The sequence below is a fragment of the Notoacmeibacter sp. MSK16QG-6 genome, from assembly GCF_024158145.1.
In the GTDB taxonomy this organism is placed as follows: Bacteria; Pseudomonadota; Alphaproteobacteria; order Rhizobiales; family Rhizobiaceae; genus Notoacmeibacter.
This window is the reverse complement of sequence record NZ_JAMYXM010000004.1, coordinates 115,049-229,222: the sequence shown is the minus strand read 5'-3', so window position 1 is coordinate 229,222 and position 114,174 is coordinate 115,049. Positions and strand designations below refer to the sequence as shown.

The 114,174-nt window shown below is 60.2% G+C and carries 105 protein-coding genes, 2 tRNA genes and 1 pseudogene (2 of these 108 only partly in view); 61 read left to right on the top strand and 47 right to left on the bottom strand.

The features are described 5' to 3' along the window. A protein-coding gene (locus NIM86_RS13570; protein ID WP_253382906.1) for an IclR family transcriptional regulator crosses the window boundary here: on the bottom strand, positions 1–521 show its 5' portion. 331 nt of this gene lie to the left of the window's left edge; 521 of the gene's 852 nt are visible here — the first part of the coding sequence; its start codon is at positions 519–521; the stop codon falls past the left edge of the window. A 150-nt stretch (positions 522–671) separates the two neighbouring features. Here NIM86_RS13570 and NIM86_RS13565 point away from each other — a divergent pair, with 150 nt between their 5' ends. After that, positions 672–1,124 (top strand): BLUF domain-containing protein, encoded by a 453-nt coding sequence (locus NIM86_RS13565; RefSeq protein ID WP_253382904.1) that lies wholly within the window; start codon positions 672–674, stop codon positions 1,122–1,124. A gap of 64 nt (positions 1,125–1,188) precedes the next feature. Here NIM86_RS13565 and NIM86_RS13560 read toward each other — a convergent pair. Continuing rightward, positions 1,189–1,265: transfer RNA gene (locus NIM86_RS13560), tRNA-Met, on the bottom strand. Positions 1,266–1,628: 363 nt separating this feature from the next. On the opposite strand from NIM86_RS13560, the gene NIM86_RS13555 reads away from it, so the two are divergent. After that, positions 1,629–2,594, top strand: a complete 966-nt coding sequence (locus tag NIM86_RS13555; protein WP_253382902.1) for a Gfo/Idh/MocA family protein — start codon at positions 1,629–1,631, stop codon at positions 2,592–2,594. A 38-nt stretch (positions 2,595–2,632) separates the two neighbouring features. Here NIM86_RS13555 and mnmA read toward each other — a convergent pair whose 3' ends face one another. Beyond that, positions 2,633–3,817 carry a tRNA 2-thiouridine(34) synthase MnmA gene (gene mnmA / locus NIM86_RS13550; protein ID WP_253382972.1) on the bottom strand — a complete coding sequence of 395 codons (1,185 nt, stop codon included), beginning with the start codon at positions 3,815–3,817 and terminating at the stop codon, positions 2,633–2,635. Between the two features lie 235 nt (positions 3,818–4,052). On the opposite strand from mnmA, the gene NIM86_RS13545 reads away from it, so the two are divergent. Beyond that, on the top strand, positions 4,053–4,328 hold the full coding sequence (locus NIM86_RS13545; protein ID WP_253382900.1) for a DUF1153 domain-containing protein: 276 nt from the start codon (positions 4,053–4,055) through the stop codon (positions 4,326–4,328). A 93-nt stretch (positions 4,329–4,421) separates the two neighbouring features. Here the strand turns inward: NIM86_RS13545 and NIM86_RS13540 are convergent, their stop codons facing one another. Then, the gene (locus NIM86_RS13540) at positions 4,422–5,171 is read right to left on the bottom strand and encodes a sulfite exporter TauE/SafE family protein (RefSeq protein ID WP_253382898.1); all 750 of its coding nucleotides are present in this window, start codon (positions 5,169–5,171) and stop codon (positions 4,422–4,424) included. A gap of 153 nt (positions 5,172–5,324) precedes the next feature. Here NIM86_RS13540 and NIM86_RS13535 point away from each other — a divergent pair, with 153 nt between their 5' ends. Beyond that, positions 5,325–7,640, top strand: a complete 2,316-nt coding sequence (locus NIM86_RS13535; protein WP_253382896.1) for an FdhF/YdeP family oxidoreductase — start codon at positions 5,325–5,327, stop codon at positions 7,638–7,640. Here the strand turns inward: NIM86_RS13535 and nadC are convergent. From nadC to NIM86_RS13510, 5 genes are all read right to left on the bottom strand, one after another. Beyond that, positions 7,637–8,479 (bottom strand): carboxylating nicotinate-nucleotide diphosphorylase, encoded by an 843-nt coding sequence (gene nadC / locus NIM86_RS13530; RefSeq protein WP_253382894.1) that lies wholly within the window; start codon positions 8,477–8,479, stop codon positions 7,637–7,639. The two genes, NIM86_RS13535 and nadC, sit on opposite strands and share 4 nt — an antisense overlap. An 11-nt stretch (positions 8,480–8,490) precedes the next feature. Next, positions 8,491–10,074 carry an L-aspartate oxidase gene (locus tag NIM86_RS13525; protein WP_253382892.1) on the bottom strand — a complete coding sequence of 528 codons (1,584 nt, stop codon included), beginning with the start codon at positions 10,072–10,074 and terminating at the stop codon, positions 8,491–8,493. Between the two features lie 16 nt (positions 10,075–10,090). Then, entirely contained in the window at positions 10,091–11,140 is a 1,050-nt protein-coding gene (gene nadA / locus NIM86_RS13520) for a quinolinate synthase NadA (RefSeq protein WP_371872901.1), read from the bottom strand. Between the two features lie 124 nt (positions 11,141–11,264). After that, positions 11,265–11,783: a bifunctional adenosylcobinamide kinase/adenosylcobinamide-phosphate guanylyltransferase gene (cobU, locus tag NIM86_RS13515; protein ID WP_253382890.1), complete on the bottom strand. Its 519-nt coding sequence runs from the start codon at positions 11,781–11,783 to the stop codon at positions 11,265–11,267. A gap of 22 nt (positions 11,784–11,805) precedes the next feature. Continuing rightward, positions 11,806–12,342, bottom strand: coding sequence for a cytochrome b (locus tag NIM86_RS13510; protein WP_253382889.1), 537 nt, complete (start codon positions 12,340–12,342; stop codon positions 11,806–11,808). A gap of 117 nt (positions 12,343–12,459) precedes the next feature. Between NIM86_RS13510 and NIM86_RS13505 the strand changes: the two genes are divergently transcribed. Further along, the gene (locus tag NIM86_RS13505) at positions 12,460–13,515 is read left to right on the top strand and encodes a nitronate monooxygenase family protein (RefSeq protein WP_253382887.1); all 1,056 of its coding nucleotides are present in this window, start codon (positions 12,460–12,462) and stop codon (positions 13,513–13,515) included. Positions 13,516–13,529: 14 nt separating this feature from the next. Here NIM86_RS13505 and NIM86_RS13500 read toward each other — a convergent pair whose 3' ends face one another. From NIM86_RS13500 to NIM86_RS13490, 3 genes are all read right to left on the bottom strand, one after another. Further along, positions 13,530–16,691, bottom strand: coding sequence for an efflux RND transporter permease subunit (locus tag NIM86_RS13500; RefSeq protein WP_371872898.1), 3,162 nt, complete (start codon positions 16,689–16,691; stop codon positions 13,530–13,532). Next, positions 16,684–17,919 carry an efflux RND transporter periplasmic adaptor subunit gene (locus NIM86_RS13495; RefSeq protein WP_253382885.1) on the bottom strand — a complete coding sequence of 412 codons (1,236 nt, stop codon included), beginning with the start codon at positions 17,917–17,919 and terminating at the stop codon, positions 16,684–16,686. The genes NIM86_RS13500 and NIM86_RS13495 overlap by 8 nt, the downstream gene beginning before the upstream one ends. Before the next feature lie 132 nt (positions 17,920–18,051). Next, positions 18,052–19,125, bottom strand: a complete 1,074-nt coding sequence (locus tag NIM86_RS13490; protein WP_253382884.1) for a putative zinc-binding metallopeptidase — start codon at positions 19,123–19,125, stop codon at positions 18,052–18,054. 182 nt (positions 19,126–19,307) lie between these two features. Between NIM86_RS13490 and queC the strand changes: the two genes are divergently transcribed. The 3 genes from queC to NIM86_RS13475 are packed head-to-tail and all read left to right on the top strand — an operon-like array spanning position 19,308 to position 21,203. Beyond that, positions 19,308–20,018: a 7-cyano-7-deazaguanine synthase QueC gene (gene queC / locus NIM86_RS13485; protein ID WP_253382883.1), complete on the top strand. Its 711-nt coding sequence runs from the start codon at positions 19,308–19,310 to the stop codon at positions 20,016–20,018. After that, on the top strand, positions 20,015–20,659 hold the full coding sequence (gene queE / locus NIM86_RS13480) for a 7-carboxy-7-deazaguanine synthase (protein WP_253382882.1): 645 nt from the start codon (positions 20,015–20,017) through the stop codon (positions 20,657–20,659). The genes queC and queE overlap by 4 nt, the downstream gene beginning before the upstream one ends. 10 nt (positions 20,660–20,669) lie before the next feature. Continuing rightward, positions 20,670–21,203, top strand: coding sequence for a 6-carboxytetrahydropterin synthase (locus tag NIM86_RS13475; protein ID WP_253382881.1), 534 nt, complete (start codon positions 20,670–20,672; stop codon positions 21,201–21,203). A gap of 6 nt (positions 21,204–21,209) precedes the next feature. Here the strand turns inward: NIM86_RS13475 and NIM86_RS13470 are convergent, their stop codons facing one another. After that, positions 21,210–22,631: a bifunctional precorrin-2 dehydrogenase/sirohydrochlorin ferrochelatase gene (locus NIM86_RS13470; protein ID WP_253382877.1), complete on the bottom strand. Its 1,422-nt coding sequence runs from the start codon at positions 22,629–22,631 to the stop codon at positions 21,210–21,212. A 129-nt stretch (positions 22,632–22,760) separates the two neighbouring features. Here NIM86_RS13470 and NIM86_RS13465 point away from each other — a divergent pair, with 129 nt between their 5' ends. Further along, positions 22,761–23,198, top strand: coding sequence for a hotdog domain-containing protein (locus tag NIM86_RS13465; protein WP_253382875.1), 438 nt, complete (start codon positions 22,761–22,763; stop codon positions 23,196–23,198). A gap of 3 nt (positions 23,199–23,201) precedes the next feature. On the opposite strand, the gene paaZ is transcribed toward NIM86_RS13465, so the two are convergent. Further along, positions 23,202–25,235 (bottom strand): phenylacetic acid degradation bifunctional protein PaaZ, encoded by a 2,034-nt coding sequence (gene paaZ, locus NIM86_RS13460; RefSeq protein ID WP_253382874.1) that lies wholly within the window; start codon positions 25,233–25,235, stop codon positions 23,202–23,204. A gap of 167 nt (positions 25,236–25,402) precedes the next feature. Between paaZ and paaG the strand changes: the two genes are divergently transcribed. From paaG to ureG, 21 genes are all read left to right on the top strand, one after another. Continuing rightward, positions 25,403–26,203, top strand: a complete 801-nt coding sequence (gene paaG, locus NIM86_RS13455) for a 2-(1,2-epoxy-1,2-dihydrophenyl)acetyl-CoA isomerase PaaG (protein ID WP_253382873.1) — start codon at positions 25,403–25,405, stop codon at positions 26,201–26,203. 47 nt (positions 26,204–26,250) lie between these two features. After that, on the top strand, positions 26,251–26,673 hold the full coding sequence (gene paaI, locus NIM86_RS13450) for a hydroxyphenylacetyl-CoA thioesterase PaaI (RefSeq protein WP_253382969.1): 423 nt from the start codon (positions 26,251–26,253) through the stop codon (positions 26,671–26,673). Beyond that, the gene (paaK, locus tag NIM86_RS13445; RefSeq protein WP_253382872.1) at positions 26,670–27,980 is read left to right on the top strand and encodes a phenylacetate--CoA ligase PaaK; all 1,311 of its coding nucleotides are present in this window, start codon (positions 26,670–26,672) and stop codon (positions 27,978–27,980) included. The genes paaI and paaK overlap by 4 nt, the downstream gene beginning before the upstream one ends. Before the next feature lie 29 nt (positions 27,981–28,009). After that, entirely contained in the window at positions 28,010–28,657 is a 648-nt protein-coding gene (locus NIM86_RS13440; protein WP_253382871.1) for a TetR/AcrR family transcriptional regulator, read from the top strand. A gap of 252 nt (positions 28,658–28,909) precedes the next feature. Further along, the gene (gene urtA / locus NIM86_RS13435) at positions 28,910–30,241 is read left to right on the top strand and encodes an urea ABC transporter substrate-binding protein (protein ID WP_371872897.1); all 1,332 of its coding nucleotides are present in this window, start codon (positions 28,910–28,912) and stop codon (positions 30,239–30,241) included. Positions 30,242–30,367: 126 nt separating this feature from the next. After that, positions 30,368–31,996: an urea ABC transporter permease subunit UrtB gene (urtB, locus tag NIM86_RS13430; RefSeq protein ID WP_253382870.1), complete on the top strand. Its 1,629-nt coding sequence runs from the start codon at positions 30,368–30,370 to the stop codon at positions 31,994–31,996. Then, positions 31,993–33,165, top strand: a complete 1,173-nt coding sequence (gene urtC / locus NIM86_RS13425; RefSeq protein WP_253382869.1) for an urea ABC transporter permease subunit UrtC — start codon at positions 31,993–31,995, stop codon at positions 33,163–33,165. The genes urtB and urtC overlap by 4 nt, the downstream gene beginning before the upstream one ends. Next, entirely contained in the window at positions 33,162–33,995 is an 834-nt protein-coding gene (gene urtD, locus NIM86_RS13420; protein WP_253382868.1) for an urea ABC transporter ATP-binding protein UrtD, read from the top strand. The genes urtC and urtD overlap by 4 nt, the downstream gene beginning before the upstream one ends. Before the next feature lies 1 nt (position 33,996). After that, positions 33,997–34,692 carry an urea ABC transporter ATP-binding subunit UrtE gene (urtE, locus tag NIM86_RS13415; RefSeq protein ID WP_253382867.1) on the top strand — a complete coding sequence of 232 codons (696 nt, stop codon included), beginning with the start codon at positions 33,997–33,999 and terminating at the stop codon, positions 34,690–34,692. 103 nt (positions 34,693–34,795) lie between these two features. Beyond that, positions 34,796–35,653 carry an urease accessory protein UreD gene (locus tag NIM86_RS13410; RefSeq protein ID WP_253382866.1) on the top strand — a complete coding sequence of 286 codons (858 nt, stop codon included), beginning with the start codon at positions 34,796–34,798 and terminating at the stop codon, positions 35,651–35,653. A gap of 14 nt (positions 35,654–35,667) precedes the next feature. Then, entirely contained in the window at positions 35,668–35,970 is a 303-nt protein-coding gene (locus NIM86_RS13405; protein WP_253382865.1) for an urease subunit gamma, read from the top strand. Positions 35,971–35,994: 24 nt separating this feature from the next. Continuing rightward, positions 35,995–36,177 carry a hypothetical protein gene (locus tag NIM86_RS13400; RefSeq protein WP_253382864.1) on the top strand — a complete coding sequence of 61 codons (183 nt, stop codon included), beginning with the start codon at positions 35,995–35,997 and terminating at the stop codon, positions 36,175–36,177. Next, complete coding sequence (locus NIM86_RS13395) at positions 36,174–36,479, top strand: urease subunit beta (RefSeq protein ID WP_253382862.1); 306 nt, start codon at positions 36,174–36,176, stop codon at positions 36,477–36,479. Before NIM86_RS13400 ends, NIM86_RS13395 begins: the two co-directional genes overlap by 4 nt. Before the next feature lie 2 nt (positions 36,480–36,481). After that, complete coding sequence (locus NIM86_RS13390; RefSeq protein WP_253382860.1) at positions 36,482–36,913, top strand: lysozyme inhibitor LprI family protein; 432 nt, start codon at positions 36,482–36,484, stop codon at positions 36,911–36,913. 1 nt (position 36,914) lies between these two features. Beyond that, complete coding sequence (locus NIM86_RS13385) at positions 36,915–38,018, top strand: NAD(P)/FAD-dependent oxidoreductase (RefSeq protein ID WP_253382858.1); 1,104 nt, start codon at positions 36,915–36,917, stop codon at positions 38,016–38,018. Between the two features lie 11 nt (positions 38,019–38,029). Continuing rightward, positions 38,030–39,742, top strand: coding sequence for an urease subunit alpha (gene ureC / locus NIM86_RS13380; RefSeq protein WP_253382857.1), 1,713 nt, complete (start codon positions 38,030–38,032; stop codon positions 39,740–39,742). Positions 39,743–39,780: 38 nt separating this feature from the next. Further along, a complete protein-coding gene (locus tag NIM86_RS13375; RefSeq protein WP_253382855.1) occupies positions 39,781–40,179 on the top strand; it encodes a RidA family protein in 399 nt (132 codons plus the stop codon). Between the two features lie 3 nt (positions 40,180–40,182). Beyond that, complete coding sequence (locus NIM86_RS13370; RefSeq protein ID WP_253382853.1) at positions 40,183–40,695, top strand: urease accessory protein UreE; 513 nt, start codon at positions 40,183–40,185, stop codon at positions 40,693–40,695. A 9-nt stretch (positions 40,696–40,704) separates the two neighbouring features. Then, positions 40,705–41,361 carry an urease accessory UreF family protein gene (locus NIM86_RS13365; RefSeq protein WP_253382851.1) on the top strand — a complete coding sequence of 219 codons (657 nt, stop codon included), beginning with the start codon at positions 40,705–40,707 and terminating at the stop codon, positions 41,359–41,361. Continuing rightward, positions 41,358–41,741, top strand: a complete 384-nt coding sequence (locus NIM86_RS13360; protein WP_253382849.1) for a carboxymuconolactone decarboxylase family protein — start codon at positions 41,358–41,360, stop codon at positions 41,739–41,741. Before NIM86_RS13365 ends, NIM86_RS13360 begins: the two co-directional genes overlap by 4 nt. Next, positions 41,738–42,388 carry an urease accessory protein UreG gene (gene ureG, locus NIM86_RS13355; RefSeq protein WP_253382847.1) on the top strand — a complete coding sequence of 217 codons (651 nt, stop codon included), beginning with the start codon at positions 41,738–41,740 and terminating at the stop codon, positions 42,386–42,388. Before NIM86_RS13360 ends, ureG begins: the two co-directional genes overlap by 4 nt. 12 nt (positions 42,389–42,400) lie before the next feature. Here the strand turns inward: ureG and NIM86_RS13350 are convergent, their stop codons facing one another. From NIM86_RS13350 to NIM86_RS13335, 4 genes are read right to left on the bottom strand one after another with little or no spacing between them, the layout of a single operon-like run. After that, positions 42,401–43,552, bottom strand: a complete 1,152-nt coding sequence (locus NIM86_RS13350; RefSeq protein WP_253382845.1) for an FAD-dependent oxidoreductase — start codon at positions 43,550–43,552, stop codon at positions 42,401–42,403. Next, positions 43,552–43,980 (bottom strand): Fur family transcriptional regulator, encoded by a 429-nt coding sequence (locus NIM86_RS13345; protein ID WP_253382843.1) that lies wholly within the window; start codon positions 43,978–43,980, stop codon positions 43,552–43,554. The genes NIM86_RS13350 and NIM86_RS13345 overlap by 1 nt, the downstream gene beginning before the upstream one ends. Next, positions 43,980–44,777 (bottom strand): metal ABC transporter permease, encoded by a 798-nt coding sequence (locus NIM86_RS13340; RefSeq protein ID WP_253382841.1) that lies wholly within the window; start codon positions 44,775–44,777, stop codon positions 43,980–43,982. Before NIM86_RS13340 ends, NIM86_RS13345 begins: the two co-directional genes overlap by 1 nt. Then, complete coding sequence (locus NIM86_RS13335) at positions 44,777–45,655, bottom strand: ATP-binding cassette domain-containing protein (RefSeq protein WP_371872896.1); 879 nt, start codon at positions 45,653–45,655, stop codon at positions 44,777–44,779. The genes NIM86_RS13340 and NIM86_RS13335 overlap by 1 nt, the downstream gene beginning before the upstream one ends. A 114-nt stretch (positions 45,656–45,769) precedes the next feature. Here NIM86_RS13335 and NIM86_RS13330 point away from each other — a divergent pair, with 114 nt between their 5' ends. From NIM86_RS13330 to pyrC, 3 genes are all read left to right on the top strand, one after another. Then, entirely contained in the window at positions 45,770–46,837 is a 1,068-nt protein-coding gene (locus NIM86_RS13330; protein WP_305884463.1) for a zinc ABC transporter substrate-binding protein, read from the top strand. 146 nt (positions 46,838–46,983) lie between these two features. Further along, complete coding sequence (locus tag NIM86_RS13325) at positions 46,984–47,652, top strand: OmpA family protein (RefSeq protein ID WP_253382839.1); 669 nt, start codon at positions 46,984–46,986, stop codon at positions 47,650–47,652. A 102-nt stretch (positions 47,653–47,754) separates the two neighbouring features. After that, positions 47,755–48,813, top strand: a complete 1,059-nt coding sequence (gene pyrC / locus NIM86_RS13320) for a dihydroorotase (protein ID WP_371872894.1) — start codon at positions 47,755–47,757, stop codon at positions 48,811–48,813. An 18-nt stretch (positions 48,814–48,831) separates the two neighbouring features. Here the strand turns inward: pyrC and NIM86_RS13315 are convergent, their stop codons facing one another. Together NIM86_RS13315 and NIM86_RS13310 are read right to left on the bottom strand one after the other, a co-directional pair. After that, positions 48,832–53,787, bottom strand: coding sequence for a translocation/assembly module TamB domain-containing protein (locus tag NIM86_RS13315; protein ID WP_253382838.1), 4,956 nt, complete (start codon positions 53,785–53,787; stop codon positions 48,832–48,834). Further along, positions 53,787–55,619, bottom strand: coding sequence for an autotransporter assembly complex family protein (locus NIM86_RS13310; protein WP_371872900.1), 1,833 nt, complete (start codon positions 55,617–55,619; stop codon positions 53,787–53,789). Before NIM86_RS13310 ends, NIM86_RS13315 begins: the two co-directional genes overlap by 1 nt. A gap of 303 nt (positions 55,620–55,922) precedes the next feature. Here NIM86_RS13310 and NIM86_RS13305 point away from each other — a divergent pair, with 303 nt between their 5' ends. Beyond that, positions 55,923–56,204, top strand: a complete 282-nt coding sequence (locus NIM86_RS13305) for an SCP2 sterol-binding domain-containing protein (RefSeq protein WP_253382836.1) — start codon at positions 55,923–55,925, stop codon at positions 56,202–56,204. A gap of 68 nt (positions 56,205–56,272) precedes the next feature. Here NIM86_RS13305 and NIM86_RS13300 read toward each other — a convergent pair whose 3' ends face one another. Together NIM86_RS13300 and odc2 are read right to left on the bottom strand one after the other, a co-directional pair. Continuing rightward, positions 56,273–56,815 (bottom strand): GNAT family N-acetyltransferase, encoded by a 543-nt coding sequence (locus NIM86_RS13300; protein WP_253382964.1) that lies wholly within the window; start codon positions 56,813–56,815, stop codon positions 56,273–56,275. A 164-nt stretch (positions 56,816–56,979) separates the two neighbouring features. Then, complete coding sequence (odc2, locus tag NIM86_RS13295) at positions 56,980–58,113, bottom strand: ornithine/lysine decarboxylase (RefSeq protein WP_253382835.1); 1,134 nt, start codon at positions 58,111–58,113, stop codon at positions 56,980–56,982. Between the two features lie 557 nt (positions 58,114–58,670). Between odc2 and NIM86_RS13290 the strand changes: the two genes are divergently transcribed. The 3 genes from NIM86_RS13290 (at position 58,671) to NIM86_RS13280 (ending at position 61,419) form a co-directional block, all read left to right on the top strand. Beyond that, positions 58,671–59,573, top strand: a complete 903-nt coding sequence (locus NIM86_RS13290; RefSeq protein WP_253382834.1) for a LysR family transcriptional regulator — start codon at positions 58,671–58,673, stop codon at positions 59,571–59,573. Between the two features lie 74 nt (positions 59,574–59,647). After that, positions 59,648–60,307 carry a DUF1007 family protein gene (locus NIM86_RS13285; protein ID WP_253382833.1) on the top strand — a complete coding sequence of 220 codons (660 nt, stop codon included), beginning with the start codon at positions 59,648–59,650 and terminating at the stop codon, positions 60,305–60,307. Beyond that, positions 60,307–61,419 carry a nickel/cobalt transporter gene (locus tag NIM86_RS13280; RefSeq protein WP_253382832.1) on the top strand — a complete coding sequence of 371 codons (1,113 nt, stop codon included), beginning with the start codon at positions 60,307–60,309 and terminating at the stop codon, positions 61,417–61,419. The genes NIM86_RS13285 and NIM86_RS13280 overlap by 1 nt, the downstream gene beginning before the upstream one ends. Positions 61,420–61,423: 4 nt before the next feature. Here NIM86_RS13280 and NIM86_RS13275 read toward each other — a convergent pair whose 3' ends face one another. The 8 genes from NIM86_RS13275 to NIM86_RS13240 form a co-directional block, all read right to left on the bottom strand. Further along, complete coding sequence (locus tag NIM86_RS13275; RefSeq protein ID WP_253382830.1) at positions 61,424–61,639, bottom strand: hypothetical protein; 216 nt, start codon at positions 61,637–61,639, stop codon at positions 61,424–61,426. A gap of 93 nt (positions 61,640–61,732) precedes the next feature. Next, on the bottom strand, positions 61,733–62,422 hold the full coding sequence (locus NIM86_RS13270; RefSeq protein WP_253382829.1) for a GNAT family N-acetyltransferase: 690 nt from the start codon (positions 62,420–62,422) through the stop codon (positions 61,733–61,735). A gap of 267 nt (positions 62,423–62,689) precedes the next feature. Next, positions 62,690–63,541 (bottom strand): alpha/beta hydrolase, encoded by an 852-nt coding sequence (locus NIM86_RS13265; RefSeq protein ID WP_253382828.1) that lies wholly within the window; start codon positions 63,539–63,541, stop codon positions 62,690–62,692. 122 nt (positions 63,542–63,663) lie between these two features. After that, positions 63,664–64,770, bottom strand: a complete 1,107-nt coding sequence (modC, locus tag NIM86_RS13260; RefSeq protein WP_253382827.1) for a molybdenum ABC transporter ATP-binding protein — start codon at positions 64,768–64,770, stop codon at positions 63,664–63,666. Continuing rightward, positions 64,767–65,453, bottom strand: coding sequence for a molybdate ABC transporter permease subunit (gene modB / locus NIM86_RS13255; RefSeq protein ID WP_253382826.1), 687 nt, complete (start codon positions 65,451–65,453; stop codon positions 64,767–64,769). The genes modC and modB overlap by 4 nt, the downstream gene beginning before the upstream one ends. After that, positions 65,450–66,241, bottom strand: coding sequence for a molybdate ABC transporter substrate-binding protein (gene modA / locus NIM86_RS13250; RefSeq protein WP_253382825.1), 792 nt, complete (start codon positions 66,239–66,241; stop codon positions 65,450–65,452). The genes modB and modA overlap by 4 nt, the downstream gene beginning before the upstream one ends. A 79-nt stretch (positions 66,242–66,320) precedes the next feature. Next, the gene (locus tag NIM86_RS13245; RefSeq protein WP_253382824.1) at positions 66,321–66,692 is read right to left on the bottom strand and encodes a hypothetical protein; all 372 of its coding nucleotides are present in this window, start codon (positions 66,690–66,692) and stop codon (positions 66,321–66,323) included. A gap of 121 nt (positions 66,693–66,813) precedes the next feature. Next, positions 66,814–68,271: a homospermidine synthase gene (locus NIM86_RS13240; protein ID WP_253382962.1), complete on the bottom strand. Its 1,458-nt coding sequence runs from the start codon at positions 68,269–68,271 to the stop codon at positions 66,814–66,816. 154 nt (positions 68,272–68,425) lie between these two features. Between NIM86_RS13240 and yghU the strand changes: the two genes are divergently transcribed. Continuing rightward, on the top strand, positions 68,426–69,289 hold the full coding sequence (gene yghU, locus NIM86_RS13235; protein ID WP_253382823.1) for a glutathione-dependent disulfide-bond oxidoreductase: 864 nt from the start codon (positions 68,426–68,428) through the stop codon (positions 69,287–69,289). Between the two features lie 80 nt (positions 69,290–69,369). Here yghU and NIM86_RS13230 read toward each other — a convergent pair whose 3' ends face one another. From NIM86_RS13230 to NIM86_RS13220, 3 genes are all read right to left on the bottom strand, one after another. Continuing rightward, a complete protein-coding gene (locus NIM86_RS13230) occupies positions 69,370–69,792 on the bottom strand; it encodes an SRPBCC domain-containing protein (protein ID WP_253382822.1) in 423 nt (140 codons plus the stop codon). Beyond that, a complete protein-coding gene (locus NIM86_RS13225) occupies positions 69,785–70,126 on the bottom strand; it encodes a helix-turn-helix transcriptional regulator (protein ID WP_253382821.1) in 342 nt (113 codons plus the stop codon). Before NIM86_RS13225 ends, NIM86_RS13230 begins: the two co-directional genes overlap by 8 nt. A 69-nt stretch (positions 70,127–70,195) precedes the next feature. Further along, complete coding sequence (locus tag NIM86_RS13220; protein WP_253382820.1) at positions 70,196–72,055, bottom strand: M3 family oligoendopeptidase; 1,860 nt, start codon at positions 72,053–72,055, stop codon at positions 70,196–70,198. Positions 72,056–72,187: 132 nt separating this feature from the next. Here NIM86_RS13220 and NIM86_RS13215 point away from each other — a divergent pair, with 132 nt between their 5' ends. Together NIM86_RS13215 and NIM86_RS13210 are read left to right on the top strand one after the other, a co-directional pair. After that, positions 72,188–73,738 (top strand): sigma-54 dependent transcriptional regulator, encoded by a 1,551-nt coding sequence (locus NIM86_RS13215; RefSeq protein WP_253382819.1) that lies wholly within the window; start codon positions 72,188–72,190, stop codon positions 73,736–73,738. A 212-nt stretch (positions 73,739–73,950) separates the two neighbouring features. Then, positions 73,951–75,765 (top strand): DUF882 domain-containing protein, encoded by a 1,815-nt coding sequence (locus tag NIM86_RS13210; RefSeq protein WP_253382818.1) that lies wholly within the window; start codon positions 73,951–73,953, stop codon positions 75,763–75,765. A 76-nt stretch (positions 75,766–75,841) separates the two neighbouring features. Here NIM86_RS13210 and NIM86_RS13205 read toward each other — a convergent pair whose 3' ends face one another. Both NIM86_RS13205 and NIM86_RS13200 read right to left on the bottom strand, forming a co-directional pair. After that, on the bottom strand, positions 75,842–76,483 hold the full coding sequence (locus NIM86_RS13205; protein ID WP_253382960.1) for a 2-dehydro-3-deoxy-phosphogluconate aldolase: 642 nt from the start codon (positions 76,481–76,483) through the stop codon (positions 75,842–75,844). Between the two features lie 63 nt (positions 76,484–76,546). Beyond that, the gene (locus NIM86_RS13200; RefSeq protein ID WP_253382816.1) at positions 76,547–77,515 is read right to left on the bottom strand and encodes an N-acetylmuramidase domain-containing protein; all 969 of its coding nucleotides are present in this window, start codon (positions 77,513–77,515) and stop codon (positions 76,547–76,549) included. A 90-nt stretch (positions 77,516–77,605) separates the two neighbouring features. Between NIM86_RS13200 and NIM86_RS13195 the strand changes: the two genes are divergently transcribed. The 7 genes from NIM86_RS13195 to NIM86_RS13165 all read left to right on the top strand — a co-directional run bounded on the left by NIM86_RS13195 (position 77,606) and on the right by NIM86_RS13165 (position 85,902). Beyond that, positions 77,606–78,529, top strand: coding sequence for a rhodanese-related sulfurtransferase (locus NIM86_RS13195; RefSeq protein ID WP_253382815.1), 924 nt, complete (start codon positions 77,606–77,608; stop codon positions 78,527–78,529). Between the two features lie 82 nt (positions 78,530–78,611). Further along, a complete protein-coding gene (hemH, locus tag NIM86_RS13190) occupies positions 78,612–79,697 on the top strand; it encodes a ferrochelatase (protein WP_253382813.1) in 1,086 nt (361 codons plus the stop codon). Positions 79,698–79,783: 86 nt separating this feature from the next. Then, positions 79,784–80,791, top strand: coding sequence for an SPFH domain-containing protein (locus tag NIM86_RS13185; protein WP_253382811.1), 1,008 nt, complete (start codon positions 79,784–79,786; stop codon positions 80,789–80,791). 36 nt (positions 80,792–80,827) lie between these two features. Continuing rightward, entirely contained in the window at positions 80,828–81,286 is a 459-nt protein-coding gene (locus tag NIM86_RS13180) for an NfeD family protein (RefSeq protein ID WP_253382809.1), read from the top strand. A gap of 111 nt (positions 81,287–81,397) precedes the next feature. Further along, positions 81,398–83,209, top strand: coding sequence for an outer membrane beta-barrel protein (locus tag NIM86_RS13175; RefSeq protein ID WP_253382807.1), 1,812 nt, complete (start codon positions 81,398–81,400; stop codon positions 83,207–83,209). A 160-nt stretch (positions 83,210–83,369) separates the two neighbouring features. Further along, positions 83,370–84,593, top strand: a complete 1,224-nt coding sequence (locus NIM86_RS13170) for a lytic murein transglycosylase (protein ID WP_253382805.1) — start codon at positions 83,370–83,372, stop codon at positions 84,591–84,593. A 28-nt stretch (positions 84,594–84,621) separates the two neighbouring features. Next, positions 84,622–85,902, top strand: a complete 1,281-nt coding sequence (locus tag NIM86_RS13165) for an SGNH family hydrolase (RefSeq protein ID WP_253382803.1) — start codon at positions 84,622–84,624, stop codon at positions 85,900–85,902. 381 nt (positions 85,903–86,283) lie between these two features. Here NIM86_RS13165 and NIM86_RS13160 read toward each other — a convergent pair whose 3' ends face one another. The 4 genes and pseudogenes from NIM86_RS13160 to NIM86_RS13145 all read right to left on the bottom strand — a co-directional run bounded on the left by NIM86_RS13160 (position 86,284) and on the right by NIM86_RS13145 (position 93,633). After that, the gene (locus NIM86_RS13160; RefSeq protein ID WP_253382802.1) at positions 86,284–87,741 is read right to left on the bottom strand and encodes a glutamate synthase subunit beta; all 1,458 of its coding nucleotides are present in this window, start codon (positions 87,739–87,741) and stop codon (positions 86,284–86,286) included. A 110-nt stretch (positions 87,742–87,851) separates the two neighbouring features. Next, positions 87,852–88,181, bottom strand: a complete 330-nt coding sequence (locus tag NIM86_RS13155) for a heavy metal-binding domain-containing protein (protein WP_253382801.1) — start codon at positions 88,179–88,181, stop codon at positions 87,852–87,854. Beyond that, positions 88,178–92,815, bottom strand: a pseudogene (gltB, locus tag NIM86_RS13150) (glutamate synthase large subunit); the annotation flags it as partial. The gene NIM86_RS13155 and the pseudogene gltB, both read right to left, overlap by 4 nt. A 350-nt stretch (positions 92,816–93,165) precedes the next feature. Further along, a complete protein-coding gene (locus NIM86_RS13145) occupies positions 93,166–93,633 on the bottom strand; it encodes an Hsp20 family protein (protein ID WP_253382799.1) in 468 nt (155 codons plus the stop codon). 423 nt (positions 93,634–94,056) lie between these two features. On the opposite strand from NIM86_RS13145, the gene NIM86_RS13140 reads away from it, so the two are divergent. Beyond that, positions 94,057–95,061, top strand: coding sequence for an alpha/beta fold hydrolase (locus NIM86_RS13140; RefSeq protein ID WP_253382798.1), 1,005 nt, complete (start codon positions 94,057–94,059; stop codon positions 95,059–95,061). A 15-nt stretch (positions 95,062–95,076) separates the two neighbouring features. On the opposite strand, the gene hisN is transcribed toward NIM86_RS13140, so the two are convergent. After that, a complete protein-coding gene (gene hisN, locus NIM86_RS13135) occupies positions 95,077–95,871 on the bottom strand; it encodes a histidinol-phosphatase (protein ID WP_253382797.1) in 795 nt (264 codons plus the stop codon). A 26-nt stretch (positions 95,872–95,897) separates the two neighbouring features. Continuing rightward, complete coding sequence (locus tag NIM86_RS13130; protein ID WP_253382796.1) at positions 95,898–96,788, bottom strand: N-formylglutamate amidohydrolase; 891 nt, start codon at positions 96,786–96,788, stop codon at positions 95,898–95,900. 157 nt (positions 96,789–96,945) lie between these two features. Between NIM86_RS13130 and cpdR the strand changes: the two genes are divergently transcribed. The 3 genes from cpdR to NIM86_RS13115 all read left to right on the top strand — a co-directional run bounded on the left by cpdR (position 96,946) and on the right by NIM86_RS13115 (position 98,622). Then, complete coding sequence (gene cpdR, locus NIM86_RS13125) at positions 96,946–97,308, top strand: cell cycle two-component system response regulator CpdR (protein WP_253382795.1); 363 nt, start codon at positions 96,946–96,948, stop codon at positions 97,306–97,308. Between the two features lie 89 nt (positions 97,309–97,397). Beyond that, positions 97,398–97,472 (top strand) — tRNA-Val (locus NIM86_RS13120). Between the two features lie 112 nt (positions 97,473–97,584). Further along, positions 97,585–98,622 carry an Ldh family oxidoreductase gene (locus NIM86_RS13115; RefSeq protein ID WP_253382794.1) on the top strand — a complete coding sequence of 346 codons (1,038 nt, stop codon included), beginning with the start codon at positions 97,585–97,587 and terminating at the stop codon, positions 98,620–98,622. Between the two features lie 9 nt (positions 98,623–98,631). On the opposite strand, the gene NIM86_RS13110 is transcribed toward NIM86_RS13115, so the two are convergent. Next, on the bottom strand, positions 98,632–99,090 hold the full coding sequence (locus NIM86_RS13110) for an Lrp/AsnC family transcriptional regulator (protein ID WP_256478487.1): 459 nt from the start codon (positions 99,088–99,090) through the stop codon (positions 98,632–98,634). A gap of 135 nt (positions 99,091–99,225) precedes the next feature. On the opposite strand from NIM86_RS13110, the gene ald reads away from it, so the two are divergent. Continuing rightward, positions 99,226–100,347, top strand: coding sequence for an alanine dehydrogenase (gene ald / locus NIM86_RS13105; protein ID WP_253382958.1), 1,122 nt, complete (start codon positions 99,226–99,228; stop codon positions 100,345–100,347). A 41-nt stretch (positions 100,348–100,388) separates the two neighbouring features. On the opposite strand, the gene NIM86_RS13100 is transcribed toward ald, so the two are convergent. Then, positions 100,389–101,141 carry a GntR family transcriptional regulator gene (locus NIM86_RS13100; RefSeq protein WP_253382792.1) on the bottom strand — a complete coding sequence of 251 codons (753 nt, stop codon included), beginning with the start codon at positions 101,139–101,141 and terminating at the stop codon, positions 100,389–100,391. A 94-nt stretch (positions 101,142–101,235) separates the two neighbouring features. Here NIM86_RS13100 and dctP point away from each other — a divergent pair, with 94 nt between their 5' ends. The 5 genes from dctP (at position 101,236) to NIM86_RS13075 (ending at position 107,093) form a co-directional block, all read left to right on the top strand. Then, positions 101,236–102,225 (top strand): TRAP transporter substrate-binding protein DctP, encoded by a 990-nt coding sequence (dctP, locus tag NIM86_RS13095; RefSeq protein ID WP_253382791.1) that lies wholly within the window; start codon positions 101,236–101,238, stop codon positions 102,223–102,225. 119 nt (positions 102,226–102,344) lie between these two features. Continuing rightward, positions 102,345–102,890, top strand: a complete 546-nt coding sequence (locus tag NIM86_RS13090) for a TRAP transporter small permease subunit (protein ID WP_253382790.1) — start codon at positions 102,345–102,347, stop codon at positions 102,888–102,890. Continuing rightward, positions 102,887–104,215, top strand: coding sequence for a TRAP transporter large permease (locus tag NIM86_RS13085; RefSeq protein ID WP_253382789.1), 1,329 nt, complete (start codon positions 102,887–102,889; stop codon positions 104,213–104,215). The genes NIM86_RS13090 and NIM86_RS13085 overlap by 4 nt, the downstream gene beginning before the upstream one ends. After that, positions 104,212–105,570: a malonyl-CoA decarboxylase gene (locus NIM86_RS13080; RefSeq protein ID WP_253382788.1), complete on the top strand. Its 1,359-nt coding sequence runs from the start codon at positions 104,212–104,214 to the stop codon at positions 105,568–105,570. Before NIM86_RS13085 ends, NIM86_RS13080 begins: the two co-directional genes overlap by 4 nt. Continuing rightward, positions 105,567–107,093 carry a malonyl-CoA synthase gene (locus NIM86_RS13075; RefSeq protein ID WP_253382787.1) on the top strand — a complete coding sequence of 509 codons (1,527 nt, stop codon included), beginning with the start codon at positions 105,567–105,569 and terminating at the stop codon, positions 107,091–107,093. The genes NIM86_RS13080 and NIM86_RS13075 overlap by 4 nt, the downstream gene beginning before the upstream one ends. Positions 107,094–107,577: 484 nt before the next feature. Here NIM86_RS13075 and NIM86_RS13070 read toward each other — a convergent pair whose 3' ends face one another. From NIM86_RS13070 to NIM86_RS13055, 4 genes are read right to left on the bottom strand one after another with little or no spacing between them, the layout of a single operon-like run. Then, on the bottom strand, positions 107,578–108,618 hold the full coding sequence (locus NIM86_RS13070; RefSeq protein WP_253382785.1) for a zinc-binding dehydrogenase: 1,041 nt from the start codon (positions 108,616–108,618) through the stop codon (positions 107,578–107,580). Next, positions 108,615–109,595, bottom strand: coding sequence for an NADPH:quinone oxidoreductase family protein (locus NIM86_RS13065; protein WP_253382783.1), 981 nt, complete (start codon positions 109,593–109,595; stop codon positions 108,615–108,617). The genes NIM86_RS13070 and NIM86_RS13065 overlap by 4 nt, the downstream gene beginning before the upstream one ends. Before the next feature lie 2 nt (positions 109,596–109,597). After that, complete coding sequence (locus NIM86_RS13060) at positions 109,598–110,836, bottom strand: acyl-CoA dehydrogenase family protein (RefSeq protein ID WP_253382782.1); 1,239 nt, start codon at positions 110,834–110,836, stop codon at positions 109,598–109,600. Positions 110,837–110,840: 4 nt separating this feature from the next. Next, complete coding sequence (locus NIM86_RS13055; RefSeq protein WP_253382781.1) at positions 110,841–111,485, bottom strand: TetR/AcrR family transcriptional regulator; 645 nt, start codon at positions 111,483–111,485, stop codon at positions 110,841–110,843. A 149-nt stretch (positions 111,486–111,634) separates the two neighbouring features. Between NIM86_RS13055 and NIM86_RS13050 the strand changes: the two genes are divergently transcribed. From NIM86_RS13050 to NIM86_RS13035, 4 genes are all read left to right on the top strand, one after another. Next, the gene (locus NIM86_RS13050) at positions 111,635–112,453 is read left to right on the top strand and encodes an SDR family oxidoreductase (RefSeq protein WP_253382780.1); all 819 of its coding nucleotides are present in this window, start codon (positions 111,635–111,637) and stop codon (positions 112,451–112,453) included. Between the two features lie 90 nt (positions 112,454–112,543). After that, complete coding sequence (locus NIM86_RS13045; protein ID WP_253382779.1) at positions 112,544–112,969, top strand: MaoC family dehydratase; 426 nt, start codon at positions 112,544–112,546, stop codon at positions 112,967–112,969. Between the two features lie 2 nt (positions 112,970–112,971). After that, positions 112,972–114,021: a phosphotransferase family protein gene (locus NIM86_RS13040; RefSeq protein WP_253382778.1), complete on the top strand. Its 1,050-nt coding sequence runs from the start codon at positions 112,972–112,974 to the stop codon at positions 114,019–114,021. After that, a protein-coding gene (locus NIM86_RS13035; protein ID WP_253382777.1) for an SDR family NAD(P)-dependent oxidoreductase crosses the window boundary here: on the top strand, positions 114,018–114,174 show its start. 617 nt of this gene lie beyond the right edge of the window; only the first 157 of its 774 coding nucleotides appear in the window; it begins with the start codon at positions 114,018–114,020; the stop codon falls past the right edge of the window. Before NIM86_RS13040 ends, NIM86_RS13035 begins: the two co-directional genes overlap by 4 nt.

Here is a 114,174-nt window from a genome sequence, read left to right as displayed (position 1 = left end):
AGGATCGCCTTGCCCGTAGCTGTCGCATGTAGCGCAGTCATTTTCTTCAGCTCGTCCGCCTCGCGCACGGACTGGCTTTGACCGATGCGCATCTGGGTGACCAGATTGGTGCCGCGCAGAACGGCGAGTTGCACGCTTTCCGTCAGCTGCTCGGAAAGGGCTGTCAGCTTGGGCCGGACGAAATCGGACAGGTCGATCTCCTGCGATTTCATATCGACCAATTCGTTCAACCGCGATGACAGCATGTAGCCCCGGTTGCGACCTGCGTGCAGTACATAGCCGCGACCGACGAGCGTAGCGATCAGATGGTGGCAGGTCGACACATTCAACTGTGCGCGCGCTGCGATCTCGTTGAGCGCAAGCGGCTCGTTCGCAGCAGCCATGATCTCGATCAGGCTAAGCGCCCGCTCGACAGACTGAATTGTCCGGCCGCGCTCCTCCTGCCCATCAGACCAGGGAGACCCGACCATCATCGCATGACCTGCGGTGCCCCCCGCTACTGTCTGATTTTTATCGTTCATCAGGCGCTCTCCTCGACACGAAAACTGAGACTATATCGGCATAATGTCAATTAACTTGGAAATAATAAAATTCAATTTCATAATGTGAAAATAACGCGAATTGACCGCATACCGCTTGCGGGGTATCGCGGGATTACAAGGGCAGAGGAGATGACTGTGGCACTTGGATATCTGATCTATGTGAGCCAGGCGGAAGAGGGTCTGGACGACGACGGGCTGGCGGAAATTCTGACGCACAGCCGAAGCTACAACGCAGCCCATGATATTACGGGCGCTTTGCTTTTTGTTCAGGGACGGGACAACCGCCGCGGAAGCTTCATGCAGCTTCTGGAAGGCGAACCGGACGAGATCGAGCGGTTGCGAGCGCGCATTTTCGCCGATCCCCGGCACCATACAAAAGTGGTTCTGGAACAGGGGCCATTGGACAGCCGCAAATTTGCTGACTGGTCTATGTCATTTCGCAACGTGAAGCCCGAGGCGTTGGCCGCACATCCGGAATTTGCCGATATGGCCGAGCCGGCGTTTCTCGACCGCTGCCTGCGTAGCGAAGTATCGAAGGCGCTGCCGTTCCTTTGCGAGTTCTGGTACTCGGACCCCATCTGACCCGTTAGCAGGGCTCGGCACAAACTGCTGCCAAACTAATGCGAGCCGTCGGAGAGTCACGAGATGGTAGCGGAGGAGGGACTCGAACCCCCGACACAAGGATTATGATTCCTCTGCTCTAACCGACTGAGCTACTCCGCCCCGGGCGCCAGAAAAATTGCACGGTCGGTCATACCGCAGCGCCGCAAAGTGCGGCGGATATAGAAGCGCCTCCCATCGAGTGTCAAGCACCTGGAGTCCGATCAGACGAAAGATCGTACGCACCTGCAGGCGCTGCTCACGGCGCGGTTGCAGATAGGCGTTGCTAATATAATCGAATGCTCTGGTCACATCCTATGGCAGAGCGTCAAATGCCGTGACCAAATAATCTTTATCTCATTCAAAAACCAAGACATTCAGTTATTTAGCGCGATTAACGCAATCGGTGACAAAACGCGGCAGCCGCTTGCCCCAATATGGGGCAGCGAATAGAACCGGCCCGTATTTTGAGGATCTTCTTTCGGTATGAATCCACGCATAGGCGTCATCGGCTGCGGCTATTGGGGCAGCAATCACATCCGCACCCTCGCCTCCCTCGGCTATCTTGCCGCGGTCGCCGACATTAATGGACCGCGCGCGGAGGGCTTCGGTAGCGAATATGACGTTCCGGGCCTGACACCGCAGCAGGCCGTCGAGTCCGATGAACTGGACGCGCTCGTCCTGGCTCTGCCTCCGCAGTTTCATGCACAGACCGCCACGGCCGCAATCCGCACCGGTAAGGATGTCCTGGTGGAAAAGCCGATCGCGCTATCGGTCAGCGATGCCGAAGCGACGGTCGCTCTGGCAAGTGACGCCAAGCGCATCTTTATGGTCGGCCATGTTCTGCGCTTTCATCCGGCTTTCGAAGGTCTGAAGAAACTGGTCGACGACGGTGTGCTCGGCGAACTGCGCTATATCCATTCCCATCGCGTCGGGTTGGGTAAATTCCATACCGAAAACGATGCCCTCTGGGATCTTGCTCCGCATGATCTGTCCATGATCCTGGCGCTGACGGGTAAGGCGCCGGTCGACGTGCATGGCGAGGGCGCGGCCATGCTCGATCACCTTTCGGACTTCGCCCATCTGCATATGCGCTTTTCCGACCGTCTGAAGGGCCATCTCTTCGCATCGCGCCTGAACCCCTATCGCGAGCGTCGGCTCTCGGTGGTCGGCACGAAAGCGATGGCGGTCTTCGACGACGTCGAACCGCAGCACCGCAAGCTCGCGCTTTATCGGCATACGCTCTGGCAAGACAATGGCGCCTGGGCGGCAACGCAGGAGGAGCCTGAATTTCTTCCGATAGAGGCCGGCATGCCACTCACCCGCGAACTGGAACATTTCATCGACTGCATCCGCACACGCAACGCACCGCGCGCCGATGGCAACGAAGCAATCGATGTGCTGAAGATTTTGACGGCCGGCACCGTGCGTCACGACCGTACGGATAGGTGATAGGTAAGCACCGTCTGCGGCCGGTAAGGCCCGGCAACCTACTCCGCTGCGACCGTTCCGTTAGACAGCCGCGTCAGTGCAGCCTCCGCATCGGCGCTGCGTTCGCCGCGCAGGATGAACCCGCCGCCCAGCACGCGAGCGCGCGGGCCACCGTCTTCATAGAGAACACAGGCCTGCCCCGGCGCGACACCCGCCTCGCCGTGTAGATCGACATAGACACCGTTATCGTCTGCGAAAAGGCGCGCCGGCTTCGGCGGCCGCGACGAACGGATGCGCGCGACGACTTCCATGCCTTTGGAGCCCGCCATCTCCGTGATCGGCGCATCGCCTAGCCAGTTGATATCGCGCAGATAAACACGCCGTGTTTCCAGCGCATCGCCGGGGCCGACAATCAGCCGCGCCCGTTCGGCGTCGACCGCGACGACGTAAAGCGGCTCGCCAGTTGCAACACCGATACCGCGACGCTGGCCGACGGTGTAATTTATGATTCCCTCATGGCGGCCGAGCACACGTCCATCGAGGTGCACGATCTCACCGGGCTCGGCGGCATCGGGACGCAATTTGGCGATGATGTCGGAATATCGGCCCTGCGGCACGAAACAGATGTCCTGGCTGTCGGGCTTGGCCGCGATGGCAAGTCCCATCTCATCGGCCATTTCACGCACGCGGGACTTCGGTAGGTCGCCAAGCGGAAACCGCAGATAGTCGACCTGCTCCTGCGTGGTGGCGAAAAGAAAATAGCTCTGGTCACGGCTATCGTCGACCGGGCGGTACAGCGCCCGGTGCTTGCCGGCCTGGCGGCTGGAAATATAATGCCCCGTCGCCAGCGCATCGGCGCCGAGGTCCTTTGCGGTGGCAAGAAGGTCGGCGAATTTGACCGTCTGGTTGCACGCAATGCAAGGCACCGGCGTTTCACCAGATACGTAACTGTGAGCAAAAGTGTCGATCACGGCTTCCTGAAAGCGGCGCTCATAATCCAGAACATAGTATGGAATGCCCAGATGCTCAGCCACGCGCCGGGCATCGTCGATGTCCTGGCCGGCGCAGCACGAGCCGGCGCGCTTGGTCGCCTCGCCATGATCGTAGAGCTGGAGCGTGATGCCGATCACGTCATAGCCCTCGGATGCCAGAAGACCGGCCACCACGGATGAATCGACGCCGCCGCTCATGGCGACGACGACGCGTGTCTCCTCTGGCGGCTTTGGCAGATCAAGGCTGTTCATCGTGGCGGCGTCCAACATTGTCACCATCGGCAATCGTTTGACGGCGATATAGGCCAAGTCGACCGAGAACGCCAATGCCGTCCCGCGCCGGCACACCTGCACGCTGCCAATCCTTACCAAAATACAGTTCTACGGTTTACCAGTCTAAAGAAAGGCTTATCGGCCGGTTAGGCGGTTCTTAAGAGCCACCGCCTATTCTCCACTGGATTGGTCTTGAATTTGTGTAGAGTGTACAATGACCGAATTGGCTCGCCCACGTGTGAAATATGTCATCGGCCCCGATGGCAGCCCTTTGACAATTGCCGACCTTCCGCCCACCAATACAAGGCGCTGGGTCATCCGTCGAAAAGCTGAAGTCGTAGCCGCCGTTCGAGGCGGGTTGCTTTCGCTTGAGGAAGCCTGCCACCGCTATCACCTCTCGATGGAAGAGTATCTGTCCTGGCAGGCTTCGATCGACGAATACGGCTTGGCGGGTCTGCGCACAACGCGAATACAGCAATACCGCCATTAGGCGGGTTTCATCCTTCTGATTTCTGCTGCGCACACGCTGATCGCCACACGAGGCGCTCGGCCGACAAGGTCTGTTGCCTTGGTCGAAACGCTATCAGAAAAGCGCGGCGGCCCCGCTCCACGTCAGTTGCATGGACAGAACGAACAGGATGATCTGGATCACCCTCAGGTAGGTCCGTTCGCTCAGCCATTGCGACAGTAACCGACCTCCAAACGTGCCGATTATGGCTGCAACGCACAGCAGCGCGACCAATCCCATATCATCGGCCTTCATCAGGCCGAGGGACAGGTAGGCCGGCAGCTTGGCCAGATTGATCGCGGCGAACACGATCGTCGTTGTGCCGGCAAAAACCATTTTTGGCAGATTTTGCGGCAGGACGTACGCCTGATAGGGCGGCGCCGCCGAGTGGCTGACAAAAGATGCCAGTCCCACCAACACACCCCAAAACCCTCCCCAGAAAAGGGACGGCTGAGAAACTTTGCGTGAGTCCGAGCGCGATTCCAGCCAGGCCCAGCCGCAATATCCCAGACCGATAAGGCCGGTCGCCAGCGTGAAAATCGCTTCCGGCACATGCGGTTCGATAAGTGTGCCGGTCAATACGCCAACGAAGCCGGCGGGAATGAGCACTTTGAGATTCCATGCATCCCATTCGCGTCGGTAAAGCCACACTCCCACAACGTCCGAAATGATGAAGATCGGAAGTAGAAGGGCGGCGGCGGATAGCGGATCCATAAAAAAGGCCACGAGCGGCACGGCGAGCGTACCTGCTGCTGCGATCCCGCCTTTTGCCAGACCGACAATCAGCGCGGCGAGCAGGAGGACGAGAAGTTCTGGCGTAATCATAAAATCAAATTTCGAAAGCGCAGCCCCCAACCGGACGAAGGCCGGCGCTGAATCGGAGCTGCTAGAAAAATCGCTTATTACGGTTCGGAAAGTTTCCTTGCCCGAATGTTCGTCTACCCCACTCTTCAGGACAAAGTCCAATGGGTGAGGCCGATGACGAACGAGAAAGCCGAGCGAACCACAGGAGCGGGTAGAAAATCTGACCGTCGCGACCCGGCAGGTGGATGGGGCTCGATCCGCGGTATCGCCGAAATCACTGAAGAAGCCGATCCGGAATTCGGCGTTGCCGATACGCTACGCCGACTCAACAAACCAGGCGGCACCATGTGCGTTTCGTGCGCCTGGCCGAAGCCGGAAAATTATCATGCGTTCGAATTCTGCGAGAATGGCGCGAAGGCGACAATCTGGGAATTGACGAAGGATCGCTGCACGCCGGAATTCTTCGAAACCCATACCGTGACCGAACTGCGCGGCTGGACCGATCACAATCTGGAAATGACAGGCCGGCTCACCGAGCCAATACGTTACGACGCTTCGCGTGACACCTATGTTCGCGCAAGCTGGGAGGAAGCTTTCACCGCCATCGGTGACAGGCTCAAGGTACTCGATCCGAAATCGACGGTGTTTTATGCCTCCGGCCATGCTGGTCTGGAAGCATCCTTCCTGTACGGGCTTTACGCTCGGCTCTACGGCCACAACAATCTTCCGCAAAGCTCCAACATGTGCCACGAGACCACTTCGGTCGGCCTGAAGGAGGTAATCGGCTCGTCTGTCGGCACGGTTATTTGGGACGATCTGGAAAAGGCCGATGCATTTTTCTTCTTCGGTCAGAACCCCGGCACAAATGCGCCACGCTTCCTCCATCCCTTGACCGCCGCAAAGAAGCGCGGCGCGAAGATCGTCACCTTCAATCCAATCCGTGAACAGGGGCTGGTCTCTTTTACCAACCCGCAAAGTCCCGTCGACATGGCAACCGGCGCGGAAACGAAGATCTCCGACCGCTACTATCAGCTTAAGTCGGGCGGCGATGTCGCGGCCATTCTCGGTCTCTGCAAATATGTGATTGAGAAGGACGACGAAGCAAAAAGGAGTGGCGGCCGCCGGATCATCGACCAGGCCTTCATCGACGAGCACACCACCGGCTTCGACGATTTCATCGCCTTTGCCCGCGCCGCCGACTGGGAAGACATCGAGAAGGCGTCCGGACTTTCGGAAAGCGATCTACGCGAAGCGGGCCACATCTATATTTCGTCTGAGCGCGTGATCGGCGTTTACGGCATGGGACTGACGCAACACAGCCATGGCGCGCTCAACATCGCCATGCTGGTGAACCTGCTTCTTCTGCGTGGGAATATCGGTAAGGAGGGCGCGGGCTGCTGCCCCGTGCGCGGCCACTCCAACGTGCAGGGCCAGAGGACGGTCGGCATTTCAGAGAAGCCGAGCCTGATCCCGAACGACCGTTTGCGCGAACTGTTCGATTTCGAACCGCCGATGGAAGAAGGCTATGTCGTGACCGAAGCGCTGCAGGCGGCGATGGATGGCGACGTGAAAGCCATCGTCAGCCTCGGTGGCAATCTTTGCCGTGCGTTGCCCGAAAGCGACCGCGTCGAAAAGGCATGGAGCGATCTCGACCTTACCGTGATGATCTCGACCAAGCTGAACCGCAGCCATCTCTTCCCCGGCAAGAGCGCATGGATATTGCCCTGCCTCGGTCGCGCCGAGATCGACCGGCAGGCGACGGGCAATCAGGCCGTTTCAGTGGAAGACAGCTTCTCCGGCATTAACGGCTCGCTCGGCAAACGCACGCCCGCATCCGATCACCTCAAGAGCGAACTCGCCATCGTTGCCGGCCTTGCCAAGGCGACGCTGCCCGACAATCCGAACGTGAAATGGGACGAATGGACCGCCGATTATGGTTTGGTCCGCGACCTGATCGAAGCCTGCTATCCCGATGATTTTCAGGACTACAACAGGCGGCTCTTTCAGCCAGGCGGGTTCTGGCGCGGCAACCCGGCCCGCGAGCGCATATGGGAGACCGAAAGCGGCAAGGCGGTCATCACGACGCCGGACCGTCTGCATTCGCGCAATTTTGAGGAGAAGGAAGGCCGCTACATACTGATCACGCTCCGCTCCAACGATCAGTTCAATACTACGATCTATGGTTTTTCGGACCGTTTCAGGGGCATCGAGGGCACACGTGACGTTGTGCTGATGAACGAGGCGGACATCGCGGCTGCGGGACTGCAAACAGGCGATACCGTGGCGCTGATCTCGGACAACGACACGCCCGATGGCGGCAATCGCCGCCTTGCCGGCCTGACTCTCACCGCTTACGATATTCCGCGTGGAACGATTGCCGGCTACTATCCCGAATGCAACGTCCTGATCGCGCTCGATCATGGCGATAAAAAATCGAAAACCCCTGCCAGCAAATCGATCCCGGTGCGGCTTGAGCGCGACAGCAGCTAAGAGAAATCCAGGCCCAGATCGAGCGTTCGGACAGAGTGGGTCAGCGCGCCGACGGAGATATAGTCGACGCCGGTTGCAGCCACTTCGGCAATCCGTTCCAGCTTCATATTGCCGGATGCTTCCGTTTTGATCTGTCCATCCACCATGCGAACGGCTTCGGCCAACATCGGCGTATCCATATTGTCGAGCAGGACGTTATGCGCCCCGCCCTCTTCCAAAACCTCGGCAAGCTGATCGAGTGTATCGACCTCGATCTCGACCGCCATCATGTGGCTGGAGCTTGCCTTTACGGCCCGCAGCACGTCCCGAACGCCGCCAGCCGCAGCGATGTGATTGTCCTTGATGAGGATCGCGTCGGACAGCGAATAGCGATGGTTAAAGCCGCCGCCGTGCAGCACCGCCAGCTTCTCTGCAATTCGGAGGCCCGGCGTCGTCTTGCGCGTACAGGTGATGCGCGTGGATGTCCCCGCCGCTTCGGCGACGAATGCACCGGTCATGGTCGCGATACCACTCAACCGCCCGGCGAAGTTCAAAGCCACCCGCTCGCCCATGAGTATGGACGCAGCCTCGCCTTCGATCGCCATGACGATGGCGCCAGCCTCGCAGGCCTGCCCATCCTCGACAATCACCGACACGACAAGTTGCGGATCGACCAGTCGAAAGGCCAGCGCGGCAATCGCCATGCCGGAGATGCGCCCCGCTTCTCGTGCGCGCATCTCAGCGCGCCAGCGCGTACCGGACGGGATGACCGCGCGCGTCGTGGCATCGCCGTAAGCGCCCATATCTTCCAGCAGCGCGTTGCGAACCATCGGTTCAAGAACAAGGTCTGGAACGCGCATCGCGGCATCCGTCATTGCGCTGGCTCCGGCTGCTCAACCGCCACGCGACGAATGGCGAGCGCTTCGTCGAGAGTCATCTTCGTTCGCTTGGCCAGTTGCGGATCGGGTGCCGGGAAATCTGAACGATAATGGCCGCCGCGCGATTCCTCGCGCTTCAATGCCGCCGCCGTGATCAGCGTCGCCGTCGCGATCATATTGGCAAAAGCATCCGAGGGCTCGGTATCTCGCTCAAGCGCATCGATCTTACGAAGAGCAGTTTTCAAACCTTCGGCATCGCGTACCACACCGACGTGATCGGTCATCAGCTGCCGGATTTCGGCGACAGCCGCCTGATCCGCCAATGCGCCGCCTTCCTCGAAATCGATGCTGACTTCGGCGATATTTTCACCTGAAATGCCCAGTTCCTTGGCCATGTCCTCAGCCGCACTGGATGCGATGACCAACGCTTCGAGAAGACCGTTGGAGGCAAGCCGGTTCGCGCCATGAAGCCCCGTAGACGCCACTTCCCCCGCCACCCACAATCCGTCCAACGAGGTCCGACCGGTCACATCGGCCGCGACCCCGCCCATGTGATAATGCGCGGCAGCGTTGACTGGAATAGCCTCTGCGACGGGATCGATCCCCGCCTCGCGGCAAGCTTCAGCCACAGCCGGAAATTGCGTCAGAACCTTTTCGCCCAACGCATCGCGTGTATCGAGCATGGGCCGCATACCCTGCTGGCTCTGGCTGAAAATCGCGCGGGCGACGATGTCGCGCGGCGCCAATTCCATGTCGGGGTGAACGCCCTCCATGAAGCGCTCACCGTCCTTGTTGATAAGGGTCGCTCCCTCGCCTCGCAGCGCTTCTGTCGCAAGTGGAGCGGGATCGATGCCGGCATCGATGGCCGTCGGATGGAACTGCACGAATTCCGGGTCGCCGATCACCGCACCGGCACGGGCAGCCATTCCAATCACGTGGCCCCGGATGCGCGGTGGATTGGTCGTGATCGCGTAGAGACCGGCCGAGCCGCCACCTGCCAGCAAATGCGCTGCACCACGTAGCAAAACCGGCTGTGTGGAAGGCTCCGATGCACGTTCGATGAAGACGCCCGTAACGCGCCCCTCCTGCACCTCCAGGCCGCTCGCCAGCGTGTTCGTCAACACCTGGATCGATGGCGTCTGGACGACTTTCTCGATCAGCGTCGCCATGACAGCGCGACCCGCCTGATCGCCCTTCACCTTGGCGATACGCGGATGGCTGTGCGCTGCCTCTAAGCCAAGAACGTATTCACCATCGTCACGGTCGAACGGCGTGCCCAGCGCGGTCAGGTGGCGCACATGCTCCGACGCAGCGGAGGTCACGAAAGCCGCGACAATCGGATCGACCGTGCCAGCCCCTGCAACCTCAGTGTCATGCGCATGTTGCGAGGGCGCGTCATCGTCACCCAGCGAGGCGGCGATGCCGCCCTGCGCCCAGCCTGACGAAGCGCCCTGCCCCAGCGATTCCGGCGAGATGAGAACTACCGGCCGCGGCGCCAGATTGAGTGCGGCGTACAGCGCAGCAAGGCCAGCGCCGACGATAACGACGCGTTCGGTATCGATAATATTTCCCCCCATCAGTCGATCCTGTCCGTCAGTTCTTCAGTGACGAGGAAAGGTCGATCATCTTCTGCACGCTCTGCCGTGCTTTTTCGGCAATCTGCGGATCGACATGCACCTCGGGGCTCATCGTATGCAGGCTCCAGAGGATTTTCTCCAATGTGATCTTCTTCATATAGGGGCACATATTGCATGGCTTGGCGAACTCGACCTCCGGCAGGCTGTCGGAAATGTTCGACGCCATCGAGCATTCCGTTACCAGCATTGCCTTTTTCGGCTTGTTGTCGCGCACCCAGCCGATAATGCCCGAGGTCGAACCGGTGAAGTCGGCTTCCGCCACCACATCCGGCGGGCATTCAGGGTGAGCGATGATTTTCATCTCCGGGTCGCTCTCGCGGTAGCTCTTCATATCGTCCGCCGTATACAGCTCGTGGACGATGCAGCTTCCCGGCCAGTAGACGACGTTTTTGGTCGATTGTGCTGCGACATTCTGCGCCAGATACTGATCCGGCGTCATGATCACAGTATCGCTTTCCATACTCTCAACGATCGAAAGCGCGTTGGAGGACGTGCAGCATATGTCGGACGCCGCCTTCACCTCGGCCGTCGTGTTGACGTAGGACACGACCGGCGCCCCCGGATATTTCGCGCGCATCTCCTCAATGCCTTCGGCCGTGATACTTTCAGCCAGCGAACAGCCGGCACCCATATCCGGGATCAGGACCGTCTTGTCCGGATTCAGGATTTTCGACGTCTCGGCCATGAAGTGCACGCCGCACTGGACGATCACCTGCTCTTCGACCCGCGTCGCCTCGATGGCGAGTTGCAGGCTGTCGCCGACGAAATCCGCCACGCCATGATAGATATCCGGCGTCATGTAATTATGCGCCAGAATGACAGCGTTGCGCTCTTTTTTGAGTCGATTGATCGCTTCGATGTAGGGGGCATGGAGCGCGAAATCCGCTTGCGGCACCACACGGTCCATGCGCTCATAAATCTCGCCCAACTCTTTCGCCCGCGCCATGGATGGCGTCAGGTCGTAGTGGTTGGCAAGCTCCGCCTGCATGGCAGCCATATCGTTCATCGCGATCTCCAGTCGGAAGAAGGGACGGACGTTCATGTAGGCAAGAGTGGCGGTAAAAGCCATTCTTTTTCCGTCACGGCAACGATCGCCAGGACAAACTCAATCGGAATTTCAGATGATTAGCCTATTGCGGCTTGAGAATCATAGGCAGACCGGCTGCCATGAAGACCACTCTATCGGCTCTCTGCGCGATCCGCTGGTTCAACTCACCCTGAGCATCGCGAAACCGCCGGCCGAGCGCGTTGTCCGGTACGATGGATAGACCCACCTCGTTCGAGACCAGAACGGTCGATCCGCTGCGCCCGTTGAGCGCCTTTTCCAACGCCTCTATTGCGGCCTGAACATCAAGTTCGCCGAGAATGAGGTTGCTGAGCCAGAGGGTCAGGCAGTCGACAAGGACGGGACGATCTTCTGGCACCTCAGCCAATGCCTCTGCCATCCGCAGCGGCGCTTCCACCGTTTCCCAGTCACTGGCCCGGCGGCTCCGGTGTAAAGCAATGCGGGCCTTCATCTCGTCGTCGAAAGCCTGGGCCGTTGCGATGTATGTCCACGGCGCAGATAAAGCGGTCACAAGTTTCTCGGCATAGCGTGACTTGCCGGACCGCGCTCCGCCGAGAACGAGCGTGATGTTACCGGTCGTCAAAGGCGTATCGTCCCCGGCCGATTCATGTTTCAGCCCGACGTTGATGCCAGGGCATCATGCGAAGGAGCACATCGTTTTTGTAATGGAAATGATTGACGAACGCGCCGACGATATGGAGGACGATGAGCACCAGAAGAACTGTCCAAAGAGTTTCGTGGACTTCTTCGGCAGGCTCAATCCCTCCGAAAAAGGCGGCCAGACCCGTGAGCGGCATCACGATGAGGACTGCGTAAAGAAGGAGATGCGTTGCCTTTGCCAGCCAATGCGCCCAGTTCGGAACATCTTGCGGATGAGGCGGACGTCCATGGCTATAGCGGTCGTAGAGGCGTGTCAGCATCGACAGCAGCACAAGAACGCCGAATGCCACATGCGTATAAGCGAGCACGGCCTCGCTCGTATCGACCGTCCGTCCCCTCTCTTCAGCATGGAGAAGTCTGCCGACATCGTGACCGGTCCACCACTGCACGATTATGAAAGCGACGACCGCCCAATGCAGAAAGACATGAAGCGTCGACCAGCGGGAGGGCTGACCGGTTCGGCTGGTTGAAATCTCGCTCATTGAAACATCTTTCCTCAGTACGGCCCGATTGCGACTTCCTTTGTTTCATAGCTCAAGAGACTGATAAGGTCATGGTTTCCAATATTAAAATCCGTTCAAGATTCAATGGTGCCGATCATGAGTCTTAACTGGCTCGAAGCCCGACATCCGATCATCCAGGCGCCAATGGCCGGAATTTCCACACCTGAACTGGCGGGTGCTGTTTGTAATGCTGGAGCGGTCGGATCGCTTGGACTTGGCGCGATGAACGCAGAAGCTGCCGAGGAGACGATCGGGAATCTGCGATCGCGAACGGAACAACCTTTTATTCTCAATGTCTTCTGCCACAGCAACGAGCCCTCCGATCTGGAGGTGGAACGGGAGTGGCTCGCGAAGCTCGACGCCGAATTCGTCCGTTTCGGAGCCGCCGCGCCCGAAAGCCTGACGACGCCTTATACGCCCTATCAGGACGATCTGGACATGCAGGCGCTGATGCTACGAGAAAAGCCAGCGGCGCTGACCTTCCACTTTGGATTGCCGGACCGGAACCATATCGCTGCTCTCAGGAAGGCCGAGATAAGTCTGGGCGCAACGGCCACGAATGTGACCGAGGCCCAAATCATTGAGAAAGCCGGGCTGGATTTCATTGTTGCGCAGGGCTGGGAGGCTGGCGGCCATCGAGGCATGTTCAATCCAGCCGCAAAGGATGAGCAACTGCCGGCCAATCGGCTTCTCGATGCGTGTCTTTCTGTGACGAAGTTGCCGGTAATCGCGGCCGGCGGACTGATGACCGGAACCGGTATTGCCAGGGCAATCGGTCGGGGAGCGAGGGCCTGCCAACTTGGAACGGCGTTTACAGGCTGCCCGGAAAGCGCCGCCTCACAAGCACAGCGCCTTTGGCTGGCTGACAAAAATCGCCAGACCGTCATGACCCGTGCGATATCGGGCCGCCCGGCGCGCGGTTTTGCCAATCGTCTGACCGATATCGGAGAAGAGGCTGGAGATCGCGCCATTCCGGCCTACCCGAGAACTTATAGCGCGGGAAAGGCGCTCCATAGCATCGCAAGCGCGCAGGACTGCCACGATTACGGCGCGTTCTGGGCTGGTACAGGCCATGCCAAAAGCAGGCCTATGCCTGCGGCGGACCTCGTCACCAATCTGGTTCGTGAGTGGAAGGAAGCCGCTTCCGAATAAGTGTCCGGCGCCGATCAAATCACCTCTTCGGGCGCCAGTTCTTCCGCGCGGGCCAGTTCGCGTTGCAGGCGCGCCGCTTCCTCGGCGGACGGAGTCGACAGCCACGCCATCAAAAGATAGACGACTGGCGTCAGGTACAGCGTTGCGATAGCCGACAGTCCAAGCCCCCCAACGATGACGTAGCCGAGAGCGTTTCGCGCTTCAGCCCCTGCCCCGCTTGACAGGATCAGGGGCAGTGCACCGAAGATCGTCGAAATCATTGTCATCATGATCGGCCGCAACCGCAAAATGGCCGCCTCCTCGACCGCCTCGCGCACGCTTCGCCCAGCATTTCTGAGCTGATTGGCGAACTCGACGACCAGAATGCCGTTCTTCGCCATGATGCCCACCAGCAGCACCAGCCCGATCTGGCTGTAAACATTAAAGCTGATGCCCAGCAGCGCCATCGCCCAGATTGCGCAGGCAAGGCCGACCGGCACCGTGGCCATGATGATGAGCGCCGAAACAAAACTTTCGAACTGCGCCGCCAGCACGAAAAGGACGACGAGAATAGCGATACCGAAGGTCATCAGCAGATCGGTCGTCGATTTATCCAGCACCGCCGCTTCCGATAGAGGGATCATGCTTACACCGTCCGGGAGGATCGGCTCGGCAAGGCTTGTCAATTCTTCGAGCGCTGCCGCCAGGGCCAGTCCGTTAGGAGACACCGTGACGGTGACAGCACGTTGCTGCTCTTCACGGCCCAGCGAGGACGCTGCCGAGGTTTCGGTCAGCGTGGCGATGGAGGAAAGCGGCACCATTCTTCCGCCATTGGCCTTCAGGTAGACGTTCTCCAGATCGGTTGGATCGTCGATAGGGCGGATCGTCGAAACCAGTTTCACCGGAAAGGCGCGATCCGCAATGAACACGCTGCCGACCTCGCGGCCGTCGAGCATGGCCTGAAGGGCGGTGGAAAGCCCGGAGAAGTCGATGCCGAGATCGGCGGCCCGCTCCCGATTGATCGAAACGGACAATTGCGGTGTCGAGGCCGAATAATCCTGGCGCGCATTGGAAAAGCGTGGATCGGTTTTCAGCTTATCGACCAGCGTTTCGGCGGTTTCGCCCAATACGCGATAACTCGGCCCCGTCAGCGCCACGCGGAGGCCCCGCCCGGCGCCCCGTATGCCGAGCGAGTTCGGCTGGATGGCGAAGGCTCGAACCCCGGCGACCTTGCCGACGGCGGTATTGATGTCCCCGACAATATCGTTCTGACTGCGTTCACGCTCGTTCCACGGCGCCAGGGTGAGCACCATGAAGCCGCCGCCCCGGCTGCGATTGCCAGAGAAAGAGAAGATGTTTTGTACCTCGCCGCTCTCGCGGAGCGGCACCATCAGAGTTTCGATCTCCTGTAACTTGGTAGCGGTATATTCCGGCGCGACACCGGATGCGACGCTGACGGATAGAAGAGCGACTGAGCGGTCCTCCAGCGGCAGCAATTCGCGGTCGACGCTTTGAAAGGCAATCCAAGCCGAACCGGCGAAGACAACCATCGCCAGGACGACAGCGAAGGGGAATGCCAGCGCGGCCCGCAACGTCCCCCTGTATAAGCCTTCGAGGCCCGATCCGATGCGCCCGAAGATCGATGAGCGGTCTGCTTGCCCTTCTCTCCGCGCTTTAAGGAGACGCGATGCGAGCATCGGACAGAGCGTCAGCGCGACGAGGCTGGAGAGCGTCACCGCGAACGCCAGGACGAAACCGAATTCACCGAACAAACTGCCTGCCTGGCCTGGGAGGAAGGATACAGGCACGAAGACAGCGATAAGCGTAGCCGTCGTGGCGACCACCGCGAAAAAAACTTCGCGAACCCCCAACACGGCGGCGGCGCGTGGACCGAACCCCGCATTGCGTTTTCGCACGATATTTTCCAGCACGACGATGGCGTCGTCCACCACCATGCCAGTTGCCAGAACCAGCGCGAGCAGGGTAAGAATGTTGATGGAAAACCCGGAAAGCCAGATGGCGGCGAACGTGCCGACAAGCGCGACGGGGATCGTCACTGTGGGAATGAGTGTCGCTCGCCAGTCCAGCAGAAACAGAAAGATCACCGCTACCACCACGACCACGGCGATCAGCAGCGAATTTCGAACCTCGGTGATCGCCCCGCGAACGAAGGTAGCATCGTCGCTCGTCACTTGGATCGAGACGCCTTCCGGCAAACGGCTTTGAATATCGTCGACTGCAGCGCGGACACCGTCCGAGATGGTCAACGTATTCGACGACGCCTGCCGGATGATTCCCATGCCTACGCCGGTCTGCCCGTTGGCGCGCAGGTTCGATCCCTCAATATCTGGACCAAGCGTCACACTTGCGACATCACCGAGCCGCACACGATCGGCCAATACGATGGCCTCGAAATCTTCCGCGGTGGTGACATCGCTTTGCGCACGGACCACCAGATTCTGTCCGCCGCTCGTCAACGATCCCGCCGGCACGTCGAACGAGAGCGAGGAGAATGCGCTGGTCAAATCGCCCGGAGAAAGACCGCGCGCGGCAAGGGCGTCTGGATTGAGGTCGACTAGAAACACCTTTTCCTTCTCGCCGTAAATATCCACGTCAGCGACGCCATCAACAGCATTAAGCCGGTCGACGATTTCGTCCTCGACCAAAACGGTGAGATCCGCCACGCCCAGACTGTCAGACGTGACGGCGATCCGCATCACCGGCTCAGAATCGGAATCCGCCTTGACGATACGGGGTTCGTCGGCATCGTCAGGCAACTGGTTGGTAATCTGCGCCACCGCGTCGCGAAGATCGGCGGCGGCGACGGAAATATCGGTCGATGAAGAAAACTCCGCCGTCACGCGGCTGCTTCCCTGCGACGATGACGACGATATCGTCTCCAGCCCCGATACACGCGCAGCGGCCGCTTCGATGACAGCCGTCACTTCCCGGTCGACCGCTTCGGGCGCAGCGCCGCTCCAGCTTGTCCGGACACTGACGACAGGGCGATCGACATTGGGCAGTTCGCGAACCTCGCCGCCATAGATACCGGCGAGGCCAGCAACGATGATCAGCAGATTGACAACCAGCGCGAAAACCGGACGCCGAATGAAAAGCGATGTGCCGCTGGTCGCGATCTCTGCCGGAGAGGGACGCGGCAGAGAGCCGCCCTGCCGTGTCTCCGATGTCTCACTCACCGGCCTGACGCCCTTTGCCGCCCGTTGAACGGATAGACGCCGTCGAACCCGCTTTAGCGCCGGCATTCGCGATCTGCACGCCGCCGCCCTCGCGAACGCTCTCGACGCCCTCTTCGATAACAACCATACCCGCCGAAAGATTCTCGCCTTCTACCAGCACGAGATCGGTGTTGCGCTGGATCACCGAGATGGGCGTTTTGGCGACCGTTTCGTCTTCGCCTAGCGTCCAGACATATGCACCGTCATTGTTCCATTGAATGGCGAGCGGCGGGACCGCGAGCTGACGATTGCCTTCGAGTTCGAACTGGATCTGAAAACTCATACCCGGCCGCAGAAGACCTTCCGTGTTTGGAATTTCGCCGCGCACGCGCAAAGTGCGACTTGCCTCTTCCAGACGGTTATCGATGCTGTTGATCTCGCCCTCGAATGTCGCGCCTGGCACCGCTTCGGTTTGCGCCTTGAACGCGGAATCGGCGGATATGACGGCCGCCAAACGCTCTGGAACATAGAAAGTCACAAGCAGCGAAGAATAATCCTCGATCCGCACAATATCGGTGCTCGTCGTCAGCATCTCTCCGGGATCGACCTCGACAATACCGACGGTTCCGCCGATCGGCGCTTCGATCCGCCGCTGAGAGAGTGCGAATTGCGCCTCCCGCAACGCCACTTCCGCCGTCGCCAGGTCGGAGCGTGCCTGATCGGTTTCAACGCTTGAAATGGTTCCGCGATCGCTCAACCGGGCGTAGCGCTCGACTTTTTCCCGCGCCAGATCGACGCTGAGTTGCGCCCGCTCCACCGCCAGAACCTGCGCCTCATCCTGCAACTGGACGATCAGATCGCCAGTTTCGACGCGATCGCCGCTTTTCACCGCAATAGATTTAATCTGCCCGGCTTCATTCGGCCGAAGTGTGACGGATTGCAGCGAAAGGCCCGTGCCGATGGTCTCGAACCGCCGGTCCATGGTGGCTTCGCTCACCTCGGCGACTGTTACCAGCGGATTACCGAATCCGCCTCCTCGGCGACCTCGTCCACCTCGGCCGGAACCACCATCCTGCCCCATCGCCGAAGCTTCTTCGGCCGCCTCTGGCGCCAGCACGGCCAATGCACCGAGTCCGTTCTCGTTCAGGACATTACGCGCATTGGGATCGAGCCAGACCCAGAAGGCGAACGCGATGGCGGCGACTATGAGGCACGCCAGAAACTGCTTTAGGAAACTGATGAATCGCAAGGGCTTGGCCGGGTGCTCATTCTGTTACACACTCAACCAATATAAGAGATAACAATCGCTTTTTGTCTTAATATTCGGTGAGATTGGCAAGGATGGGCTGCAGTTCCTCTTTTCAACAGTTTCTATCGGTCCTCAGCGCACCGCATCGTGGATGAGATCGTGCATGAAGCCCAACTTCGTCATAACCGAGCGGTTCAACACAAACGGATAGAGATCTGGCTGACCCATTGAACGATTGATGGCGTTTGCGGCGATGGTGACGGGCACCCAGGCTTCGCCGAGCGCCGCGACGCTTTTCGCATCGTAGCCGTCACCCACATCGTCGAGCGCAGCGTTCTGCCCGGATATGGCCTGCGTCGCGGCGCTGATGATCCCGTAGGACCGCGCCGTCTCGATCGTATCCGTCATATGAAGATAGTGCGCCCAGGTCTCAGCGAAATCTTCCCACGGATGAGCGGTTGCATAGGACGAGATGTAGTGATCGGCCCAGTCAACCGGCGCGCCATTTTCATAGTGTTTCTGCAGGGCTTCGCCATAATCCGCACGCTCATCGCCGAAAAGTTCGCGGAAAGCGTCGAGTCGACCGCCATCGCGAACGAGAATATCCCAGTAGTAATGCCCCACTTCATGGCGAAAATGGCCGATCAGGGTGCGATAAGGCTCGCCCATCGCCTTTCGGTTAGCTTCGCGTGTGGCGTCGTCGCCCTCGGCTATGTTGATCGTGATCAGCCCTTCATCGTGCCCCGTCAGGACGCGGTTGACCGTGCCATCGGGCATTTCCTCATCGGAGAGGAAATCGAAGATTAGCGGCTCCTTAGCGTCCGACTGCGCATTTGGATGAGGCAGCCCCCATCGCATGATCGAATAGAACAGGGCGCGCTTGCCGGCTTCCAGCGCAGACCACAGCGCCTGATTGCCCTCGATGCTTAGATTGGGGATCGTGCGGTTGTGCCGGCAACAGGTGCAGCGGTCGTGATCTGTGCTGGCGTCGATCAGCCAGTTGCAGGCCGCCGCGGAATGATTGCGGCAGAGCCGGTATTCACCGGACGCCGCGCCGACGCCAGCCCAGGAGCCGTCACCGACCTCTTCGATGGCGACCATCTGCGTCGTCGACGGGTCGAAGCCGAGGCGGCGTTCGCAATGACCGCAAAAGTGGTTGTCGAAATAGACTTCCTCGTCACAGGACGAGCAGTAAAATCGTTTCATCGCAATGTCCGAATTATTTGAGGCCCGCAGCCATTCGCCCTTCAAACGGTAAAAGCCTATAAGGGTTGCGGACAAATTGGAAAAAAAGCGAAAGCAGGCCGCCCCTTCCGAAAACGATCAATCGGGATTAGAACGCCTCGCTTTCCGGCCGACAAAACCACTCCAATTGGGCTTAGTCGAACATGTTATCCGACACTTCCGCGCTCGTACTCTTTTCCGGCGGTCAGGATTCCACCACCTGCCTGGCATGGGCGCTCGACCGCTTCGAAAGGGTCGAGACTGTCGGTTTCGATTACGGCCAGCGCCATGCAGTTGAACTGGAATGTCGCATGACCATCCTCGAAAATCTCCGGGGCGGCGAATTTCCGCAGTGGGCGGATCGGCTCGGCGACGACCATATGGTGCCGATGAAGGAACTGGCTGCGATTTCCGAGACGGCGATGACCGAGGACGTCGAATTCGAAACCGGCAGACAAGGCCTGCCAAACACCTTCGTACCGGGGCGCAATCTGCTATTCTTCACCTATGCGGCGACAATCGCCTGGCGGCGGGGTATCCGGCACCTGATCGGCGGCATGTGTGAAACAGATTATTCCGGCTATCCGGACTGTCGCGATGACACGCTGAAAGCGCTTCAGGTGACGCTCAATCTCGGCATGGACATGCGCTCGGTTATCCACACGCCGCTCATGTGGCTGGACAAGGGTCAGACCTTCGAGCTTGCGGAGGACCTTGGCGGCCAGCCCTTCCTCAATCTCATCGTCGAAAACAGCCATAGCTGCTATCGCGGTGAGCGCAGCCAACGCCATGAGTGGGGCTATGGTTGTGGTGCCTGCCCCGCCTGCGAATTGCGAGCAAATGGCTGGCGTGCCTTTAAGGCAAGCGGGCGATGAGCTACGCCGTCAAGGAAATGTTCTACACATTGCAGGGCGAAGGCGCTCAGGCGGGCCGCGCCTCGCTCTTTTGCCGATTTGCCGGCTGCAATTTGTGGAGCGGGCGTGAAGAGGACCGACATAAGGCCGTCTGCCAGTTCTGCGATACCGATTTTGTCGGCATGGACGGGCCGGGCGGTGGCCGCTTTGCTTCGCCTGAAGCCCTGGCGACCCGCGCACGGCAAATGTGGGATAAGACCGCGACCGCCAATAGCGGAAAGCCCTACATCGTCTGCACGGGCGGCGAGCCGCTGCTACAGCTCGATCCGCCCCTGATCGATGCTCTCCACAAAGCGGGCTTCGAAATCGCTGTCGAGACCAACGGCACCATCGAAGCGCCGGACGGCATCGACTGGATCTGCGTCAGCCCGAAAGCAGGCAGCGAACTGGTGCAGACCGCAGGCAATGAATTGAAGCTGGTGTGGCCGCAACCGCCTTTCTCGCTGGAACAGTTCGAGTCGCTTGGCTTCGACCGATTTTATCTGCAGCCGATGGACGGGCCGGATGTTCTGGCCAATACACGCCTTTGCGTCGAAACGGCGATGGCGCGGCCGAGTTGGCGGCTGTCATTGCAGACCCATAAAATCATCGGCATTGCCTGAGGGACCGCCCGTGACGAACGCCTATCGCATCAGCCGCCGCATCGGCATCGACGCCGGCCATCGCATTCGCCTTCACGGCAGCAAATGCCGCAATCTTCACGGCCATCGCTATACCATTGAAGCCGTTTGCGAGGCCGAACATCTGGCGCAGGGCGGCGAGCAGGCCGGGATGGTACTGGATTTCGGCTTTCTCAAAGACGAGATGATGGAGCAGATCGACGCGCCGTGCGATCACGGTTTCATAGCGGAAATCGCCGATACCGAGTGTCTCGCAATGTTTGCACCGAAGGAGCAATCGATTGAGGACTTTCGGACAGGTCTGCAGCAAGAAATCGACGCCAAGGGCTTTGCCACAACCACCGAAACGACGCTCGGCACCAAGCTTTACGTGATCGGCGCGCCGCCGACCGCCGAAAATCTCGCACGCCACTGGTTTGAACGCCTGGCCCCGCGCGTGGCCGAGCGCAGCGAAGGGCGTGCGCGTCTCGCCAAGCTCATCGTCTGGGAAACCCCCAACTGTGCAGCCGAATGGCCTGCGAACTGAAGCGGGTCAGCGAACGATAATCGCCCCACGAGTTTCCAGTTGATCGACCAGTTCCGAGACGCTCTTGCGTATTGTTTCGGACGGTTCGGCCAGTTCCTTATCGAGGGCTTCCATGATGGTGCCCATCGACGTTTGACCGTCGACCTTCAGCAGAAACGCCTCGGGAATGCCGCGCGCGTTGAAGGCTTCCTCACCATCTATGAGCACCAGCAGACCCGTGTCGCCTACAAGCCTATACTGGAAAGCATCGGTGAACGTCGGAATGGCGTTCTCGTCGGTCATGGATGTGTCCTGACTGATTGCGAGCGCTGATAGATAGGTGTCGCCATACCCGAAGGAAGGGTCGGCGATGGCTGGCGCCACTTCGAATATCACACTGAGCGATCTCGCCAGCTTTTTCAGTCCATCGGCCAGTTCCGGCAATTGAGCCGCCGGATCGCCGGGCAGAACCAGCGAAACGGTCTCGCCCTCCGCTATCCAGCCAGCAACATCAGAGACAAAACCTTCAATACTGCCGGCCGAAATGACACTGCGCCCGGCCTCGCGGCGTCCCAATTCGAGAATTGCTGACGGAACGGCTGCGCTGTGTAGGATACGGTCTGCCGATTGAAGCGCAGCGAGAGCGCCAAGGGTCAGTCCGCTCGTCTCAACGTCCACCACGCGCCCTACCCCGACCAGTAATATTTTCTCGCCGGGTTTTTCAAACGCGATGGCGTCGATCTCATTGGAAAGATCGGCCTCTTCATCCTCACGCGGCGGAGCGCCGAAAACCCGCTGGGAAAAACGCTGCCAGAAAGTCCGTCGCTCCGGCCCCATCTCCAGGCGCTCATTGACCAGTGGCCGTATCCGCTGTGCCAGTTTCGCCCATGCGCCGAGCGCCGGGCCAAGAACAGCCTCTATCCGTTGGCGGATGGCTTGCCCGACAATGGGCGCGGCCCCATCCGTCGAGATGGCGATCACCACGGGCGAACGATTGACGATGGTCGAGAACTGAAAATCGCACCATTCCGGCATGTCGATGACATTGACGGGCATGCCGGTTGCCTGCCCGGCGCATCTCAGCGCCCACGCCTCACCTTCCGTCGCCGCATCGCCTATCAGAAGTGCCGCCTTAGCAAGATCCGGCAGGCTCCAGGGCCGTCGCACCAGTTTTACAGGTCCGAAGCCATTTCCCACTGGTCGAACAGCCAGCGCTTCCATCTCGTCGCTCATTGCCTCGGCGTAAACGGTGACGTGCGCGCCCGCTGCGCTCGCCAGTTCCGCCTTCCAGGCCGAAGGCGCATCGCCGCCCGTCACGATGACGCGTCGGCCATGCAACTTCATGAAGATCGGCAGAACCGCCAACGGATCGATCCTGTCCGGCGTCGACCGCCGACGGCCCCGCTTTTCCCGGCCACTCGGCCGGACGTTTGTTTTTGTCTCGCTCATGGTCGATTCCGCACGCTGGTTCGCGTATCTACCCGTACTATCGCCGCAAGGCCAAGGCCGAACCGGCTGCGTTGCCTGGCAGTTATGGCGGTTGACCGAAGATGGATCGCTTGGGGCGAGAGTACGAAAATGAGAAATGCCAAAGACCCGCCGCGCCTGAGCGTAGCCGAAACCGCCGATCTGCTCCCGACGATATTCGCGCCGTGGATCACCGAAATGGGGCTCCAGCCAGTCGCTGTCCACGACAATGGCGCTGACTTCCGGCTGGAGGATAATCGGAGGCTCGTACACGCCGGCGGGGTCATCTGCGGCCAGGCAACGGCCTCCGCGGCCGATACGGCTTCGATATTGACGCTCGCGGCGCATAATGGCCGGTTCCGTATGGTGACGACCGTTTCCTTCACCTGCCAATTCATTTGCGCCCTTCCACCGGGCGAACTGGACATCGCGGTGACGATCGAGGCCAATGGCAAGCGCATGGCCTATCTTCGCGTGGATATCCGGGCCGCCGGCAGCGAAAAACCGGCAGTCGGTTTTGTCGGCAGCTTTATGTATCTCGGCGATTGAGCGTCACGAGCCCTTCAGCGCGTTCATCGTGTGCAGCGTGTAGCCGGCCACCTTCTCGCCTTCGCTGTCGGTGATCGCGACATCCCACAGCACTTCGCCATACTCCTTGCCGGTCGGCCGCTTCTCCTTGACCGTAAGGCTGACCGATATTTCCTCGCCGAAATAGACCGGCTTGGTAAAACGCAAACCCGATAGGCCGGTATTGGCGAGCGTCGGACCGGGATCGGGCTGGACGAACAAGCCGGCGGCGAAAGCCAGCAGCAGATAGCCATGGGCCACGCGCCCGTCGAAGAACGGGCTGGCCTTCGCTGCTTCCTCATTCATATGGGCGTAGAAGGTGTCGCCGGTGAACTCCGCGAAATGCTCAACATCTTCCTCGGTGACGGTGCGCGGTCCGGCGGTGATGCTTTCGCCGATCCGCAGATCGTCAAACGTCTTGGTGAAGGGATGCGCCGTCGCCTCGGTCTTCGTCGAACCGGGCACATATTGCCCGATGACAGCCGCGATCATGTCAGGGCTGCCCTGAATGGCCGTCCGCTGCATGTAGTGCTTCACTCCGCGCATCCCGCCAAGCTCTTCTCCACCGCCGGCGCGACCCGGCCCGCCATGCACCAGCAGAGGCAAAGGCGAGCCATGGCCCGTAGCGCTTTTCATGGAGACGCGATCATTGACGTAGATGCGGCCATGCCAGGCCGCCGCGCCGATGGCGACCGTCCGCGTGACCTGCGGATCGTGGGTGATGAGGGAGGCGACAAGGCTTCCCTGCCCGCGATTCATCAACGCGATGGCGTGGTCGAGATCGCGATAGGGCATAATGGTCGAAACGGGACCGAACGCTTCGGTCTCGTGCACCTTCACCGCCGTGTCAGGATCGGCGCATTGAAATAGCATTGGCGAGACGAATGCGCCGCCTTCGACGCCCTTGCCCTGAAGCTCCGGCGTGTCCGTGCCAAAGACACGCTTCGCTTCCGAGCCGATGATCGATGCTTTTTCCAGCACATCGGCCTTCTGGCTCGCAGAGGCCAGCGCTCCCATTCGCACGCCTTCGATGGCGGGATCGCCGATCGTTGTCTTCGATAGTTTGGCCGAAACCGCTTCGATCACCGCATCCACCATCTTATGCGGGACCATGATGCGGCGGATCGCCGTGCATTTCTGCCCCGCCTTTGCGGTCATCTCACGGACGACCTCTTTGACGAACAGGTCGAATTCCGGCACGTCGGCCGTGACGTCGGGACCGAGCACCGAGGCGTTGAGGCTGTCCTGCTCGGCGATGAACGGCACCGACCGCGCCATAAGATTCTTGTTCGACCGCAGCATCAGCGCGGTGTCAGCGGAGCCGGTGAAGGAGACGAAATCCGACGGACCGAGCCGGTCCAGAAGATCGCCAGTGCCGCCGGTGATGAGCTGGAAGGAGCCTTCGGGAAAGGCGCCGCTCTCGATCATCATCCGAAAGCAGGCTTCGGTGATGTAGGCGGTGGCCGTCGCCGGTTTCACGATGGCGCTCATGCCGCCGAGAAGCGTCGGGCCGAGCTTTTCGAGCATTCCCCAGACGGGAAAGTTGAATGCGTTGATGTGAACGGCGACACCCTGCCGCGACGTATAGATATGGTGTCCGAGAAAACTTCCGTCGCGCGACAGCATTTCGAGATCGCCATCGGCCATTACCACGTCGTCCGGCAGCGTCCGGCGCGCCTTCGACGCCAGAGCGAACAGCGTTCCGATGCCGCCATCCACATCGATCATCGCGTCGCCCCGCGTCGAACCGGCGTGAAGCGACAGATCGTAGAGACGCTCCTTGCGTTCGGAGAGGTAAAGAGCCAACGCTTTCAAAGCCGCCGCCCGCTCATGGAACGTCATAGCGCGAAGCGCGGGACTGCCCGTTCCGCGTCCGTGGTCGAGCATGGCTGCGAAATCCAGCGTGCCGCCCGCCCTGCCGATCAGCGCACCTGTTACCGCACTGTGTATATCGCGCGCGGCCCCGTCTGGGTCGATCCACTGGCCGGCCGCATAGCTGCGCAATTCCATCATCGTCATGGGCGTCCTCCTAAGATCGCCTTATCGGGCACGGCTCCCTGACCGATCCCCAGCGAATAATGTGAGAATACTATTGACCGCCCGGTCGGTTTATTCAAGTCTGGATTATTGGATCTGCGTCGCGATAGAATTGCCGGACAGGTTCTGGAACAGGGAGGAGGTTCCGAATGGCCGAGGAAGCCAGTGTTCTGACGTCTTTGGACGGCGGACTTTTGACCATCACGCTCAATCGCCCCGAAAAGCTGAACAGCTTCAACAAAGCGCAGCAGATCGCGTTTCGTGAGGCATTCGAGGAAGCGGAGCGGAACGATGATATCCGCGCGGTGCTGCTCACCGGCGCCGGCCGCGCTTTTTGTGCCGGCCAGGATCTCGGCGACCGCGATCCAAGAAAAATGGATGGGCCGCCCGATCTCTCCGCCACTTTGCGCGAGGGATATGGCCCCACCCTCACACTGATCCGCCAATTGGAAAAGCCCGTAATCTGCGCGGTCAATGGCGTTGCTGCCGGCGCGGGCGCCAATATCGCGCTCGCCTGCGATATCGTGCTGGCCGCCAAGAGCGCCAAATTCATCCAGGCCTTCGCAAAGCTCGGCCTCGTACCAGATGCGGGCGGTTCGTGGTCCCTGGCGCGCCTTATCGGCGAAGCCCGCGCAAAGGCCGTGGCGATGACAGCCATGCCGGTTTCCGCCGAACAGGCTGAACAGTGGGGTATGATCTGGAAAGCCATCGACGACGACCGCCTGATGGACGAGGCGACAGCCCTTGCCAGTCAATTGGCGGAGGGGGCGACGTTCGGTCTCGGCAAGACCAAGCTCGCCATCCAGGCCGCTGCAACCAATAGCTTCATCGAACAGCTTGAGCTGGAAGCGCAATTGCAGGGCGAATGCGGTCGTTCACCCGATTACGCCGAAGGGGTGCTTGCTTTTATGGAGAAGCGCCCGGCCAAATTTACCGGAAAACCGGCGTGACCCATACGATCTCGCCGCAGGAACGCGCGCAGAAAAGCGCCGACGCCATGTGGGCCGACGACCGCGCCAGCCAACATCTCGGTTTCAGTATCGAGCGGGTCGGCCCCGGCGAGGCTGTGCTGGCATGGACGATCGACGAGCATCACGCCAACGGTCACGGTATCTGCCATGGCGGCTTCATCTTCGCTTTGGCCGACAGCGCCTTTGCCTTCGCCTGCAACAGCCACAACGCCGTGACCGTCGCCCAGCACAATTCGATCACCTATGTCGCGCCGGGCCGCGTCGGCGATCGCCTGATTGCCGAGGCTAGAGAAATCAGCCGCACAGGTCGTTCAGGCATTACCGATGTGACCGTCCGACGGGAAGACAGGACTGTGCTCGCGCATTTCCGAGGACATTCGCGGACCATAGGCGGCCAGCTTTTCGAGGAGAGCGAGGCCGGGCGCGAGGGAGGGAGAACGAACACATGAAAGATTTGACACCGGACCGCGCGACGCTCGATCCCATCGAGATCGCCTCGCGCGACGAGATCGCCGCCCTTCAGTTGAAGCGGCTGAAATGGTCGCTCTCTCACGCCTACGAGAATGTGCCGCACTACAAGACCGCCTTTGACGAAGCCGGCATCCACCCCGATGACCTGAACGACCTGTCTGATCTGGCGAAGTTTCCGTTCACTACCAAGGCCGATCTGCGCGACAATTATCCGTTCGGTATGTTCGCCGTGCCGCGTGAAAAGGTGAACCGCATTCATGCCTCCTCCGGCACGACCGGCAAGCCGACCGTTGTCGGATATACGGCAAACGACATCGATATGTGGGCGGAAGTCGTGGCGCGGTCCTTGCGGGCTTCCGGCACCAAGCCCGGCGATATCGTCCATGTCGCCTATGGTTACGGACTATTCACCGGCGGGCTAGGGGCGCATTACGGCGCGGAAAAGCTTGGCTGCACCGTCGTGCCGGTCTCAGGCGGCATGACAAATCGGCAGGTTACCTTGATCGAGGATTTCAGGCCGACCACGATCCTCGTCACCCCTTCATACATGCTCAACATTCTGGAGGAGTATCAGAAACGGGGCCTCGACCCTCGCGCCTCTTCGCTTGAAGTGGGCATTTTCGGCGCCGAGCCATGGACCGACGCCATGCGGAAGCAGATCGAGGACGCCTTCGACATTCACGCAGTCGATATTTACGGTCTGTCGGAGGTCATCGGACCGGGCGTCGCCAATGAGTGCGTCGAAACCAAAGACGGGCTGCACGTATGGGAAGATCATTTCTATCCCGAGATCATCGACCCGGAAACGGGTAAGGTGCTGCCAGACGGCGATGAGGGCGAACTGGTCTTCACGTCTCTGACGAAGGAAGCCTTCCCGATCATCCGCTATCGCACACGCGATCTGACCCGGCTGCTACCTGGCACCGCCCGCTCGATGCGCCGCATGGAAAAGGTGACGGGCCGGTCCGACGACATGATCATCCTTCGCGGCGTCAACGTCTTTCCGACGCAGATCGAGGAGCAGTTGCTGACCGTTGCGGGCCTCGCTCCGCATTTCCAGATCGAACTTACCAATGACGGGCGAATGGACGCCTTGACCGTTCTGGCTGAAATCGACCGGCCGGGCAGCAGCGATGACGAACGCACGGCGCTTGGCAACGCGCTCCGCTCACGCATCAAGAACGTGATCGGCATCAGTTGCTCGGTTCGCGTTGCCGATACCGGAGGCGTCGTTCGTAGCGAAGGAAAGGCGGCGCGCCTTGTCGACAGGCGCAAGAAAGACTGAGTATCATCCGTCGCACGGGGAGCAGTTTCATGGCACGAGCGAAAGCGGCCGATCACGAAGAAAAGCGCGGCGCGATTTTACGCACGGCAGCAGCAGCCTTTGCCGAACATGGCTACGACGCGACGTCTATGCGCGATCTCGCTACCGCCTGCGGGGTCAGTAAGGCCCTGATTTATCATTACTACCCATCCAAGGAGGTACTGCTCTCCGATGTCATCGGCGAGCATCTGGAGGCTTTGCTGACTGCGATTGGCGAGGTTCCATACGATCTGGAGCCGACCGCACGTCTACGGGCGGCAACGGCGACGATATTGGAGAACTATCAAGAAGCCGATTCCGAGCATAAGCTCCAACTCAACGCTCTCTCCCGTCTTCCGGTCGAGGACCAGAAGCGTCTGCGGCAATTGCAGCGGCAGATCGTCGAGAAAATGGAGAAGGTGATAATAGCGCTCGCGCCAGAGCGCTTCGAAGCGGAACCCACCCTGCTTCGTCCGGTGACGATGAGCCTTTTCGGCATGCTCAACTGGTTTTATCTATGGAAACGTGGGGGCGGCATCAGCCGGGAAGACTACGCCAATATGGTCGCAGACCTTTTTATTGGCGGGTTGGACAACGCCATAGAGGGTCAGACGGTCTCTGCGCACCCGGCCGGTCTTACTGAGTCCGTTCGGCAATAGTCAAACGCACGCTTCGCGCCGACAAAGCACTGACCAATCGCTAGGCAATGCTTATTTTTTGACCAGAAAGATTAGAAAGAGGGCATCCCCTCGCGCGAACGCGTGGATCGCGCCTTCCCCAAGGACAGGCCTTGTCACGGTTCACACCTTGTTAAGAAACGAACTTCTTCCTCTCCGCTCCGGGTGACGACGAACTGGCACGGCACGTGCAACGGAATTGGCGTGCAACCCGATTCCAGAGGATATCCGAATATGAACCGTATTGCCCGTAAGTTTGGCTTCATCGCACTTGGCGCGGCTCTGACCGCAACGACAGCCATGACCAGCGCGAGCGCACAGGAGGAAACGATCAAGGTCGGCATCCTTCATTCGCTGTCCGGCACGATGGCGATCTCCGAAACGACGCTGAAAGACGCCATGCTGATGCTCATCGAGCAGCAGAACGAAAAAGGCGGCCTGCTAGGCAAGAAGCTCGAAGCCGTCGTTGTCGATCCGGCATCCGACTGGCCGCTCTTTGCCGAAAAAGCACGCCAGCTCATCGAGCAGGACAAGGTCGCCGCCGTCTTCGGTTGCTGGACGTCCGTGTCCCGCAAATCCGTTCTGCCCGTCTTCGCCGAGCTGAACAGCATTCTTTTCTACCCCGTCCAGTATGAAGGCGAGGAAAGCGAAAAGAACGTCTTCTACACCGGCGCCGCGCCGAACCAGCAGGCCATTCCCGCCGTCGACTATCTGATGGAAGAAGAAGGCGTTGAGCGCTGGGTGCTGGAAGGCACCGATTACGTCTATCCGCGTACGACCAACAAAATCCTCGAGCAGTATCTACTCGACAAGGGCGTTGCCCAGGAAGACATCATCGTCAATTACACCCCGTTCGGCTTCTCCGACTGGCAGACCGAAGTCGCCAAGATCAAGGAATTCGGTTCGGCAGGCAAGAAGACGGCCGTTGTCTCGACGGTCAACGGCGACGCCAATGTGCCATTCTACAAGGAACTGGCCAACCAGGGCATCGAGGCTCAGGACATTCCCGTCGTCGCCTTCTCGGTCGGTGAAGAAGAACTGGCCGGCATCGACACCGGCCCGCTCGTTGGCCACCTGGCCGCCTGGAACTACTTCCAGAGCGTCGATAATGAGGCCAACGCCAAGTTCATCGAGCAGTGGCACGCCTTCACCGGTGACGAAGATCGCGTCACGAACGATCCGATGGAAGCTCACTATATCGGCTTCAACATGTGGGTGAAGGCGGTCGAGAAAGCTGGCACTACCGATCCTGAAGCGGTGATTGCGGCTCTTCCGGGCACCGAAGTGCCGAACCTGACTGGCGGCACCTCCGAAATGCTGCCGAACCACCACATCACCAAGCCGGTGCTGATTGGCGAAATTCAGGACGATGGCCAGTTCGAGGTCGTATCGGAAACCGAAGAGCTGGTGCCAGGCGATGCCTGGTCCGACTTCCTGCCGGAAAGCAAGAAGCTCGAAGCCGACTGGGTCGATCTCAAATGCGGCAACTACGACACCGAAGCCAAGAAATGCCTCGGTGAGACGGCGATGGCTGAGCCTGCCGAGGAAGAAACGACTTCCAACTAAGGCTTGCAAAGACGCTCCGGGAACCGCCTGCCGGTTTCCGGAGCAGATTCTTTCAGCTGCAAGTCCGGCGGTAGCTTTCGTCCACCCGGCCTTGCCGGCTTTTCTCTTAGGACGCACAGGCGGAGCATGGTGCTCATTCGAACGATTATCGCAGCGTTGTTCATCGTCTTCTCAGCTTTGGCCGCTCAAACAGCCAGCGCTCAGGATGACGATCCCGCGCTACGTCAGGCCATCGCCGGCCTTGGCGCTGAAAAAGGTTATTCGAAACTTCGCAAGGCCATCGGCATTGTTGTGGAGACGGGCGATCCTCGCGGCGCACGCGTGCTCGACGCTCTTTCCGAAGGCGATGTCTATCGCCGCGAAACAGACGGCGCAGTCTTCATCGTCTCGGGTCGCGGCAAGCAGTTGACTCTGCTCGACCCGGTCACTGGCGACGAGACTGGCACCGCAGCCAAAAGCGATTTGAAAAAGGTTCGGGTCAACAATTCGGTCCGCCGCTCGGTCCGCGAGGCCATAGGCGCGTTGACGCTTGGCGCCAAAGACCCCGGTGTGAGAATGTCTGCGGCGCGGACCATGATCGACAATCCCGATCCCGACAGCCTCGATGCAATCGACACCGCACTGGACAAGGAAACCGACGCAGACGTTCGCGATGCGCTGCAGCAGGCAAGAGCCGGCGCAATCATTCTATCCGATCGGGATGTGAGCGAAAAAGTCTCGGCGATTGAAACCATCCGCGACATGGGCGGCCAACAGGCGCTCAGCTTGCTCGTTCGTGCGCGTTCGGGCGCCGGCGCTGAAATGCGCGAGGCGACAGACGCAGCCATCGCTTCCGTGCGCAAACGCCTGCAATATTGGAGCCTCGGCCAGAACGTCTGGTACGGGCTTTCGCTCGGGTCCGTTCTTCTGCTCGCCGCCATCGGCCTTGCCATCACCTTCGGCGTCATGGGCGTCATCAACATGGCGCATGGCGAAATGGTCATGCTCGGCGCCTACACCACTTTCATGGTGCAGGAGATCATGCGCACCAGCTTCCCCGGTTTGCTGGACTGGTCGCTGCCGATTGCCCTTCCTCTTGCATTTCTCGTCGCGGGAGCAGTCGGTTTCGCCATGGAGCGCGGCGTCATACGGTTTCTTTACGGCCGCCCGCTCGAAACGCTGCTGGCCACCTGGGGCGTCAGCCTCATCCTCCAGCAGACAGTCCGCACCATCTTCGGCCCGACCAACCGGGAAGTGTCCAACCCTTCCTATATGAGCGGCGCGTTTCAGCTCGGTGAGCTATCGATCACTTGGAACCGGCTCTGGATCGTGGTCTTCGCTCTCGTCGTATTTGGCGTTCTTCTCTACGCGATGAACCGAACCTCGCTCGGCCTCAAAATGCGGGCGGTGACACAGAACCGGCGCATGGCGGCGGCGATGGGCATCCGCACACCTTGGGTCGACGCGCTCACTTTCGCGCTCGGTTCGGGCATTGCAGGCATAGCCGGCGTCGCGCTCAGCCAGATCGACAACGTCTCACCCAATCTCGGCCAGGGTTACATCATCGACAGCTTCATGGTCGTTGTCTTCGGTGGGGTCGGCAATCTGTGGGGTACGCTGATCGGCGCGCTCAGCCTGGGCGTCGCCAACAAGTTCCTCGAACCTTTCGCCGGCGCGGTTCTCGGTAAGATTTTCGTACTCGTCTTCATCATCCTTTTCATTCAGAAGCGCCCTCGCGGTCTGTTCGCGCTCAAGGGCCGGGCGGTGGAGACATGATCGTCGGTCATCTTCTACGCGGCGGGCTGAACCGCTGGATCGTATTGTCGCTTGCTATCATTCTGACGATCGGAGTCGCGATTCCTGCGCTGAACCTTCTGTTGCCCTGGAACCATCCGCTGCATGTTCCGACCTATATCGTCGCGCTGTTCGGCAAATATCTTTGCTATGCGCTGCTGGCGCTCAGTCTCGATCTGGTCTGGGGATATGTCGGCATTCTGTCGCTCGGCCACGGCGCGTTCTTCGCCCTCGGCGGTTACGCGATGGGCATGTATCTGATGCGACAGATCGGCAGCCGCGGGGTCTATGGCGATCCCATCCTGCCGGACTTCATGGTCTTCCTGAACTGGAAGGAATTGCCGTGGTTCTGGTACGGCTTCGATCAGTTCTGGTTCGCCGCGTTGATGGTCATGATCGTGCCGGGCCTTCTGGCCTTCGTCTTCGGCTGGTTCGCTTTTCGCAGCCGCGTCACAGGCGTCTATCTGTCGATCATCACCCAGGCGATGACCTATGCATTGATGCTGGCCTTTTTCCGCAACAATATGGGCTTTGGCGGCAATAATGGCCTGACCGACTTCAAGGATATACTCGGCTTTTCCGTTCAGGCGGGAGAAACACGAGGCGCGCTTTTCTTCGCCTCGGCTATCGCACTGGCGCTGGGCGTCCTTTTCGTTTCCGCGCTCGGCGCCAGCCGGTACGGAAAACTCATGATCGCCGTGCGCGATGCAGAGGCCCGGACGCGCTTCATCGGCTATCGGCCGGAATATGTGAAGCTGTTCGCATTTGTGGCGTCGGCGGTGATGGCGGGCATTGCAGGCGCGCTTTACGTGCCGCAGGTCGGCATCATCAATCCGGGCGAATTCGCCCCCGCCAATTCTATCGAGGTCGTTGTGTGGACGGCAGTCGGCGGCCGCGGCACCATTATCGGACCTATCATCGGCGCGATACTGGTCAATGCCGGCAAGAGCTGGCTGACCGGCTTTGCGCCGGAGTTCTGGCTATTCGCCCTTGGCGGTCTCTTCGTCGCCGTTACGCTGTTCCTGCCCAAGGGAATTGTTGGCACGGCAATCGACGGCTGGGATGGCCTTCGTCGCATGCGCGAGTCCAGGCGCCGCGAGCGTGGCGAGGATGAAACCATGACCGGCCATCAACCGGAGGCGGCGGAATGACCGAAGCGGCGATGATCGAAGAGCGGCCTGTCCTGGAGCAGGCGCCGCCGCATGCTGTTCTCACAGAGGATGAGGCCCAGGAGAAACGGCGCAGGGAGACGATCCTTTATCTCGACGGTGTTTCGGTATCGTTCGACGGCTTCAAGGCGATTAACAATCTCTCCTTCCTGCTCGGCAAGGGTGAGATGCGCGCCATCATCGGACCAAACGGCGCTGGCAAGACAACCATGATGGACATCATCACCGGCAAGACCCGTCCCGATGAGGGAGAAGTCTTTTTCGATGGCGCGGTCGATCTGACCAAGCACGATGAGCCTGCGATCGCGACGATGGGCATCGGCCGGAAATTTCAAAAACCGACCGTCTTCGAAGGGCACACCGTGGAGGACAATCTGGCGCTGGCCCTTTCCGGCTCGCGGTCGATTTTCGCCTCCATTTTTCATCACCGCGATGCGGAGGAAGAGAACCGGATCACCGAAATCCTCGAAACGACGCGGCTGTCACATCTGCGCCATTCCTCCGCCGCCAATCTTTCTCACGGCCAGAAGCAATGGCTAGAGATTGGCATGTTGCTGGCGCAGGACCCGAAAGTGCTGCTCGTCGATGAGCCTGTCGCCGGAATGACCGATGCGGAGACGGCGGAGACCGCCCGGCTTCTGCGCGACATCGCAAAAGATCACTCGGTCGTCGTCGTCGAGCACGATATGGGCTTCGTCCGCGATCTCGGTGTGAAGGTGACGTGCCTGCACGAGGGTTCGGTCCTGTCGGAGGGCTCAATCGACCACGTATCGAGCGACCCGAAGGTCGTCGAAGTCTATCTGGGGCGCTGATATGCTGACCGTTGATAACGCTCATCTCCACTACGGCGCGGCTGAAGCGCTACGCGGCGTTTCTCTGGAGGCAAAACCGGGAGCGATCACCTGCGTCCTGGGTCGAAACGGCGTTGGCAAGACGTCCCTGATGCGAGCGATCGTCGGCCACCACCCGCTTTCCTCTGGAAGTGTCGCCTTCGAGGGACAGACCTTCGGCAAAAAACCGTCCTACGACCGCGCGCGGGCCGGCATCGGTTTCGTGCCGCAGGGACGCGAAATTTTCCCTCTATTGACCGTCCGTGAAAATCTGGAGACCGGTTATTCCGGCCTTTCCCGCTCCGACCGCTCGATTCCCGATTATGTCTTTGAACTATTTCCGGTGCTAAAGGACATGATGCACCGGCGCGGCGGTGATCTCTCCGGGGGCCAGCAGCAACAACTCGCCATCGGACGAGCGCTCGTCACTCGCCCGAAACTGCTGGCGCTGGACGAGCCGACCGAGGGTATCCAGCCTTCGATCATCAAGGATATCGGCCGCGCCCTGACTTTCCTGCGCGACGAATTCGGCATGGCGATCTTGCTGGTCGAGCAGTATCTGGATTTCTGCCGCGAACTGGCCGACAGCATCACGATCCTGGATCGCGGCGAGGTGGTCCATCGAGGCGTCGCGGAAGATCTGGATCGGCAGGATGTTCGAGCACATCTGACGGTATGAAACCCGCATGGTTCGATTCAAGTGGCTTCGTCGCATTTTCCGTTGACGGCGCGGCGGATGGATGCTGCGATCATCCTTCAGCCGAGGAGGCCTCTTCCAAAAGATGACCGCCCTGCCCACCGCGCAGCAATTCGACACCGTTCAGCCGCTTGCAACATCGCGCATGCAACGCAGTACCGGTTGCGGACGCATTGCCGCCAAGCCGGGCCGGAACGGAGAAACACGGCTAGGCAGCTTGTTTCAGGAAGGTTCGGCCCGCATTCGCCTACCGAAAAGCCATTCCAACGGTCGGCTGGAAGCGGTCCTGCTGAATACGTCCGGCGGCATGACCGATGGCGACCGTTTGCAATGGTCGGCAGACGCGGGCGCGAACACCCATCTGACGCTGGCCAGCCAGACGGCCGAACGCCTCTACCGCGCGCCCACGGGCACTGCGGAAGTCGATGTCCGGCTTTCGGTAAAATCCGATGCAACGCTGCACTGGCTGCCCCAGGAAACCATCATGTTCGATGGTGGAGCGCTTCGCCGAACGATCACAGCCGATCTTGCGCAGAACGCCGAACTGCTGATCTGCGAGCCGATCGTCTTTGGACGGGCTGCGATGGGCGAGACGGTCCGGCAGGGCCGATTGCGCGACGACTGGCGGATACGGCGCGATGGCCGCCTGATCCATGCCGAGGCTTTTCGCCTCGATGGGGCCGTTGAAGAGAAGCTGGCACGTGAGAGCGTAGCGTCCGGGTGTCGTGCGGCAGCGACTGCCGTTCTATTCACGCCGAGAGCCGAGGCGCTTCTGGACAGGGTCCGTGAGATTATCTGCGGCTCGGGCGGCGCTTCGCTCTTCGAAGACAAACTGGTCTGCCGGTTGCTGGCGGCCGATGCTTTGGCTCTTCGCCGCAAGCTCATCCCCCTTCTCATTACGCTGCGGGGCGGTCATGATCTGCCGCGCTGCTGGTACTGCTGACATACGAGGTTTTCATGCTGCTTACTCCCCGCGAAAAGGACAAATTGCTGATTGCGATGGCCGCGCAGGTCGCGCGTCGGCGATTGGAGCGCGGCGTCAAGCTCAACCATCCCGAAGCGGTCGCGCTGATTACCGATTTCGTCGTGGAAGGTGCGAGGGACGGCCGCTCTGTCGCCGATCTGATGGAGGCTGGCGCAACGGTTCTGACCCGCGATCAGGTCATGGAAGGCATCGCCGAGATGATCCACGACATTCAGGTCGAAGCGACCTTTCCCGATGGCACCAAACTCGTCACCGTTCACGAACCCATCCGCTGAATGAATAAGAAGAAGGATATGAAAATGCATCGACTGTTTCACGCGATCACGCCGCTCATGGTTTTGGCGGCTACGCCGGCTCTCGCGCATGAAGCGTTGGCTCCCCATAGCCATCCGCATCCCGACAGCACGCTTCTGATCGGCGGCGCGGTTGTTCTGGCCGTCGTGGCGGGCTTCGTCGTTTTCATGAAAGGACGAGGCAGATGATCCCCGGCGAAATCATGACAGCCGATGGCGCTCTAACCTTGAACGACGGCGCCGAGACGCGCACCCTGAAGGTTGCGAATACAGGTGACCGGCCTGTGCAGGTCGGTAGCCATTATCACTTTGCCGAAACCAATCCCGGTCTCTCCTTCGACCGCGATCAGGCGCGTGGAATGCGGCTCGACATCGCTGCCGGAACCGCTGTCCGCTTCGAACCCGGTCAGGAGCGTGAAGTCACGCTCGTTCCGATTGCGGGCAAACGGCGTATTGTCGGCTTTCGCGGTGAAACGATGGGCAGGGTCTGATCATGCGCCGCCTACTGTGTCCTGCGACGGCCCTGATGGCTGCCACTGTCGGCTTGGCAAAAGCACAGCCGGCCGAGCCGAACTGCGCCGATCCGCAAACACAGATGGAAATGACCGCCTGCGCCGCCCAGGACTACGAAGCAGCCGACGACGAGCTCAATGCGCTCTGGCCGGACATGATCGCCAATACCCGCTCCCGCGACGCGGATATGGGCAGCTTTTTCGAAGAGCGCGGTCTTCCGACAACTGAGGAGATATTACGGGCCGCACAGCGTGCGTGGATCGCCTACCGCGATGCCGAATGCGACTATCAGGCCTATGACGCGCTTGGCGGCACCATGCAGCCGATGCTGGGCAGCGAGTGCCGCGCCAGGTTGACCGCCGAACGCGTCAGCCAGTGGCGGCAGGAGCTGTCGGAGAGGCAAAGCCGCTAGGATGGCGGTAGGACCGACCACGCATGTGTTGATCGCTGGCGCGGGTCCCGTTGGCCTCAGCGCCGCCCTTGCCTGCCGCAGGAAAGGCTTCGATGTCACGATCATCGATCGCGCCGGTGGCACAACAGATCAATCGCGTGCGGTCGGCATTTCCTGGCAGACACTGGATTTGCTGCAAGAGGTCGGGGCAGCAGAGCAAATCCTTCAGGAAGCCGAACCGTTGCGAGGGCTGGCGATCCATCGCGATGGCGAGCCATTCACGACACTTCGGGTACCAGGCCAGAAACGCCGTCACCCGCGAATTGTCTGCCTGCCGCAAAGCCGCACCGAAGAGATTTTGCAAGAAGAATTGCGCCAAGCCGGTATAACCGTCGACTGGGACACAGAGTTGATCGACCTGAAGATCGAGAATGGTTCGGTCATCGCTCAGGTAGCCAGGACGCAGAGCGGCGCGACCTCCGAAATCCAGGCTGACCGAATGCTTGGGGCCGATGGCGCGTCGAGCGCCACCCGCCACGCTCTCGGGATCGCCTTCGAGGGCGAGACGCTCCCCGGCAGTTGGAGCATCGCCGATGTCACCTGCGACTGGCCATTTGCACCGCTCAACGCCTGCGCGGATCTGCACTCCAATGGCCGATTGCTGTTTACCGTTACGATTGGCAATGGCCGCTATCGCGCCATCGCCAATCACCCGGACGCGCTGGAGTGGATCGACCGTCTCGCCCCCGTCCGCGAGGTTCACTACCAGACCGCCTTCGACATGAATCTGCGTCTTGCCGCCTCATTCGGCGACGGCCCGGTGGCGCTGGCGGGAGACGCCGCGCATGTGCATACGCCGGTCGGCGGTCAGGGCATGAATTTCGGCATCGCCGATGCTTTCGCCTTTGCTGACGCGCTCGAGAATGAAAATCTTGACGCATACCGCCAGCACCGCCGTAAAATCGACGGTCGTCTCGTTCGCATCACCACCGCCGCCTACCGCTTTATGAGTGCATCCAGCCGCTTCGGACGCCTGCGCCGCGACCTTATTCTGAAGAGCGCAGGCACGCTGACCGGCGCGCTCGTTTCCTTCCAACCACCCACAGCATCACAGAACGCTCGATAGAGGATATCGCCATGCCCGCCACGCTTTCTCGCGCCGCCTATGCCGACATGTACGGCCCGACGACCGGCGATCGCGTGCGCCTCGCCGATACCGAACTCTTCATCGAGGTGGAGAAGGACTTCACCACCTATGGCGAAGAGGTAAAGTTCGGCGGCGGCAAAGTGATCCGCGACGGGATGGGCCAAAGCCAGGCCAGTCGGGCGGATGGCGCGGTCGACACCGTCATTACCAACGCACTGATCGTCGATTGGACCGGCATCTATAAGGCCGACATCGGTCTGAAGGACGGGCGGATCGCTGCCATCGGCAAGGCTGGCAACCCCGACACCCAACCGGGCGTCGATATCGTGATCGGACCCGGCACCGAGGCCATCGCCGCAGAAGGCCGCATCCTGACCGCCGGCGGCATCGACAGTCACATTCACTTCATCTGCCCGCAGCAGATCGAGGAAGCGCTAATGAGTGGTGTGACAACCATGATTGGCGGCGGCACCGGCCCGGCCCATGGCACGCTCGCTACCACCTGCACGCCCGGTCCGTGGCACCTCGCGCGAATGATAGAGGCCGCCGACGCTTTTCCGATAAACCTCGCCTTCGCCGGCAAGGGCAACGCCTCGCAGCCCAGCGCCCTGGAGGAAATGGTGCTGGGCGGCGCGGCGGCGCTGAAACTTCATGAGGATTGGGGCACCACCCCGCAGGCAATTCGCACCTGCCTTTCGGTCTGTGACGATCATGACGTTCAGGCAATGATACACACTGACACGCTGAACGAGAGCGGCTTCGTAGAAAGCACGATCGAAGCCATTGAGGGCCGGACGATCCACGCCTTTCATACCGAAGGCGCGGGCGGCGGTCATGCGCCTGACATTATCAAGGTCGCGGGCCTTGCCAACATTATTCCGAGTTCGACCAATCCGACCCGGCCCTATACGGGCAACACCATCGCCGAGCATCTCGACATGCTGATGGTCTGCCATCACCTCGACGGCAATATCCCGGAAGACGTTGCCTTCGCGGAAAGCCGGATCAGAAAAGAAACCATTGCGGCGGAGGACATTCTACACGACCTCGGCGCCTTTTCCATCATCGCCTCGGACAGCCAGGCAATGGGCCGCGTCGGCGAGGTTATCATCCGCACCTTCCAGACCGCCGACAAGATGAAGCGCCAGCGTGGTCGCCTTGCCGATGAGACGGGCGAGAACGATAATCTGCGGGTAAGACGCTACGTCGCGAAATACACCATCAACCCGGCCATCGCCCATGGCATGAGCGATGAAATCGGTTCGGTGGAAGTCGGCAAGCGCGCCGATCTGGCTTTGTGGCATCCGGCGTTCTTCGGTGTGAAGCCGGAAATGGTGCTGATCGGCGGTTCGATTGCCGCCGCGCCGATGGGCGATCCCAATGCCTCGATCCCGACGCCGCAGCCGGTGCATATGCGGCCCATGTTCGCCGCGTTCGGCAAGGCGCGAACGAATTCATCCGTCACATTCGTCAGCCAGGCGGCGCTCGACAGTGGCCTCGCAAGCCGCCTTGGCACTGCCAAGAAGATGTTGGCCGTGAAGAACACGCGCGGCGGCATCGGAAAGGCCGCGATGAAGCTGAACGATGCGATGCCAGAGATCTCCGTCGATCCTGAAACCTACGAGGTCCGCGCCGATGGCGAGTTGCTGACATGCGAGCCGGCGACGGTTCTGCCCATGGCACAGCGATATTTTCTGTTCTAAGCGCAGCGATCCCGCTTGGCGCAAACAGGTAGCGTATAATGAAGAGGCAATTGATTTCGTCTGGATCCTATCTCGAACCGGAGATTGGTTTTTCGCGAGCTGTCCGCGTCGGAAACGTCATTTCCGTCGCCGGTACGGCTCCTATCAAGGCCGGGGGCGGGAACGCAGCGCCCGGCGATGCCTATGGACAGATGAAGCGCTGCATTGAGATCGCCAGAACCGCGATCGAAGAGGCCGGTGGCAGCCTGAGAGATGCCACCCGCACCCGTATTCTGGTGACGGACATCGCCCACTGGAAGGACGCTGCCCGCGCTCATGGCGAAGCGTTCCACGACATTCGCCCGGTCACCACCGTCATGCAGGTGACGGCCTTCGTTGATCCGGAATGGCTCGTCGAAATCGAGGTCGACTGCGTCATCTCGGACAACGGAGCGTAGACGATGATTGTCTGCCGAGAAGTGACCGGGATAACAAGCACCCCTGCTGACACCATCACGCTTGATGAGACTGCACGGCATCGCCGGCGGGCCAAGTTGATATCGGATGGGGGGATCGCATTCCTGCTCGACCTGCCGAAGGCGCGGCTGCTGCGTCATGGCGAAGGCCTGTTGCTCGACGATGGCCGGGTGATCGAGGTTCGCGCAGCGCCGGAAGCCCTACTTGAAGTGCAGGCCACCGACCCGCGCCATCTCCTCGCGCTTGCCTGGCAGATCGGCAACCGGCACCTGCCGGCGCAGATCGAAGCGGATCGCATTCTCATCCGCCGCGACCATGTGATCGAGGAAATGTTGACCGGTCTCGGCGCGATGGTCGCCCGTATCGAAGCGTCCTTCGATCCCGAAGGCGGCGCCTATGGCGACACGCATGAGAGCAATCATCACCACCACGACCATGACGACCACTCGCATAGCCATGGTCAAGCCGATCACAGCCATGCCGACCGCCATGATTAATCTCACCCGGTGACACACACTCTCCTCACCTTGCTGTCCTGGCTCTCGCCCGTCTTCCCGACGGGTGGCTTCGCCTATTCGGCCGGGCTGGAAACGGCGGCAGCGGAAGATCGCATGAAAGACGCCGCCCAATTAGAGGAGCGGCTGCGAACACTTCTTCATCACGGAGCGCCTTGGAACGATGCAGTACTGCTGATCGCCGCGCATAGCGCCGCTGACGATAGCGAGGCGATTGACGAGTTTACCGCTCTCGCCCGCGCGCTGTGTGGCTCGGCGGAGCGCCTGCGCGAGACGCTGGATCAGGGCCGCGCATTTCGCACAGCCGCCATGCCGTGGTTCGACGAGACGACAGCGCCGCTCCCCGAAGACGCCTCACTCCCGATCACTCTCGGCGTGGCATCAGCGCGATATAGTCTGCCGACGCAGGAGACCGCAGCGGCGTTTCTGCACGCGTTCGTTTCGGCGCAATTGCAAGCCGCGATACGCCTTTCCATCACCGGCCAATCCGGCGCGGCGGCAACTTTGGCCAGACTTGAACCAGACATTGGGCAGGTTGTCGAACGCGCGACGAAAGCCAAGATAGACGACCTCGGCACCTGCACGCTGGCTGCCGAAATCGACGCCCTGCGCCACGAAACACTACCCGGAAGGCTTTTTCTGTCATGAGTGACGACAGCTATGAGCGCGGAAAAGCGCTTTCGGAAAGTCTCAACCCAGGCATGGAAGACGCGCTACGCGAGCGGTACGAAGAGATTGTGCCCGGCCTCGCTCGCTCCGTGGTCGATTTCGCTTATGGCCAGCAATACAGTCGCGACGGTCTCGATCTGAAGACCCGCTATCTGGCGACAATTGCGGCCCTGACGGCACTGGGCGGCCAGACACGGCCGCAATTGAAGGTGAACATTGCCGGCGCGCGCAAGGCGGGTTGCTCGCAGCGAGAAATCGGCGAAATCATCTGGCAGATGGCGCTTTACGGCGGCTTTCCAGCGGCGATCAATGCTCTGAACGCGGCGCTGGAAGTTTTCGACGCGGAGACAGGCAAATGAACGAACATGCGTCCACTGACACTCGGTTCACAAAGGTCGCCTCGCCTAACGGTCCATTGCGTGTCGGCATTGGCGGTCCGGTCGGCTCAGGCAAGACGACGCTTACCGCTCGGCTCTGTGAAGCGCTGCGCGATCAGATCAGCGTCGGGGTCGTTACCAATGACATTTATACCCGTGAAGACGCCGATGCGCTGGTGCGAATGCAGGCGCTCTCGTCCGACCGTATCGAGGGCGTCGAAACGGGCGGCTGCCCGCACACCGCCATTCGAGAAGACGCCTCGATCAATCTGCGGGCTATTGAGCGGCTGCGCGAGCGCCATGCCGACCTCGATCTGGTGCTGATCGAGAGCGGCGGCGATAATCTGGCGGCGACCTTTTCGCCCGACCTCGCCGATCTGACGATCTACGTCATCAGCGTCTGCCAGGGCGACGACATACCGAGGAAGGGTGGGCCGGCCATCACCCGGTCCGATATTCTGATCGTCAACAAGACCGATCTGGCACCCCATGTCGGCGCCGATCTTGATCGAATGAAAGCAGACGCCTTGGCGTCGCGAGGCGACCGGCCGACCATCTTCACGGATTTGCGTCATGGTGAGGGCGTGGACGGAATCATCGCCTGGCTGAAGGATAATGGCGGGATCTGACGTCCGCGCCGCCTATTGCGGGCTGACCAGCTCCGGCGTTTTCCTGACGGGCCGACGGCTATAGAGGCGACGGTAGCGTTGCATGAACCGTTTATCGATCCGCTCTTTCAGAAACAGGGGCAACCTGCCATGCCAATGATGGCCTCGCCAGAGGCCAAAGCCGGTGCCGTCGCCCAGATTGAGCGCGGCGAACCAGTGCTTCTGAGGCTCGTAGATCCGCATCGTTTCGCCACGTATCGCCGCCAGCAGATTATGCGCGAGAACCGGTCCCGCGCGCACGCCGAAAACGCCGACATTGGGTCGCGGATCGTAGGCGAGATGTGCGCAATCGCCGATGGCGAAGACCTTGTCGTCTGCGACCGATTGCAAAGTCGCACGGACACACAAGCCACCGGCCGCATCGAAATCGAGGCCGGGAAGATGCGCGACGGGTGAAGGCTTCAATCCCGTGGCGAGCAGGACATGATCGAATGGCAACGATGCCCCGTCCGCAAGCCTGACCGTTTCCGACTCGACGCTCTCGCAGCGCAAGCTCGTTCGAACAGTTATTCCGAAACCGTGCAATATAGCCGCCATCCCTTCCGATACCGGCGCAGGTGCGTCTGCCATGACGCGGTCTTCCGGCGCGATCAGCGTAATATCCATCGCTGCGCCATAACGTCGGCCGAGGGCGGCTGCATTTGCGGCCAGTTCACAACCTGAATGTCCGCCGCCAACGACGATGAGACGCGGCGTCTGGCGCGCTCCAATCATCGCGCGCAGCGCGTCACGCAACCCCGTCAGCTGCAAGAGCGGTTTGGCGTGGAAGACCGATGCACCGTCAGCGACCGCAAAAGGGGCGACGACCGTCGAACCGAGATTGAGCGAAATAATATCGTAGGAGAGTTCAGAACCATCTTCTAGACGAACGCGCCGGGCCGAGGGATCGATGCCACCGATGTTGGCAGGCACATGGCGCACCCCGCAGCAAGCAGCCAGAGCACGCGAGTCGAGCATTCCGTCCTCGACTGCGTATCGACCACCTAAAATGCCGGCTGCGAGAGACGAGTAGCGAAAGACGCCATCGTCGATCAGAACGACTTCCGCGCCCGCATCGAGCAATTTGCGGGCATGGGCGACGACATGGAGATGGCCATGTCCGAGGCCGCCCAGAACGATGCGCATCAGCTCGCTGTCTTTTTCAGCCCGCAGGGACGGCAGACACCCCGAACCTCACCGGCGAGCCGATGAGCGTGAAAGCCGATGGCCTCGGTTGTCGATCGCAAAGCGGCGTCGATAGCGTCGGTTCTCAATTCCTCGATCGATCCGCAATCGTCGCAGACGGCGAAAAGCACGCCCTGACCGCCGCAATGAGCGTGATTACAGCTGACAAAAGCGTTGCGGCTCTCCAGTCGGTGCACAATGCCGGTTTCCACCAGCTTTTCGAGCGCGCGATAAATTTGCGGCGGCGCGCGTAATCCTTCGTCCCGCAGACGATCCAGAAGATTATACGCGGTGAGCGGGCCATCTTCGGATCGCAGCGCGTCCAGCACGAGCCGCTGATTGCGGGTCAACTGTTCTTCGGGTGGGTGGTGCTCGCAACATTGCGTCATCAAATCGGCCTCCGCCCTCCATATGGGATTATTCTGGCAAGAAGAAACAACGCGCAAGCGCCGACCACGATCGACGGGCCTGCCGGCGTGTCGAAAACGAAAGATCCATATAGGCCGAGGCAGATGGCGCCCGCGCCCGCGAGGACGGCGAGAATCGCCATCGCTTCCGGTCCTTTGGCGAAGCGGCGCGCGGTAATGGCCGGGATGATCAGCATGGCCGTGATGAGAAGAACGCCGACGACCTTGATGGCGACGGCAACCGTCAGCGCCAGCAAAAGCAGGAAAATCAGTTCGGCACGCTGAGGCCGCGCATTTTCCGCCGCCGCGATCTCCGGAGAGACCGTAGCCGCCAGCAGATCGTTCCAGATCGATGCCAATGCCAGGAGTATGATGATCGCCCCACCCCCCATGATGAATAGATCCGAGCGGCTGACCGCGAATATATCACCGAACAAAAGGCCATTCAGATCGATACGCTGGCCCGCCAGGGCAATCGCGACAAGACCCATCGCCAGACTACCGTGCGCCAAAAGGCCGAGTATCGCATCGCTTGCCAGGTCGCCATTCCGGCGAAGCAGGAAAAGGATGAGAGCAACCGCTGCGCAAACCAGCAGGATCGCAAACGGAAGAGAAACGGAAAGCAGCGTGCCCAACGCAATACCCAACAAAGCCGCATGCGAGAGGGTGTCGCCAAAATAAGCGAGCCGCCGCCAGACGACGACACAGCCGAGCGGCGAAGCAAGAAGGGCGACCAGCAACCCGCCGATCAAGGCCCGGATCAGAAAATCATCCAACATTACTGTTTCCCGTCGGAACCGTGATCGTTGTCATGAGCATGATGGTGATGGCCGCATTCGTGAGGGTCACACGTCTGCGTGACCGTTCCGTCGCCGTGTAGGACACGTCCGTCCGGCAGGTGGCGATGGTCGTGCTGATGGCGATAAACCGCCAGACCGGCGGGCGCTTCGCCACCGAACAGTGCGCGATAGGCCGGCATCTCGCTCACCGCTTCCGGCGTGCCTTCACAGCAGATATGGCCATTGAGGCACAATACCCGGTCGGTCTGCGCCATGACGAGATGCAGATCGTGACTGACCAGAAGTACGCCGCAGCCAAGGCGCTGGCGCGCCGCCGCAATCAGGTCGTAAATAGCGATAGCCCCTGCCATATCGACGCCCTGAGCCGGCTCATCGAGAACCAGCAATTGTGGTTTGAGCGAAAGTGCGCGCGCGATCAGCACACGTTGCAATTCGCCGCCGGACAGGCCCCGCATTTGGGCATCTGTGAGGTGTGCGACCCCTGTTTCGCTCAAAGCTGCGGCCATGTCGGAATAGGATAGCGACCTGGTCAACCGCATGAACCGCGCGACGCTGAGCGGCAAATTTGGATCGATCGACAATCTTTGCGGGACATAGCCGACGCGCAAGTCGGCCGCGCGCGCCACCCGTCCCTCGCTCGGCCTGGCAAGCCCAAGAAGAAGTTTTGCCGTCGTCGACTTTCCCGATCCGTTTGGACCGACGAGCGTGACGATTTCTCCCGGCCCGATGGAAAGATCGATCCCTCTGACCAGCCATCGGCCATTTGCGTAGAGGCCGGCACGCAGCATTCTCGCCAGCGCCCTTGGCGCTTCTCGCGAAGGGCGAGACAATGACGATCGTTCAGGCAAATCGAGCATGCAAAAACTCATTGTTCCCGTTTTTTGTCTCGACAACCGTTATGTTATATTATAACAGTTTTCAAGCCTTCTTTACCAGGCTGATGACGCACACTCTATACAAAGCGAGCCGCTATGACGTCCCACCGTTTCATTTTATCCATGCCCATCGCCCTTTCCGCTCTTTTTGGCCTACCGGCGCCGGCTGCCATGGCTGATGACAGCCCGAGCGTTATCGTATCGTTCACGCCGATCCATTCCCTGACCGCTTCTGTCATGGAAGGCGTGGGTAAACCGGAACTGTTGGTGCCGCCGAGCGCCTCTCCACACGACTTTGCGCTACGGCCCAGCCAGGCAGGCGCAATGCAGGATGCCGACCTGATTATCCGCATCGGCCCTGATCTGGAAAGATTTCTCGACAAGCCGATCGCATCGCTCGGTGCCAATGCGAAGGTTCTCGAACTGATGGAGGCCGAAGGCGTCGAACATCTTCCAACGCGGCATGCAGGCCTGTTCGACGAAGAGGATGACGATGATCACGGGGATCACGACAAACATGCTCATGACGATCATGAGAAAGGGCATGACCACGGCGAAGAACACGCGCATGAAGAAGCAGACCATCACGATAGCACGGAAGAAACCGGTCATCATGACCATCATCACGGACCGGAAGACCCGCATGTCTGGCTGGATCCGGACAACGCAAAGGCAATGGTGAACGCGATTGAGCAAAGCTTGGCGGAGGTCGATCCCGACCATGCTGAGCGCTATCGCGAAAATGCCGAGGCGACCCTCCGCTCCATAGACGAGATGAGCGAAAGGGTCGACGCAACGCTGAAACCCGTCAAAGGCAAATCCTTCGTCGCGTTTCATGACGCGCTTCAATATTTCGAACACGCTTTCGAATTGAAAAGTCTCGGCTCGCTGACAATGTCTCCGGAAATCGCGCCCGGCGCCAGGCGCTTGACCGAGTTGAACGAAAAGATGAGCGCCGAGGGCGTGTCCTGCATCCTGGTCGAACCGCAATTTTCGCCGAAACTTTCGCAAACCCTTGCCAATGAGACGGGTGCACGGATCGCGGAACTTGATCCGGCAGGCAGCAATGTAGAACCAGGACCAGGCGCGTATGAAGCCGCGATGATCGCCAACGCAGAGGCGCTCGCGGGTTGCCTCTCCGGCGATTCATCTGCCGAAAATTGATGATCTCCCCGCAGCGCGCCCGCCAATTGTGGAGCGCGCTGCAATTGCCGGATTTTGGCCGTTATCGGTGCATAATGGCGGATCGGTGTGAGGGACCACCGCGATTCGCATGAGCCTTTTTGAGAGGCTCCGGCAAGTGAGGGAAAATGAAGAAATTTTTGATCGCGTCGACACTAGGCGCATTCGTGCTTGCGGGCTGCACGACCGATCCGTTCACCGGCGAGCAGCGTATTTCCAATACGGCTGGCGGCGCCGGCATCGGTGCGGCGGGCGGCGCCCTGATTGGCGCAATCGCTTCAGCTGGCGATTCCAGCAGCGACCGCCGCAAGGCCATTCTGCTCGGCGCGGGCCTCGGCACGCTCGCCGGCGGCGGCGTCGGTCTCTACATGGACCGGCAGGAAGACAAGCTGCGCGCGCAGCTTCGTGGCACGGGCGTGTCCGTCACGCGAAACGGTGACGAGATCATTCTCAACATGCCGTCCAACATCACCTTCGCGGTCGATCAGTCTGACATTCAGCCGAGCTTCTATTCGACACTGAATTCCGTCGCGCTGGTCCTGCGCGAATTCAATCGCACCCTGGTCGACGTTTACGGTCACACCGATTCGACCGGTGGCGACTCTTACAACCTCGACCTTTCCAACCGCCGCGCCGACTCCGTGACCCGGTATCTGACCGCGCAGGGTCTGGATTCGCGCCGCTTCTATGCGGTGGGCTTCGGCGAAAGCCGTCCGATTGCCAGCAACGATACCGAGGCCGGTCGCGCACAGAACCGCCGCGTCGAGATCAAGCTGGTGCCATTGCAGCAGGGCTGACAGCCGGTTGCACCGTCGCGATTGCAAAGGGCTGCCTCTTCAGGCGGCCCTTTTTCTTGCGGCCATGCGCAACAACTTTTAAGCCAGCGTCCAAACCGTTTGATGGAGAATGTTCCGGTGACCTCGACGCTGACCATACGCCGCCCCGACGACTGGCACCTTCATTTGCGCGATGGTGACATGTTGAAAGGCGTCGCGCCGGAAAGCGCCCGCCATTTCGGCCGCGCCATCATCATGCCCAATCTGGTCCCGCCGGTCGTCACGAAAGCCGCCGCCGCCGCCTATAAAGAGCGTATCGTCGCCGCCCTTCCCGCGGGCTCGACGTTCGAGCCATTGATGACGCTTTATCTGACCGAAGAGACCGATGCGGACGACGTGGCGGCCGCTTTCCAGGAGAAAGTCGCCCTCGCCGTCAAGCTCTACCCTGCCGGCGCAACAACCAATTCGCAATCCGGCGTCCGCGATCTCGACAAAGTGATGGGCGTTCTGGAGCGGATGGCCGAGATCGGCATGACGCTTTGCATCCATGGCGAAGTGACCGACCCGGAGATCGACATTTTCGACCGTGAGGCCGTCTTTATCGAGGAAGTTCTCGATCCGCTGCGCCAGCGCCTGCCAGAGCTGCGGGTGACAATGGAACACATCACGACCAAGAATGGCGTCGATTATGTGACCGGCGCGGCCGACAACATCGCCGGATCGATTACCACGCATCATCTGATGATCAATCGCAATGCGATTCTCGCAGGCGGCATTCGCCCGCATTATTACTGTCTGCCGGTGGCCAAGCGCGAGCGGCATCGGCTGGCGCTACGACAGGCGGCCATTTCCGGCGATCCGCGCTTCTTTCTCGGCACGGACAGTGCGCCGCACCCGACCGATGCGAAGGAAAGTGCCTGCGGCTGCGCCGGCATCTTCACCGCCACAAACACGATGAGCTGCCTGGCGCACGTGTTCGAGGAAGAAGGGGCACTCGGCCAGTTGGAAGCCTTCGTTTCCCGTCATGGCGCGGATTGGTACGGTCTGCCCGTCAACGAAGAGACCACGACCCTGACGAAAAAGGATCAGCCGGTCGCTTATCCAACGACGGTCGAAACAGGCGCTGGGCCGGTGACAGTTTTCGACCCGATGGTGAAGCTGTATTGGGCGGTGGAAAACTGAGCCGCTCGAAACAGCGGTTCAGTAATCCTTCTCGTAGAAGACGCCGACGCTGCTCTCGGTGCCGACCGCGCCGCGAACCGTGATCTCTTCAGTCACATCGAGATTGATCGTCACCTTGCTTTCGCTGCCCGCTTCGACGCCGACATAGACATTTTCGGACACATAGGTACCGGCGCGCGCTGCGACATTTCCTTCACTGTCGGTCACGATATCGAGATTGTCGAGGCCCGCCGCCTGCCGCACTCCGGAAAGGACCGATGGGCCGTTGCCGGCAAGCTCCGCCGCAGCCGCGGCCAACTGCGCAAGCTGCAGCGGCGACAGTTGGTCGAGACCGCGTCCGAAGATGAGAAGAGCGAGCGCCTCGTCTTCCGGTAGCTGGGAATCGGACGAAAAGGAGATATCCAGATCGTCCACCGTCCCCTGCACCCGGATAAAGATTGTCGTGCCGTCCGCATCGCTGGAAGCAACGAAATTCAGATAAGGGTTGAGGTCGCCGACAAAGGTGATGGTACCGCGTTCGAAGGTGATACGCTTGCCCAAAATGGCGAGCCGCCCGCGAATGAGCTCAAAGCCGCCGACCGGCTGAATGTCGCGTGTGCTTCCGGTCAGCCGTAACCGGCCGCCGAGTTCTGCATCCAGTCCGCGACCCCTGACGAAAATCTGGTTCGGCGCATTGAGCGTGATGTCGAGGCGAGGCACCGAGGGTCTTGCAGCGGGCTCAGGAATGCTCCCGCCACTGCCGGGAAACGCGCGCGCCAGCGTGGCGCGAACATCCGCAGGAGCGTTGATGTGATTGACGGCCTGGATATCGACGGATGAACCGAAGCTGTCCGGCACGGTAATCTCGGCGCGCACCACATCGATATTGCCGGCGATCAGCGGATCATTGGCCAGAGAACCCGTGATGCTGATCGTGCCGTTCACCGTCGCGGCGATAAACTTGCCGTCGGCGTAACGCGCTTGGTTGAGACGTATCGTTATATTGGCCGGAAGGCCGTTGGTCAGACCGATCGTGCCGGAGGCCGCGACTGAACCGCCACTGGCGAGATTTGCGCTCGCGCTCTGCAGCACGACCTGCTGTCGCGTGGCCGAAGCTGAGATGTTTATGTTGGTGAGCCGCGTGTTGGTTTGCGGATCGAAAAGGCTAGCCCCTCCGGTATCGACGGAAATCGCGATATTCGGATCGGCCAGCGCTCCGGTTGCCCGACCGGAAAACCGGACCGACCCTGCAAGCGTCGTGCCCCGGTCACCGAGAAAACGGTTCGCGGCGGAGAGTGGGGCCGATCCATCGAAAGAAACGTTGAGCCCGCCTTCCGATAACGGAATCGTGCCTGAGGCCGAAAGCGCGATGCCGTCCCGCCCGCCAATATTGAGGCGATTGAGTTGCACCGCCTGATTGGCGAAACGCCCTTGCGTATCGACGGAGAGCGGCCCGAACCCTTGAAGCGCAGCAGCGTCGAGATTGGGCACCGAGAGCTGAAAGTCCGCATTGGGTGATGACAGCGATCCGGTGACGCGCGCCGAGCCCGTAAGTGTGCCGGATAGACCAAGATCCGGCCGAACCGAATTGGCGAGGGAGAGCGGCACGGCGTTCACGTCGATGTTGACCGCCAAAGCGCCCTCGCCACCCAATGGCACCGTACCGTTCGCAGCAAGCCTTACGCCCTGGCTGTTCGTCGCATTGGCGTCGATGGTCAGCGTCTGACCATTCGTTTCACCGTTCGCTTGGATGGAAAGAGGCGCAACGCCGTTCTGGCGAAGCTGCGCGACCGTGACGCCATTACCGGCAAGGCGGAAATTCACGTTCGGATTGGATAGATTGCCTGTCACCGTTGCGGTGCCGGAAATCGTGCCGTCCGCCTCAAGGTCTGGACGGACCGTATTGGCAAGCTCCAGCGGGACGGCATTGAGATCGACCTTCAGATCGAGCCGGCCTTCGCTGCCGAGCGGCACCGCCCCATTGATCGTGGCATTGACGCCCTGACTGTTTGTAAGCGTGGCATCGACATCAAGTGAGCGACCGTCGGTTTGGCCGCGCGCGCGTATGGAGAGCGGCGCTATACTGGCGTCCTTAAGTTGCGCCACGGTCAGGCCTTCGCCTGTCACATCGAAAGCGACACTTGGGGCTGAGCGCGGCCCGGTGATCTCGGCGGTACCGGATATCGTGCCCGCCGCCTCGAGATCCGGGCGGACTGCATTGGCGATGTCGAGAGAAACGCTGTCCGCGACCACGGACAGATTGATCTGCTCTGCTACCTCACCCTGGAGGCGAAGCGAACCATCGCCGATAGCGAGTGTTGTCGCGTCGATTGCAATGGTCTGGCCACGAACACTAATTTCGGTCGGCGCTTCGAGGCGCGCCGTTCTGCCCGCCTCAACGATAGACAATTCGCGTAGCGCCAGATCGAAAGCCGGGCTGACATCGGCGTCCTGAACGCGCGCCAGAGTGCCTTCCGCGCTGATGTCGGTGCCTTGCTCCAACTCGCCGGACAGAACAAAATCCGTGGCATTCTCCTGCTGGTCGGCCTTCAGGTCGAGCACCGTGAAATCGACGCCGCCCGCGCTGATGGTACGGCCGTTGATCGAACCACTGGCCTGAGGAACGCCAAAAAGGTCCGTCGCCGTAATATCAAGCGCCGCCTCACCGATTTTTGCGGTCGTGTCGTACCGAAAACCGGAGATGGTGCCCTTCACGGCGGCATCTTGCCGGCCATCCAAGTTCGAAAAGGAAAGGTCGGCATCGATCGCGCCGGCGATATCCTGAAGCGCGAGCGCACCGACAAGCTCCAGATTCGGCGCATCGACGGAAAGGTCGCCGGCAAGAAGGCCCGTGCCGTCACGCTCGAAATCGCCCTGAACACGATTTCCGCCGACCGCTAGTTCGAGTTCGGAGAGCCGGATCGCGCCTTCGCCGTAGACGACGTCGGAATCGATAGCCAGTCGTTCGCCAGAGAAGAATCCTTCTCCTGTGACATGACCGGAGAACAGATTGTCGCCAAGCGTGCCGACCAGTTCCAGACCGAGGTCTGTCAGATTTCGACCTTGAAGCCGGCCCTGCGGGATGCCGAGATTAGACTTGACCGAAATCGAATTGCTCTCGCCGATCAGCGACGCGTCGAATTGCACAGCGCCGCTTACCTGATCGGTAATGGAAGCCAGATCGGCCAGGCGGCCCGTCACCTTCATATCGGTATCGTCGCCGCCGTACGAACCGTTGGCGGCAAGCTGAAGCTGCGGATTTTCAAGCTTGAAGTCGTCCGTCGAAATACCCTGCTCACCGCGTGCAATGCCGCCCGATAGCGTGGTTTCGCCGGCTAGCAGCCGGGTGAGTGTCGGGTCTTCCAGAGTGATGTTCGAGGCCGATCCATCGACCGTCAGATCGAACGCACCCGAATTCAGCGTCACCGAACCCTCGGTGCTGATATCCAGAGCGCCGGTCAGCTTCTGACCTGCCATGGTGGAAAACGGCGCAAGGCTCGCCGTGGTGATGCTGGTCGTCCCGCGATAGACCGCGCCATCCAACGTTCCGTTTGTGGCGATATCCACGGACTGGCCGTCGAGTTTCAGCGTTTCAATCGCGATTGGCTGCCCTGCTTCGGTCTGCCCAGCAAGTGTAAAGGTCAGCCGGTCGCCCAACGCATCGGCAACCGCCGCCCGCTCCGCTGTAATTCCCTCTGCGACGCCATCGACATTGAAGCTAACGGCCCGGTTTTGGGTGCTATCGAGGGCCGTCATCTGGCCCCCGAGATCAAAACGGACACTTTCTGCCGCAAAGGTTCCGGTGTTGAGATTCTGCAGCAGGATGCGGCCACTCCATGGGCCGGTTTCATCGACGCCGTATTCAATATCGATCGAAGCCCGCCGAACCGAGGTTTCCCCGCCTGGTACAGGCAGGATAACCGGCTCGCCATCGCCGCCATCGATCTGGCCATCGAGCACCAGCGTACGCAGGAACCCTCCGGAAAGAACCCGCGCCCGACCTTCCAGGCTAAGCGGGCCGGATTTCAGGGCAAGCTGATCGATAACCGTGCCGCCTTCGTCGGGGACGCTGCCGCTGAGGCGAAGCGTACTCTGACCGGAGAAAAAAGCACGGAACTGAACCGGCACAAGCCGTCCGAGCGGCCCCTCCAGATTGGCGCGGTAAGCAAGCCCCTGTTCCGTTTCGTCCAGGTTGAACGTTCCGGAAAGGACCCGCTCGCGGTCGGCATCGAGCGTCAGTTGAAGGGTGAGGTCGGAGAGCGGACCTGCCCCCTGCAGCGCAAGACTGACCGGCGGCTTGCCTTCGATATTGAGAAGATTGGCAACGATGCCGTTTTCCGGTTCATCGAGTTGCAGATCGACGTCCAACTGACGATTTTCGTTGGAATAAGCCGCCTGAAGCGCCAATTCGCCGCCCGGTCCGTCAAGCCGCTGCACCTGCAGCGAAGTATCGAGCGCGCCGTCTTCCAATGTCAGGGCACCCTGCAGAGAGAGCACCGATGCCAGTCCAAAGACGCTTTCGTCGAACTCGGCGCGCTGGATGGCGAGTTCGCCTATCCGGATCGCGACCGGCAGTTCCGGCAGCGCAAATGGCGTTGCCTCGGCCTCCATCTCCGCTTCGACCGGGGCAGGATTGCGCGTCATGACGATGGATTCAGCGCTCAGCGACTCGATTTCCAGCCGCGCCCGCAGGAGAGCGGAACGATTCCAATCGATGGCGGCATTCGTAATCGTCAGCCAGACACCCTTCTCGTCCGAAATCGTGATCTTGTCGATGGACGCCTTGCTGGACAGAACGCCATTGATATTGCTGATGGAAATGCGTCGGTCGGGTGTGGAAAGCTTTTCTTCGACATAAGTCAGAAAAGCGCCCTTTTCCTCCTCGGCCGACGCGTCGGAATCGCCGAAAATGCCGAATAACTGGGCATTAGCGGGGAGAACCAGACCGCAAAGAAGCAGCAGGGCGAGGCAGAGATGGCGCAGAATGATTCGCATCAGAAAGCCTGCCCTATGCCTGCATAAATCGCAAAGTTCGGATCTCCGTCGCGCTTATTGACCGGAATAGCCGCATCCAGCCGGATCGGGCCAATGGGTGTGCGGTAACGCAGGCCAACGCCAGCGCCGATTTGATAGTCTTGGAATTTCGGATAGGGCTCAGCGGTCACGGAAGCGATATCCGTGAAAGCAACCACACCGATGGCATCGGTAACGCGGAAGCGAACCTCGCCGGAAGCTTCGGCCAGCGAGCGCCCACCGATTGTGCCGGCTGCGGTTTCCACACCGATCGACTGGTAGTCATAACCGCGAACCGAACCGCCACCGCCAGCGAAAAAGAGGAGGTCCGGCGAGGTTTCCTCAATGGGCGGATCGAGGATCGTGCCAAGTTTCACCCGTCCGGCCAGAACGAAACGATCGTCGGCAAAACCGAAATAGGTGCGGGCATCAACGACGCCGCGAACGAAGGTGTTGCCGTAGAGAAACTCCTGATAGGGCGCGATGCGGCCGTCAATATAGAAGCCTTCCGTCGCATCGGCCGGATCATCGCGCGTGTCGAAGGTCGCGTTTATGTAGGCGCCGATGGTAGCGAACTCCCGCTCGCCAAAGACGTCATCGTCGGTCTGGGCCAGAGAGCCGGTGACACCGAAGGACAGTTCGAAATCCTCCGTAACGATCTGGCTGATGCCCGCCATCGCCTCGACTTCATTGATCGCGTAGCTATCATTGACTTGGCGCTGCGCCTTGAGCGAAGCGTTGAAATTGGTATCGGGCGTCCAGATGCCCGGCTTGGTGAACTCTGCGCCGAGGAGATAGTCGAAATCGCGATATTCCGTCCCGTCGATCCCCTCGACGGAGGCGTCGAGACGCAGCCGCTCTGCCCGGCCCCAGAGATTGCGATGTATCCAGTAGGCTGATGCACCGAAACCATCGGTCGTCGAATAGGTCGCGCCGAACCCGATCCGGCGCTTCGGTTTCTCTTGCACCACGGCGGTGATGGGAAGAAAACCGCCCGGCCCGATCTCATCGCCTTCCCGGATGGAATAGGATTTGAACACGTCCAGGCGGCCAAGTCGTTCGGTGGCGCGATCCAGATCGTCCGGATCGAATTCCTGGCCCCGCGGCAAGCCAACCATGAAGGCCAGCCATTCAGGGTCGATGTCACGCACGCCGCGAACGCTGGTATCGCCATAAACAGCGAAGCGGCCCGGATCGATCTCGACCACCGCATCGAACGTCTCGGTCGCGTGATCGGCCGTCAGCACCCGGTCGGCGACCTCCGCCTTTGCGTATCCCTGCTGCCGCCATGCTTCGACCGCAAGCGAACCGGCCTGCTTGATGACGCCCGCCTTGGCGATTTCGCCGCTTGCGAATCCCTCATCGACCGGGTCGTCGACCTCGTCCCGGCGGCTTTGCGGAGGCGGCGCCTGATTACGAATTTCGGCGCGCGAAAATGTGAAGGCCGGGCCGCTCTCCACCGAGACAACAACCTGGGCGGGGCTGGTAAGGCTGACATCGGGCGGCAAGTCCGAGACCTCACGACCATCGATCGTGATCCGAATGACTGGTCCATAATAACCCCGATTATAGAACGCTCCGAGAATAGACCTGTAGTCACCGCGAGCTGTCACGATCAGACCGGAGACACCATTGGCCGGCTCGTCACGCCCTTTCCACAGGCTGCTGACATTCTTGGCGACATCTTCCAGATCCGGCTCGCCAGAATAGTCGAACGTCACCTCGTATGGCCAAGGCTCGCCGATGATTTCAGGGGGTTCTTTTTCGAAAAATGTCTTGCCGAACAGGGTGATCGCTTCCGCAGGCGGCGACATCGCCACGCCACAGACTGCCGAAAGGACGCCGGCAAACACTAGTCCTAAGTAACGCCCCATTCCCACCTTCCGAAACTCCGGTCGCCATTCCAACCGGAGGACCCCCGTTTGCACCGATCCCTTGATTGCAGCCTATTTTAGGCACATCGAAGGCTTCCCTATCATTACAATCGCACCTCGCACGTTTTCCTCGGCCGAGTGCGGCACCTCTGCAACAGACGGAAGACACGGTTGACGTTTACGTCAATCAAAGGCAAGGCTAGGCTATAACCAATCCGGTGCCTAGCAGAAGAGGACAGCACTATGGCCATGGACGATATTGCCGAGAAGATCCGCCCCGCCGTGAAGGAAAGCGATTTTTCCGATTCGGTGAAATTCGATTGCGGTTCGGACGGCGTGATGGTGATCGACGGCAACGAAGTCACCACCGATGACAAGCCGGCCGACTGCACGATCACCATGGAGAAGAGCGATCTGGAAGACATGATCGCTGGCGATCTGGATGCCACACAGGCCTTCATGTCGGGCAAGCTGAAGGTCGACGGTGATATGGGCGTGGCGATGAAGCTGCAGCAGCTCTTCTAAGACCCGGTTTCATCAATTGAGAACGGCCCGCGATTGCCCCGCGCATCGCGGGCCGTTCTTTTCGGCGCTCAAGCCGCCTGGGCGGCAAGCGCTCGAGCGGCAGGCGCGCGGTGAATTTTCACACCGCTCGGCCGCAGGACGCCGGCAGCGCCATCCAGCGCGCCAAGCGTGAAAGTCAGCGCCAGAAACCGTTCGCGGCTAAACGGGCCGGGCATGGCGAGCCCGGTCGGCGCAGCTTCGAACCCGAACCGCTTGTAATAAGGCGCGTCGCCGACCAGCAGGATCGCCCGGTGGCCAAAGCTCTCCGCCGCCTCAATCGCATGAACCATCAGCGCCGAACCGATGCCCGCGCCCTTGGCCTCCGGCGCGACAGCCAATGGGCCGAGCAGCAGCGCCGCCTGTCCCCCTGCATCGACGTGCCATAGCCGCACCGTGCCGACCACCGCGCCGGAGAGCGAGCGCGCGACGAAGGACAGCCCATCCGCCGGCAGACGGCCACGGCGGATAGCTTCGGAACTCTTGCGCTTGCGGTTCAGGCCCATGGCCCGGTCGAGCAACGCCTCACGCGCACGCCCGTCTGATGGCTGCTCGGCCTCGATTGCATAAAGCATCGGGGCCAGATCATTGGCCGGTGAGAGCGCAAAGGGCGCGACGGTGTTGTTAAGAGCAGCGAATGGCAGCATGGCAAACCCCTCTTCAAAGGGCGAGCGTCAGAAGTCCGCCGGCTCACAAAGGCGAACCGGCGGCGTTCAGACTGACAGGCGGAAATCGCCTGTCAGATGACGTAGGATCGGAGCGGTTCGAAACCGTTAAACGCGACCGATGCGTAGGTCGTTGTATAAGCGCCCGTCCCTTCGATCAGGACTTCGTCACCAATGGTGAGCGTGATCGGCAGCGGATAGGGCTTCTTCTCATACATCACATCGGCGCTGTCGCAGGTCGGGCCGGCCAGTACACAGGGTTCGGTCTCATCGCCATCGCGCGGGGTGGTGATCGGGTAGCGAATGGATTCATCCATCGTCTCGGCCAGGCCGCCGAATTTACCGATGTCGAGATAAACCCAGCGTGTCTTGTCCTCAGCGCTCTTCTTCGAAATCAGCACGACTTCGCTTTTGATGACGCCGGCATTGCCGACCATGCCGCGTCCGGGTTCGATGATCGTTTCGGGAATCCGGTTGCCGAAATGCTTGCGCAGAGCAGAGAAGATTGCGCGGCCGTAGGCTTCCGCCGCCGGCACATCCTTCAGGTAGCGTGTCGGAAAACCGCCACCCATATTGACCATCTGCAGCGTCACGCCCTTTTCCGCCATGGCGCGGAACACGGCATTGGCATCGGCCAACGCCTTGTCCCAAGCGTCCAGATCGGTCTGCTGGCTGCCGACATGAAAGGAAACGCCATAAGCCTGCAAGCCCAGATTGACGGCGTGCTCCAGAACGTCGACCGCCATCACCGGCACGCAGCCGAACTTGCGGGACAGCGGCCATTCGGCGCCTTCGCCGTCGGTCAGTACGCGGCAGAACACACGGGCGCCTGGCGCTGCGCGCGAAACCTTCTCCACCTCCTCATGGCAATCGACAGCGAAAAGATCGATGCCGAGGGCGCGGGCGCGGGCGATATCGCGTTCTTTCTTGATCGTATTGCCGTAAGAGACGCGGTCGGCGGTCGCACCGGCTTCCAGCGCCATTTCGATTTCAGCGACGGACGCGCAATCGAAGGACGAGCCGAGGGAAGCGAGCAGACGCAGGATTTCCGGTGCGGGATTGGCCTTGACCGCATAGAAGATGCGGCTGTCTGGCAGCGCGTGTTTGAACGCGTTGAAATTGTCCCGAACCACTTCGGTATCGACGACGAGGCAAGGACCATCGGGACGTCGGGTGGCGAAGAAATCCTGAATACGCTGGGTGGTCATCAATTTTTCCCATCTGCCGGCAGAACCGGCCGTTCGGCTTTGCGCGCCGCTCCGCCAACCTTTTGCGGACACGACCCGGTGACAAAGTGCAGATCGACGATGCCAAATCCAGCCTTTGGAGACCCTGGATCCGGAGCGTCGCCGATCTACGGCGATGAACGGTGACCCAACGCAGGCGCGTCGAGATCGTTCGCTTTGTCTTGCCGTCAGTTTGGAGGAAAAACCCGCCGCACATCGAGCAACGCAGTAAAGTGCCTCTTAGAACCCCGGTTTTGGACGCCGGGAGAGATCGAAAAGGCCCGCTAGTGTCGTTGCTTCAAGACGTCCTCGCATCAAATCCGGTAGGCCGGAGATACGACTGGAGCGGTTAGTTCCAGGTACCTTACCGTAGCCCCCACCATACGGGGGCCCGGCGGACGCCCACAGGCACGTGCGACTTTGGGCAGCCGCTATATAGAAACGTAGTTATCCGCTTGCAAGGGAAATTTTGATGGTCTTCAAAGTGCGCTTGTCGGACGATGATGTGTGCGACGGAAAAAACGAAAAATGGATGGCTCATGGACACCTTGACGCGCATGCGCGCCTTCATAGACGTGGTCGATGCAGAAGGCTTCTCGGCCGCCGCGCGCAAGATCGGCCGGTCGAAGGCGCTGCTCAGCAAATATGTCCGGGAACTGGAAGACGAGGTTGGCGCGCTGCTGCTGAACCGTACGACACGGCAGTTCTCGCTGACGGAGGCAGGTCACGCCTATTATGGTCGCGCGCTGGAAATCATCCGCGACATCGATTCGCTTCGCGATTCGGTGCGCGATGCATCGGGCGAGATTAGCGGCCGGGTGCGACTGACCGCGCCGCGCTCTTATGCCGATGCCGTGGTTGGGGATTCGCTCATTGCCTTCGCAAAAGCCTTTCCCGATGTCCGCCTCGACGTGCATCTGGACGATCGCTTTGTCGATTTGGTCGAAGAAGGTTTCGACCTTGCAATCCGCATTGCCAGGCTCGAAGACTCCTCAATGATCGCACGTCGACTCGGCGATTTCACCTTGGCTGTATGCGCTTCGCCCGAAGCCATCGAGCGTTTCGGGCGGCCGGAGAGACCCGAGGATTTGTCCCGAATGCCCTGTATCTCCGACACAAACGGTCGCTGGCGGAACAACTGGCCGTTCTTCGGTCCGAATGAGGAGATGGTTTCCGTCGCGGTCTCGGGGCCGCTGGAAGTCAACAGCCCCGTTGTCGCGCGAAAAGCGCTTCTGGAGCATCTCGGGTTCGGCATGCTGCCGAAATTTTCTGTCCGGGACGACCTCGCCACGGGACGTCTTGTCCCGGTGCTCGACGATTTTCTGGCGCGAGACGGCGGTATTTACGCCGTTTATCCCCACCGGCGCTATCTGCCGGCCCGTGTCCGCGCACTCGTCGATTTCCTTGCCGATTGGCACAAGAAAAACGGCGCGAGCGATTAAGGCATAGCCTCCGTCAAACTGCGGCCATCTTGCCCGTCCAATGGATCGTAGGTGGTTAAAGAGCGGGATTCGTTTTGAAAAACGCAGCGATACGACTTTTCACGATGCTGGTGGCCACGCTCGGCGGATTGACGCTGGCTCATGCCCATCCCCATGTCTGGGCCGAAGCGCGCATGGAAGTCGTGATCGAAGGCGATACGGTCACGGCGCTTCGTCATGTCTGGCGTTTCGACGACATTTTCTCGGCCACGGTGATCCTGGAATTCGACAAGAACACCGACAACACGCTCGATACCGAAGAGTTGGAAGAAGTGGGCAGGGTGATCCGCGAATCCACCGCGGAATTCGACTATTTTCAAAGTGTGACGAAAGACGGAAAAACGGCGCCGATGATGCCGCCGCCGGTCATCAACACCGATCTTCAGGATGGGCGTCTGCTGGTCTTCTTCGAAAGCCGGACCATGCCGCCCATGCCGCTGAACGGAAAGCTTAGCTTCGGCGTGTTCGATCCCACCTTTTACACGGCGATCGATTTCCAGAACGATAGCGACATGGTGAGCGAAGGACTGCCGGCGAATTGCAAGCGCACTGTCATCCGGCCCGATCCGGATCAGCTGATCCAGGACTATGCCGATAATCTCGATCAGTTCTTCTACGACACCACCGACACCACCGATCCGAGCGGCCTTTTCGCCACCCGGCTCGAACTGAACTGCAGCAAGGCTGAGGGATAATGAGCTTGTTTCGGCATCGCCCGGCGGTTGCGCTTTTGCTGACCTGCCTTTGCATCATAGCTTTGACGAGCGGTGCTGCGCTGGCGCAATCCTCTCTCGGAATCGGCGCGGCCGAGCCTGCCGCAACGCCGGTGTCGGGCGGGCTGTTCGGTGAAATCAGCAGATATATCTTTGAAGAGCAAAGACGCTTCTACGCTCTGATGACGGACGCGCTGCGCGCCATTCGCGAAAACCCTTCCGCAGGATGGACACTCGCCGGCCTCTCGTTTCTCTACGGCATCCTTCACGCGGCAGGACCGGGTCATGGCAAGGCCGTCATCTCCACCTATATGGTGGCGAACGAGATCGCCCTGCAGCGAGGCGTTCTGCTGGCCTTTATCTCCGCTTTTCTTCAGGCCCTTGTCGCGATCGCCGTCATCAGCGCGGTTTTTCTGGTTCTGCGGGGAACGGCCATCTCGCAGACCGATACGGTCTTCACGCTGGAGGTCCTGTCATATGCCTTCCTTACAGGGTTCGGCACATGGCTTCTGGCGCGCAAGATTTATCCGCTTGCGAAAAATGCGTTTCGTCGTGAACCGGCGATGGCGGCCTTCGCCATCGATGGCGTCGGCGCAGCAGCCCTTGCCTCCATGGATGCGCATTCCGATAGCAATCGAGATCCTCATCATGGTCACGGCTCTTTTCAGGGAAGCCATCGCCACGACCATCACCACGCGCATGGAGATGTCTGCCCGAGTTGCGGCCATTCGCATATGCCGGCTCCGGATCAACTTGCCGGCGAGCGTTTCCGCGCGCGAGAGGCGCTGTCGGCGGTGGTTGCCGTTGGTCTGCGGCCCTGCTCCGGCGCGTTAATCATTCTCACCTTCGCTTTCCTCAACGGTATGGTGGCCGCGGGAATAGGCTCGGTCTTCGCCATGGCGACGGGTACGGCGATTACGGTCGCGGCACTGGCGACGCTTGCAGTGACGGCAAAGAACGTCGCTGTCCGCTTTGCGGGCGGTGCCGGTAGTCGCATGGCTGGACAGGTCCAACTCGCCATCGAGTTGCTGGGCGCCAGCCTGATCGTCATCCTTGGAATGATGATGCTGGCCGGAGCGCTCGCCTCGGCCTGACCGCCTAGTCGGCGTCACCCCGCATCTTGCGGTTATGCCGGCTTCGCAGCCAGAAAATCGCCGGAAAGGCGAGCACGAAGACCGCCGCGACGACGACGCCGAGCCACGGCGAAATGTCCGCCACTGCGAGCACAAGGCCGGGGATAAAAATCCACCCGACCAGAAAAAGAAGGAAGATGGCGGCTGCCGCCAGCGCCGTCCGGCATGTCTCGTTTGTCATGGCTTGGCTTACACACGAACAGGCAATCGGAGCAAGACATGACGATCGTGCCTGCTCAGCAGCCTAACCATCCGTCGCCTTGCCCTATGGTCATCAACGATTTTGTAAAAGGCGGCCACGAACCTCAGCGAGCGACATCTTCTGTTGGCCTGCTTCGTCGAAATTGTCTGAATCCAGCCAGAGTTCGAAGCTCTTGCGGATGACCGGCCAGTCGTCATCGATCATCGCGTACCAGGCCGTATCGCGATTTCTGCCGCGCGAAACGAGATGGTTGCGAAACACACCCTCAAAAGTAAATCCGAGACGTTTCGCAGCAGCGTGGCTGGCAGCGTTTCTGTTGTCGAGTTTCCACTCGTAGCGCCGATAGCCGAGATCGTCGAACACATGCCGCGCCATCAGAAAATGCGCCTCGGTAACCGCTGCGCTTCTTTGAGCATGGGGGGCGTGCATGACCGATCCGGTCTCGCACGAGCCGTTCGCCGTATCGATCCGCATGTAAGATGCCATTCCAAGCGGCGCACCGTCGCCACGCTCTCGAAAAACCATCGTATGCCATGGGCCTTGATGGCTGATGAGCCATTCGCCGAATACAGCGGCGTCGGCAAAATCATGAATGGGAAAATACCTGGCCAGATCGTTGAAACCGGTCTGGCCGAATGCGTCCCATAGCGCGTGGGTATCCTGATCCGAATTAAACGCCGTAAGAACGACCCGGCTGCCTTCGAGCCTTGTGGGAGCAGGCGATGGGCATCCGGTCCAGTTGGAAAGCGTAGTTTCGTTCATACGGCGATCCTCCGCGCAGAATAGCAGCGCGTTAGAGGCGCAGTCTGCGACACTCAATCGAATTCTTGTCATGGTATCGCAAAAAGAGAGGGCGCCCGGGAGGAGGTCGAGCGCCCTTTAAGAACCAGCCTTGGGAGGAGGATATGTGCTGGTACAGGCAATACTCGGATAAACTGGTAAAAAAAGCGTTAATTGGCAAGTCATGCCGCATCAGTGCTTGTGAATGACGATGAAAACCGAAGTAAAAAACTCGTCCGATCTTTCCCGTTATCGGCCACACCCCGGCGTTATCTTGCTGTTTTTCCGTATGAAGTTGGTCACAAGCGACAGGGTCGGCGCACTGCTCCGCAGCGGCCACGAAAAGGCGGCGACAATATCGACATGGTTGACGCCTTTCAGAAGCTCGGTCTCGACCCTGTTGCCGGATCGGCGAAGCGCTTTGCTCATCTGGCGGGTATCCAGCGCATGAACCGTGTCATCGTCCAGACCATGGACCAAAAGGGATCGCGGGTGCCGTCCGCCGGCAAAATCGACCACCTGACTGCGCCCACGCGTTTCCGGCGGGAAGATCGGCTTCCACTCGTCGGTAATATCGAAATTGTAAGGGCCGGCGAGACCGATGAAACCAGCGATCGCGCCACAAGGATCGAGGCCCTGCCGATTGAGGTAGCGCTTGTCGAAGGTCAACAGCCCGCCAATATGGGCGCCAGCGCTATGCCCCATAACGAAGACCGGCAGTCCGCCGCCTGCATCTCGGCTGATCGCGGAGAAAGCCAGCGCGGCATCTTCGACGAAAACAGGGAATTGGACATTGGGATGCAGGCGGTAATCGGGAATTGCGACGGCAAATCCTTCTTTTGCCAACGTGGCGCCGACAAATTCATACATGCCGCGATTCCCGCTTTTCCAGCTTCCGCCATAATAAAATATGATGAGAGCTTCCGCTTCCTTCGCAGCAGGGCGATAGAGATCGTAGCGCTGACGTTTCTCCGGCCCGTAGGCGATGCCGCGCTCAACATCGAGCCCGCTCTCACTGGTCACCGCGTTCAATAGTGTCGCACCGCTGCAGCCGGACAGGATCAAACCGAACAGGCAGGCGGCAATGGCGGCTAAACGCATGAGATTTCCTCGATTTTCGGCACGGAGATTGCCGTTCCTGTGATAATGGGCCAACCCGGCAGTCACGTCCATGTCGACATGGACGTCTCAAAAACGCAAAAGTTTCAGCCCGCTGCGGAAGCTTAGCCGACCGAGCGGCGACGCTCCACGGAAACCGCCTTGATCATTGCCGTGACGCTTTGTCCTTCTCGCAGCTCCATTTCGACGAGACTTTTGCGTGTGACGCGCGCACGCAGGGAGCCCTCCCGGATACCGAGAAGAAGTTCGGCGTAAGGTCCTCCTGCCAAGTCGGGCGCAATGGCCTGGATCTCCGCAGACAGGCGGTTGCGGATCGAAAGGCCGGCCATCGCTGAAGCATCGCCGACTGCCAGGCTGACATCGCTCGCCAGAATACGGAGTCTCACATGCTGACCAACTGCGAAGCCATCTTGCGTGAGTTCCAGCTTGGCCCCGCCCAGATCAACACTGGCGATGCCGAACTCTGAATCGATGGCCGTCACTTCGCCTTCCACCAGCGCACCCGCTTCACCCTGTCCGAGAACCGCATCGGTCTCGAAGCAGGAAAATATCTCGAGCGCGGAACCGGCAGCCAGGGTTCGGCCGCCATCCATCACGACCAAAGTTTCGGCCAGACGCGCCACTTCGCTCACATTGTGGCTCACAAGCACGATGGGAATATCGATCTCATCGCGCACCATCTCGATCATCGGCAGAAGTTCGACCCGCCGCGCCGGATCGAGAGACGCCAGTGGCTCATCCATGAGCAGCAAAGCCGGATCGGAAAGCAGCGCCCGTCCGATAGCGAGCCGCTGACGCTCGCCGCCGGAAAGCGTACGCGGTTTTCGCTCCAGCAAATGCCCAATGCCGAGACGTTCGGCCATGTTTTGAAGCGCTGGCCCCGAAGGACCGCGCCCGCCATGGCGGCCATAAGCCAGGTTCGCCGCGACCGACAGATGCGGCAGAAGCCTTCCTTCCTGAAAAACAAAACCAACCCGCCGCTTTTCCGCGGGAACGTCGATGCCCTGCGCGCTATCGAGCAGAACCTTCCCGCCGACACGAACGACGCCCGCTGCGCCGGAAACAAGGCCGGCAATGGTTCGCAGAGCTGTGGTTTTGCCAGCCCCGGACGGCCCAAACAGAGCCGTTATGCCGTCTTGAGCGCAGAAGGTGCAGCGCGTTTCAAAAGCACCTTGGCGAACAGTGATATCGACATCCAACGCCCCGCTCATTCGTCACCGCTCCCAACGCCGAGCCGGCGCTGAACAAGTTCGGATACGATGACCGCGCCGAGCGCCAGCACCACCGAAAAGCCGATGAGGCGCAGCGCTGCCGCATCGCCCTGCGGGCTCTGGAGGAGCGAGTAGATCGCCAGGGAAAGCGTCTGGGTTTCCCCCGGCACATTGGAAACGAAAGTAATCGTCGCGCCGAATTCGCCAAGCGCCTTCGCAAAACCCAGAATACCACCCGCAATGAGGCCGGGCAGAGCAAGCGGCAGCGTGATCGTCGAAAACCGACGAAGCGGTCCGACGCCCAAGGTCTGAGCCATTTCAGGAAGCGTCGGATCAATAGCCTCCAGCGAAAGTCGGATGGGACGCACCAGAAGCGGAAATGCCATGACGCCAGCAGCAAGGGCGGCCCCGGTCCAGCGAAAGGCGAAGGTCACGCCGAGCCAGTCGCGCAACGGTCCGCCGACAGCTCCCTGCGTACCGAACAGAACGAGAAGCCCGTAGCCGGTGACGACGGGAGGGACGACAAGGGGAAGCATGACCAGCGCCTGCGCGACGGACTTGCCCGGAAAATCATGCCGGGCAAATAGCCAGGCGACCGCGAACGCGAGAGGCAGCGCAATGAGGATTGCCACCCCGGCCACACGCAGCGACAGCAGGACAATCTGAATTTCCGTATCGCTCATCCGCCTGCGTGACCGCGTTGGATAGATCGGAACCCTGCGCTCTCCAGAGCTGTCTGCCCCTCTGGTCCGGTCACAAATTTCAAAAATGCCTGCGCGCCCTCTTTATCCTGCCCTGCGCTTGTGAGCGCAGCCGGATAAGTGATGGGGTCATGGCCGGCAGACGGGAAGGTGTAGATTTTCGCAAGTTCCGGCGCAGCCGCCAGATCGGCAGCATATACAATCGCGCGGGCCACTTCGCCACGCCGCACCAGTTCCAGAGTGATCCGTGCATTCTCACCGAGAACGGCGTGCTCTTTCACTTCTGCCCAATTGCCTTCGCTTTCCAAGGCCTGTTTGGCGTAGATGCCGGCGGGAACATGGCCGGGATCACCCATCGCAAAACGCTTCTCGCCCAACGCACTCGCGGCGGTTTCGGCTGCCTTTGCACCAGCAGGGCCGACAATCACGAGATCGGTCTTTGCAATATCGATCCGGCTTTGTGTGTCGATGGCGCTCTTTTGGCTCAGCCAATCCATCCATTCAGAGCTAGCGGACACAAACAGATCGGCGGGCGCACCCTGCGCGATCTGCTTGGCCAATATCGACGAGGAGGCAAAGGAAAACCGTGGAGCCGGCGCGCTGGTTTTGACATAGCGCTCGGCAGCTCTCTGCAACGCATCTGTCATGGAGGCGGCGGCAAAGACCAGTGGCCCATTTCCGTCCGCACTGGCCGAGCTGGAAAAGCTCAGACACGGCAGGCTTGCCAAACCGGCAAGAACGGAACGACGTGTGAAGCGGAGCGTGATCATGATGGCAAACTATCGTCCGCCCCGGCGGCTGTCACCCGGCTCTTTGATACAGCAAAGCCTATAGAAACGACGGCTTAGGTTAGCCGACCGCGTTGCGAACGAGGGTAAATTGCGCACCAGTATCGTTCACGCAATTGAGCTTACCACGACCTGCAAATGTGCAGGTGGCCTTGGACTGGCGCTGCTGACGAACCGAATAGAAATCGAGCGCAACCTGATTGCCCGTTTCCACATAAGTGCCCTCGGTGACGGTCTCGCCCGTGGCGCGCAAAGTGGTGGAGAAGCGTCCGCTACTGCTGAAGCTCGACATTGCAACGCCATCCGTCGCAGTCCACTGTCCCGCAACACGCGACGACGGCTTGAGCGACGCGCGGTCCGATGAGCCCGGACCGGTGGTGCAGCCGGCAACAGCTGCAGCGGCCAGCAAAAGAGTGAATGCACGGTAATGCATGAATGAAACCCCCGTTTCGAATGAGACCAGCCGACAGTCGCCGACTGGTGATAATCTCGCTTGTCCGATCCGCGGCAACAAGCAAATAGGTTATAGTAAACCCAATTTATAAGCGATTACCTTAAAAAGCGACCAATACGTTGCGGAATTGCCATGGATCGCTCTCGTCGATGGCTTCGACGAAATATTTGTTCCGGTCTTTCAGGGGTGTCCAGTCCGTATAGTGGCCTTCGACCGGGCCGAGATATGGCTTCTGGATTTCAAGGCAGCGCTTGTAATCCATTTCGTCAGCTTCGACGATGCCTGCCTCGGGGTTCTCCAGCGCCCAGACCATCCCGGCCAGCACGGCAGATGTGACCTGAAGACCGGTCGCGTTCTGATAGGGCGCAATCTTTCTCGTCTCTTCGATGGAAAGGCGCGACCCGTACCAGTATGCGTTTTTCCCGTGCCCGTAGAGAAGGACGCCGAGTTCATCGACCCCATCGACGATCTCGTCTTCATCGAGGACGTGATACTCCGGTTGCATTTCACCGCCATTGCCGAACATCTCATGCAGCGAAAGAACCGCGTCGTCTGCTGGATGATAGGCGTAGTGCACCGTTGGCCGGTAGTCCGGCGTCAAACCTTCGCCGATTGTGAAAAAGTCGGCGATGGACACGCTCTCATTGTGGGTAACAAGATAGCCATATTGCGGGCCGGGTGTCGGACACCAGGTCCGCACGCGCGTATTGGCGCCGGGCTGCTCCAGATAGATCGCCGACTGGCAGCCGGAACCGTCGGCCTGTGTTTTGGCGTTTTCCGGCGTCCATTTCTCATGCGTGCCCCAGCCAAGTTCCGCTGGCTGTAGTCCCTCGGCGACGAAACCTTCGACACTCCATGTGTTCCAGAACTCGCCCATCGGCTTGGGATTTTTGGTGCGCTGGGTATCTCGCTCGGCGATGTGGACGCCCTTTACGCCGGCATCGCGCATCAGCTTCGCCCAACCCTCGCGATCGCCCGCCGACGGCTCGTCAAAATCGAGTCCGAGATCGGCAGCGACGTTGACCAGCGCCTGCTTGACGAACCAGGACACCATGCCCGGATTGGCGCCGCAGCAAGAGACAGCGGTCGTGCCGCCGGGATTGGCGCGTTTTTCAGATCGTACCGTCTCGCGCAAGGCGTAATTGGTCCGCGCCGCGTTACCGAGACTGTCGTCGAAATAATAGCCAAGCCATGGCTCCACCACCGTATCGATATAGAGCACGCCCAGTTCGCGGCAGAGCTTCATGATATCGAGGGAAGAGGTATCGACCGACAGGTTGACGCAGAAGCCCTGCCCCTCGCCTTCGGTCAGCAGCGGCGTCAAAAGCTCGCGGTAATTGTCTTTCGTCACCGCCTCATCGATCAGCGGTATACCGCGCTCTTTCAAAAGTTTCTTGTCCGCATCCGCCGCTTTCGGGTCGATCACCTTGAGCCGGTTTTTATCGTAGTCGAAATGCCGCTCGATCAATGGCAGTGTGCCGCGGCCGATTGAGCCGAAACCAATCATCACGATGGGTCCTGTGATCTTAGCGTGCACGGGCCAGCTCTGGTCGACCATGGGCATTGTTCTCCTGTTCTGCGGCTTTCGAGGTTCGCTTATCGCGCAACTAGCACATTATGGCGCGGATCAAGAACGGACTTTGTCGAACCTGAGACGGGACGCCGCCTGTCAATGTCCTATGTCACTTGGCGAAACCAAATGGGACACAAAAATGAGCAATGATTATACGCCGCCGAAGGTCTGGACCTGGGACAAGGAAAGCGGCGGACGCTTCGCCAAGATCAACCGGCCGATTGCCGGCGCGACACACGAAAAAGAGCTGCCGGTCGGCAAACATCCTTTCCAGCTTTATTCGCTCGGCACGCCCAACGGCGTGAAAGTGACTGTCATGTTCGAAGAATTGTTGGAAGCAGGTCACTCCGAGGCGGAATACGATGCCTGGCTGATCGATATCGGCGAAGGCGATCAATTCGGATCGGGTTTTGTCGACATCAACCCGAATTCGAAAATTCCGGCCCTCGTCGACCGCAGTGGACCAGAACCAATCCGGGTTTTCGAAAGCGGCTCGATCCTCTTCCACCTCGCAGAAAAATTTAACGCCTTCCTTCCCGCATCCGGTCCGAACCGCACGGAGGTGATGAATTGGGTTTTCTGGCAAATGGGTGCGACACCCTTTCTCGGCGGCGGCTTCGGGCATTTCTACGCCTACGCGCCAGAGAAATACGAATACCCGATCAACCGTTATGCGATGGAAGTGAAGCGCCAGCTCGACGTGCTCGACCGCGAACTGGCCGAGAAAGAATATCTCGCTGGCAGCGAATACACGATCGCCGACATTATCAGTTGGCCCTGGTATGGCCGTCTCGTTTTCGGACAGGCCTACGATTCAGGCGAGTTCCTTTCCGTGCAGGAATATAAAAACGTTCTTCGCTGGGCGAACCGGATCGCCGAACGTCCTGCCGTCAAGCGAGGCAAGATGGTCAATAACGTCAACGGCAAGCCGGAGAACCAGCTGCGCGAGCGGCATTCCGCCGAGGATTTCGAGACAAAGACACAGGACAAGCTCGCCGACTAAAATCAATGCCCTGCCAACTGTCTCGATATTGGCAGGGCATTGTTTGCGAAGCCACTTTCGCCGGCGCGACGACGCCTTGATCAGGCAAGAGCCTTCGACAACGTGTCTAGAATGGCGGTCCAGCCCTTTTCGTGACCGTCACGCGATTGCTCGGAATTGAATTTCTCGTGAACGAGCGTCACGAGTGTACCATTGCCGTCCGGTTCGAACTTGAGTGTGACGAGGCTGTCCGGTGCCGCGTGCGGCGAATTCCACGTAAAGGCGAGTTCGCGCGGCCGTTCGATCACCTTGTACTCGCCTGTGTGAGGAACATCACCCATATCGTTGGTCATGACAATTCGATATTGGCCGCCGACGCGCGGATCGGTCGAAACGTCCTTTACCCCGGAATCCGGTCCGGTGAGCATGAATCTCCCAAGAAGTTCTGGGTCAAGCCAGGCGTCGAACACCCGCTCGGGGGCCGCTTCGACATGTTGAACGACTTTCAGCGATAGATCATTCATCTTCATTCTCCTGTTGAAAGATTGCGGCAAGATGCTCGAGCCGCATTTCCCAGGTCGATCGAAGTTGCCTGAACCAAGCATCCACCTCTTTGAGAGGCGCCATCTCAGGTGCGATCAGATGCTCGCGCCATTCGGTCTTTCTGCTCACAAGTCCTGCACTTTCCAGAACCTTGATGTGCTTCGAAACCGCGTTGAGGCTCATATCGAACCTGTTGGCGAGGTCGGTAACCCTGACCGGCCCCTCCTGAACGAGGATCGTCAGGATCTTGCGCCGGTTCGGGTCAGACGCCGCCTTCAGGACATTGGACAGAGACTCGTCGTATCGATCAACCATATAGTTGAACTATACCTCTCTTAGCTATCAGTCAACCAAAAGGTTGAATTAAAGTCGCGCGCGGTCTGTTCAACTCTCCTTGTCGGCTGCCTCCAATTCGTCGATCAGCCCTTCCAGCATGGCGAGACCTTTCGTCCAGAAAGACGGATCGGAGGCGTCGAGGCCGAACGGCGCGAGAAGATCGGAGTGATGCTTGGTGCCGCCGGCGGCCAGCATGTCGAGATAGCGATCCGCAAAACCATCCGACGCATTCTGGTAGACCGCATAGAGCGAGTTCACCAGGCAGTCACCGAACGCATAGGCGTAGACATAGAAGGGCGACGCGATGAAGTGCTTCACATAGGCCCACCAGACCTCATAGCCCTCGTTCAGCTTGACCGCCGGACCGAGGCTCTCACCCTGTACCTCGATCCAAAACTGACCGATCTGTTCGCTCGTCAATTCACCTTCGCGTCGCGCCGTGTGCACCTTTCGCTCGAAACGATAGAAAGCGATCTGGCGGATCACCGTATTGATCATGTCTTCCACCTTGCCGGCGAGCATTGCCTTGCGCGCTTCCGGGTCGCTCGTCCGGTCGAGCAGCGAGCGGAAGGTCAGCATCTCGCCGAAGACGGACGCCGTCTCCGCAAGCGTCAGCGGCGTATCGGCCATCAACGCGCCCTGTTTGCCGGCAAGCACCTGATGAACGCCGTGGCCGAGTTCATGCGCCAGCACCATCACATCACGGGGTCGGCCCTGATAGTTGAGTAGCACGTAAGGATGAGCGCTTGGCACGGTCGGGTGGGAAAACGCGCCGGACGCCTTTCCCGCGCGGCTCGGCGCATCGATCCAGCTCTTCTCGAAGAAGTCGTTGGCGATATCCGCCATGCGCGGATCGAAACCGCCATAGGCGTCCAGTACGGTCTGCCGCGCCGTCTCCCAGCCGATCGTTTCACGCGCTACGGTTGGCAGCGGCGCATTGCGGTCCCAATGGTTGAGCTTATCCATCCCTAGCCATTTCGCCTTCATCGCATAATAGCGGTGCGAAAGGCGCGGATAGGCCGCGACAACGGCCTCTTCCAGAGCATCGACCACGTCTTTCTCGACCCGATTAGCGAGATGACGGCCATCGGCAATATCTTCGAAGCCGCGCCAGCGCTGCGAGATTTCGAGATCCTTGGCCAGCGTGTTGGTAATCAGCGTGAAGGTGCGGATATTGGCCTGATACGTTCCGGTGATGCCGGCAGCGGCGCTTGCGCGTACGTCCGGGTCAGCGTCCATCAACAAATTCAGCGCCGGCTCGAGCGGCAGCATCTGCCCTTCACCGACCTCGAACCGAAGATGAGTCTGCGTCTCATCGTAGAGCCTGTTCCATGCTCCCGCCGCCGTCTGGCTCTTGTCGAGAAAGAGCTGTTCGAGCTTGTCGTCAAGCTGATAGGGCCGGTCTTTGCGCAGATCCTCCACCCATGGACGATAATGCGCCAAGCGCGCATCACGATCCATCGCTTCGCCCATGACCTTCTCATCAATGCGGTTGAGTTCGAGCGGAAAGAACAGCAGATGGGACGAAGCGTCCGTGATCTTGCCAGCCAGATCGCCATAGAGTTTGCCGCGTCCGGCATCCGACGTGTCACCGTAATAGTAAAGGCCGGCAAAGCTCATGATACGGCCCATCAACTCCTCAATGGCCTCATAGGCCTCGATCGCCGCGCCAAGCCCCTCATCGCCCGTCTTTCCCGCCGCGTCCGCAAGCGTACCCGCCCAACGGTCGTGAAACTCTTTCGCCAGATCGGCCGAGCGCGCCACATCGCTCTTCAATGTCTCGTCGTCCGGGCCGCGATAGAGGTCGGTAAGATCCCACTCCGGCAGAACGCCCAGAGCGTCATAAGTTCCGGCCGCTGCCGCATCCTGCGACCGCACCTTCTGAAAGGCGTTGTGTATCAATGTCATAAATCACTCCCGCATCGGATGATCGTGGCGTCGCGCCGATCACCTCCTGTTAACCGCGTTTCTTGGGCTGCCATTTAGGGGCTCATGCAATGGTGGTCTATGTCTGCCCAAAGCAAAGGTCCGAGCCGGTCCATGCCGATCACGATTTTGACTGCCGATGACGAACCCGTCCAGCGCCGGCTGGCCAGTGAGGCGCTGACCCGCGCAGGCTATCGCGTGGTGGAAGCGGAAAGCGGCGAAGACGCGCTTCACAGCCTTTCCGATGAAAGTGCCGGGACGATCGATCTCGTTCTTCTCGATCTTATGATGCCGGGCATGGATGGCCTGCAGACGCTGGAAGCGATGCGTGAAAAAGGCTTCGATCAGCCGGTCGTGGTATTAACGGCGAAAGGCGGGATGGACAGCGTTATCGCCGCCATGCGTGCCGGTGCGTTCGACTATGTCGTCAAGCCCGTTGCGCCGGAGCGACTGCGCGCCACCATCCACGATGCGCTGAAGGTAAAGGAGCGCGTAGCCGCCCCCAGGCGGCGCAAGAACAGCGCTCCAAACGCTTCGACAAGTTTTGACAGCCTCGTTGGCCGCTCGGAAGCGATGGGCCGTGTGCTGGCAATGGCCAAGAAGGCTGCCGCGTCCAATATTCCGATCATCATCGAAGGCGAGAGCGGCGTCGGCAAGGAGAAGCTGGCCCGCGCCATCGCGAACGCTTCGGATCGCAGCCGAAAAAAATTCGTTACCGTCAATTGCGGCGCGATCCCGAAGGATCTGGTCGAAAGCATTCTCTTTGGCCATGAGAAGGGAGCGTTCACCGGCGCGACCGAACGACAGACAGGCAAGTTCGTCGAAGCCGATGACGGCACCCTGTTTCTCGACGAAATCGGCGACCTGCCGCTCGAAGCTCAGGTCAAGCTTTTACGCGCCGTCCAGGAAGGCGAGGTCGATCCAGTTGGCGCGCGTCAGACCCGGCAGGTCGATGTCCGTTTCATCTCCGCGACACATCACGATCTGCTTGCTGCCGTTCAGGCCGGCAAGTTTCGCGAGGACTTGTTCTATCGCCTATCGGTCTTCCCGATCCGCATGCCGCCGCTAAGAGAACGTCGAGAGGACATCGTTCCGCTGGCCGAACAGTTCACCCGCAATTTCGCGCGGAGCGAAGGCGCCAGCCACATCAAGGGAATTGACCGGGGCGCGCTGAATCTTCTGACGCGCTACGACTGGCCAGGCAATATCCGCCAGCTTGAAAATACCATCTTTCGCGCGGTCGTTCTGGCAGACGGGCCGCAATTGACACAGTCGGATTTTCCGCAGATCGCGACCCAGCTTGGCACACCCGTCTCCGGCCAGGAGCGTCACATGACGAATGATGGGGACCAGAGCCATAAGAACGGATCGGACGAAGTGGGCGGTCTGCGCCGCGCCGCCGAAGCGATGCGCCAAGCGGAACATCAGCCTGTCGCCGGGCCGCTGAGCGACACGTTGATGGACGGCTTCCTCGCCGCTCTGGATAGCGACGATCACATCCGCCCATTGACCGAAATCGAGGAAGAGATGATCCGGCTCGCCATCGACCACTACGGTGGGCAGATGAGCGAAGTGGCGCGCCGACTGGGCATCGGCCGATCCACGCTTTACCGCAAGCTCAAGGAATACGACATCGATCCTGAAGCGATGCGGGATGTCGGCTGAAGCTCTCACGTCAGACGCCGCCCCGCGTTAACCCTTCCTTGACCATAATCCTGCCTCTAGGGCATGCTTCGGCCAAATCGTCAAACTGTCACCGCATTTACACAGCACTAAGCGGTCATTAACCAGTCCATCGTTAGGATGAACGGAAAGTAAACGCCGTTCTATCCCCGGACTGGAGGGGACAGGGGCGTCAGTAACATGGCGGGTGCAACGTGAGTGATCGATTTGGTCTGCGTCGTTTGAGCGGCGAATTTCATCGTATGTCCTCCCTTTTGCGGATCGGGTTGCCATTGCTGGCAGTTTTCGCCGTTCTTGCGGTCATCCCCACGCAGGCAGAAGCCGCCAACCGCACACTCAAGCTATTCAACGTCCATACCAAGGAAAAGGCGGAGATCACATTCAAGCGCAACGGTCGCTACGATTCCGGTGGCTTGAGAAAGATCAACCATATCCTGCGTGACTGGCGCCGCAACGAGCCGACCAAGATCGATCCGCAGCTTCTGGATATTATCTGGGAAGCTTACCGGCAGGCCGGATCTCGCGAATACATTCACATCATTTCCGGCTACCGGTCGCCCAAGACCAATTCAATGCTTCGCCGCACCCGTGGCGGGCAGGCCAAGAAGAGCCAGCACATGCTTGGCAAGGCCATGGATTTCTATATTCCTGGCGTCAAGTTGTCGAAACTTCGCGAAATCGGCTTCAAGTTGCAGGGCGGCGGCGTCGGTTATTATCCGCGTTCCGGCTCGCCCTTCGTGCATTTCGACACTGGCAATGTGCGCGCATGGCCTCGCATGAGCCGCCGGGAACTGGCGCGTGTCTTCCCGAAAGGCAACACGCTTCATCTGCCGGCGGACGGCAAGCCCCTGCCCGGCTATCAGACGGCAATGTCTGATTACAAAAAGCGCAAGTCGCAGGGCATTGCCTATGCTGGCGGCGACAAATCCTCCGGCGGCGGAGGCGGCTTCCTTGCCGCACTCTTCGGTGGCGGTGACGACGAAGCCGAGGATAATGCCGAGAGCGCGGTGGCGGCAGCGCCGGCCCGCCGCTCCAATCCCGTACCTGCGGCAGTGGTGAACGAGCCCGACCCGACGCCTGGCCAGTTGCTGGCCGCCCTGCCCGCATCCGCCGTACCACTGCCGGTCGTTTCGCCGCGCCGCGCCGGCGCGCCGACCCCGCCCGCCGATATCCCGGCCGCCGGATCGGCTACGGTGCCGACCGAACCGGTCGCGGTTCCGACTGACACGAACACGGGCAATGACGAGGTCGGCGCGCTGATCGCTGCGGCAGACATACCGCTTCCGTTGTCGCGTCCCAGCAAGAGCGAAAACGCGCCCTCGACGCTACTGGCGCTGGCTGCAGAACCTGCCGTTGAAAACGATGGTATAGAAGCCGCCAACGCTGTCGCTGACTCCAGCATGGCCGTGCCAATCCCTGTCCGGCGTCCGCAAAGCGACGCGTCGGCGCTTTTGGCTGCTTTGGATGCGACGCAAACAACCGCGCCTACGCCGGTCCTGCCGACGCGTCGAAGCGAGGTCGCCGCACTGTCCAGCAATACGCTTTCATCTGACAGCCTATCCATGTCGGATGCGCCGAAGCCGCAAGCGGTGACGTTCGCCAATGCAGTCGGTGGGGTGAAGAGCGGTCGCCTGAGTGATGATAAGGTCACGGAACTTGCGATGACGGATATTCCGACGAGCCGGCGCGTCCGGGCGGACATGGTCTCTCCGTCGATAACCGGCGCGACGGCAACCGCCGCGCGACCCAGCAAGGCCGATGTCGCCGCGCTGGAAGCACAGCGCAAGGAAGCCCTCATCCGGCTTAACGATGTCGATCAGGCACGCTGGGCGATCAAGATCGGATCGCCAAAGATCGAGCGCAAAGAGGCTGAAGCGACCCGTTCGCTGCGCACGCCGCCCAGCAAGATGGTCATCACGGCCTTTACGCAGGAGCCGCAGAACAGGCGTCCCGACGCGTTTGCCGGTAACGCCATCAACTTCCAGACCGTCGCTCGTTTCGAGCGCTGATCGATAAACTGCAGAGTTGAGACGCCGTCCGCCGGCTAACTGGCGGGCGGTCTTGGTTGTGCGTCGGGAAAATGCGTCAGCCTTGCCTAAGTCCAGACGCTTCACGCGCCAACTGCTCGATCCGGTCCCAGTCGCCGGCATCCATGACATCGTTCGGCGTGACCCACGAACCGCCCACGCAAAGGACGTTCGGTAGCGCCAGATAATCCGGCGCGCTTTGCGGAGTGATGCCGCCGGTAGGGCAGAAAGACACGCCCGCCAGCGGGCTGGATAGCGATTTCAGATAGGCCATCCCACCGCTTTGTTCGGCAGGAAAGAATTTCAGAACCGAATAGCCTTCTTCGATCATGCTCATGATCTCCGATGGCGTGGTCGCGCCTGGAAGATACGGCACCATATGATCCTTCGCCTCGTTCAACAACTCGACGGTTGTTCCGGGCGATACGATAAATTGTGAACCGGCAGCCTGCGCATCTTTGAACTGCTTGGGATTGAGAACCGTACCGGCTCCAACGATAGCGCCTTCGACCTCGTTCGCGACGAGGCGGATTGCGTCGAGCGCCTCGTCAGTACGCAAGGTGATTTCGATGGCTGGAAGACCGCCTGCGACAAGCGCCTTCGCCATCGGCACGGCGTGAGACAGATTGGTGATCTGCACGACGGGAATGACAGGCTGGCCTGTCAGCACTTTCGATAGCGCCTCGGTTTTTTGCTGCATCTTCATAATGTCGACCGTCCCTTCTCGTCGAATCCGTCAAATGACTTACAGTCCTTCGCGGCGTCAGTCCAACCGCACACGACCCAAAACCCTTTGAAGAATGGCATAAAGCAATGTCAGGAGCGCCCAGCCGACGGACTGGCCGTTTGTCTTCTTCGATTCCTCCTGTCCGGCCGCGATCTCTCCGCCGGACCGGTCGGCCAAGGCGGTTTTGATATTATCAAGCGTCAAAGGGCCAGCGATACCGTCAGGGGCAAGGCCGACATCGGCCTGAAAGCGACGGAGCACCGTCTCCGTCTGCGGCCCGAACGCGCCATCGACACCAAGTTTGTAGCCAAGCGTCATGAGATCGGCCTGCAGCTTTCGAACGGGTTCGCCTTGCGCTCCGCGTTTCAGTATTTGCCCCTTCGTTTGCCGACCGGGCGATCCCGCAAAAGCACGTTCATAGGCCGCGAAAGCATCCGCAATCTTTCGATCGTAAGCGTTTTTCGCATAGGCGGGACCGTTATACCCCTTGGCGAACGCGCGAAAATCCTTTCTGCGAAGGGCATCGTCCAGTCCGGACTTTGCGATAAATCGTCCCATCAACCTAACCTGCCCGCCGATACCGTTCCGAGCATCGTCGACCAGTGCATCGACCGAAGGATAGCCGAGCCAGCGCCAGTGCGAACCCATCACCTGCCCGCACCCCCAGGAGCAACTTTCATGCGCGGCAACATGATGGATGGCCGCAGCGCGTTTCAATATTGCCCATCGCGCAGCCTGTCCGCGTGGATTTTTGACCTGCCCGGCGCGAGGATCGGCAAGCCCCGCTTCCCGCGCTATGGTAAGCGAGCGGCCCGCCAGCCGTCGGTCGAAATAATGGCCTTCGAAACGGATCAGCGGCTCGTCGCGTCCGGCAACACGCGCCGAAAACCGCCCGCCGCTCTCCACCGCGACCACGGCCGCCAGCGCAGCGGTCGGAATGTCGAGCCGCTTCGCCTCTTTTTCGATGGCTTCACGCAGCAGCGGTTCGAGTTTCGGCATGACCATGGAGCGATCCCTCTTGCATCGGAAAGAACCATTGTCCTTCAGTCGTAGCGGGCGTGGAAAAGCCGTCGTTTCTTCGCTAGATGACCGACCATGACAAACGACTCCGATCTGCCTATCCGCATCTGCGCGCTCTATTGTTTCACGAAGGTCGCCAACGCCACGGACATGCGCGAACGCCTTCTGGCGCTTTGCGAAGAACATGGCATTCGCGGCACCCTCCTCATCGCCAGGGAGGGGGTGAACGGCACTGTCGCTGCAACGGATGACGCCATCGACACACTTCTTGGCGAGTTGAAGACCGTCCTCGATTTTGCACGCGCCGAGGTGAAGTTCGCGCGCGCTTCGGAGATCCCGTTTCATCGGCTCAAGGTTCGCCTGAAGAAAGAGATCGTCACCATGGGCGTCGAGGATCTCGACCCGGTACATGGCGCGGGCACCCATCTTTCTCCGACAGAATGGAACGCGCTTCTCGCCGATCCCGATACGGTCGTTATCGATACGCGAAATGACTACGAAATCGCGCTCGGCACATTCGATAAGGCCATCGATCCGAGCACCGCGACATTCCGTGAATTTCCGGAATGGGCGGCGCGCCACGATAACGAATTGCGCGGCAAGAAGCTCGCCATGTTCTGCACCGGCGGCATACGCTGCGAAAAGGCCACCGCCTATATGAAGGCGCTCGGCCACGACGAAGTTTATCATCTCAAAGGCGGCATTCTCGCCTATCTGGAAGAGGTGCCTGAGAAAGAGAGCCATTGGAATGGTGACTGCTTCGTCTTCGATGAACGCGTGGCGGTCGGTCATGGTCTCGCGCCGTCCGACGCCACGCTGTGTCGCGCCTGCCGCCATCCACTGACGCCGGAGGAGCGAGACGGTGCTGCCTACGAAGAAGGTGTTTCCTGTCCACACTGTATCGAGCTGCGAACCGAGGCGGACCGCGCCCGCTATCGCCAAAGGCAACGGCAGATGGAGTTGGCGCAAAAGAATGGCCGCAAACATCTCGGCGGTTAGGCAACGCGATCGGCCCTCCCATTTATCGCCCTGTCTCCTACATGAGACGGCAAAATAGAACTGACCGGATCACTGACCTGCCATGGATGCGACGACCTCTGCTACGCCGACAGACCGACTGCTGGAAACATCGCTTGACCGCGACGAAACCTCGAAGATCGGTCCGGTTCCGGCCGATCATCCACCAGTCGAGCCGAAGAAAACCGGCGTGTTGCTCGTAAATCTCGGCACGCCGGACGGCACTGACTATTGGCCGATGCGTCGCTATCTTCGGCAGTTCCTGTCCGACAAGCGCGTCATCGAATGGCCGCGCGCCGTCTGGTATCCTATCCTCCATGGCATCGTCCTGAACACCCGGCCGAAGAAGAGCGGCGCGGCCTACGCCTCGATCTGGAACCATGAACGCAACGAAAGCCCGCTCCGAACCACCACCCGTAGCCAGGGCGAGAAGCTGGCCGAGGCGCTGGCCGGCGAGTCGCATATCGTCGTCGACTGGGCCATGCGTTACGGCCAGCCCTCCATCGAAGACGTGACGAACCGGCTTCTGGAACAGGGTTGTCAGAAGATCGTGATGATGCCGCTCTATCCGCAATATTCGGCATCCACGACGGCGACGGTGCAGGACGATTTCTTCCGCGCGCTGATGAAACTGCGCTGGCAGCCCGCCATCACGACAATCGGCCCCTGGCACGACGAGCCGGTTTATATCGAGGCGCTTGCCCGCTCCATCGAGCAGCATTTGGCCTCGCTCGACTGGGAACCGGAAAAGGTCATCGCCTCCTATCACGGCATTCCGCAGAGCTATTTTCGCAACGGTGATCCCTATCATTGCCATTGCCAGAAGACGTCACGCCTTCTCGAACAGCGGCTTGGATGGGATGAGGGGCGGCTGATGACGACCTTCCAGAGCCGCTTCGGCCCGGAGGAATGGCTCCAGCCCTATACGGACAAGACTGTAGAGAAGCTGGCGCAGGAGGGCGTGAAACGCATCGCCGTCCTGAATCCGGGTTTCGTCGCCGACTGTCTGGAGACGCTGGAAGAGATCGCAGGCGAAGCCGGCGAAATTTTCCACGAGCATGGCGGCGAAAAATTCTCGCACATTCCCTGCCTGAACGATTCGCCGGAAGGCATGGCCGTGATCGAGGAATTGATAAGGCGAGAGATTTAGAAGCGGATCGGGCGCATTGCCTTCAACTGACCGTTTTCACCTTCTAGTGCCGTCAGATTGCTTGAAGAATATTGCTGGAGTTTTCGATGTCCCCACTCGATATTGCGCTGATCGTTCTGGCCGTTCTCGTCCTGCTCACGCTCTATATGGCGGTGACGATCGTGCCGCAGGGCTACAATTACACGGTGGAACGCTTCGGGCGGTACACCCGCACGCTCTCGCCCGGCCTGTCGCTCGTCACGCCCTATATCGAGCGGATCGGCTCGCGTATGAACATGATGGAGCAGGTGCTCGACATTCCGAGCCAGGAGGTCATCACCCGCGACAATGCGACTGTCATGGTCGATGCCGTGGCCTTCTATCAGGTGCTGAACGCCAGCGCGGCAGCCTACGAAGTCGCTGGTCTGGAAAACGCAATCCTCAATCTCACCATGACCAATATCCGTTCGGTCATGGGCAATATGGATCTGGATGAACTGCTCTCCAATCGCGACGTCATCAATGACAAGCTGCTGCGCGTCGTCGACGAAGCGACATCGCCCTGGGGCGTGAAGATGACCCGCGTCGAGATCAAGGACATTTCGCCGCCGACCGATCTGGTCGAAGCGATGGGTCGGCAGATGAAGGCCGAGCGCCTCAAGCGCGCGGAAATTCTGGAGTCGGAGGGCAGGAAGCAGAGCGCCGTCCTCGAAGCCGAAGGCCGCAAGCAAGCCGAGGTTCTTCAGGCACAGGGCCGGCGCGACGCGGCCTTCCTCGACGCGGAAGCCCGCGAACGCTCCGCCGAGGCCGAAGCGAAGGCCACCGAACTGGTTTCCGATGCCGTCGCGCGGGGCGATGTCGCGGCGCTCAACTACTTTGTGGCGCAGAAATATACAGAGGCGGTCACGAATATCGGCAGCGCGCCGAACTCCAAGCTGGTTCTGATGCCGCTGGAAGCGTCCTCGCTGATCGGCTCGCTTGGCGGCATCGGCCAATTGGCGCGTGAAGTCTTCGGCGATACGCCGGTCACGCCGCCATCGGAAGCGCCGGCACCATCCAGCCAGCCGCCCCGTTTCCGCGTGCCGCGTTCGGGCCGAAAGCAGGACGAAGCATAAAAAGCCGCGGGCCTGCGGATTGGCGAGGAGGATCGGGTGAGCTTTCTGATCGAACAACTTGGCGTCTGGCTATGGATCATCGGCGGCTTCGTTTTGCTGTTGCTGGAACTACTGGCGCCCGGCGTCTTCCTCTTATGGATCGGTCTCGCTGCGTTAGCCACGGGCGCGATCGCCCTCGTCGCCATCGGTCCCGCCGCGGACTGGTTGGTCTGGCAGGTGCAGGTCGCAATCTTTCTGGTGCTGTCAGCCGCCTTCACAATTACCGGAAGGCGTTACGCAAACGCGCCCGGTGACAACGACAGCGACACGCTCAACCGCCGTGGCGATGCGTTGGTAGGGCGAACGGCAACGCTGATCGAACCCATCGTCAACGGCCATGGCCGCGCGCGAATCGATGACAGTTCGTGGCGGGTCGCCGGACCGGATCTGCCAGCCGGCGCGACGGTGCGCGTTCTGAGTGCGACCGACGGCCATCTGACGGTCGAGGCAGCGTGACCACCATCCCGCCATCGAACAATGTGGCAAATCTTTCTTAACCATAGGCGCTTACGGTTCGTTCACCATTGACCGGCCCCTGCCGGTCGCCGCCTATGGAGTGCCGGAAGCGTGCGCACGAAGCGTCCATTGCCATTGCGCCGTTACACCGCGCTTACGCTACCGGTGTTCGGTGCATTGGCCTGCCTGACGCCGGTTTTGGCGCAGGAGGCCAACGACCAGCTTCTGGCGCAGGCCGAGCCGCGCGGCTCGCTTCGTGAACTTCTCGACGAGCAGCAGCGGCTGATCGATCAAAATCTGCTCGCCAACGATCCCCTTCCCGATCCCATCGCCGAAGCGGAACGGCAGAATGCGGCACAGTCGGAACTCTTCGATCCGACCGATGTGCCGATGCCGCGACGACGCCCGACATACGATCTCGACCGTGACAACGATCCCGCAGGGGCGCAGCCTGTTGATGATGGAGCAATTGCTGCTGGTCGAGAAACTGACGCGCGCCGCGAACGACCTTCGCTTCGTCCCCGCTCGACCGATGCTCAGGAGGCGGCGCGGGCTGCCCGGCCAGCACGCGCGGCCGATCCTGTCCGCTCGCGTGAACGTAATGCCGAAGAACGACGCGATGAAGAAGAGAGGCTGGCGACCGAGCAGCGCGAACGTGAACAGGACGTCCTGTCGACCGGTGGCATCCGTCAGGGCAGCGCCCTGCGACCGGAAGCAGAAGACTATGAACGCGCCCAACCCATCGGTCCGGCAGAGGCGGAATCGGCTGGCGAACGAAGCGAAGACACCGATCCATATGCAGCCGAAGGCATCCGTTTCGGAAGTCTTGTTTTGCGTCCTTCGGTCGAAACAGGCATTCGCGTAACCGATAATGTCAATCTGACACCCGATAAGGAAAGCAGCGTCTTGTCCGAAACGACCCTCCGCCTCGAAGCGGAAAGCGACGGTTCGGCTGGCACCGCTGCACTCGATGGTTTCCTCACCTACGAGAAGAGTATTTCGGGACCGGAAGTCTCCGAACCGGAGGGCGGTGTCGAGGCTACCGCCACCTATGATCTGACGCGGGAGCTGCGTATCAACGCCAGCGTACGCTATGCCGGTGAGTATGAGGGCGCCGAAGCGCCCTATTCGCCCGGCGTCGACTTTACCGAATCCAGCTTTGAACACACCTATGGCAGCTCACTCGGTATTGAGAAATATGACGGACGACTTCGATATTCCATCACGGGCGAAGCGGAGCGAACCGTCTATTCGGACGTCGAAACATCCTCCGGTACAGTTTCGCAGGAAGACCGCAATTCCTCTCTTCTGAACCTGCGGTTACGCGGCGGTTACGAAATTTCGCCGGCGCTCATTCCGTTTGCTGAATTGGAGGTGGGACGGCGGTTCTACGACAATGAGTTCGATGCAGGCGGCTTTGAACGGTCCGCCGACCGCTACGCCCTGCGTGGCGGCGTCCAGTTCGATCTGTCCGACAAGCTGAGCGGAGAGATCGCCATCGGCTATCTGACAGAGCGGTCGGACGACGACCGGCTGGCCGATGTCGAAGGGCTGAGCCTCGAAGGACAGGTTGCCTGGTCGCCAATGCGCGGCACGGATGTGACGCTCGGTCTGCGCACTGACGTGGAAGGTGCGACCACCCTTGGCGCCTCTGGTTCGATCCTGCACGGTCTGGATCTGACCGTAGCGCGCCGCCTCCGGGCCGATCTCGAGCTATCCGCCGAGTTCTCGGCCGAACGGCGCGATTATGTCGAAACAGATGATGAAGACACGATCCTATCCGCCGAATTGGGCGCGACCTATTGGATCAACCGGTCGGCAGCTCTCATCGGCCGCATCGCCCATGAGCGGCAGTCGAGCACGTTGCCGGGTCGCGACTATCAGGCCAACAGCGCGTTCCTCGGATTGCGCCTTCAGCGTTGACAGTTACCGATCGGCAACAAGTCCGGGCCATCTTCATGCCGTTTTCTCAGGCTAACAAACCCGGCAATACAAGGCCTGAAACGTGAATCGATAGTAAACGATTCCTTAAACGTGCCAGCCTAGTATGGGGATGATCGAAATCGACTAGAGGGTAATGCCAATGCCGTTCCGCCGATTTGCCAGCCGCCTTGCGCGCGGCCTGTCCATTCTTGCGATTGCTGCTGCGCCAGCTCTGGCGTCCACGCCGAGCCAGGCGGATGCGGGCTTTCAGCGCTGGATAAAGGATTTCCGGTCTGTCGCTCTTCGCAACGGCATCCGGGCCGCGACTTACGATCATGCCTTTAAGGGCGTGAAGGACCCGGACCCTGAAGTTCTTCGCAAAGCCAATAATCAGGCCGAGTTCAAGGCCCCGGTCTGGCAGTATATCGACAATCAGGTCAATGAAGACACTGTCGCCATGGGTCGGGCAATGCAGCGGAAATACGGCTCGGTGCTGAGCCGTATCGAACAGCGCTTCGGCGTGCCGGGCGAAGTTGTCCTCGCGATCTGGTCCATCGAAAGCCAGTATGGCGAATATCTGAAGAAGAAGGACCGGCTGCACTACGCACCGCAGGCGCTAGCAACGCTAGCCTATGCCGATCGGCGGCGTAGAAAGTTCGCGCGCGGCCAGCTTATCGCCGCGCTCAAGATTCTGCAGTCGGGCAATATCGACCGTGGCCACCTCGCTTCGTCGTGGGCCGGCGCGATGGGTCACACCCAGTTCATTCCGACTTCCTATCTCGCTTATGCGGTCGATTTTGACGGCGATGGCAAAAAGGACATCTGGAACAGCGTGCCGGACGCTCTGGCGACCGCAGCCAATCTTTTGAAGCGCAACGGTTGGGAGACTGGCCGTACCTGGGGCTACGAGGTCGTGCTGCCGAGCAACGGCAAAAAGTTCTATGGCGGCTGGCAGTCTCTCAGCGCCTGGGAACAGTCTGGCGTTCGCCGTACCCATGGCCGCAAGTTCACGATCAATGACAAAGCTGAACTGAAGGTCCCGGACGGCCGCAGCGGGCCGACATTCCTCGTCGTCAAGAATTTCGAGGTGCTGAAGCGCTACAACAACGCTGACAAATACGCTCTTTCAGTTGCTCTCCTGTCGGATCGTCTGGCCGGCTACGATGAGCTCCTTGCCGACTGGAATCGCCCGTTCGAGCCTCTGAATTCGAAAGAGAAGCGAGAACTGCAGTCGCATCTGGCGCGTCACGGCCTTTATGACGGCGCCATCGATGGCAAAATCGGCGGCGGAACGATGGGCGCGATCACCGCATTCCAGTCGCGAGCCGGCTTGACCGTGAATGGCTTCCCTTCCATGGAAGTCCTGAACAAATTGCGCCGCTGACCGTTCGGTCGGCGGATAAGAGGAGCCTATGACGCCTGCCTTGATCCGCCGACAAATGCGATCGTCTGCCCGTTTTCTTATAGCGGGCATACTGGCCTTGGCCGTCGTCGTCTGCGGCGACGGCCTGATTCTTTCCAAAGACGCGCAGGCGGAAAATTTCTTTTCGAAAATCCTCCGTGGCAGTGATGGCCGAAACGCAGCCCAATCCCGGCAGGAGCTTCGCCAGAAGCGCGTCCGGCGGGCCAAGCCCCGCACCGCGAAGCGACGCAGGTCTGTCACAAGAAAACGCCAGCCGGTTATCGCCAAGCCCGCAACGCCACAGCGCGAGACAGTGCAGAAGGCCGACGACGCCAAAAAGGTTCTTGTCGTGGGCGACTTCATGGCTGGCAATCTAGCCGACGGGCTTGCCGAAATCCTTTCCGACCGCGCCGGCATTCTGATCGTCGAGCGCGACAACGGCTCGTCCGGATTGGTACGTGACGATTATTACGATTGGCCAACGCAATTGGCGCAGATCCTTCAAGAGGAAGAGCCCGACGTCCTGATCGTGATGATCGGCGCCAACGACCGGCAGGCCATGCGCGTCGATGGTCGAGCTCGTCAGGTCCGTTCGACCGAATGGAACAACGAATATCGTGAACGGGTGGAGGCAATCGCGAGCCTTGCTGGCGAAGCGGACGTTCCCCTGATCTGGGTGGGCCAGCCATCCTACAAATTCACTTCGATGAACACCGACATGCTGGCGTTCAACGAAACCTATCGCACGGTGGTCGAGGCGGCCCAGGGACGATTTGTCGATGTATGGGAAGGGTTCGTCGACCAGGACAGCAACTTTGTGTTCACAGGCCCGGATGTGAAGGGGCAGATGGCCCGTCTGCGCGCCAGTGACGGCATCAACATGACATCGGCTGGAGACGAAAAGCTCGCCTTTTACGTCGAGAAAGCGCTGGATGAAGCATTAAGTGGACTGATTTCCGGGAATCCGCCTGTACTGGCCGCGCCGAACGAAGGTTTGGCGCAACCGGAGGTGACATCGCTGACGCGAACCCAGGTCTATAAGATTGGCGATCCCGAATTGGACGGTGCAGATGGCTTGTTCGATGTCTCCATCAGCCAGGGAAGCGCGGATGATGCCGCATCGGTAACGAGCGGGCTGCCCCCGCGGGCGCCAACAGGTCGTGCTTCCGATTTCGGCGGCGCAAGTAGGCTGCCTGCGGACGGCGTACGGGAAAAGGCCGGCCAGCAGGTTTCGGTCAGTCCGGACCTTGAAGGGGCTGAAGGGTCCGCCACCGTGGTAACGACCAACTAATATCTTCATTTGCGGATTGGCGATTAAGGCATCGCTTCTTTAATCCACGGTTGAGTGACTTATCGCGTCGACATCTTTACGCAGCGGAAAGAAAGATGGCTTATGATTCGGCCATCTGACCGCCACGCGGGAAAGACGATGGCAAAACGTATTCATCTCGGTGTCGGCACACTGAAGATCAAAACGATCTGGGAATTGCGGCGATCTGAACGAGAAGGGTCGGTTTCCGTCTGGTCGATCGGCGATCTATACTTCTGTTGGCACTCGCGCTTTCGTCGGCGGCACTAAGGCTGACGTGCCCGCAGACCATACCGCCAGCCTACCGGACACCGTCAAGACCCACGCAGCGTCGTGTGATCGCTAGGATATACCAATGGCCGCTCAGCGCGGGAGAAGACTTTCGCCCATCAGCGCCTCATCGATGGACCGGGCAGCCTGACGTCCCTCGCGAATGGCCCACACGACCAGACTTTGGCCACGCCGCACATCGCCGGCCACGAACAGCTTGTCGATATTGGTGCGGTAATCGCGATCGTCTCCGACCACATTCACGGAGCCGCGCCGATCGGTATTGGTCGTCAGCCGATCGCCAAGATCGGACAGGACGCCGCGCTGCGACGGTCCGGCAAAACCGATTGCCACAAAGGCGAGATCGGCGGGGATGACAAACTCTGTGCCTTCGATGGGATTACGCTTCTCATCGACCTTGGCGACCTTGACGCCGGTCAGCTTTCCATCTTCGCCGACGAAGGATAGCGTTGCCACCTGAAACTCGCGATCGGCACCCTCGGCCTGGCTGGAGGAGGTGCGCATCTTCGTCGCCCAATAGGGCCAGACGGTCAGCTTGTCTTCCTTCTCTGGAGGCTGCGGCCGAATATCGAGCTGCGTGACGCGCGTTGCGCCCTGGCGGAACGAGGTGCCCACGCAATCCGACGCGGTATCGCCACCGCCCACGACAACCACGCGCTTGCCGCCGGCGACGACCTCATGGTCGAGCGTCCAGGCGACCGACTGCGGGTCTTCGCGGCCTACACGCCTGTTCTGCTGCACCAGAAACGGCATCGCATCGTAAACACCGTCCAGATCGGCGCCCGGAATACCTGCCGCGCGCGGCGTTTCCGAGCCGCCGCAATACAAAACGGCATCGTATTCGTCGATCAGGGAATCCATCGAGCGGTCGACACCGACTTCGACATTGCAATGGAAGGTCACACCCTCGCCTTCCATCTGCGTCACCCGCCGGTCGATCAGGTGCTTTTCCATCTTAAAATCGGGGATGCCATAGCGAAGCAATCCGCCCGGCTTGCTCTCGCGCTCGAAGAGATCGACCTTGTGACCGGCGCGGGCCAACTGCTGGGCGGCAGCGAGACCTGCCGGGCCGGAGCCGATGATGGCAACGCGTTTGCCGGTCTGCTTTTCGGCGGGACGCGGACGGATATAGCCTGTCTCGTAGGCCTTGTCGGCGATGGCCTGCTCGATCGTCTTGATGGCAACCGGCACGTCTTCCAGATTGAGCGTGCACGCTTCCTCGCAAGGCGCGGGGCAGATGCGTCCGGTAAATTCTGGAAAATTGTTCGTCGAGAACAGATTGACGATCGCCTCGTCCCACTGCTCGTTATAGATCAAGTCGTTCCAATCCGGAATCTGGTTATGGACGGGGCAACCGGTTGGACCGTGACAGAAGGGAATACCGCAATCCATGCAGCGGGCAGCCTGCTTGCGGACCTCACCCTCTTCCATCGGAATGGTGAATTCCTTGAAATGACGAATGCGGTCGGAGGCCGGCTGATATTTCGGCTCCTGCCGGTCGATTTCGAGGAAACCCGTTACCTTACCCATAGGTGTCCAACCCCTGTCTTTAGCGCGCCGCGCGCACCCGGGCGCCTTCTAGCGCACCCTGCCATCGTTCTTCAATGTAGCGAAAGCGGCTTTGCCCCCGCCAAAGCCGGCTATTCCAGCGTGACCGCCGTGCCGGAAGCCACCACCATCAACATGGACGACGAGCCGTTCCCGGATGTGATGTTCTCATAGTCCAGATCGACGCCGACCACGGCGTTACCGCCGAGACGTTGCGCCTCTTCGCCCATCTCGCCAAGCGCCAGTTCGCGGCCTTGCCGCAGGCTCTTTTCGTAGGAGCCCGAACGACCGCCGACGATATCGCGAATGGAAGCGAAAAAGTCGCGGAACACATTCGTGCCGAGAATGGCTTCGCCCGTCACGACGCCGTGATAGGCGACGATCCGGCGGCCTTCGACAGTATTGGTGGTGGTAACGATCATTCCGCGGCCACTCCCATCTTGTTGCGCTCCATCTCTTCGAGCGCACGGCGATATTCGACCGGCATCACCTTGCGGAATTTCGGCCGATAATCGGCCCAATTGTCCAGAATGGTGGCCGCCCTGTCGGAGCCGGTGTAGTGTTTGTGGTTGGCGATCAGCTGATAGAGACGCTCTTCGTCATGGCTGGTCATATCATCCAGCACATCCACAAGCCCTTTGTGCATCAGATCGCCGCCATGATGGTGCAGCTTCTCCAGCATATCGTCCTCTTCCGGCACGGGCTCCAGCTCCACCATCGCCATATTGCAGCGTTCGGCAAAACTGTCGTCCTCGTCCAGAACATAGGCGACGCCGCCGCTCATTCCGGCGGCGAAGTTTCGTCCGGTCTCACCCAGAACGACGACGACCCCGCCCGTCATATATTCGCAGCCATGGTCACCGACGCCTTCGACGACGGCCACGGCTCCCGAATTACGCACGGCAAAGCGTTCGCCGGCAACGCCCCGGAAATAGCACTCGCCCTCGATACCACCGTAAAGGACGGTGTTACCGACAATGATGGATTTCGATGGCTCGATAGCGGTGTCGTCTGGCGGACGGATAATGATCTTACCACCCGAAAGACCCTTGCCGACATAATCGTTGCCGTCGCCGATCAGATCGAACGTCACGCCATGGGCCAGAAACGCCGCAAAGCTCTGACCCGCCGTACCGCGCAGATTGACGTGAATCGTGTCGTCGGCGAGCCCCTTGTGGCCGAAGTTTTTTGCGACCTGGCCGGAAAGCATTGCGCCCGCCGACCGGTCCACATTGCGAATTTCCGTCTCGATACGCACCTGCTGGCGCGTCGTCAGAGCCGGCTCGGCCTGCTCGATCAGCTTGCGGTCCAGAATTTCGTGGATCGGATGATCCTGACGCTCTGTCCACCGGATCTGCTCCGGAGCGGCGTGCGGCTTGAAGAAGACCTTGGAGAAATCCAACCCCTGAGCCTTCCAGCTATCGATCATCTCTTTCTTACCGAGAAGATCGGAACGACCGATCAGTTCGTCCAGCTTGCGGAAACCCATGGCGGCCATGAGTTCGCGCACTTCCTCGGCGACGTAGAAGAAATAATTGACCACATGCTCAGGCGCGCCCTTGAAGCGCTTGCGCAGCACGGGGTCCTGCGTCGCGACACCCACCGGACAGGTGTTCAGGTGGCACTTGCGCATCATGATGCAGCCGGCAGCGATCAACGGCGCGGTCGAGAACCCGAATTCGTCCGCCCCGAGAAGCGCCCCGACGATCACGTCGCGGCCGGTCCGCAAGCCGCCATCGACCTGAAGCGCGATGCGCGAACGCAGATTGTTCAGCACCAGCGTCTGATGGGTTTCTGCAAGACCCATTTCCCAGGGACTACCGGCATGTTTCAGCGAGGTAAGCGGCGACGCGCCGGTGCCGCCATCATAGCCCGAAATAGTGATGTGATCGGCGCGCGCCTTTGCGACGCCGGCCGCAACCGTACCCACGCCGACCTCGGAAACCAGCTTCACCGAAACATCGGCGTCCGGGTTCACATTCTTCAGGTCGTAGATGAGCTGCGCCAGATCCTCGATCGAGTAGATGTCATGGTGTGGCGGCGGCGAGATCAGGCCGACGCCCGGCGTCGAGTGGCGCACCTTGGCGATGGTCGCATCCACCTTGTGGCCGGGTAACTGTCCACCCTCGCCCGGTTTGGCGCCCTGCGCGACCTTGATCTGCATCATATCGGAATTGACGAGATATTCTGTCGTCACGCCGAAGCGGCCAGAGGCGACCTGCTTGATCGCAGAGCGCTCAGGATTCATGCCGCCCGTGGCAAGCGGGTTGAAGCGGTCGGGTTCTTCGCCGCCCTCGCCCGTATTGGACTTGCCGCCCATCTCGTTCATCGCCCGCGCCAGCGTGGTATGCGCTTCGCGGCTGATTGAGCCGAAGCTCATCGCGCCGGTAGAAAACCGCTTTACTAGCTCGCTGGACGGCTCGACCTCGGAGATGTCGACCGGCTCGCGTCCATCTTCGTCCGCCAGCCTGATCTGGAACAGGCCGCGAATGGTCTGCGCGGCATTGGCTGCCTCGTTCACCTGTTCGGTGAATTCGCGGAACGTCTCATAGCTGCCGGTACGGACTGCGTGCTGAAGCGAAGCGACGGAATCCGGGGTCCAGACGTGCTTTTCGCCGCGCATGCGATAGGCGTATTCGCCGCCGACATCGAGATTGCGGCGCAGCACAGGATCGTCGGAAAAAGCGAGATAATGCCGCATGGCGGTTTCTTCGGCGATCTCGGCAATACCGACGCCTTCGATCGTCGTTGCAGTACCGGTGAAATACTTCTCGACGAAATCGGTCGACAGGCCCACCGCGTCGAAAATCTGAGCGCCGCAATAGGACTGATAGGTCGAGATGCCCATCTTGGACATCACCTTCAGAATGCCTTTGCCGATGGCCTTGATGTAGCGAGTGACGACCTCTTTCGTATCGACCTCGGGCGGGAAAGCGCCGTTCTTGTGCTCGTCGAGCAGCGTGTCGAAAGCGAGATAAGGATTGATCGCCTCAGCACCGAAGCCGGCAAGGCAGCAGAAATGATGCACTTCGCGCGGCTCGCCGGATTCCACGACAAGACCGGCCGATGTCCTAAGGCCCTTGCGGATCAGATGATGATGGACGGCCGCCGTCGCCAGAAGCGCCGGAATGGCGATTCGGTCCGGCCCGATCTGGCGGTCGGACAGGATGATGATGTTGTAGCCGCTGTGAACGGCCTTCTCGGCCTTCTCGCAGAGTCGCGAGACGGCGCCGGGCAGACCGCCGGCACCCTCGCGGCCATCGTATGTGATGTCGAGAGTCTTTGTGTCGAAACGGTCGTCCGTGTGACCGATATTGCGGATTTTCTCCAGATCCGCATTGGTCAGGATCGGCTGACGCACCTCCAGCCGCTTGCGCTTCGACGCGCCTTCATGATCCAGAATATTCGGCCGCGGACCGATGAACGAAACGAGGCTCATCACCAGTTCTTCGCGGATCGGGTCGATCGGTGGGTTCGTCACCTGCGCGAAGTTCTGCTTGAAATAAGTGTAGAGCAGCTTGGACTTGTCGCTCATCGCGCTGATGGGCGTGTCGGTGCCCATCGAGCCGATAGCTTCTTGACCGGTCGTCGCCATTGGCGCCATCAAAAGGCGAACGTCTTCCTGGCTGTAACCGAAGGCCTGCTGGCGATCGAGCAGCGACACATCCTTGCGCAACGCGCGCGGCTCCACCGGCGCCTGCTCTTCAAGTATGATTTGCGTACCGTCGAGCCACTCCCGGTAAGGGTGCAGTTGCGCCAATTCGCTTTTGACCTCGGCGTCAGAGACGATGCGGCCCTTTTGCAGATCGATCATCAGCATCTTGCCGGGCTGGAGCCGCCATTTGGTGACGATCTCTTCCTCAGCAACCGGCAGCGTGCCGGCTTCCGAAGCCATGATCACGCGATCGTCTTTCGTGACGATATAGCGTGCGGGACGCAGGCCGTTGCGGTCAAGCGTCGCGCCGATAATGCGGCCATCCGTGAAGGCTACCGCCGCCGGCCCGTCCCACGGCTCCATGAGAGCAGCATGATATTCGTAGAAGGCCTTGCGGTCTTCCTTCATCAGCTTGTTGCCGGCCCATGCTTCCGGGATCAGCATCATCATCGCATGGGTCAGCGAATAGCCACCCTGCAGGAGAAATTCCAAGGCGTTGTCGAAACAGGCGGTGTCCGATTGCCCTTCGTAGGAAATCGGCCAAAGCTTCTCGATATCTTCGCCGAACAGTTCGGACGAAACCGACGCCTGGCGCGCCGCCATCCAGTTCACATTGCCGCGCAGCGTGTTGATCTCGCCATTATGGGCGACGAGCCGATAGGGATGGCTGAGCTTCCAACTCGGGAACGTATTGGTCGAAAAGCGCTGGTGAACGAGCGCCAGAGCGCTTTCGAACCGCTCGTCGGTCAGATCCTTGTAGTAGCGGCCAAGCTGATAGGCCAGGAACATGCCCTTATAGACGATGGTCCGGCTGGAGAGAGAAACCGGATACCAGCCATTGTCACGACCGGAGGTTTCCGCGTGGATCCGTTGGCTGACCACCTTGCGTAGCACGTAAAGTCGCCGCTCATACTCATCGTCGCTGTCGAGCCCCTCCGGCCTGCCGAAGAAAGCCTGCCGGTGAACCGGCTCGGACGCAACGATATCCGGTGCTTTTGAAAGCGAGGAATTGTCGACCGGCACGTCCCGGAAACCGAGAAACGGCACACTCTCCGCGTGAGCCGCATCTCGGATGATGTCTTCGATATGGGCGCGCAGATCGGCGTCCTGCGGCATGAAGAAATGGCCTACACCGTATTGCCCGGCATCCGGCAGATCGACACCGGTCTCGGCCATCACCTCTTTGAAGAACTTGTGCGGGATCTGCACGAGCATGCCGGCGCCGTCGCCCATCAGCGGATCAGCCCCCACCGCGCCGCGATGGGTCAGGTTTTCCAGGATGAACAGCCCATCCTTGATCATCTGATGACTATGGCGATTGTTCATATCGGCAACAAAGCCGACACCGCACGCATCGTGTTCGTTGCGCGGGTCGTAAAGTCCACGCGCGGACGGCAAGCCCGTTTTCGGAAGAGCCGCTATGTTTGCTGCGTCGCTCCGTTCCGTCATCGCCCTACCTCCGTCATGCCCGCCTGGCGGGCCGCTGTTCCACCATTATTTAGATCAAGCAGAGACCTGTTCCATTACGCCGCGTCAAATCGTGGACAGCGCCGCAAAAAACCGGCCGGAAAATCACGCCAGCCGGTTGTCAGAACCTCCGTCGGATAAGACAGCATTGCTGTCCTATCTGAATTTATCGCACAATTGCGTCACAGCTTCAAGCATTCCGATCGGCAAAGAGGATATGACAGCAAAAGAAAAGGGCGGCGCCAGACAGCGCCGCCCCTGCAATGTCTAATTCTTTGAGGCGTTTATTCCGCTTCGCCCTCGATCTGCGGCGCGCCGGTTTCGGTGGCGGTCGCAATCGCAATGCGGCGCGGCTTCATCTCTTCCGGCACATTTCGCTTCAGATCGATATGCAACAGACCGTTTTTCAGGCCGGCCGCCGTGACTTCGACGTGATCGGCCAACTGGAAGCGGCGTTCGAAGGCGCGTGTTGCGATGCCGCGATGGAGAAACTGGCGCTCTTCGCCATCTTCATCCTCAGCCTTGGCAGCCTTGATCGTCAGCACGTTACGATGTGCCTCGACAGAAAGCTCGTCTTCCTCGAAGCCGGCGACCGCCATGGTGATGCGGTAGGCGTCTTCAGCGGTCCGCTCGATATTATATGGCGGATAGGAGGGGGTGTTTTCAGGCTGAGCCAGGCTGTCCAGCAGCGTGAACATCCGGTCGAAACCGACTGTCGAACGGTAGAGAGGGGAAAAATCGACATGACGCATGGTGTTGTCCTTCCATAAAGCGACGTTTTTGCGTTTTTCGTCCCCGATACGCACCCGCGAGCCGGCATGCGAAGAGGACTGAACAACCCCCTGTGCGGGCGGCTGCCACCAATATGTGGGATCGTCGATTTATCGGTTCAAGATCTTTCGGAAGGCCATAAGAGAAGGCTGCCTTATTTGCGCCTTATCCCTGAATGGCGGCTGAACATCGTCTTCGGACTTGGTTCAAATGCGATCCCCTACAACACGATCAAGCTTCGGCTCTCGGAAGGGACCGGAGCCGCCGGGCGGACGGATCCGTCCCTTCTCCGATCCGCCCGGCTCCTTCTTCGTTTTCTTAATGACCTCCTGACCCCGTTGACGCGTTGCCTTGCGTGGACGGGGTCATTATGCCTTCAGCACCGAGCATGGATGGGAACAGGCATGGCCTTGCAGGCGCAGATTCAACCCCGGAATGAAAACAGTTCCTGGCCGGACACCGATCCGGAGAACGTGCTGTTCCAGATGGACGGAAATCCAATGCCGCCGCTTATCGCAGCAGGCTACATCAAGGTTGAGGACGAGCAGCGCATTCGCTACGCCCGTTTTGCCGCGCGCCGGGGGCCAAAGCGCGGCACCATCGTTCTGTTGAGCGGTCGCAACGAGACGATCGAGAAGCTTTTCGAAACGATCGGCGATCTTTGCGGTTTGGGTTTCGACGTCGTAACGTTCGATTGGCGCGGCCAGGGCGGATCGTCGCGTCTGCTGCGCAACCGCAATAAGGGCTATCTGGACAGCTTCGACACCTGGCGGGAGGACATCGAGGCGATTTTCCGCCAGATCGTGCTGCCGGATTGCCGCGGACCGTATTATCTGCTGGCGCATTCTTCCGGGGCGCTGGCGGCCCTGTATGCCGGCCCCAATCTTCTGACACGCGTTTCGCGCATGGTGCTTCTGTCGCCTTTCGTCGGCTTCGGCCCCCTCCCTCTGTCACCCAACTGGGTCGGGCGTCTGGCGCACTGGCTTGTGGCTCTCGGCTTCGGCTCGGTAACGATGTGGGGCAAAACCAAGCCGAACATCGCAAAACCGTTCGTCACCAACCGCCTGACATCCGATGCGTCCCGCTACGCGCGCAATCGCAAACTCGCTGAATTGCGTCCGGACTTGTCGCTGGGCGGACCGACAGTCGCGTGGGTGGATGCCGCAGCCCGCGCCATCGCCAAGGTCAATGCTCCATCCCACTATTCGAACATCAAAACGCCGGCGCTCTTCGTGATTGCCGGGTCCGACCGGGTCGTTTCGGCACCCGCTGGCGCACGTCTCGCTGCAGCCATGCGTTCTGCATCATCGGTCACGGTAGATGGCGCGCGGCATGAACTGCTTCAAGAAGCCGACCTTTTTCGAGAACAGGCGCTGGCCGCGGTCGACGCTTTCTTTCGGGAGGATTGAGCAGGGAATTTCTGATCAGCCGTCACAAAGCTTCTCGCAGGCCGCATCGTAAAGAGCCTGCGTCGCCGCGGCGACGACCGTACCGGCCTTCTCGGCAGGGCCGCCATCCACCCGTGCGATGACACCGCCTGCCTGTCGGATAATCGGGATGAGGGCCATCACATCATAGCTATTGACGCCAGATTCCACCGCGATATCCGCCTGCCCCGCCGCCAGCATGGCGAAGCCGTAACAGTCCGCCCCGTAACGGGTGAGTTGAACGCTGGCGCGTAGCGCCTCGAAACCCTGCATCTCCTTACCGCGCCACAATTGCGGGTCGGTTGTGAACATGCGGGCCGATGCAAGTGATCGGCAATCGCTCACCTTCAAATCGCGCACCCCATGCGGCCCTTCCAGAAAGGCCCGCGAGCCATCGGCAATGAAGATTTCGCCGAGATAGGGCTGCGAGAGAAACCCGGCGCGGGCCACGCCATTGTCCATCAGACCGACAAGCGTGCCCCAAAGTGGTATGCCGCAAATGAATGAGCGGGTGCCGTCGATCGGATCGATCACCCAGCGCCGCGACGCATCGGCGCGTACCAAGCCGAATTCCTCGCCTTCGATCCCGTCTTCTGGAAACCGCGTTTCGATAGCCTGCCGGATCACCCGCTCTGCCTCGCGATCCGCCTCGGTTACAGGGTCGAAAGCCGCATCCTCTTTATTGTCCACCGCTATCGCTTTGCGGAACCGCGGCAGGGTCTCGCCTGCCGCGAAACCGGCAAGTTCGCGCAGAAACTCGGCCATCTGCGCGGCATCAGTCGCGTCATCCATGAAAAGCAGCCTTTGAAATAAGCGATCTATTCGGCGGCGGCGGGGGTAGCGCGCATCCACTCCGCTGGCAAGCGGCTCAACTCCCTAACGAATCGTCCCATTGCGTCGCTGAGAGCATCGAAATCGCGGGTTTTGCTATACGTTTTCTCGTCCAGATAGAGCGCGCGGTTTATCTCGATCTGAAAGGCGTGGCGGGCCAGCGCCGGTCTGCCATAGCGCTCGGTGATGAACCCGCCGGCATAGGGCCGGTTATGCGCCACGCGAAAACCGCCATCGCGCAGGAGCTGGATCGCGTAATCCGCCAGCGAGGGGTGACAGGCCGTGCCGAAACGGTCTCCGATTATGATGTCCGGCATCGGCCCGGCATCGGCGAAGCGCGTCGTCGACGGCATGGAATGGCAATCGACGAGAATGGCCTGACCGAACCGATCGAACGTTCTTTCGATCATTGTCGACAGCAGATCGTGATAGGGCATGTAGAGCGCCTCGATCCGTTCGAGCGCCTCGGCGGCGGGCAGCTTCTCCCGATAGATCGGCTGGCCTTCCGCGACGATGCGCGGCACGGTGCCGAGACCGCCGGCGACGCGCGGCGAACGGCTGTTGACGCCGGCAGGCAAGTCACCGGAAAACATGCGCGGATCGAGTTCGTAAGGCTCGCGATTCACGTCCAGATAGGCGCGTGGAAAATGGGCCATCATCAGCGGCGCGCCGAGCGCTACGACGCCGGCGAAGAGTTCGTCGACGAAAACGTCCTCGCTGCGCCGGACCCCATCGGCGTCCAGACGGCTGGATGCGATGAAGCGCCTCGGATAATGGCGTCCGCTATGGGGCGAATTGAAGAGAAAGGGTATGGTCTGTGTGGCCGGTGTGCGCACCGAAAAGGGAACCACGGTCTCGAAATCGGAATGAACGCTCATAAGCCCATTGTCTTCAACAGATCGCGCACAATGTCATGGACGAAAGGCCCCGTCCAGCCATGCCGTTTACCTCTTCTTTACCCGGCTCCTCCCATATGGTTAACGAAGACAAAACCCTCGTCGGGCATTCGCGCCCGCCACAGCTCTGGAACACGCGATGAAGCGAATCCTCCTCGCCGAAGACGATAACGATATGCGCCGCTTCCTCGTCCGCGCGCTTGAGCGCGCCGGTTACGCGGTGGTTGATTTCGACAATGGCGCCAGCGCCTATGACACGCTGCGCGAAGAGCCCTTCAACCTGCTGCTGACCGACATCGTCATGCCGGAGATGGACGGCATCGAACTGGCTCGCAAGGCGACAGAGATCGATCCGGATCTGAAGGTGATGTTCATTACCGGTTTCGCCGCCGTTGCGCTCAATCCCGATTCGAACGCCCCGCAGAATGCCAAGGTCCTGTCCAAGCCATTCCATCTGCGAGACCTCGTCGACGAGGTGGAGAAAATGCTTCAGGCGGCATAATTTCCGCCCGGCGATCCACGACATACAAGCGCGGCGCGATTAGCCATTGACGATTCCGGGCGAGCATGATTAATGCCGCCCTCACGGATGGGCGTGTAGCTCAGCGGGAGAGCACTTCGTTGACATCGAAGGGGTCACAGGTTCAATCCCTGTCACGCCCACCATCCGTTTTCCCAACCTGAAGTTCCAGCTATATTCGCCGCTGAGGCGACCGACCTTTGCGCTGGGTTCATCCCGCCCGAAGGTGATCCGCCTGCATCCAGCCAGGGAGCCTTCATGACGGCGGACCATACCATCTCAGTCGATGCTCTCCTGGCTCGCGTCCGCGCGATCTTCGAAAAGGCCGGCGTCCGGGCCGAGAGCGCCGAGGCCGTGGCGCGCACCATCGTCGCCGGCGAGCGCGACCACTGCAAATCGCACGGTATCTACCGCATCGAAGGGTGCCTGCGTGTCATTGCCGCCGGCAAGGTCTCGCCCGATGCGGTGCCGCAGCTCCACGATAGCGGCAAGGCGGTGATCGAGGTCGATGCCGGCGGCGGCTTCTCCAATCCGGCCTTCGAGGCGGGCAAGACGGCGCTCGCCGAGCGTGCCCGGCAGGGCGGCCTCGCCGCCCTTACCATCCGCCACTGCCTGCATTTCTCGGCGCTCTGGCACGATGTGGAGGCGCTGGCGGAGATGGGTCTCGCCTCGCTCTCCCTATGCCCGAGCTACGCCTTCGTCGCGCCCGCCGGCGGCAAGGAGCCGCTGCTCGGCACCAACCCGCTCGCCTTCGGCTGGCCGCGCCCGGGCGAAAACCCATACGTCTTCGACTTCGCCACCTCGGTCGCCGCGCGCGGCGAGATCGAACTGCACCGCCGCGCTGGCACGCCCATTCCCGAAGGCTGGGCCGTCGATAGCGACGGCCAGCCAACCACCGATCCCGACGCCGCGCTCGCCGGCGCGATGCTGCCCTTCGGCAGCCATAAGGGCTCGGCCATCTCCACCATGATCGAATTGCTGGCCGGCGCCATGCTGGGCGAATTCATGAGCAAAGAGGCGCTCGATTTCATGGGCGGCGGCAATCTTCTGCCGCGCCATGGCGCGCTGATCGTCGCCTTCGATCCGCAGACATTCGCCGCGCGCAGCGGCCGCGATCCGCTGGTCGAGGCCGAGAAGCTGCTCACGGCTTTCGGTGCGCAGGGCGCGCGCCTGCCCTCGCAGCGGCGTTTCGCGGCCCGCGAACAATCGCTGACCGAGGGCATCGCGCTGACCGAAGCGGAGATGGACCAGCTCGACCGGTTCGAAAAGGACGGCCTCGCCGCCCTCACGGATTGATCTTCAGCTTCACAGCGGCAAGCCGGGATCGGTCTTCACCGTGCGGATGATCATGTTGGATTGCAGGCGCGTCACCCCCGGCAGGCTCGACAGCACCTTTCTGTGCACCCGCTCGAAATCCTCCGCATCGCGCGCGACGATCCGCAGCACATAGTCCGCCGAGCCGGCCATCAGGAAGCATTCGAGGATTTCCGGCGCGTTGCGCACCGCCTGTTCGAACTGCCGCAGCGCGCTCTCGCTCTGCGTCGCCAGACTCACTTCGACGAAAAAGATCAGCGAAAAACCGAGCGCCGACGCGCTGAGCATGGCGCGGTAGCCGTCGATGATCCCCGCCCGCTCCATGGCCTTGATGCGGCGATGGCAGGCCGATGCGCTGAGGCCGACCGCCTCGCCAAGCTCCTGCATCCCCGGCCGGCTGTCGCCCTGAAGCATGCGCAATAATTTCGTGTCGATTCGATCAATTTGCATGATTTTTGCGTATTGGTCAGTTCAGAACAATATCATTCAATAATTGACCCGACCCGCGCAGAAAAAGCAAATTCATTCGCTTCGTGTTATCGTAGGCTATCGCCGAGTTGAAAACGCATCAGACGGAGGATGGCGATGCTCATTGGCGTTCCGAAGGAAATCAAGAACCACGAATACCGCGTCGGCCTGACGCCGGAGAGCGCCGCCGAATGCGTGCGCCATGGCCATCGGGTCACGGTGCAGGCCAATGCCGGCATGGGCATCGGCGCGACCGACGACGATTACCGCACCGCCGGCGCAGCCATCGCCGACACCGCCGAGGAGATTTTTGCCAGCGCCGACATGATCGTGAAGGTCAAGGAGCCGCAGGCCGGTGAGCGCAAGATGCTGCGCGAGGGCCAGATCCTCTACACCTATCTGCACCTGGCCCCGGACCCCGAACAGGCGAAGGATCTGATGGCGTCCGGCGCGGTCTGCATCGCCTATGAGACAGTAACTGGCCCTGGCGGCGGGCTGCCGCTGCTCAAGCCGATGAGCCAAGTTGCAGGCCGTCTTTCGGTACAGGCTGGCGCGACCGCGCTGGAGACGCCGCATGGCGGCCGTGGCGTCCTGCTGGGCGGCGTGCCGGGCGTTCTGCCCGCCCGCGTGCTGATTATCGGCGGCGGCGTGGTCGGCTTCAACGCCGCGCAGATGGCGACAGGCCTTGGCGCGCGCGTCACCATTCTCGACCGCAATCCGGATGTGCTGGAGCGCCTCGCCTCCCATTTCGAATCGCGCGCCGCGACCAGCTTTGCCAGCCGCATGAATCTCGAAGCTGAACTCGCCCAGGCCGATCTGGTCATCGGTGCGGTGCTGATTCCGGGCGCTGCCGCGCCCAAGCTCGTCACGCGAGAGCACCTGTCGACCATGAAAAGCGGCGCGGTGCTGGTCGACGTTGCTATCGATCAGGGCGGATGTTTCGAAACATCGAAGCCGACGACACACGAAGACCCGACCTATAATGTCGATGGGGTCGTTCATTATTGCGTGGCCAACATGCCGGGCGCAGTGGCGCGCACCAGCACCTATGCCCTCAACAACGTCACCCTGCCCCACGCCCTTTCAATCGCCGATTTCGGCTGGAAGGAAGCGCTGCGCGCCAACGCGCATCTGCGCGCCGGCCTCAATGTCGCCGACGGCAGGCTGACCCATCCGGCGGTGATCGAATCGGTCGAGGGGCCGAGCACGACTGCGGAGGATATTCTGAAGATGGGCTGATCGCCTCTGGAGGACCGGTCCGCCGGCCTTTTCAAGCGTCGCTAAGAGCCGGCGGTCCCGGTTGCCGGCTCGTCAAGGAGCGCGACGAAATCGGCGAAACGCTCACCCTGGATGAGAATATGATTGCGAAGGACCTGCTCGCAGCCCGCTTCATCGCGCGCGTCGATGGCTTCCACGATCGTCTCATGTTCGGCGAGTGACTGATCGATCCGCTTCGGCACCCGCAACTGCAGGCGGCGAAAAGCCTGCAGCCGCTGGTGAAGCCGCTTCGCCTCTCCTTCAAGGAAGGCATTGCCGCATGCCTCATAGATTGCGCGGTGAAACCGTTCGTTCTCGTGATAATAGGCGTCCGGGTCCTGCGATTCCGCTGCCGTTCGGCACGCCACCATCCGCTTCTGCAGAACCGCTAGCATGTCGGCATCGACCCGGCGCGCCGCCAACCGGCCAGCCATGCCCTCGAGTTCTGCCATCACTTCGAACATCTCGATCAGCTCGCGGATCGAAACGCTTCTGACGAACGCGCCCCTGTGCGGGATGAGTTCGATCAACCCGGCCGTTGCCAATTGCTGCAAAGCCTCGCGAACCGGCGTGCGGGAGACCGCGAAGCGATCGGCGATGCCCTTTTCATCAAGTTTCGCGCCCGGCTTGCGCAGTCCGGTCAATATTTCCTGTTCGATCGCCTCGCGAATATCGGTGGCTTTTGCGCGCCCACCGTCCCGCCCGTTTGGTTGCGCCTCGGTGTCGAGGTTGTCGGACTGCGGATCGATATTGGCGCTGCTCAAAACCGTGCTCATAGAAATTGTATACAATCCTGTTGACATTGAATGCAAGACTGTGTTGCCTGACGCTCGGGTTGGGAGGCCCTCAACACTCAATGGGAGGATTAATATGAAAAACCTGTTTCTGGCGAGCGCTGTCACGCTCGCACTGACCGCCTCCGCCGGCGCTGCCGATGTCACCTTGCGGGCATCTCATCAGTGGCCAGGCGGAAAGGGCGACGTACGCGACGAGATGGTTCAGCTCATCGCCAAGGAGGTGAAAGCCGCCAATGTCGGAATGGACGTCCAGGTCTTTCCGGGCGCTTCGCTTATCAAGCCGAAAGACCAGTGGGGTGCGGTAACGAAAGGCCAGATCGATCTGACCGCTTTTCCACTGGATTATGCGTCCGGCCGCCACCCCGAATTCTCTGCCACGCTGATGCCCGGTCTCGTCGGTAGCCACGAGCGGGCGACCCGCCTCAACGATTCTCCTTTCATGGACGACATCAAGAAGATCGTCGAGGACAACGGGGCGATCATTATTTCGGACGCATGGCTGGCAGGCGGTTTCGTCTCACAGGAGAAGTGCATCACCGCGCCGGATAGTGCGAAGGGCCAGACCATGCGCGCAGCAGGTCCCGCCTTCGAGGAAATGCTGGTCGGTGCGGGAGCATCTATCGCTTCCATGCCGTCTTCCGAAATTTATACCGCCATGCAGCAGAACGTCCTGAGCGGCGCGAATACCTCATCGGGATCGCTGGTTTCGTACCGCATCTTCGAGGTCGCCAAATGCCTGACGGCGCCGGGCGAGAACGCGCTGTGGTTCATGTACGAGCCAATCCTGATGTCCAAGCGCTCCTTCGATAATCTGACCGAAGAGCAGCAGAAGGCTCTTATGGATGCCGGACAGAAGGCAGAGGACTATTTCGCCGGTGAAGCTGCCCAGCTCGATCAGAAATTGATCGATGCCTATAAGGAAGCCGGCGTCGAGGTCGTGGAGATGTCCAAGGAGAACTTCGACGCGTGGCTCGCGATTGCCAAGGAGACATCCTACAAGAACTTTGCCGAGAAAGTACCGAACGGTCAGGAGCTGATCGATAAGGCCCTCGCCGTCGAATAATCGAACGATACGAGACCGATCGGGACGGGTCTTATGCACCGCCCGTCCCGATTTCTTTATCCACTTAAGATTCTTCTTTCGGATCGATCCACCGCTGCTCCGCGAAAAAGGATGCGTCCATGCGGCTCTATATTTCGACCGTCTCGGCAATCTCACGCATTCTGGGCGTCATTGCCGGCCTGTTTCTGCTTTCGGCTGTGTTGTCTGTCAGCCATATGGTTTTCGTCCGCTACGTGCTCAACCAGTCGACTGTCTGGCAGACCGAATACACAACTTATGCCATCGTCGCCGCTACGTTTCTCGGCGCGCCATGGGTCCTGATCGTCCGCGGACATGTAAATGTCGACGTCCTTCAGATTGCCGCTCCGCCGCGCGTGCATATGGTCATGGAGGCGTTGAGCGGCCTCGCTGCGCTGATATTTGTTGGCCTCATGGCTTACGCGGCCTGGTACCATTTCGAGGAAGCACTGAGAAAGGGCTGGCGCAGCGATACGGTATGGAGCGTGCCGCTCTGGATTCCCACCCTGCCGATGTGGGTTGGGCTGGTTTGGCTGGCCTTTCAATATGTTGCCGAGCTGTTGCGGCTCGCAACGGAAGGCCTGCCGGCGAAGTCCGGCGATGAAACGAAACTCTTCGACGAGACTGCCGGGAGCGCCACGCAATGAGCCCGATGATGTCCGGACTTGTCATGCTTGCTGCCTTATTGGCGCTGCTTGCGATCGGCACGCCCATCGCATTTGCGCTCGGCCTTGTGGCCGTCGGCGCGCTGTTTACGGTCTATGGACCGTTCTTTCTGGAAACACTTGGCGAACAATTCTTCTCCGCCATGGCGTCCTTCAGCCTGGTGTCCATCCCCATGTTCATCCTCATGGGGGCCGCCGTGGCGTCATCGCCGGCCGGCAAGGATCTCTACGAAGCGCTGGACCGCTGGCTGAATAGAGTACCCGGCGGACTGGTCCTCTCCAATCTCGGAGCCTGCTCGATCTTCGCCGCCCTCTCCGGCTCATCGCCGGCGACCTGCGCGGCCATCGGCAAGATGGGCATTCCGGAAATGAGGAAACGCGGCTATCCGGCGGAGATCGCATCCGGTTCGATAGCGGCGGGCGGCACGCTCGGCATTCTTATCCCGCCATCCGTCACCATGATCGTCTATGGCATCGCAACTGAAACGTCGATTGGCCGGCTGTTTCTCGCCGGCCTGCTGCCGGGCTTCATGCTCACGGTCTATTTCATGGTCTGGACAATCATCGCCTGCCGGCGGCGCGGCCTCGGCCTGTCCGATCTGACACAGAGCTTTTCGATGCGGGAGCGCTTCGCCGCACTGCCACGCGTCCTGCCCTTCCTGCTGATTATCGTCGCCGTGCTTTATACGCTCTATGGCGGCATCGCGACGCCATCCGAGGCGGCCGGTATCGGCGCACTGTTCTGCCTGATCCTCGTTGCGGTCATTTACGGCATCTTCTCCCATAGCTGGAAGTTCCGGCAAATGCCGTCCATCGTCCGCGACACGCTCAGGGAAAGCGTGATGATCATGCTCATCATCGGGGCATCGGAACTCTTTGCCTTCGCCCTGTCTTCGCTGTTCATCACACAGACCATCGCGCAGGCGATAGCCGACATGGAGGTAAACCGCTGGGTGCTGATGGGCGTGATCAACGTCTTCCTGCTCATCGCCGGCTTCTTTCTGCCGCCCGTCGGCGTGATCCTGATGACTGCGCCGATCCTGATTCCGATCATCGTCAATGCCGGTTTCGATCCCTACTGGTTCGCCGTCATCCTGACGATCAATATGGAGATCGGTCTCATCACCCCGCCAGTCGGCCTCAACCTCTACGTCATCAACGGCATTGCCCCGGATATATCGCTCGGCGCGATCCTTCGCGGCTCACTGCCCTATGTCGTCTGCATGATACTCGGGATCGTCACGCTCTGTATCTTTCCTCAGATCGCACTCTTCCTGCCCGATCTCGTCATGGGAACCGCATTATGAGCCGTATGTCGCTACTCTCCGATCTTCTGTCCTCGCTGAACCGGCGGCCATGGTTCGGCCAGAACCGTGGGGAATTCAAATGCTCCGTGGACGAACTCGTGGCGCTCTGTCGCAAGCTGCTTCGCTCCCGCGGCGAAGCCTCGGGTATCATTACGGCGTCGGAAATCCTGATCGGACTGCAAAATTGCGATGATGAGAGCCTCAGCGGCTTTTTCGAAAAACTTGCGCTCGATTTCGCTCCGGACGAGGCAGTGCTTGGCGCGGCGGCGGCCGACTATGCTGAGGCCCCTTCCGCCAAAACCCTTGCCAGCCTTCAGGCGGCCGCGGAATCCCCACGCCAGGAACTTTTCCGCAGACTCAATCTTGCGCCTGGCGGCACGGCAGCGCTTGTAAAATTGCGGGAGAGGCTGCTGCCACTCGTCAAGCAGAATCGGGAAGTCTACGGACCGGTAAACGCCGACTTCCACCATCTCTTTCAGTCGTGGTTCAATCGGGGTTTTCTTGTTTTGAAGCCAATCGACTGGAACACGCCGGCTGCCATTCTTGAGAAAATCATAGCCTATGAAGCGGTTCACGCCATCGATAGCTGGGATGCGTTAAGGGCGCGCCTGGCGCCGCCCGACCGGCGATGCTTCGCCTTCTTCCATCCGGCTATCCCGGACGATCCCTTGATATTTGTTGAGGTGGCGCTGACGCGAGACATTCCCGCTTCGATCAAATCGGTTCTGTCGGAGGATCGTGATGCAATCGAGCCGGAAAATGCACAGACCGCCGTCTTTTACTCCATTTCCAATTGCCATCGGGGTCTGGCCGGGGTGTCGTTTGGCTCTTTCCTTATCAAGCAGGTGGCGTTCGACCTGAAGGAAACGCTGCCCAATCTCAAAACCTTCGTCACCCTGTCGCCGGTTCCGGGGTTTGCGCGGTGGCTCTCGGAGTTCGCAACAGAACACCCTTCCAGGCTATTGCCCAATGAGAAGGAGGCGTTGCGGATCGTCGCCCGCGTGCATTGGCAGAAAGACGGCGCGCTGGTTGCCGAGGCCGAGAACGGGCTTCTTTCTCTTGCCGCGCGTTATTTCCTGAACGCCAGAAGGGATGATGGCCAGCCGGTCGATTCCGTGGCGCGCTTTCATCTCGGCAATGGCGCAATGCTCAATCGCATCATGCATATGGCCGACCCCTCGCCGAGCGCGCTTCGCCAGTCGCATGGCTTGATGGTCAACTATCTCTACGATCTTCAGCGGGTCGAGCAGCGCCACGAGGCCTACGCCTCTTCCGCCGAAATTGCGGCCAGTCGCGCGGTAACAAATCTTTTGCCCGCCCGCTCCGGCCAGGATGATGTGAGGAATGTTGCATGACAAACCATTTGTTCGACGGGCTGACGCAGGCCGGATTCGCGAAACCGGGCCGCGACTTCATCCGAACCGCTGGTGACGTCCGGATGACATATAGCGAGGTCGAGGCTGTCTCTGCCCGCTATGCCAATGTTCTGATCGATCTCGGCGTCCAGCCTGGCGACCGGGTCGCCGTGCAGGTCGATAAGTCGCTTGATGCGCTGCTCCTCTATCTCGCAACGATTCGCGCAGGTGGGGTCTTCCTGCCGCTCAACACGGCGTACACCGCCTCCGAGATCGAATATTTCCTTACCGACGCCGAGCCGCGCCTGTTCGTCTGCACACCGGCGAAGAAGGATGCTCTTGCCGAGGTTGCCGAAAACGCCAGAACCGCTATTGAGACGCTCGGAGCCGGCAGCAATGAAGGGCGCGTCGACGGCTCTTTGGCCATGAAAGCCGACAGCGCGCCTGCGCAGTTCCAGACGATCTGTCGCAGCGGCGAAAATCTGGCGGCGATCCTCTACACGTCCGGCACGACCGGCCGTTCCAAGGGGGCCATGCTAACGCACGAAAACCTCCTGTCTAATGCGGAGACATTGAAAGCCTATTGGGGTTTTTCGGAAGACGACGTTCTGCTGCATGCGCTGCCGATCTTTCATACGCACGGGCTGTTCGTCGCGTCCAATACGGTGATGCTCGCCGGCGGTTCAATGATCTTCCTGCCGAAATTCGATCTCGACGTCGTGTTCGCCAATCTTCCGGCCGCAACTTCGATGATGGGCGTGCCGACCTTCTATACGCGAATGCTGGACGACGAACGCCTGAACCGCGATTCAACCGCCCATATGAGACTGTTCACGTCGGGCTCGGCCCCACTTCTCGCGGAAACGCATCGCGCCTTCGAACAGCGGACGGGTCAGCGCATTCTCGAGCGCTACGGCATGACCGAGACCAATATGAACACGTCGAACCCCTATGACAGCGAACGCCGGGCAGGCACGGTCGGTTTTCCGCTGCCAAATGTCGAACTGCGCATAACCGATCCCGATAGCGGCGAAACGCTGCCCAACGGCGGCATCGGTATGATCGAGGTCAAGGGACCGAACGTCTTCAAGGGATACTGGCGGATGCCTGAGAAAACGGCTTCGGAGTTTCGGGACGATGGCTTCTTTGTGACAGGCGATCTGGGGCAGATCGACGAGGACGGTTATGTCTCCATCGTCGGACGCGACAAGGATCTTGTCATCACGGGTGGTTACAACGTCTATCCCAAGGAAATCGAGCTTTTGATAGACGAGCTGGACGGTGTCATCGAAAGCGCCGTGATCGGCGTGCCGCACCCAGACTTCGGCGAAGGCGTCGTCGGTGTTGTCGTCGGGAAGAACGGCCTGGAAGAAAAGGCTATTCTCTCATCCCTGGAAGGGCGTCTTGCCCGGTTCAAGCAGCCCAAGCGAATCGTTTTCGTTGAGGAACTCCCGCGCAACACGATGGGAAAGGTCCAGAAGAACGTGCTGCGTGAGAAATTTGGGAATATTCTCTCGGCCTAGGGTTGGAGGGCGCCCTCAGCGAGCGAATTTTTTGGCATTCACTTCACATGTGTTAATCTGCATACACTCTTTTTTGCCAAAAAACGTGGTAATCAACCTCGCAGGGACGCCATTTTTAACGTTTTGGGTGCGAGCACTGTCACGAATTCAACACGATTCCATCTTCGCGGAATTGGAAGACCACGCCCGCGCATTGGCTGAGAAGCTTCTGCGCGAGGGAAGCGCCGATCATGCCCACGATGCTCGAAACCTCGAGGCCATGATCGCGGCTGCACGCCGTATTTTGAAGCGGCAGGAAACGGCCTGACCAGCAATTGTGGCTGGGTCGGGTCAAAATGGCTTTCGCACGTCCCGGCTGACAGGCTTGGGGCGTTTTATGCATTGCGGTCAAACGTTTGGCGAGCCAATGGTCAGCCGCTCGATTTTCGGCCGATCTCTTTTCATTTAATTGCCGACAGTATCGATGCGGCGGACCATCCCGAAATTAAGGCGCTAGCAGCACCTTGCCGTTCGGCTCCGCCAACGCACCGGGCAATTTGTCGCGTGCTTCGTCAAGCGACAGCACCGCTGTCACATCCGTTTTCCATCGGCCCGTGGCGAAATTTGTCTGCGCCTGCATGGCAAGGGCGGCGCGTTGCTGTTCTCCCGCTTCCGCCAGCCAGGCAGACAGCCAGAACCCCTCGATCCGCTTTTGCTGGAAAATTAGTTGGCCCGGTTCCTTCAGCAGCGGCGGCTCCTCTTCAAGCCGGCCGTAGATGATCCAGCGAGCCCCCCTGCCCATAGCCTGAAAGACAGCAGCTGAACTTTGCCCAGCGACCGCATCCAGCAGTATGAGGGGCTTTTCCGCCCGACAAACCTCTTCAATTCGGCTGCCGAAATCGTCCGACTTCTGATTGAGGACATGCGTCGCGCCATGCCCTTTCAACAGGTCTATCTGCTCATGCCGTCGCACGATCCCGATTGCCGAAAGACCGTCCGCAGCCGCCTGGCCTATGATGAGCTTGCAGAGCTGACTGGCCGCCGCCGTCACGATGAAACTTTTGGAACCGGCCGCCTTGACGATGGAAAGCATCGCCAGCGCTGTCAACGGATTGACGATCATCGATGCGCCGTCATCGTCCGACACGCCATCGATCAACGGGATGCACATCGCCGCATCGGCTACAGCGTATGTGGCCCATGAGCCAAAACCGCTGCGGCCTGTGACAAAAGCCACCCTTTTCCCGGAAAAGGCGTCAGCGCCATCGCCGGTCGCCACCACCGTGCCGCAACCTTCAAAGCCGGCGGGAAGCCCTTTGCGTCGCGGCTGACCATACATCCCTTTGATAAACATGATGTCCGACGGATTGACCGCACCGCGATCCACCTTGACGAGAACCTGTCCCTTATCCGGCAAGGGCACATCGATCTCGGAAAGCTCGACATAGGAATCGAGCGATTCGAGTGAAAAACCGCTGCGCTGATCGTCGGAAGCATAGCCATCGTGCTTCTGGACGAGCGCTTTCATGGTCGAAGGAACGCTCATCGTGTTTCCTCCGGAACGATGACGATTTTCCCCGTCGCCCGACGGTCCAGCACGTCGTTTAATGCGTCGGGGGTCGAAGAGAGGCCGTTGCGAATACTGACCACCGGTCTGACTTTGCCGGCAGCGTACCAACCGAACAGTTCCCGCATATTGTCGGCATAGATCTCCGGCTCCCTGGCGGTAAACGTGCCCCAGAAAACCCCGACAAGGCTGTAGCCCTTCACCAGTGTCAGGTTGATCGGCAGTTCAGGAATACGTCCGGATGCAAAGCCAATGACAAGCAGGCGACCGTTCCAGGCCATGGCGCGCGATAGCGCATCGAAAGCATCGCCACCGACCGGGTCGAAGGCGACATCGATGCCGTTGCCGCCAGTCAGCGACTTCAGATCGTCTCTCAGATTGTCGTATCCGATCGCTTCGTCGGCGCCGTTCTCCTTGGCCAGCGCCCGCTTTTCGTCGGATGAAGCGACTGCAATCACCCGCGCGCCCATGATCTTGCCAATTTGAATCGCCGCAAGACCGGTCAGCCCCGCCGCGCCCAGCACGACGAGCGTTTCGCCGTCTTTCAGATTGCCACGCTGCTTCAACGCATGATGCGCCGTGGAATATCCAACCCCAAGCGCACAGGCATCCGAGAACGACACGCCGTCCGGCAGTGTAACGCACCGTGCTGCCGAAACAGCGACCTTTTGCGCAAAAGCGCCGGTGCCGCAGAGAGCCAGAACCCGATCGCCCTCTTTCAGATGTTTGACCCGTTCGCCAGCAGTCAAAACAGTTCCGGCGGCCTCCATGCCAGGCACGAAAGGCAGGCCCGGCTTCACCTGATAGAGCCCCTGCACCATCAGCCCGTCTGGAAAATTGATCCCCGCCGCACCGACGGACACCAACACATCGCCCTTGCCATGGGATGGGTCGTCGATATCCGTCAGCGAAAGCGTATCGACCGGCCCGAACTTCTCGGCAAGAACGGCCCGCATGGTCAGATCTTTTCCTGGGTGTATTTTTTCAATTCGGCGCGTGCGACCTGGCGGCGATGCACCGCATCCGGTCCATCGGCAAAGCGAAGCGTTCTTAGATTGGTCCACATGCGGGCAAGCGGCAAATCCTGACTGATGCCGACAGCGCCGAACATCTGAATGGCCTCGTCCGTGACCTTGAGCGCGACACGCGGCGCGACCACCTTGATCTGACTGATCCATGGCGCGGCGGCCCGAGGGTCGCCCTGATCCATCATCCATGCCGCTTTCAAACACAGCAGGCGAGCCTGCTCGATCTCCATACGGCACTCGGCGATAATGTCGAAGTTCGCGCCCAGATGCGCCAACTTCTTACCGAAGGCTTCGCGCCTGAGCGAACGCTGGCAGAGCATCTCCAGCGCCCGTTCCGCATTACCGATAGCCCGCATGCAGTGGTGAATACGGCCCGGTCCGAGCCGTCCCTGCGCGATCTCGAAACCCGCTCCCTCTCCAAGCAGCATGTTTTCCGCCGGCACCCTCACATCGGTAAACCGCATATGCATGTGGCCATGCGGCGCATCGTCTTCGCCGAAAACCTGCATTGGCCGGAGAATTTCAATGCCACGCGTATCGGCCGGGACAACGATCATGGAATGGCGTCTGTGCTTCGGGTCGTCTTTGCCACCCGTCTTCACCATGACGATGTAGACCGCACAGCGGGGATCGCCCGCACCTGAAATCCAATGCTTTTCACCATTCAGAACGTAGTCGTCTCCGTCACGGACACAGCTCATCGAAATGTTCGTGGCGTCGGACGAAGCGACATCGGGCTCGGTCATCGCATAGGAGGAGCGGATTTCACCCTCCAGAAGCGGTTCCAGCCATCGCTTCTTCATTTCGTCCGTACCGTAACGCTCGAACACTTCCATATTGCCGGTGTCTGGCGCCGAGCAGTTGAAGACCTCGGCGGCGAGATGGCTCTTGCCCATCTCCTCTGCGAGATAAGCATATTCCACCGTGCTTAGCCCGAAGCCGCGCTCCGAACCTGTCAGCCAGAAATTGAATAGTCCGGCATCCTTGGCCTTCTTCTTCAGCCCTTCCAGAATCTCGATCTGACGTTTGGTGTGGCTCCAGCGATCGCCGTTGGAGACCTCCGCCAGGTACTCTCCATCGAGGGGCTGGATCTCCTCGACGATCATCGCGCGGATTTTTCCGCGAAGCGCTTCGGCGCGCTCCGTCATACCGAGATTCATGTCCGGCATGTCGCTATGCCTCCTTCATTCCAAGACCGTTCAGGCCAAAACGCACCACCTGTTCGATCACCGCATCCTGGTCCTTGCGCAGATCGGCGATCCGCGGGCGGTACCAGAAGACAGGCGAGTTCAGGCAGGTGAAAAGAACCTGCGTCGCGACCGAAAGATCGTCATACTGGACCGTGCCGTCAGCCTTTGCTTTTTCCATCTGCGCCCGGAAAAGAGCGCTGTACCGCTTACGGCTCTGCTGGAGGCGAAGGCATTCATCGCGTTGTTCGGGCGTCAAAGCGCCACGCATGAGCAGTTCGACGCCGTCCCACACGACGCGCTGGAATGGCTTTGTTGTCACCATTTGACGCACATGTTCTTCCGCCATCATGCGCAGCTTTTCGGTGGCAGATGCATCGGTGTGGGTCAGCGGCTCGACTGCCGCAAAATTCATTTCCATGCCGAGGCGGAAAACCGCAGCAAAGAGATCGGCTTTCGAGCCGAAATGATGGTAGATCCGCCCCTTTGTACAGCCCAGCATCCGCGCAACGTCATCAATGGATGTAGCGGAGAACCCGCGCTGTTCGAAGCTCTCCGCCGCTGCCTGCAGAATTTCCAAGCGCGAATTTTCCGGCGCGCTATTCTCGCGTAAGGCTGGGCTTCCCATCATCTCCTCCTCGCCGCATCCGTTCGGAGCATTGCTGTCCTCCAACGGCGAACCGCTCCCCCCGGCTCTTGTGCTTCACGGCGATGTGATCATACTACTGAGTATGTTGTCAACGCGACTGTACTCGTTAGGCGGACGATTGGGAGGTATTTATGGGCAGTTTCACTTCAGACCTTTTCTCCATTGCAGGCAAGACTGCGCTTGTGACTGGTGGGGCAACCGGCATTGGGCGGATGATCGCGACCGGGCTTGTGCAGGGCGGCGCTCACGTAATGATCGCCTCACGAAAGGCTGAGGATTGCGAGGCTGTCGCCGAGCAACTGAACGCTCTGGATGCGCCGGGCTCGGCTGAGGGTTTTGGGGCGGACGTCTCGACAGAAGAGGGGTTAGAGGCGTTGACTGCCGCCGTAAAGCAGCGGACCGAAAAGCTCTCGATCCTCGTCAACAATGCCGGTGTCTCCTGGGGCGCGCCTTTTGAAGAGTTTCCCTATCATGCCTGGCAGAAGGTGATGGACATCAACGTCGCGGCGATTTTCCACCTGACCCGCAATCTGACCCCTTTGCTGGAAGCCGCCGCCAGCGACGACGATCCGGCGCGCATCGTCAATATCGGCTCGGTCATGGGAACGCAGCCCATTGCCGACGGCGCGTATTCTTACACGGCATCCAAGGCAGCTGTTCATCATCTGACCAGAACGCTTGCTAACGAATTCGCCGATCGGCGTATCACCGTGAATGCATTTGCCCCCGGCCCGTTTCGAAGCCGGATGACGGCCTTTGCAACGGCAACCGATGAGCAGGCCGAAACGATCGGCAACCGCGTGCCGCTCGGACGCATTGGGGCACCGGACGATATGGCAGGCGCAATTCTTTATCTATGCTCGCGTGCTGGCGCATACGTTACCGGCGCAATCTTGCCGCTGGATGGCGGTCAGTCGGTCCAGCACGGCATGAAACTTTTTCAGGAATAGAATGTGACGCCACCGCATGACATGAGCCAAACTGACATCGCGGTCAGGAACGGCATTTCTCTGGACCAACTACGAAAAGGGATCGGAGAGATGTTGGGTCGGTCGGCATGGCGCAATATCGGTCAGGACAGGATCGCGGCCTTCGCCGATATTACCGAAGATCATAATTTCATTCATCTTGACGAGAAGCGGGTGAGAGCCGAGACCGCGTTTCAAACGACCATCGCACACGGCTTTCTGACGCTTTCTTTGCTTTCGGCGTTTGCCAATGACGTCATTCCGAAGCTGAAAGGCCAGACAGCCGCCATTAATTACGGCTTTGACGAGATCCGCTTTATTGCCCCCGTTCCGGCCGGAAGTCGAATACGCGGCAATTTCACCTTGCTCGGTCTGTCGACGAGGCAATCGGGACATGTTCAGCTAACATGGCGTGTCGAGGTCGAGATCGAAGGACAGGAGCGGCCGGCTCTGGTCGCGCGGTGGATAACACTGGCGATGATGGAGGAGGCTTCGTAGCGATGAGCGAACCGAACGGTATTTCCGGCGAGAGCGTCACGCCTTGGCTGCAAGAGTATGTCGAGGGTTTCGAAGGCTTTCAGACCATCGAGAAGATCACGGCCGGCCAGTCCAACCCGACATACCGCATCGATGCCAAGAGCGGACGCTACGTGCTGCGCGCCAAGCCGCCGGGCGATCTGCTGAAATCCGCCCATCAGGTGGACAGGGAATACCGCATCATATCCGCTCTTGCCGCAACCGACGTCCCGGTCCCGAAAGTCTATGCGCTTTCGCCGGATGGGCAGGAGAGCCCTATCGGACGACAATTCTACATCATGGAGTTCAAGGAAGGCCGCATCTTCTGGGACCCCCTTGTCCCCGACGCCCGATCGGATGAAGAACGCGCCGCAATCTACGATTCGATGAACGCCACTCTTGCGGCCCTCCATTCGGTGAATGTCGATGCCGTCGGCCTATCGGACTACGGCAAGCCCGGCTCCTATTTTTCCCGGCAATTCTCGCGCTGGTCGAAACAGTACCGCGCTTCCGAAACGGATACGATCGAACCGATGAACCGCCTTATGGCCTGGCTCGACGAAAACGAGCCAGCCGATGATGGCCACGCCAGCCTCGTTCATGGCGATTACCGACTCGACAATATGATGTTCGCGCCGGATGAACCGTGCGTCATTGCTTTGCTGGACTGGGAGCTATCGACGCTCGGTCATCCGTTCGCCGACCTCGCCTATCAGTGCATGCAATGGCGCTTGCCGCACCAGGGCGGTTTCAAGGGCCTAGGCGGCATCGACCGGGCCGCGCACGGCTTGCCGTCAGAAGAAGATTATGTCGAACGATATTGTAAACGACGCGGTATCGCTCCGCCGGCGAATTGGAATTATTACATCGCATTTTCGTTCTTCCGGCTGGCGGCGATCCTGCAGGGCGTTTACCGCCGCTCGCTCGACGGCAACGCCGCCAATCCCGAACGGGCGGCTCTGATGGGCCGCGCCGTACCGCTTCTGGCACAACTTGCCGTCCAGTCGCTGAACGAAACGAACAGCCGCTCATGAACCGCTTTGAAAACCGCGTGGTCATTCTCACCGGCGCCAATGGCGGTTTCGGCGCGGCCGCAGCCAAAGCTTTCGCGGCGGAAGGCACACGCCTTGTCCTATCCGATCTTGCCGAGGAACCGGCCGAGGCGCTTACCGGTCTCGATCCGGACC

Excerpts from the sequence above, each read along its gene's own strand:
- NIM86_RS13565 (WP_253382904.1), top strand. The coding sequence starts at position 672 with ATGACTGTGGCACTTGGATATCTGATCTATGTGAGCCAGGCGGAAGAG.
- NIM86_RS13555 (WP_253382902.1), top strand. The coding sequence starts at position 1,629 with ATGAATCCACGCATAGGCGTCATCGGCTGCGGCTATTGGGGCAGCAAT.
- mnmA (WP_253382972.1), bottom strand. The coding sequence starts at position 3,817 with ATGAACAGCCTTGATCTGCCAAAGCCGCCAGAGGAGACACGCGTCGTC.
- NIM86_RS13545 (WP_253382900.1), top strand. The coding sequence starts at position 4,053 with ATGACCGAATTGGCTCGCCCACGTGTGAAATATGTCATCGGCCCCGAT.
- NIM86_RS13540 (WP_253382898.1), bottom strand. The coding sequence starts at position 5,171 with ATGATTACGCCAGAACTTCTCGTCCTCCTGCTCGCCGCGCTGATTGTC.
- NIM86_RS13535 (WP_253382896.1), top strand. The coding sequence starts at position 5,325 with ATGACGAACGAGAAAGCCGAGCGAACCACAGGAGCGGGTAGAAAATCT.
- nadC (WP_253382894.1), bottom strand. The coding sequence starts at position 8,479 with ATGCGCGTTCCAGACCTTGTTCTTGAACCGATGGTTCGCAACGCGCTG.
- NIM86_RS13525 (WP_253382892.1), bottom strand. The coding sequence starts at position 10,074 with ATGGGGGGAAATATTATCGATACCGAACGCGTCGTTATCGTCGGCGCT.
- nadA (WP_371872901.1), bottom strand. The coding sequence starts at position 11,140 with ATGAACGATATGGCTGCCATGCAGGCGGAGCTTGCCAACCACTACGAC.
- NIM86_RS13510 (WP_253382889.1), bottom strand. The coding sequence starts at position 12,342 with ATGAGCGAGATTTCAACCAGCCGAACCGGTCAGCCCTCCCGCTGGTCG.
- NIM86_RS13505 (WP_253382887.1), top strand. The coding sequence starts at position 12,460 with ATGAGTCTTAACTGGCTCGAAGCCCGACATCCGATCATCCAGGCGCCA.
- NIM86_RS13490 (WP_253382884.1), bottom strand. The coding sequence starts at position 19,125 with ATGAAACGATTTTACTGCTCGTCCTGTGACGAGGAAGTCTATTTCGAC.
- queC (WP_253382883.1), top strand. The coding sequence starts at position 19,308 with ATGTTATCCGACACTTCCGCGCTCGTACTCTTTTCCGGCGGTCAGGAT.
- queE (WP_253382882.1), top strand. The coding sequence starts at position 20,015 with ATGAGCTACGCCGTCAAGGAAATGTTCTACACATTGCAGGGCGAAGGC.
- NIM86_RS13470 (WP_253382877.1), bottom strand. The coding sequence starts at position 22,631 with ATGAGCGAGACAAAAACAAACGTCCGGCCGAGTGGCCGGGAAAAGCGG.
- NIM86_RS13465 (WP_253382875.1), top strand. The coding sequence starts at position 22,761 with ATGAGAAATGCCAAAGACCCGCCGCGCCTGAGCGTAGCCGAAACCGCC.
- paaZ (WP_253382874.1), bottom strand. The coding sequence starts at position 25,235 with ATGACGATGATGGAATTGCGCAGCTATGCGGCCGGCCAGTGGATCGAC.
- paaG (WP_253382873.1), top strand. The coding sequence starts at position 25,403 with ATGGCCGAGGAAGCCAGTGTTCTGACGTCTTTGGACGGCGGACTTTTG.
- paaI (WP_253382969.1), top strand. The coding sequence starts at position 26,251 with ATGTGGGCCGACGACCGCGCCAGCCAACATCTCGGTTTCAGTATCGAG.
- paaK (WP_253382872.1), top strand. The coding sequence starts at position 26,670 with ATGAAAGATTTGACACCGGACCGCGCGACGCTCGATCCCATCGAGATC.
- NIM86_RS13440 (WP_253382871.1), top strand. The coding sequence starts at position 28,010 with ATGGCACGAGCGAAAGCGGCCGATCACGAAGAAAAGCGCGGCGCGATT.
- urtA (WP_371872897.1), top strand. The coding sequence starts at position 28,910 with ATGAACCGTATTGCCCGTAAGTTTGGCTTCATCGCACTTGGCGCGGCT.
- urtB (WP_253382870.1), top strand. The coding sequence starts at position 30,368 with ATGGTGCTCATTCGAACGATTATCGCAGCGTTGTTCATCGTCTTCTCA.
- urtC (WP_253382869.1), top strand. The coding sequence starts at position 31,993 with ATGATCGTCGGTCATCTTCTACGCGGCGGGCTGAACCGCTGGATCGTA.
- urtD (WP_253382868.1), top strand. The coding sequence starts at position 33,162 with ATGACCGAAGCGGCGATGATCGAAGAGCGGCCTGTCCTGGAGCAGGCG.
- urtE (WP_253382867.1), top strand. The coding sequence starts at position 33,997 with ATGCTGACCGTTGATAACGCTCATCTCCACTACGGCGCGGCTGAAGCG.
- NIM86_RS13410 (WP_253382866.1), top strand. The coding sequence starts at position 34,796 with ATGACCGCCCTGCCCACCGCGCAGCAATTCGACACCGTTCAGCCGCTT.
- NIM86_RS13405 (WP_253382865.1), top strand. The coding sequence starts at position 35,668 with ATGCTGCTTACTCCCCGCGAAAAGGACAAATTGCTGATTGCGATGGCC.
- NIM86_RS13400 (WP_253382864.1), top strand. The coding sequence starts at position 35,995 with ATGCATCGACTGTTTCACGCGATCACGCCGCTCATGGTTTTGGCGGCT.
- NIM86_RS13395 (WP_253382862.1), top strand. The coding sequence starts at position 36,174 with ATGATCCCCGGCGAAATCATGACAGCCGATGGCGCTCTAACCTTGAAC.
- NIM86_RS13390 (WP_253382860.1), top strand. The coding sequence starts at position 36,482 with ATGCGCCGCCTACTGTGTCCTGCGACGGCCCTGATGGCTGCCACTGTC.
- NIM86_RS13385 (WP_253382858.1), top strand. The coding sequence starts at position 36,915 with ATGGCGGTAGGACCGACCACGCATGTGTTGATCGCTGGCGCGGGTCCC.
- ureC (WP_253382857.1), top strand. The coding sequence starts at position 38,030 with ATGCCCGCCACGCTTTCTCGCGCCGCCTATGCCGACATGTACGGCCCG.
- NIM86_RS13375 (WP_253382855.1), top strand. The coding sequence starts at position 39,781 with ATGAAGAGGCAATTGATTTCGTCTGGATCCTATCTCGAACCGGAGATT.
- NIM86_RS13370 (WP_253382853.1), top strand. The coding sequence starts at position 40,183 with ATGATTGTCTGCCGAGAAGTGACCGGGATAACAAGCACCCCTGCTGAC.
- NIM86_RS13360 (WP_253382849.1), top strand. The coding sequence starts at position 41,358 with ATGAGTGACGACAGCTATGAGCGCGGAAAAGCGCTTTCGGAAAGTCTC.
- ureG (WP_253382847.1), top strand. The coding sequence starts at position 41,738 with ATGAACGAACATGCGTCCACTGACACTCGGTTCACAAAGGTCGCCTCG.
- NIM86_RS13350 (WP_253382845.1), bottom strand. The coding sequence starts at position 43,552 with ATGCGCATCGTTCTGGGCGGCCTCGGACATGGCCATCTCCATGTCGTC.
- NIM86_RS13345 (WP_253382843.1), bottom strand. The coding sequence starts at position 43,980 with ATGACGCAATGTTGCGAGCACCACCCACCCGAAGAACAGTTGACCCGC.
- NIM86_RS13340 (WP_253382841.1), bottom strand. The coding sequence starts at position 44,777 with ATGTTGGATGATTTTCTGATCCGGGCCTTGATCGGCGGGTTGCTGGTC.
- NIM86_RS13335 (WP_371872896.1), bottom strand. The coding sequence starts at position 45,655 with ATGCTCGATTTGCCTGAACGATCGTCATTGTCTCGCCCTTCGCGAGAA.
- NIM86_RS13330 (WP_305884463.1), top strand. The coding sequence starts at position 45,770 with ATGACGTCCCACCGTTTCATTTTATCCATGCCCATCGCCCTTTCCGCT.
- NIM86_RS13325 (WP_253382839.1), top strand. The coding sequence starts at position 46,984 with ATGAAGAAATTTTTGATCGCGTCGACACTAGGCGCATTCGTGCTTGCG.
- pyrC (WP_371872894.1), top strand. The coding sequence starts at position 47,755 with ATGGAGAATGTTCCGGTGACCTCGACGCTGACCATACGCCGCCCCGAC.
- NIM86_RS13315 (WP_253382838.1), bottom strand. The coding sequence starts at position 53,787 with ATGCGAATCATTCTGCGCCATCTCTGCCTCGCCCTGCTGCTTCTTTGC.
- NIM86_RS13310 (WP_371872900.1), bottom strand. The coding sequence starts at position 55,619 with ATGTCGCCGCCTGCGGAAGCGATCACCCTGTTCGGCAAGACATTTTTC.
- NIM86_RS13305 (WP_253382836.1), top strand. The coding sequence starts at position 55,923 with ATGGCCATGGACGATATTGCCGAGAAGATCCGCCCCGCCGTGAAGGAA.
- NIM86_RS13300 (WP_253382964.1), bottom strand. The coding sequence starts at position 56,815 with ATGCTTTATGCAATCGAGGCCGAGCAGCCATCAGACGGGCGTGCGCGT.
- odc2 (WP_253382835.1), bottom strand. The coding sequence starts at position 58,113 with ATGACCACCCAGCGTATTCAGGATTTCTTCGCCACCCGACGTCCCGAT.
- NIM86_RS13290 (WP_253382834.1), top strand. The coding sequence starts at position 58,671 with ATGGACACCTTGACGCGCATGCGCGCCTTCATAGACGTGGTCGATGCA.
- NIM86_RS13280 (WP_253382832.1), top strand. The coding sequence starts at position 60,307 with ATGAGCTTGTTTCGGCATCGCCCGGCGGTTGCGCTTTTGCTGACCTGC.
- NIM86_RS13275 (WP_253382830.1), bottom strand. The coding sequence starts at position 61,639 with ATGACAAACGAGACATGCCGGACGGCGCTGGCGGCAGCCGCCATCTTC.
- NIM86_RS13270 (WP_253382829.1), bottom strand. The coding sequence starts at position 62,422 with ATGAACGAAACTACGCTTTCCAACTGGACCGGATGCCCATCGCCTGCT.
- NIM86_RS13265 (WP_253382828.1), bottom strand. The coding sequence starts at position 63,541 with ATGCGTTTAGCCGCCATTGCCGCCTGCCTGTTCGGTTTGATCCTGTCC.
- modC (WP_253382827.1), bottom strand. The coding sequence starts at position 64,770 with ATGAGCGGGGCGTTGGATGTCGATATCACTGTTCGCCAAGGTGCTTTT.
- modB (WP_253382826.1), bottom strand. The coding sequence starts at position 65,453 with ATGAGCGATACGGAAATTCAGATTGTCCTGCTGTCGCTGCGTGTGGCC.
- modA (WP_253382825.1), bottom strand. The coding sequence starts at position 66,241 with ATGATCACGCTCCGCTTCACACGTCGTTCCGTTCTTGCCGGTTTGGCA.
- NIM86_RS13245 (WP_253382824.1), bottom strand. The coding sequence starts at position 66,692 with ATGCATTACCGTGCATTCACTCTTTTGCTGGCCGCTGCAGCTGTTGCC.
- NIM86_RS13240 (WP_253382962.1), bottom strand. The coding sequence starts at position 68,271 with ATGGTCGACCAGAGCTGGCCCGTGCACGCTAAGATCACAGGACCCATC.
- yghU (WP_253382823.1), top strand. The coding sequence starts at position 68,426 with ATGAGCAATGATTATACGCCGCCGAAGGTCTGGACCTGGGACAAGGAA.
- NIM86_RS13230 (WP_253382822.1), bottom strand. The coding sequence starts at position 69,792 with ATGAATGATCTATCGCTGAAAGTCGTTCAACATGTCGAAGCGGCCCCC.
- NIM86_RS13225 (WP_253382821.1), bottom strand. The coding sequence starts at position 70,126 with ATGGTTGATCGATACGACGAGTCTCTGTCCAATGTCCTGAAGGCGGCG.
- NIM86_RS13220 (WP_253382820.1), bottom strand. The coding sequence starts at position 72,055 with ATGACATTGATACACAACGCCTTTCAGAAGGTGCGGTCGCAGGATGCG.
- NIM86_RS13215 (WP_253382819.1), top strand. The coding sequence starts at position 72,188 with ATGCCGATCACGATTTTGACTGCCGATGACGAACCCGTCCAGCGCCGG.
- NIM86_RS13205 (WP_253382960.1), bottom strand. The coding sequence starts at position 76,483 with ATGCAGCAAAAAACCGAGGCGCTATCGAAAGTGCTGACAGGCCAGCCT.
- NIM86_RS13200 (WP_253382816.1), bottom strand. The coding sequence starts at position 77,515 with ATGGTCATGCCGAAACTCGAACCGCTGCTGCGTGAAGCCATCGAAAAA.
- NIM86_RS13195 (WP_253382815.1), top strand. The coding sequence starts at position 77,606 with ATGACAAACGACTCCGATCTGCCTATCCGCATCTGCGCGCTCTATTGT.
- hemH (WP_253382813.1), top strand. The coding sequence starts at position 78,612 with ATGGATGCGACGACCTCTGCTACGCCGACAGACCGACTGCTGGAAACA.
- NIM86_RS13185 (WP_253382811.1), top strand. The coding sequence starts at position 79,784 with ATGTCCCCACTCGATATTGCGCTGATCGTTCTGGCCGTTCTCGTCCTG.
- NIM86_RS13170 (WP_253382805.1), top strand. The coding sequence starts at position 83,370 with ATGCCGTTCCGCCGATTTGCCAGCCGCCTTGCGCGCGGCCTGTCCATT.
- NIM86_RS13165 (WP_253382803.1), top strand. The coding sequence starts at position 84,622 with ATGACGCCTGCCTTGATCCGCCGACAAATGCGATCGTCTGCCCGTTTT.
- NIM86_RS13160 (WP_253382802.1), bottom strand. The coding sequence starts at position 87,741 with ATGGGTAAGGTAACGGGTTTCCTCGAAATCGACCGGCAGGAGCCGAAA.
- NIM86_RS13155 (WP_253382801.1), bottom strand. The coding sequence starts at position 88,181 with ATGATCGTTACCACCACCAATACTGTCGAAGGCCGCCGGATCGTCGCC.
- NIM86_RS13145 (WP_253382799.1), bottom strand. The coding sequence starts at position 93,633 with ATGCGTCATGTCGATTTTTCCCCTCTCTACCGTTCGACAGTCGGTTTC.
- NIM86_RS13140 (WP_253382798.1), top strand. The coding sequence starts at position 94,057 with ATGGCCTTGCAGGCGCAGATTCAACCCCGGAATGAAAACAGTTCCTGG.
- hisN (WP_253382797.1), bottom strand. The coding sequence starts at position 95,871 with ATGGATGACGCGACTGATGCCGCGCAGATGGCCGAGTTTCTGCGCGAA.
- NIM86_RS13130 (WP_253382796.1), bottom strand. The coding sequence starts at position 96,788 with ATGAGCGTTCATTCCGATTTCGAGACCGTGGTTCCCTTTTCGGTGCGC.
- cpdR (WP_253382795.1), top strand. The coding sequence starts at position 96,946 with ATGAAGCGAATCCTCCTCGCCGAAGACGATAACGATATGCGCCGCTTC.
- NIM86_RS13115 (WP_253382794.1), top strand. The coding sequence starts at position 97,585 with ATGACGGCGGACCATACCATCTCAGTCGATGCTCTCCTGGCTCGCGTC.
- NIM86_RS13110 (WP_256478487.1), bottom strand. The coding sequence starts at position 99,090 with ATGCAAATTGATCGAATCGACACGAAATTATTGCGCATGCTTCAGGGC.
- ald (WP_253382958.1), top strand. The coding sequence starts at position 99,226 with ATGCTCATTGGCGTTCCGAAGGAAATCAAGAACCACGAATACCGCGTC.
- NIM86_RS13100 (WP_253382792.1), bottom strand. The coding sequence starts at position 101,141 with ATGAGCACGGTTTTGAGCAGCGCCAATATCGATCCGCAGTCCGACAAC.
- dctP (WP_253382791.1), top strand. The coding sequence starts at position 101,236 with ATGAAAAACCTGTTTCTGGCGAGCGCTGTCACGCTCGCACTGACCGCC.
- NIM86_RS13090 (WP_253382790.1), top strand. The coding sequence starts at position 102,345 with ATGCGGCTCTATATTTCGACCGTCTCGGCAATCTCACGCATTCTGGGC.
- NIM86_RS13085 (WP_253382789.1), top strand. The coding sequence starts at position 102,887 with ATGAGCCCGATGATGTCCGGACTTGTCATGCTTGCTGCCTTATTGGCG.
- NIM86_RS13080 (WP_253382788.1), top strand. The coding sequence starts at position 104,212 with ATGAGCCGTATGTCGCTACTCTCCGATCTTCTGTCCTCGCTGAACCGG.
- NIM86_RS13075 (WP_253382787.1), top strand. The coding sequence starts at position 105,567 with ATGACAAACCATTTGTTCGACGGGCTGACGCAGGCCGGATTCGCGAAA.
- NIM86_RS13070 (WP_253382785.1), bottom strand. The coding sequence starts at position 108,618 with ATGAGCGTTCCTTCGACCATGAAAGCGCTCGTCCAGAAGCACGATGGC.
- NIM86_RS13065 (WP_253382783.1), bottom strand. The coding sequence starts at position 109,595 with ATGCGGGCCGTTCTTGCCGAGAAGTTCGGGCCGGTCGATACGCTTTCG.
- NIM86_RS13060 (WP_253382782.1), bottom strand. The coding sequence starts at position 110,836 with ATGCCGGACATGAATCTCGGTATGACGGAGCGCGCCGAAGCGCTTCGC.
- NIM86_RS13055 (WP_253382781.1), bottom strand. The coding sequence starts at position 111,485 with ATGATGGGAAGCCCAGCCTTACGCGAGAATAGCGCGCCGGAAAATTCG.
- NIM86_RS13050 (WP_253382780.1), top strand. The coding sequence starts at position 111,635 with ATGGGCAGTTTCACTTCAGACCTTTTCTCCATTGCAGGCAAGACTGCG.
- NIM86_RS13045 (WP_253382779.1), top strand. The coding sequence starts at position 112,544 with ATGTTGGGTCGGTCGGCATGGCGCAATATCGGTCAGGACAGGATCGCG.
- NIM86_RS13040 (WP_253382778.1), top strand. The coding sequence starts at position 112,972 with ATGAGCGAACCGAACGGTATTTCCGGCGAGAGCGTCACGCCTTGGCTG.